Consider the following 114587-nt stretch of genomic DNA (forward strand, 5'->3'; position numbering starts at 1 on the left):
CAGAGGGCTCCGGCGCCGGTACAAACAAGGCCATGGGAAGGCTGACCCCCGAGCATTCCGAGTCGGCGATCCCCGCAATGGACTCAACGCGCAGGGTGCCATCGGTCAGGCGCTCCATACGGTACTCCACGCCGAAGCCTTTCAACTCGGCGGGCACGTCGCCCTTCTCCGATGACCATTCAGATGCCCGGCAACCCCTTACCGCCGCCCGGTCAGGATTGCCTCGGAAGTCCGGTGTCGCCGATAGGGGCAAGAACGGTGTTGGTCCGGGAAGAATGTCCGGGCGTCGTCTTTGCTTGACGTCCTCGAATGCCGGCCGGGCGGCGCGGCTTCGTACATCCTTACTGGCCGTCTTGACCAGTTCGGGGATTGAGAAATCGTTGATGTTTCGGGCCACGGCCTCAGCCTCGAGAAACTTCCTCGTGGCCTGTACCCAAGGGTCGGCTTCAAGGGGTCCGCTGGGCGCAGCGCCCTGCCACTGGACTTCGGGGTAGGGCGGCGCCGGCCGCTTCACAACCCTGCACCCGGCAAGCCCGCCGGCCGTAACTGCGGCGAGCACCACCACAGCGGTGCCTGAAAGCAACCGGTGGTGCCGACGTCGTGAATCTGTACTGCGCATTAAATCCCCCAAATTGTCCCGGGTTTTTCCCGGGGCATATCCACCCTAGACGTGAGGAGGGGAGGCTGCGATGGGCACAGCAATCCATGCGTTGGGTTCAGCGATGCGAAATGAGCGACGCCGGGAGGCTGGGAACCGCTGCGGGCCAGGTGCCGTATCGGTCATCCAAGTCCTGGTTGGCAAGCTCCAAGGAGGACCCGCCGCCGTACTCTGCCGCGTCGATGTTCAGCGTCGCCAACAACGCCTTGGTCGCCCCGGTGCTCTGTCCAGGTCCTTCGAAGGTGAAGCGCACCAAGCGTCCGCGGTCCAGCTCGTTCTGGGAAGCGAGCTGCGCCAGCGAGTAGTCAATAAGAGCCGTGGGGTCTCCGGTGAAGGCGGGTGTCACGGAGAGCGTTGCAATGACATAGGCGGTGGTGCCGTCCCAAGCGCGGGCAGCGTCAAATTGGGCGCCCGGGATCTGGGCTACTGCTGCCTCCGCGCTGGACACTGAGCGCGGAGCGTCCGTGCCCGCGGAGGTCGGCGCGGCGGTGGGTTGGGTGTCTGTGGCCTGGTTCCCGGTGGTGCAGCCACTGAGCAGCGCCACGATTGCCATGGCAGCGACGCCGAGCCGGATGGTCCTACTGATGCTCATGTTTTTCATCCTGGGTCTCGTCACGCAGGGACTGGATCATGCTTTGCAGTGCCTGGAAAGCGGCGGCTTGTTCGTCGTGGGTCATACCACCGAGCATCCTGTTCTCGACGGCCCGGACCGCGGCGCTCGCTTTTTCCAGTTTCTGACGGCCCAGCGGTGTCAGTTGAGTGGGAAGCACTTTGCCTACGCGTGCCTCTTCAGGGCGGGTTACGTCGCCGTCGCGTTCCAACGCCTGGAGCAGCACGTTCATGGACTGGCGGGTGACGAACGCGCCCCGGGCCAGTTCAGAGTTCGACAGGCCCGGGCGTTGTGAAAGAAGTTCCAGGCAGGAGTAGTGGGTGATCGTCATCCCGAGTGGCCTCAGGGCCGCTTCCATGGAGGCACGCAAGGCACTCGATGCTTCTTTCAGCAGATACCCCAGCGAAGTGGTGAGGTCGATCCCGCGTTGACTCATGTCAGTATTCTGACATAGCTTTGGTGTGTCAGGTAACTGACACGGAAACCATAGGAGTATCACATGCCCGTTACAGGCCCCGACTTCATTTCCCTCCAGACGCGCGACCTCGACGCTTCCCAAGCGTTCTACGAGCAGTACCTCGGCCTTGTCCGCTCGCAGGCAGGCCCGCCCCACGCCGTCGTGTTTGACACAAAGCCGATCGCTTTCGCCCTCCGCACCATCGCCCCCGGGACGGACCTGACGTCGGTTGACCAGCCGGGTGTTGGTGCCTCAATCTGGCTGCACGCCACTGATGTCCAAGCCATCCATGATGCTTTGCTCGTCGATGGGCACACCATAGTCACGGCGCCAATCGATGGTCCATTTGGCCGCACCTTCACCTTCGCCGATCCTGACGGCTACCACGTGACGCTTCACGACCGGTCCTAGCGCCTCTCGCAGGGCCGGCGGAACAGGGCCGGCGATCAGGCGGTGAATGCTCCCGGAGTCGTCCCGAGAACACGCCGGAAGTGCCTGGTGAGGTGGGATTGATCGTGGAAGCCCGCCTCAACCGCTGCTTCTGCTGCCGGGCGGCCATCCAGCAGCAGGCGTCTGGCCCGGTCCACGCGGCGACCCGTGACGTAGCGGTAGGGGGCGATGCCGTACGCCTTGGAGAACGCGCGCACCAGGTGGCTGGGATGGGCGCCCAGTAATTGAGCGGCCTCTGCAATGGTGAATGAGTCGAGCAGCCGGTCATCCAGCATCTCCCGCAGCTTGCGGGCCAGGGGAGCGTCGCGCGCGGGCGACGACGGCGTTCCCAAGTGCGAACGCACGGTGTCCCGAAGGGCGAGGACGCCGCATTCGGCTTCCATTGCATCTGTCGGCAAGGACAGTGCGGCGTGGATGCCGGTCACGGCTGCCACTGTCTGCGGGTCAACCATCAGCGGTTGTGCCACCGCGGCCTCTGCTGCTTTGGCGGGGAGCCAGTCCTCACTCATGTACAGTACCCGCTTGCGGAATGATTCACCCCCGACGGCGGAGCGTCCGTCGTGTGGGACATGCGGCGGCAGCAGGGTAATTGAGGCGGGAACTGCGTGATGCTCGGTGCGGCCAAGATCGTAAGCCACCGCGCCTTTATCGATCAGGAGCACCGTCCAGTCCTCATGGGTATGCGACGGGTAGCTGTGGTCCTCGAACGTGGCATGCAGCACCTCACGCACGTACGGCACTGCCGGATGCCATGCGTGTACTGAGTTGCCCATGCAAGAAATGTACAAGACCACCCTTTCCGTCGGCCGCCATGCTGGGTTCATGCACGAAAACTCAACCGCAGTCATCGATTCGCCTTCTTCCGCGACCGTTCGTTTCGACACAAAGGTAGTGGTGGTCCTCAGCGAGGACCTTCTGCCATGGCAAGAGCTCAACGTGACGGCATTCCTTATGAGTGCCATTGCCACCAGTGCCCCTGGCCTGACAGGGGAGCCCTACCAGGACCGGGACGGCAACAGCTACCTACCCATGCTTCGTCAGCCGGTCCTGGTTCTCGCAGCTGGATCAGAACTTCTGGCCGCAGCCCGGGAGCGGGCGATTTCCCGTGAGATTCCTGTCGCCCTGTACACGCGTGACCTATTTTCCACGGGTCACGATGAGGCCAACCGCGCAGCCGTGGCTGCCGTCGCTGCCCGGGATCTGGATCTGGTGGGGATCGCCATTCGTGGGCCCAAGAATGTTGTTGACCGGATCGTTAAAGGTGCCCGAATGCATGCGTAAAAACCCGGCGCCCGTAATGAGACCCCCCAAGAAAGAGCTGACTAACATGACCAATCTGGTTCGCAACATCAATACCGCCCTTGATTCGATCTCGGAGCACTGGCAGCCGCACAGGCTGACCAGCATCAACGACTACGACGTAAAAGTGGTGAAGATCCAGGGAGAATTTGTCTGGCACACCCATCCGGATACAGATGAACTGTTCATGGTCATCAGCGGCAATCTCACCATTCAGCTCCGTGACGGCGACGTGCAGCTCGGGCCGAATGATGTCTATGTGGTTCCCAAAGGAATTGAGCACTGCCCCAAGACTGAAAACGAAGTCCAGGCATTGCTGTTCGAGCCCAAGGGCACTGTCAACACCGGTGATGTTGGTGGTGAAATGACGGCAAAGCTGCGCGAACTGGGGTGAAAGCCCAAGGTTCCCCACCGGCGTCGAGTAGCCTTGCACGCAACCATCCAGCAACACGCAACCGGCCACTAATGAGTTGGCTGGCCAGCAAAGAAGGAAGTGGTGCAAATGCAGCAATACGTCGTTCTCCAAGTGATCCTGAAAGAGAAAATGTGGGGCGCCGGTTCCGGCAATCTTCCCTCTTTGGAAAAGGCCATCAACGATCAGGCCGCCAAGGGCTACCGGTTGCACACCATCACCACTGCCAGCAGCGGGAGTAAGGGCGTGATCGGCGGGGGCGACCGCATTCAGGCGACCATGGTGTTCGAACGCATTGGGTAGGGCCTTCCGACCGTTCCGATTTACCTCGCTTTGCCCCTTCCGCGCAGGGGTGTAATGCATTACACTCCTGTAAGTGAGTGGGCCGGAAATTGTCGGTTAACTGGTTTGCAGGTTCGATCCCTGCCCTTGCCGCCTTGACTTGTCGGGGCGGTAAGAGATCCGGCGGTTACCAACACGTCTACTCGCGCGAAACTGAAAGTGGCGGCGGGCCGGAGAGACTCGGTTACCTCTGTTATAGGACCCAAAGGTCGCGGGTTCGAATCCCGCCCGGAGTTCGCTCCGGTAGCTCAGATGGGTAGAGCGCTGGGCATCCCGGGACTCACAAACATGCCCGCCGCCACTTTCACTAATGGGAGGATTACTGTGGCCGATGCACTAAGCGCAATTAACCTACGGGCTACGCCCCAGTCGCAGCCCTCTGATTCACGCCAGGTTCCCAACAGCGCCGGCGGTCATGCCTTCACAGTTGCGCCCTTGGAGCGCCTGCGTCGCTTCCTGGTACTTGGCACCGACGGCGGCACATACTACGGTTCCGAGCACGCCCTGACGGTGGAAAACGCCGACGTCGTTCTCGGATGGGCTCGCGAAAGGACCGCCGAACTTGTGGACGAGGTTGTCTCGATCTCCACGGCCGGACGCGCACCGCGGAACAATCCGGCACTCTTCTGCCTGGCAGCTGCCACGGCTCTGGGCGATCCGGATGGCCGGCAGCTCGCGTTGGCGGCTCTGTCCAAGGTGGCCCGTACCGGAACCCATTTGTTCCTCTTCGCCGGATATGTGGAGCAGTTCAGGGGCTGGGGACGCGGCCTGCGCCGCGCAGTTGCTGACTGGTACGTCGCCAAGCCAGTGGACGAGGTTGCCTACCAGGCTGTGAAGTACAGGCAGCGCGGCGGCTGGACGCATAGGGACCTTCTACGCCTGGCGCACCCCTCTACAGCAGAAGCGGACCGGAAGCAGCTCTTCGACTGGATCTGCGGCCGCGGCACTGATGGCCCGCAGATCATTGAGGGGTTCGAGAAGGCTCAGGCCGCCTCGACGCCCACCGAATGGGTCGCCCTTCTGGAGGACTACCAGCAGTTGTCATGGGAAATGCTGCCAAACGCTGCCCTGAGGGAACCGGCTGTGTGGACCAAGCTTCTGAATAACGGCATCCCGCAGACGGCACTGATGCGGCAGCTACCTCGGCTGACGCGCCTCGGCCTCCTGGCGCCGATGTCCGAAACGCTCGACGCCGTCACCGGCCAGCTTACGGACAGCACCAGGCTGCGTAACGCCCGGGTCCATCCAGTCAATGTGCTGGTGGCTGCCCGTACCTACGCTTCTGGCTCGTCTGCACGCGGAAAGTCCTCGTGGGAACCGGTGGGACAGGTAGTTGATGCCCTTGACGCTGCCTTCTATGCTTCCTTTGCCACCGTAACGCCTGCCAACAAGCGGACGTTGCTCGCCTTGGACGTATCAGGCTCAATGACCATGCCCGTCTCGGGTTTGCCAATTACAGCCCGGGAAGTCTCGGCGGCGATGGCTTTGGTGACAGCAGCAACGGAGCCGAAGACCACCACTCTCGGCTTTACGTCCAACTCGAGCAATGCGAAAAAAGGTCTGTTCCAGCGCAATGTGCCACTGGATGGGATCTCGCCGCTGCCAATTTCGTCCCGGCAGAGGCTGGATGACGTTCTCAACACGATCTCAGGGCTGCCGTTCGGCGGTACCGACTGTGCCCTCCCGATGGTGTGGGCCATGGCCAACAAGGTCAAGGTGGACACGTTCGTCATCTATACGGACAACGAGACGTGGGCAGGACACATTCATCCACATGAGGCTCTGCGCAGGTACCGGGAATGGTCCGGGATTGATGCCCGGCTGGCCGTGGTCGGATTGACGTCCACTGACTTCAGCATCGCCGATCCTTCCGATCCGGGCATGCTGGACATTGCCGGCTTCGACGCGTCGTTGCCCACATTGTTGAGCGACTTTTCGGCCCGTGTCATCTGACTCAAGCATTCAACAGGCCCGCGAGCATCACCGCCGCGCTGCCGATGCCCTTGCGCTCGCGGAAAGGCATCGGCAGCAGCGGGATGCATTTATTCGCCGCGCCCGCCAGGAAGACCCGGTCCGCTGGTCCTACGCAGCCTTGGCTGCGGCCGTCGGCTGCAGCAAAGAACTGATCGCCGCCATCGTCAAGGGCCGTGTCTGAAGCCTCGGCTTGATGGGCCTCGCTTCGCCGGCACAGTCACAAACTGCGATTCTTACCACTTAAAGCCGGGAGTCAGCTTACAATTCCTTGGGGGTCAACTGGTGGTCTCCAGTTGCCCGCAATCAGCCGCTCAGGGTTTGTTGCGATGTCCCAAGGATGCCCCGATGGTAAATGACACCCGAATCCGGTCCCTGAGAGCTGCAGGTCTGGCGCTCACTACTCTTCTGATCGGTGGTGGCTTGGCGGTCCAGCCGGCCGCAGCAGACACCGTGGACATTGTTCCGGCAGGGCCCCAGGTGCTGAAGCCCGCCCCCGAATCTCCCACGGATCAGTTCATTGTGGGAATGAAGGATGCAACAGCCCAGTCCGCCGACAAAGCAGTGCGCGATGTTGCCGGCAAAGCCGCCACCGCCCTTGGCGCTGTGGCGGAGACCTCCCGCCTGAACGCCACTGGCGGGCATGTCATCAAACTGGACAAGCCGCTTTCGGCCGCCGAATCTGCCCAATTCGTCAAAACTTTGCGCACGGATCCATCGATTTCCTACGCGGAGCCCGATGACATCATGCATCCCACCGCTGATGCGAGTGACCCCGGGTTCCCCGAGCAGTGGAACCTGAAGGGTCCGAACAGCATCAATGCCGCGGGGGCTTGGGATTACGTCAAGGGCGAGAACGTTGTTGTTGCCGTGGTGGACAGTGGGATCACCCGGCACGAGGATCTGGATGCGAACGTCCTGCCCGGCTATGACATGATCTCCTACGCCGAAGACGCACGGGACGGCGATGGCCGTGACCCGGACCCCACCGATCAGGGTGACTGGGAGCCTGCCGGCGTGTGCGAGGTTGGAAGTCCGGCTCAGAACTCGTCCTGGCATGGCACCCATGTGGCCGGGATCATCGCCGCTGTTGCCAACAACGGTCAAGGCGTCACCGGTGTTGCACCGAATGCGAAGATCCTTCCCGTCAGGGCGCTGAGCTACTGCGGCGGCTACACCTCCGACATCGCGGATGCCATCATTTGGGCCGCGGGCGGAGTTGTTACCGGAGCGCCGGCCAACCCCAACCCAGCCCGTGTCATTAACCTGAGCCTCGGCGGTATCAAGCCCTGCTCTGCTACGTACCAAAACGCCATTAATTTTGCGCGCAATGCTGGCGCTGCCGTTGTGGTTTCGGCAGGAAACTCCAACCGTCCCGCTGCCGATGCAAGCCCGGCCAACTGCGAAAACGTCATCACCGTGGCCGCCAGCAACGCCTCCGGTGCCCGCGCCCAGTACTCAAACTACGGTAGTGCAGTGGACGTCACGGCCCCTGGCGGCGACATGAGCCAGGCTGCCGAAAACGGAATCCTGTCTACCTTCAACTTCGGAAAAACCACCAGCGCCGGATCTGCCTACGCCTGGATGCAGGGAACCTCCATGGCGGCTCCCCAGGTTGCCGGGCTGGCGGCGTTGCTGATCTCGGCCGAGGGCAGCAGCCTCACACCCGCCCAGGTAGAGCAGCAACTCAAAGCCACCTCACGGCCACTTCCGGCGGGATGCCCTGCCGGCTGCGGTGCCGGCCTTGTTGATGCGAATAAAGCGCTCGCCACGTACGGCGGCGGCGCCCCGGTCAACAGGAGGAAAATCACCGATTTCGACGGCGACTCCCGCAGCGACGTCCTGGCCCGCGACTCCAGCGGCCGGTTGTGGCTGTACTCGGGCAACGGGTACCTCGGCTGGCTCGGCGCCCGTCAGATCGGTTCGGGCTGGAATTCAATGACCGCTATCGAGTCTCCCGGTGACTTTGACGGCGACAGCAACGCCGATGTCCTGGCCCGCGATTCCAGCGGCCGGTTGTGGCTTTACCCGGGCAACGGATCCGGCGGTTGGCTCCCTGCCCGACAAATCGGATCCGGCTGGAACGTCATGACGGCCATTGAAGCTCCCGGTGATTTCAATGGGGACTACAAGGCCGATGTTATTGCCCGCGACTCCGCCGGCATCCTGTGGCTATACCCGGGCAATGGCTCGGGTGGTTGGCTTCCTGCCCGCCAGATCGGCCAGGGCTGGAACGTCATGACGGCCATTGAAGGTGTGGGTGACTTCAACGGAGACGGCAAGGCAGACGTTATTGCGCGCAATGGCTCCGGAGCGCTTCTGCTTTACCCCGGCAATGGCTCCGGTGGTTGGCTCGCGGGAGGCCAGATCGGCCAGGGATGGAACATCATGACCGCCATCGAATCTCCCGGCGACTTCAACGGGGACGGCACCGTGGACCTTCTGGGCCGCGCCAGCAACGGTGACCTGGTTCTCTACGGTGGCAACGGATCCGGCGGCTGGATCTATGCCACTCAGGTGGGATCCGGATGGAACATCATGACGGCAATCCTCTGAAATACCTCCGTCGGCGCCATTGGCGCCGACGGAGGTATTTCGCTAATAGCCCAGGCCCTTCGTCAGCGCCGAGAATCGGTCGACGGCTTCGGAACGCCTGTCGATTAGCATTTCCGGGAACAGTCCGCGGTGAAGGTCGTTGACAAACCGGTCAACGTCGAGACCATGGACCTTGTCCATGAGCCTGGCGTGTTCTTGGAATTCAAGAACAGATGCCAGATGCCTCCCGAACAGTTCAGTCAGAGTCTTCGACATGTCATGACCGTAAGCAGCGAGTAGATCGAATTCGTGGTCGTAGATGTGGGTTTCATCGGTCGCCGTCGGAACCAACCAGGTGAGTGCTGTTCCAATGTCCTCCGCATCCTTCGTCTTGTACCACTTGGAGCGGTCGGCCAAAGCCTCCAGTTTCAGGACGACATAGAAGGATGGGTCCACGACACGCACAGCGCCCACTTTTGGAAGAATGAACCATTCGGAGGCCTTGAACGCCGTTCTGTAACCCAAGACGTTAATTTCCTGGTCGCCCTTCGGAGTCTGGACGACTCCGCTGGGTTGCTCCAGTACTCCGAAGGGAATGACGTCTACGGGGACGTTCTCGACGCGGAATCGGATCGCTGACTTGCTACTGTCCAGAAGCTCGTAAGTGGTACTTAGATTTTCGATGCCAGCCCACGACTGCATGGTCAGTGCGACGTCAATGTCGCTCGTGGTACTGAGCTTGACAGGGTCCTTCCCGAAGCTTCTATGAAGCAGGTTCCGCGCCTCCGCCCCTACCACCATGAAGTCGTCCGTGGTTACGTCTGTTTGTTGGATTATGGACTCTAAAACCAAGCCCAACGGATCAAAGTGAGCCGCCGCGTAGCCACTGAAGTTCAGGTTCCTCTTGGAGGTAAACACGGGCTGCCTCCTGTTCACGTTGATCGAGTGATGAGCTTAGATCGGCGTACACAAGGAGGGGCGGCGCCGTGTTTTGTTCGCCGGCTCTATGTGGCCCTTCGAGGAATTCGGCTGGCGGGCTTCTCCAGAATTTTTTGCGTACCTCGACGTTTGGCGATTCGCTCTTCCTAAGTCTGGAAGCTCGAACCAAATCGTCACTGAGCTCAGCAACGTAGGCGGCTCCTATGCGCGGCCTGATGAGCCATGGAACTGCGAATCCCCCTCCGAGAGTCGTGTTGGCCTCCAAAACCTCAAGAAGCGGTGTTTCCATTGTGGCTATGTGCAGCGACGGACCGAGTCTATTGCGATAGGCAGCCAGCCAAGCGTGGGCGATGATTGACCGTCCCGAACCCATCCAGCGGCGGCCATGCACCATCTCGATTTCTTCAAGGTGGCGGAGGGTGCGCGGGACGAGTCCGAGGGAGACCCCGGCGACATCAGCAATGAGCCTGGACGGTGCAGCAAGAAGCTTGGGCCAATTAAGTATGCAAAAGACCAGCTGGGCAGTTTTCGTTGAGGTGAGGTCAATGCTGCGGCCCTTATTGTGCTCTCGAAGCCAGGCTTTGGACACCCCATCCGAGTTGCCCCCCGGGAGGCCTTCAACTTCAAGTACTACGCCGGGAGAACGAAGACTCAGCCGTCCAGTGAGATCGGCGTGGTTGATGGAGAGTCTGCGAAGTTCCGAACTCGTGGTCGGCCCGATTTTGGGGGCCAGTACGAAGTCGGCGTCTGCATCGCGAGCAACCTTCGTGATGAGGCTGATCGGCAGGGGGTATTGAGCGATTTCGATACAGGTTTGGGTGAAAGCGAGTCCATCGAGCGAAAAGAACAGCAGATAGGTTGGAAGATCTGCGCTGGTCTTCGGCGGACCCAGATCAACCCGCCACCCTCTTTGGCGGAGCACCTCTTGGAAGGAGTGGAACATCGAGCCTGTATCCATGTTCAATATTCTAACTCGTTCAATGGCATTGAACAGTGAGAAATTTTGAACAGGTACCTGCCTGCGATTCCGTCCTATGTTCCGCTCCCTCCCAGCTTTCCGTGGGTAGAGTAGAGGCCTGAACATCGCCGGATTGCACTGTAAACGGAGAATCAATTGTCAGCTTGGCTAGAACTCGGTCCCAACAACTACGTCCTGGAAACCGAGGGGTCTTTACTGAACACCGGCCTCGTGGTGGGCTCTGAACTTGCCATGGTCATTGACACCGGCTGCGGCCCTCGCCAAGGCAGGGAGATTCTCGCCGCAGTCCGCGAAAAGACGCAGCTGCCGCTGGTGGTTGTGAACACCCACGCCCATTACGACCACTTCTTCGGCAACGCCGTTTTCGCGGACGACGGCGTCACCGAGTTTTGGGCACACGCCAACTGTGCGGCGACTATCGAGAAAGACGCCGACAACCAGCGGCGTTTCGTAGCCACCAACGAACCTGAGATGGCCGCGGGGGAGGGTGACGCCGTCGACGTCGTTGTTCCCAACGCCCTGGTCCACGACCAGCCCGTGCTTGTCGACCTCGGTGGGATCACCGCCACGCTCTTTTACCTGGGTCGGGCGCACACCGACGGTGACCTCCTGGTCGGTACCAGCACCACTCTTTACGTGGGCGACTTGGTGGAGCAGGGGGCGCATCCGTCGTTCGAGGACTCATACCCTGAAGAGTGGGCAGACGCCTTGCGCCACATCTCGGCCCTCCGCCACCGCTACGAGTTCCTGGTCCCGGGTCATGGCAAGCCCGCCAGTGACGAGTTCGTGAAGACCATGGCAGACACCATGAGCACGGCTGTCCGCCAAGCCACTCAGTCCATTCGGGACATGCCATCGGACGCAACCAAAGCCATCCCAGTCCTGCCCTATGGTCCTGAACAGTCGCGATGGTTCATCAAGCGGCTTCAGGAAACCAACGCCCAGGGGCGGGCATCGCTGGCTGCCCCCGACTTTGGACCAGGCAAAACGGGTTCATATCCTTCGTAGCAAGGTTCCTGACAAATTTGTCATCTTGTTTACTCCCGACCATGGACTATTCGGTGACTCCCGTCCTAGGATGAAGGCGACCATTCGGTTCGCGACTACCTGGGGGTGTCGAGATGAAGGGCACACGCGTCTTCCCGCGTGCTACCACCATTCTCCGCTCAGTCATGATCGCTGGAGCCGGAACGGCACTCTGGATGACACTCTCCGCAACAGGTGCCAGCGCTGACTCTGGGGCCGCGGATAACCAATCACTTCATGGCGGGATAACGTCCTCCACCTCGTCCGCTCTATCCTCAACGACCGATACTGTGAGCAGCACCATCGCCAAGACGACCAAGACGGTGGGTGCTGCTACAGCAGCGGCTACGGACGCCGTCGGGTCCGTGGCAAAAGTAGTTGCCCCGCAGGCGACGGCGTCCGCCATCAGTGTTCCGATCCCAGACGTACCGCTGCCTTCGCCACTCAAAGCAGTGGTGCCCTCACAGCCGGTTTCCGTTCCTGTTCCAGCCGTAACGCCAACCGTGGAGCGCGTGGGAGGGGCTGTAGACGAAATCGTCGGAGCCGTGCCGGCAGTCAACCGGGTGGTTCCAGGGCAGACCGTCGGAAGCGTTGTGGATACCGCACTGGTGCCAGTGACCGGAACCGTGGACCAGGCAGTCTCTGCAGTTGTTCCGCCGGTCAATGATGCACTGGAAACTGTTGCCCTGGAACCCGTCACCGACATCACCAAGCCCATCGTTCAGCCCATCATCGAGGTAGTGGACGATGTGGTTGACCAAGGGCTTCCCCCGGCCGGCTCCGTCATTTCGCCGACTGTGCCGGCCCTTCCACCTTTGCCCGGGGACACCGTCACTGTGCCGCCGGCAGCACCGTCAGGAGACGCGGCACCAGGCGAGGGCATCCTTCCGGAGTCTGCCGTAGTCGGTTCCCCGCACGTGCCGGCAGCGCTCGAAAGCGTTGTCGACGAGCGTGCAGCTGCGGGAACCGAACCCACTGCTCGAATCAGTACTTTGGGTTCAGCCAGCACGTTGGCACCGTCGCAGTCCATTTCCCGCACGTTGGGTTCCGCGGGCACGGAACATGCGGTCGAAGTCCGTTCGACCCAGGAGCCTGCAGCCCCCGTAGGCTTGCCGGCCGGCCCAGGTGCAGTTCCCGCCGCCCTCGCAGGAGCGGGGTCCGGCAACTCCCAGAATGGTCCGCCCAGCCCCGCGGCCGCCTTCCTTCATGGCGCATTGATCATCCCAGCAGATTCCCTCGCCGGCCTTCTTGAGGTCAGCGATGAACAGCATCCAAAGCCGGTCTCATTTGATCCCGGCTCATCTCCTGACTAGTTCCCCAGCCCCGCTGCGCAACAGCACGCAGCCGACGGCAATTCGGGCGATCCGTCAACGGACGCCTTCGGGAACAAGACCTTCAGGAGAAGATCACAATGAATACGACCCTACGCAAGTGCCTCCTCGGCACGTGCTTTGCCGGGGGCATGATTGTCCTCAGCGCAACCGCGGCCAATGCTGCGGACACCACCTCCGGGAAAGATGGACTCCTTTCCGGTACACAAGTCATAGCGCCGGTTACAGCGCCGATCACCACTGGCGCCACCTCTCTGGGACTGTTGGGGGATTCAGCAGCTACGGCGTCCACGCCGGGAACTGCAGGAGGTTCGGGCAAGGCGCCTTCCGCTACTACCAATGGCTCCAACAGCATCGGCTCCGGGACGCAAGTCATTGCCCCGGTCACGGTGCCCATAAGCCTGGGCTCGTCGTCAGTGGGTCTGCTGGGGGGCTCCACTGCGACGAGCTCAGCCACACCTGCCGCGCCGGCAGCGGCAACAGGTTCGACGCCGGCCGCCGGGACAAGCGGTTCCGGCGGCATCGCTTCGGGAACCCAAGTGGTGGCGCCGGTAACGGTGCCCGTCACGGTTGGGTCTACGTCTGCCGGTGTTCTGGGGGATTCATCAGCCACCACTGTCCCAGCGGCATCAAATCCAGCACCAGCTCCTGCACCGGCTCAAGCGCCGGCGCAGGCAACCACGTCGGGGGGAGAGTCAATTGCATCCGGCGCTCAGGTAGTGGCTCCGATATCGGTCCCTGTTAACATCGGAGCCACTGCCGTGGGAATAGCTGGCGATTCTGCAGCTACCTCCGGTTCCTCCGCCCCTGCCGCTCCGGCTGTTCCCGCTGGGTCTTCTTCGGGTGCATCGACAAGTGGTTCGGATGGGGTTGCTTCGGGGACTCAGGTGGTTGCCCCGGTTACTGCTCCGGTGAACCTGGGTTCCACGTCTGCCGGTGTGCTTGGTGATTCGTCGGCCACGAGCACCGGCACCAGTGGTGGTACTGCTCCGGCCGGTACGACGGGTGGAAGCACAACCACCGGCAACGGCGGAATTCTCTCCGGTACGCAGGTGGTTGCTCCGGTGAACCTGGGTTCCACGTCGGCTGGTCTGCTGGGTAATTCGTCGGCCACGAACGCTGGCACCAGTGGTGGTAGTGCTCCGGCCGGTACGACGGGTGGAAGCACAACCACCGGCAACGGCGGAATCCTCTCCGGTACCCAGGTTATCGTTCCGATTAGCGCACCGATCACCGTAGGGTCCACCGCGGTGGGTGTCGGTGGTGGCTCGACCGGCACAGTGAATCCTCCGGTTGTTGCGCCTCCGGTTGTGACCCCTCCGGTTGTTGCGCCTCCTGCAGTGAACCCGCCGGCTGTTGCGCCTCCTGCAGTGAACCCGCCGGTTGTTGCTCCTCCCGCAGGGAACCCGCCGGTTGTTACCCCTCCGGTTGTGACCCCTCCCGCCGTGAACCCGCCTGCCAGTGGCCTCGTCCCCGGTGGTAACGCCGGGATCGTTACGGCGGGCGTCAGTACCCAAGCCGCCACGATTGTGACCGCTGGTTCCACCCAGGGTGCGATGCCCGCGGCAGTCTCCACCGCCGTCGGAAGTTCCACAGCACTGGCGGCTACCGGAGTAAACGGAACGTTTGTTCTGTGGGCAGGTGCCATGCTCCTGATGGGGCTCGTGTTGGCAGCAGGTGGACGCCGGAAGGCAGCAGCAATCCGCCGGTAACCCGGGCAGGCAATTCCACTTCGTACGCAGTTGTTGCGGCTTCGACTCCCGGAGCTGCAACAACTGCGGGCCGCACTGCCGGCCGGGGGCGCATTGAGGAAAGTAATGCTGGGCCCGACTGCAGTTACGGCAGTCCTAGGATGAAAGGGATGACCAAGACCCAGACGACCCCAACGTTCAGCCTCCGCAGTGTTGCCTTGCCGGCCTTCGGGCCCGCGCTGCTTTTCTGCATTGGTGAAGGGGCGGTCTTGCCCGTTATTGCCCTTTCGGCCCGTGACCTTGGGGCGTCCGTCGCAGTCTCGGCCTTGATCGTGACCCTGATCGGGCTGGGTTCCTGGATTTTCAACATTCCGGCCTCGATCATCACGGAGAAGTTCGGTGAACGATGGTCGATCGTTGGCGCCGGAGCTTTGGGTGCCATCGCGCTGGGTGCTGCAGCGTTCGCACCGCAGATTGACGACGGCCTGTGGCTGTTGGCGGTGTCCATGACCCTCGTGGGTATGTCAGCCAGCGTCTTCAATCTGGCTCGGCAGAAGTTCCTCACTGAGGCGGTCCCGGTTCTCTTCCGAGCCCGCGCGCTCTCCACCCTTGGAGGCGTGACCAGGATCGGCATCTTCATTGGACCCTTTGTTGGTGCCGGCGTCATGCAGTTCGCAGGGATCAGCGGCGCCTACTGGGTGGGCTTTGCGGGCATGATGGCGGCCGCGGCTTTGTCGCTCACCATCCCGGACCTGGTGTCTCCCGGAGCGTCCGACGGCGGCACCCGGCCTCCGGCGTCCACGTTGCGGAGCGTCGCGGTTTCCCATGCGGGCGTGTTCCTGTCCGTGGGATTCGGGATCCTGTTGCTGAGCGCCCTGCGGGCCTCGCGGCAGGTGGTCATCCCGTTGTGGGCGGATCATTTGGGGCTCGATGCGACCCACGCTTCACTGCTGTTCGGACTGTCCGGTGCGATCGACATGCTGGTGTTCTATCCAGCCGGAAAGCTCATGGACAGGAAGGGCAGGCAGTGGGTGGCCATCCCATCCACGCTGATTATGGGCTCGGCCCTGATCCTGATTCCCTTCACCGCAGGGTTTGTGCCGTTGCTGCTGGTGGCGCTGTTGATCGGGTTCGGCAACGGCATCAGTTCCGGACTCATTATGACCCTGGGCGCCGACTTCTCTCCGGACAACGGGCGGAGCCACTTCCTGGGCATATGGCGCTTCATCGCCGACTCGGGTGCAACCGGGGGACCGGTCCTGCTTTCCGGGCTGACGGCCGCCATTTCACTGTCCGCAGGGATCTGGGCAACAGGCGTCCTGGGCTTCGCAGCGGCAGTGGTGTTCGCCGTCGCAATTCCAAGGTTGAAGCACCGGCGGAACTACTGACAGGCTTGGAGGGGGGACGGAATTCCGGGGTCCTTGGCCGTCGCGGCTAGACTACCGTGGTGCCAGAAAACCCAGTTGTCCAAACTCCGACACCCGCCAGCTTCCCGGACCTCCAGACTTTCCTTTCCGCTGACGAGGTTCCAGCAGGGCAGATTGAGATCCAGCACCAGGGCTTGCCGCTTGAGATCCTGAACATCCCTGCCGACTCCGATACCACCTTGGTGTGTTTTCACGGAGCGGCAGAAAAAGACGTCCGACTCCCGTGGTTCCTGGGACAAGGAGTTACGGCCGGCCTACCCGTCAACCGCATCTTCATCTCAGACCCCAGCTTGCGTAAATCCGCTGACTTCAATCTGGGTTGGTACGCGGGCTCAAAGGAGCAGCCGGACCTACAGGAGACGTTGGCCGATGTTGTGCGGCGCGTTGTAAGAGACACTGGCGGGTACAACCTGGTGTTCTTCGGCAGTTCCGCGGGTGGTTATGCCAGCCTGGCCTTGTCGAGGTTCTTTCCCACATCGCTGGCGCTCGCCGTCAATCCGCAGACATCCATTTCCCGCTTTTACCCGGGCGCGGTGGAGCGCTACATGAAGTATGCCTGGGAGATGGACGGCCAGGATATGTCCGAGTTGCCGGCCAGCGTGGCTCATAACCTGATTCCGGCGTACTCTGCCGGCTTCAGCCACACCGTGGGCCTAATCCAGAACGCCAAGGATTGGTTCCATATCCAGAAACACCAACTGCCGTTTGTTGATGTGGTTGGTGACTCCGAAAATCTTTTCATGCTGATGGACCGGTGGGGGCCTGAGACTGGAGATGGACACATCCCCCCGCCCAAAGAACTCATCAGGGCCGTCTTCGAAGAGTTGTCGACCTGCCACGGAGACTGGCGGGCTGGCCTTGCTGCTGCAGGCTTCCAGACCCAAACGACTCGTCAGGACGTCAAGCGTCGAGTGTTGGATACCGCTCCACCCAAGGCCGCTACTGAAGCTTAGGTCTTTCCCGAAAAGCACGAACAGCAATCGGCCGCAGTGCAACCCCGTAAGGGCTGCCCCGCGGCCGTTGTCGTATCCAAACAGAACGACTAGCGGACTGCCTGGTTGCCCTTGAACTCGAGCTTCAGGTTGCCGGTGCCCTTAGCTGTGCCGTTCACCGCGGATTGGGTTTGCGCGAAGACCAGCGTGGAGTGGGCAATAGCGTCGGCCATCTGCTCCAACACCGCGGTGTCGATGTTGGTGATGTCATCGCATGCCTGGTGGTAGCAAGGGTCGTAGGCTGCCCCTGCCGTGCCGCCATAGATTTCCGCCTGCTCCGCGGTCTTGATTTCTTCTGCTCCGGTGAAGAGACCTCCGGCTGGAATACCGTTTTCGATGAATCCGAAGTAGTCGGACCGGCCATCAAACTCGGTAGGCTCCGTTGCCAGGCCCTGGGATGCGAAGTAGTCCAGGAACACCTTCTCGATCACCGCCGAGCCGTTGGGTCCTGCGGTCCCAAGCGGTTTGCCGTCGCCGTCGTAGACGAAGCGGACGGGGTTGGGTGAAGCCACCATGTCGAAGTTGAGGTTGACGGCATGGCCTTTCAGTTCACTCTTGCTCAGCTGGGAGACGTAATAGTCCGAGCCAATCAAGCCGTCTTCCTCGCCGCTCCACCAGGCAAAACGAACACGGTTCTCCGGGGAAATCCCGAGCGCAGCAAACTGGAGGGCAGTCTCAAGGATGGCTGCTGACCCGGAACCGTTGTCATTGATGCCGGGGCCTTCAGCCACGGAATCGAGGTGGGCTCCCACCACCACCGTGCGGTCTGCACGGCCGGCCGTATCTGCCAGGACGTTGAAGGTTTCGATCGGCTGCGTAGTGCCCTCAACCACGATCCGTACCGTGGCACCGGTGAAGCCGGCCAGTTCCTCGCCCACAGCGAAGCTTGTGCCTACTGTTGGCACGGTCACTGCGGGGTTGTCGGCCGTCGGAGCGCCAAGCGTTCCATCCAGCCGCGACAGCCTGTCATCGGCGTCGCCCTGGTTAAAGATGATGACGCCGGCGGCCCCGGCGGCCTGGGCGTTCGCGGCCTTGGTGTTGAAGGGGCACGTTCCGCGCTGGATGAGAGCGATGTTTCCTGCCACGAACCCGCTGAAGTCTGCAGCCTCACATCCACTGGTAGACGCACGGTCACCCGTGAGATTGATGTCCACTGGAGTCACCGTTGCTGTCACATCACCAAAACCTGAATAGGACATTGCCGCGAAATCGTCCTCGGTGTACGTCCGCGGGGTTGGCGTAACCTGCGCGAAGGATTCACTGGCCAGATTGAACTTGAGATATTCGAAGTACTGGCGTTGCGGCACGTAGCCTGCCGCCCTCAGTTGCTGCTCGATGTACTCCGCCGAGGCCACATGCCCCGTGGTCCCTGCTGATCGCGTGCCGCCATTGGCATCGGCAATCGCTTGGAGTTCTTCGAGGTGGCCAACTATCGCCTGGGCGGTGACGGCATCGCGGAGGGCCTGGCTGTCCGTTCCTTTGGCAGCCAGGGCGGGTGGCGTTATTGCTACGGCAAGAATGGCGACGGTCGCCATTCCTGCCGCGAGGGCAGAGGTTCGGTTTTCAATGCGTGGTTTTTGCCTTGTATGCATTTCATGCATCTCCCTGTGGGGACCCGGTAATTGGGTGGCCGGGTGCGGTAGCGCAGAATCTACCCCGCAGGAGCGCGCTGGTGAAGGCTTGTTTTTTCGCGCTGCTCAGGCTTGGGTGCGTCCGGCAGGATGCGTCGACTTCCATGACCGGCTGGGGACTTTCCCGGTGACAAGAGCCACGGCGATCACCAACAGGACCATGCCCCACGTCGCATTGGTGACATCGAGGCCCTGCCGCATCACTACGAAGGGCGGGATGATCGCCAGGATGGTTCCGACTGCAATGCGCCACATGGAGGGGCGCGAAGCTCCCGGAGCCAAGGCGGTGCCGGCCAGCTCCAACCTGACCAGGGGCGTGGAAACAAGCAGCACCAGAGCCCACGCCGCAACATAGAACAGGGGCCGGCTGAGCCACCACTCGGTGCTGGCGGGCTGGGGGAATGGCAGTCGCAGAACCAAGGCGATCCCGAACATGGCGATGATCAACGGCAGGTGCCACAGGTAGATGGTCATGGCCCGGCTGCCCACGACGAACATAACTTTCTGCACCCAGCCCACCTGCACGCAGCGTTTCAACACCGGATACACGGCCTTCACCAGCAGAACGTGCGCCAGGCCCACCAGCACCAGCGGGAACATCGGCGGGTTTTGGCTGGTCAGCATGTCCACAGGGTAGGGACCCGAGTAAGTGAGCGGAACCAACGCCCCATAGCAAGCAACTGCTGCCAACAGCAGCTTCCAGCCGGCAAAGCGGTCAAAGAACCCATCCGCGTAAAAGAAGCCCAACTGCTGCAGAAGTCCCCACACAAACACCATGTTCAGCAGCCCGATCGGATTGGAGTCGAAGCCCCACTGATTGTGCTCCAAGCCCAAGCGAAGGACATCGACGACGACGGCGCCCGCGGCCAGCGCCGCGATGGTCCGGTAGGGTGCCAGGCCGTGGAGCTTCGCCATGGTGGGAACCATTGCCTGGCAGATCAGGTAGGCAGCAAGGAACCACAGCTGAACTCCGGCGCCCGAGGCGATAACCGAAAGAAGGTCGCCTGGGACACCCGCCACCGTCGCGCTCCACAGCGCAACCGTGAGGAACGCATAGAGGGCAACCGTGGGGCGGACCAGCCGGAGCACCCTGTTCCGCAGGTAGTCTCCGGCGTCGCCACCCTTGCGCTGTAAGCTCCGCCATGAGGTGAGCGAGGCGAAGCCACCAACCACGAAGAAGAGCGGCATGACCTGGCCGAACCACGTACCTTGAGCGAACCAGCTCAGGGACGTCAGCGGATTGCCGACGCCGATGCCTGCGGAGTCCACGCTGATTCCCATCATCAGCAGATGAACGGCAACCACGGCAAACATGCAGGCAACGCGGATGAAATCGACCACGAGGTCCCGGGATCCGGGAATGTGCGCAGAAGCAGCTCTGCTGCTTGAGGCGGGCTTGAGGGTGGAAGACATGGGGTTCTCCTGGGAAGTGCCATTGTTAGTCCATCGAGTGGACTAACTGTAACCCATGGTGGGAGGTGCGTCGACCTCATTGGTCAAATATCTGGCCGGGGCCGGGTCAAGATCGCCCCGACCGGGCTTAGCCTTAAGGAGGGTCTGAGGCCCTGACAATCCGGGCATCACTCCGGTGCACCGGCGCACTCCACGAATCCACCCCCGACCAATGAAGGGCAGTGCTGATTGTTGTGCACATCAAAGAATTCTGGGACCAACTCTCGCCGGATACGCGACAGTGGCTCATCGACAATCCGGGAACCATGATTGTGCCGCGGACCGTCACCGCTATCATCAATGGCGAGACGGGGGAGGGGAGTGCGGTTGACGCCCACGGCGGCACGCAGCTCACTGATGAGGACCGGCACTTTATTCAGGAACAGGCCAGGGTTCACGGCTCCGCTTCTCCAGGGGAGCCCAAGTTTTTCGATTCCGTCGGCCCGGAGGACTAGGCTCCTGACACTTCGCACCCGTTGACACTCCATGCTCCCGCGACCACTGGTGCGGTGGGCGCGTGGGGGTGCGCCGCCGTCGTGGTTGTGGTGCGGTGGGCGCCTAGGGGTGCGCCGCCGTCGTGCGTGAAGAGGTTCTAGTTCTTCCGGGCGGCCAGGCCGAAGAGCCAGGTGCCGCCGAGGGCCGAGAGGTAGCCGGCGATCACGATGAAGGCGGTGCCGGCCCAGAAGTAGTCGATGGTGCTGTCGGTGCTCAGGCCGGGCATGACCTGCAGCAGTGAGTACGCGGCCACAACGCCTGCCACCACCAAGGCGATCACTGTCAGCCACACCCACAGTCGCGACGCGGCCCAGTGCTCGCCGTAGCCTTTCCAGACGTTCCAACTGCTGCCCGTGCGGAGGATCAGCCAGCCGGCGGGGAGCATGACGGCGCCGACCACAAGGAAGGCTGCGACCACATCGGCCGGACGGTGCCATTGGTTGATCAGGGTGGAGACGCCGGTTGCAACGGCGAAGGTGCTGCCGAGGAAGCCGGCCAAGGGGCGCCATCGTGGCGAAACCATGAGGAACACCGCAGCCGCGGCGGAGGCGGCAAGGGTGGTGTGCCCGGAGGGGAGCGAGTTCAGTTCCAAGGTCTGGACGCCGCGATCGGGCCGGTCCGGGATGAGGAACTTGAGGATCTGCGTGGCGGCGTTTGCTGCGACACATGCAGCAACGGCGATGCCGGCAGCCTTCCAGCGGCGGCGGGCGATGGTAACGAAGAGAACCATGATCGCAGCGATAGCAAGGGACATCATGGGGAGCATGTCCAGGAATTCCGTGGAGGCCCTGCCTGCTGTTCCGCCCAAAACGGTGGCTTCTACCAGTGCCGACTCGTCAATGAACTGGCCCATGGTGGTGCGCACAAAGAAGTAGTACGTCGCGGCCAGGCCCACCATGCTGGCGATGGTGGCCAGGATGAAGAGAAATCCTGTTCCTACGCCTGCAGTGGGCTTGTGAACCGGCCGGTTGCTCGACCTCCCGCTGGTGCGGAATTGCTGGGAACTCATTCTGTCTAGGGTGCCACAGTTCTCTGGAAGGCCCGTGTGAGTGGCGCCCCAGCGTGGCGGACAAAAGTGAGATTCTTGCAACATTCACGTGACGGTTGACACGTGTTAGGTCCTGGTTTAAGCTTCCTAACACGTGTTAGGGAAGGGAAGCTACATGTCGGGAACCAATGGGGCTTTGCGTCAATTCACACGCAGAAGTGCCCTTACAGCCCTCGGCGCCGGGATTGCTGGAGTAACCGCGGCGTCGTGGCCGCGCTTGACCGGTGCTGACATCCCCGGCCGCGGAGACAACAGCCTCAGCATCGCCATCATGGGCACCGCGGCAGATGCGGCAGCCCGTCAGAAGGTCATTGACGCTTTTGCCAAAGTCCACCCCGAAATCAAGGTCAAGGTCCAGGCGATCCAGGCCGTGGACTGGAAGGACTTCTTCACCAAGATCCTGACCATGGTAGCCGCGGGCACTCCGCCGGACGTGGTGTACGTGGCAACCGAAGGCGCCCAACTCTTCGCGGAAAAGCTCGCCCATCCCCTGGACGAGTACCTGCGCCGGGACGCGGACCACATGAAGGAGTACTTCGAAGACGTCCACCCCAGCCTGGTGGAAGCGTTCATGTATAAGGGCAGCCTTTTCCAGCTCCCCATCGACTGGAATGCCGCGAACATGTACTACAACACCACCGCGCTCACTAAGGCAGGCCTGGAACGCCCTGCCGACAACTGGACGCACACCGATTTCCGCAGCACCCTCGCTGCGATGAAGAAGGCCAACCCCAAGGACTTCACGCCGTACTACTGGACCAACCGTCTCTTCGGCGGCGTAGTGCCGTGGCTCTACGCCAACGACACCAGCTTCCTGAAGGAAACCAAGTCCCCGGGCGGCGAATGGCTCTGGGACGGCTTCTACGCCAACCACCCCTCCCGAGGCCTCCGCTCCGGCGGCTACCAATGGCTTGAGCCCAACGCCGACGATCCCCGGGTCTTCGAATCCTTCGACTACCTCCGCGGACTGGTCAAGGATGGACTGGGTGTCCGGCCGGAGGAAGGCGGCGGCAGCGCACTGATCGGCCTCTTCGCCTCCAACAGGATAGGTACGACGCCGGCGGGCGGCTATTGGGTGCAAGGCCTCCACGAGGCGGGGATGACCAAGGACGACTTCGACGTTCAGTTCTTCCCGAAATGGCGGGGCCAGCGACACCAGTTCGGCACGGCCGGCTACGCGATCATGAAGACCGCCAAGGATAAGGACGCAGCCTGGGAATGGGTGAAGTTCAGCTCCAGCCGCGAAGCGATGCAGATCGTTTTCCCCACGCCCAACACCACACCCGCGCGACGCTCCATGGTCAATGAGCAGCTTTACGCAGGAACCGGTCCGCGGAACTGGAAGGTCTTCTACGACACCCTGGACAAGTTCCCCACCACAGGTCCCATTCCGGCGCCACCCCAGCAGGCCGCCGTCGAAACCGCCCTGATGAAAAACGTGAGCCTGGCGGTCAGTGGAGACGAGCGTCAACTCAAGGACGCCCTCAACTCCATGCAGCGTGACCTCGAACTCGCCCTGAGGAGGCAGCCATGAGCACCGCAACCAGTACGCCTACGGGTACGGGGAGCGAGCCGGGCCGTCGCCAGGCCGCCCACAAAGACGGACAAGTCTCCAAGCGTGGCCGCGTGCAGCAACGATGGCTGCCGTGGGCTTTCCTGGCACCGACCATCGTGGGTATGGGCATCTTCACCCTGCTGCCGATCGTCGCATCGATTGCGCTCGCATTCTTCCGCTGGGACATCATCTCAGCGCCAACGTTCGTGGGTTTCGACAACTTCGCCGAGGTAGTCCAGGACCCCACCGTCCGGGTTTCGTTCCTGAACACCATCGTGTTCGTGGTGGTGGCCGTGGCACTCCAGCTCGGACTGGCACTCGGCCTGGCCATCATGGTCCAGGAGAAACTTCCCTCATGGCTCCGGGTCTTCTTCCGCTCCGCCTTCTTCTTCCCGCTGATCCTCTCAGCAGCGTCGGTATCGATCTTCATGCGGTACCTCTTCAACGAGCAATTCGGCGTGGTGAACTGGCTGCTTTCCCTTATTGGCATCCCTGCGGTCCCGTGGCTGACGACGCCAACCGGGTCGGCCGCCGTCGTGATTCTTGTCTATGTGTGGCAGAACTTCGGGTTCTCGTTCCTGCTGTTCATCGGTGGACTCGCCTCCATTCCGGTGGAGACGTATGAGGCGGCCTCGATCGACGGTGCCACCGGCTGGCGCAAGCACTGGTTTGTCACCTTGCCGCTGCTGAGCCCCACCACCCTGGTGGCCTCGGTCATGGCCATCATCAACGCGCTGCAGGTGTTCGATCAGCCCTATGTCCTCACCCGCGGCGGACCCGGTGATTCAACGCGGACAGCCGTCATGGTCATTTTCGAGTCCGCATTCCAGCGGCTGGAGTTCGGCGAGGCCTCGGCGATCGGCGTGATCCTGACCCTGATCATCATGGCCATCACTGCCGCGCAGTTCCGGCTCAGCAAACGATTCGTCTTCTACCAGTGAGGCCCGCCATGACCACCATCCAAGAACGTGTCACCACAACGGCACCTATAGTCACGCGGAAGAAGCGCGACTGGTCTGTGGCCATCCGCGTCGTTGTCCTGCTGATCGCGTCCGTCTTTGTTCTGGGGCCGGTGTTGTGGACGCTGTCCACCTCGCTGCGTCCGCCGTCGGAATCCTTCCAGCTGCCGCCGGCGTTCCTGCCGCTGAATCCGGACCTGACGTCCTACGAGCAAGTTTTCAAGCAGCTCAACATCGTGGCGCTGGTAGTGAACAGCGCGCTGGTGACCGGCCTGATCGCGGTGGGGCAGATGATCACCGCAGCCCTGGCCGGCTACGCCTTTGCACACCTTCGCTTTCGCGGACGCGGTGCACTGTTCTCGATCGTGCTGGCCACCATGATGGTGCCCGCGCAGGTCACCATTGTGCCCGTGTTCATGCTGATCCGCGGCGTCGGACTCTCCGACACTCTGCTGGCACTGATCATTCCGGCCATCCCGACGGCGTTCGGCACCTTCCTGATGCGCCAATACTTCATGGGGTTGCCGGGTGAGCTCGCTGAAGCGGCCGCGATCGACGGCGCCTCACCCTGGCGGACCTTCCGCTCCGTGTACGCGCCGTTGGCCATGCCGGGCCTGGCGATCGTGGGCATCCTGGCGTTCAACTTCCACTGGAACGAGTTCTTCAGGCCGCTCATCATGACCATTTCCGAGCAGAACTTCACCCTGCCGCTGGGCCTGGTCTCACTCCAAGGCAACCTCGGCACCGGAAGCATCTCGGTGGTCCTTGCCGGCGTTGTCCTCTCCATGATTCCCGCGCTGGTGGTGTTCATGTTCGGCCAGCGCGCGCTGCAGGACGGGCTCACTGCCGGTACGGGCAAGTAGGTTCTTTTTCATCGCTTTTGAAAGGGGTTCCGTTGACGGACCTTGCATTCTCTTCCTCCCTGGCTGCTGCTGCCACACACCCGGATCCCGCGTTCCCGCGCTTTCACCCGCGGCCGGCCCAGGGCTGGATCAACGATCCCAACGGCATCAGCTGCATCAACGGCCGGTATCACGTGTTCTTCCAGTACAACCCTTTGTCCGCGAGGCACTCGCAGATCACCTGGGGGCACCTGAGCTCTGTTGATCTGGTGCGATGGGAGGAGCATCCCGTGGCCCTTTCGCCGCAGGCCGGCGGGCCGGATTCTGCGGGTTGTTGGACGGGCGTCGTAACGCTGGACGATGGCGTACCCACTGCCTGCTATTCCGGCGTCAAAGACCACGGTGGCCACTCACAAGTGGTGATTGCCCGGGGTTCTGCCGATCTGGTGACGTGGGAGCAGGACGGGCACGTTGCCGCGTCCATGCCCTCCGATCCCTTGGTGACCGGAGTCCGCGATCCCTTCATCTTCCACTTCAATGGCGCCCGCTACGCCATGCAAGGTGCAGGTCTGTCGGATGGCCGCGCGGCTTTGCTGTTGTACACCGTGGACTCCCTTGACGATTGGAAGTACCAGGGGATCTGGCTGACCACCGCTGATCCCGTGGCCGCAGCCCACACCCCCGCTGAGATCTGGGAATGCCCGCAGCTGGTGGAGGTTCCTCTCTCTTCAGGCGGCTCCACTTGGGTCATGATGTTCTCCTTGTGGCTCTCCGGAGACGACCACGAGCACGCCAACGGTGTGGGGTACCTGACCGGCTCCTTGTCCGAGGATCCTTCGTCCGGGCTGCCGGTATTTGCGCCGTCCTCCGGTGGGAAGGCGGACCTTGGCCGCGACTTCTATGCCCCGCAAATTGTTCAGCTTTCCTATTCCGCTGGTGGTGAGGCTGCTTCTGCTCTCTTGTGGGGGTGGGCCAACGAAGGTCCCGGCCGTGACGGGCGGCGGGGCCGCACCCAGGAAGAAATCGACGACGCCGGGTGGTCGGGTGTGTTGACGCACCCCCGCGTTTTGTCGGTGGCTGAGGGGGTGCTGGTGGTTGCTCCTGCGCCCGAAGTTCTCGCATACCGGGGTGCTGCTGTGGCTTCGGGGGCTACGGGATCTGTTGCTGTGCCTGCGTTTTCCGAGGTGCTGGTGCGGGGTGGTGCTGGTTCCGTGGCTGGAGCCGCTGCCGGTGCCGTGGCCGCTGACGGTGCCCGCGCCGCTGACGGTGCCGGCGCCGCTGCCGGTGCCGTGGAATTGGTCCTGGGTTCCGGTGCCGACGCGCAGGTGGTCTACTCAGGATCCGTTGTTGCAGGGGAGGAGCTCCGGATCTTCATTGATGCTTCCCTCGTTGAGGTGTACCGCTCGGGCTCTGTGGCCACCACTGTTCGTGCCTACCCGGCTCCGGGGGAGGAATGGCAGCTCACCCTGCCCCACGGCGCGACTGCCGACGTGTGGGAGTTGAGCCTTCCCGCCTAGGCGGCAGGCCGGCGTCGTGCGCTGTTGGCTCCTGACCCCGGCGCGCTGCTGTATTGTGGGGCCTGGTGTGCTGGGTTTGGGTGTGTCTTTGGGTGCGGAGTGGGCCTCTCAACGAGGTGGGTGCGTGTTGTGGGGCCCGCTTTGCGTGCTTGACGCTCGTGTTGGGGCGCAGAGTGGGCCTCGCAACGAGGTGGGTGTGTGTTGTGGGGCCCGGTGTGCTGGGTTTGGGTGTGTCTTTGGGTGCGGAGTGGGCCTCGCAAGGTGCGCGGGTGTGTTGTGGGGCCCGGTGTGCTGGGTTTGGTTGTGTCTTTGGGTGCGGAGTGGGCCTCGCAAGGCGAGGGGGTGAGTTGTGCGGCCTGGTGTGCAGGGTTCGCGACGCGAAAGCCTCAGCGAGTAGGCGCCGGCCCGGTCGATTCCCGGGTGACCAAGCGGCAAGGGACCATCGTTTCAACGGTGGTCCCTTTTCCTGTGTGGTCCGTGGCTTCGATCATGTCCAACAAGGTTGTCATGGCTGCACGCCCGATCTCCCGCAACGGCAACGCCATGGTGGTGAGTGCGGGAACCATGGTGTCGGCGATCCGGGTCTCGTCGTCGTAGCCCATGATCGAGAGGTCCTGGGGAACACTGAGGCCAAGGCGTGCAGCCGCAAGGGTCACACCGATGGCCAAACGGTCGTTCGCGCACATGATGGCCGTGGGCCGATCGGCCGGGGACACGCCGTCGAGCAGTTTCATGGCGCCGCGGAAGCCGGCGTCGATATCCCAACCGGCCATGAAGATCCGGTCCCCCCGAACCGGGATCTCGGCCGCGGCATGCGCATCCCGGTAGCCCTGAACGCGGAGCGGTGCGGCCGGAGAATCTTCGGATCCGGCCAGGAGGGCAATGTCCCGGTGGCCAAGCTCCAACAAATGCTCAGTGGCCTCCCTGCCGCCAGCTACCTCGTCCGGAATGACGTGATGCAATTGGGGCTCAGGTTGGTCGTCGTAGCAGTTGGCCAGGACCGAGGGGACACGGAGCATGCCGTGCGGAATCTCGATGGGTTTCAGGCCAACGGTTACGTACATAAGCCCATCAACCTGCCGGTCCAGGAGGGTTTCAATGGCGCTCGCATCCCTGGCGGCATCGCGCTCGGTATCCATGACCACGGTGACAAAGCCGCGGCTGCGGGCGACGTCGTCCGCCCCGCCGATGATGTTGCCGTCGAAGGGGCTGACTACCACTTCATCGGAGAGGATGCCGATCACCCGTGAGCGCTGGTTGCGCAGGCTGAGCGCGATCGCGTTGGGGGAGTAGTTCAGCTCAAGAGCCGCTGCCCGGATGCGATCCTGGCTCTCCTTGGCTACGTTCCCATCCCCCCGGCCGTTCAGAACCAGTGAGACTGCGCTCCTGGAGACGCCCGCCCGTTTGGCGACGTCCAGCGCGGTGGCCTTGCGGTTCATGGGTAGTCCTTCCGTCTTTGACAGCAGTCTACCTAACGCGTGTGAGGTTTCCCGGGCGCCTAGGTCGGCAGTGAAGAACCGAAGGAAGACATCATGTTCTGCATCATGTTGGAGGTCCAAATGCCGGCCACCACCATGCTGATCACAAAGACGCCAATGGTGATCCAGACCGGCAGCAGCCCTCGTTTGGGAGCCACTTTGTTGACGATCACTGAGCGGCCAATCACGTAGACGGCCGAGTTCAGGAATGCCCAGGCCCAGTGGAAAGGACGCACGACGCCGGACCTCGCCAACCGCTGATAGTCCAAGTACGCGAAGAACACCGACAGGCCATAGATCACGAGGCTTGAGCCCATCAGCAGGAAATACCCCGGCGTGTACATCGAGAACGGGTCCATGGTGGTGACACCCTGCCGCGTGGTGATGACACGGAACTCAGGCTGCCAGGTCAACATGAACAGCACCGAGACCAGCGGGAGCAACGTGATGGCCCAAATGAAGGGGTTGTAGACAGGTGTCTGCTCGCTGATCGGGGTACGCGGAGCCTTGAACGGCTGTTGGTACTGCACCTGCTGGGGAAACTGCTGCGGAGCCTGGTGGGCAGTCCAGGCATGGCCGTCCCACCAACGGACGAGGCGCGGATCCGATGGGTCCGGGTACCAGCCGGGAGGTGTCGCGGAGCCGGGCGTTGATTGAGTCATATCTCCCCCACATTGAGTCGTCTTCCGAGAATATCGCGATTGCCCTCTCTCGGTTGCCACCCGCCCCTCCCCAGTGCCACCAAGGTGGTGTATGGATGGAGCATGAGCTTCTTCGACGACCTCCCTGAGCCTCCCGAGCGGGCCCGTCAACCGCAGCCGCTCCGGCCGGGGTGGGCCGGACCGCCGTCGGACGAACTGCCTGGTGTGGTCACGGCAGGTGGGTTTGTCCACCAGAGCCAGCGGATGGTGGCGGCGCTGAAACTGGTGGAGGTCTACTCCACCGGATGCCTGCTGGATCTTGTCTGGTCCGTTCGGCGGAGGGACGAATCAGACCAGGAATGGCGGGAGATCGTGGAGGAGAGCTACAACCACCCACGCTCAAGCCTGGACACCAGGGCGGGGTTGGAACTTGGAGTGGCCTTGGCGGACGGACGTAAAGCTGTTGCGGCGATTCACGGACCGGCCTCCTTCGAAGATACCGGGGACGTCACCGGGCCGGTGCTGACAAGCCTGGGCGGGGGCGGGGGAAGCAACAACACAGACTATGTGCAGTTCACCGGCCGCTACTGGCTGTGGCCGTTGCCGCTGGACGGGGACACTACCCTGGTGGCCCGGTGGGATGCGTTGGGAATGCCGGAAAGCACCCTTGAATTATCCGGTGTCCAACTGGGCGAGGCGTTGGGCAGGGTCCGGAACTACTGGATGGAATAGCTTATCCACATAGCCTCATCGGCCTGCCCGGGGGCCAAGGGGGCGCCGGTACAGTGGCAACATGCCTGCACTTCCCTCCCTCGAAGAACTCATCGATTCCGCCCACGTAGTCTCTCTGCCCATGCGCGTGAAATTCCGCGGCATCATGGAGCGCGAGACCCTCATCCTTCGAGGGCCGCTGGGCTGGGGCGAGTTCTGTCCCTTCCCCGAATACGACGACGACGAATCTTCCCGCTGGCTGGCCGCAGCCTTGGAAGCTGGGTGGATTGGGTTCCCTACTCCTCTAAGGGACTCCATCCCGGTCAACGCGACGGTCCCCGCCGTTCCGGCAGAGCGTGTGCCGGAGATACTGGCCAGGTTCGGGCGCGTGGATGCGGTCAAGATCAAAGTAGCCGAGCGTGGACAGTCGCTAGGGGACGATCTTGGACGTGTAAGGGCAGTTCGCGAGGCACTGCCGGAGGCAGCCATCCGCGTCGATGCCAACGGGGGATGGGACGTAGGGCAAGCAGCAGAGGCCTTGGGCAAGCTCTCGGCTTTAGGACTTGAGTATGCCGAACAACCGGTTCCCACCATTGAAGGACTGGCCGAGGTCCGTCGCCGGCTCTCGGACGCCGGAACACCGGTCCTTATCGCTGCGGACGAGAGCGTACGCAAGGAAGAGGATCCCCTTCGGGTGGCCAGGGCCGGCGCCGCGGACCTGATCGTGGTCAAAGTCGCTCCGCTCGGGGGAGTCCGTCGGGCGTTGGAGATCGTCGAGCAAGCCGGACTGCCCGCCGTCGTCAGTTCTGCCCTGGACACTTCCGTGGGCATCCGCGCCGGGCTCGCGCTCGCAGCTGCACTGCCCACCCTTCCCTATGCCTGCGGGCTTGGGACTGTTTCGCTGTTCACCTCGGATATATCGCTGGACCCGCTCGTGGCCGACGACGGCGCCATCCACGTGCGCGAGGCCATTGCCGATCCCGGGCTGCTTGAGCAGTACGCGGCCTCAGCGGAACGTCGCGAATGGTGGCTGGAACGGCTTGGCCGGGTGTACGCAGTCCTGGCGGGAAACAAGCACCCTTTGTTCACCGTTTCTTAACCGGGGAGACCTCTCAGCTTCGGTTTCCGCTGAAAAGCTCAGCGGGAACCTCGTACATCCTCTGGAAGGTCTTCCCCCCATGTCTGAAACCACCGGACGCACGTTTCCGCTGCTCCCCATGCTCGGCCACACCAAGGGCAAGCGCAGCGCGGTCACCTGTGCACTGAAGTGCGACAACGCCTGCTCGGGCGATGTCTGCAACACCAGCGCCAACGGCTACTTCCGGGACATCGCCTCAACAGCCATGTCCCGTCGGGCCGCCCTGGGCCTCGGCGCCGCAGGTGCGCTCGCCGTCGTGTTCGGTGGTGCCTTGACCGGTGGAGACGCCGCTGTTGCCGATCCCGGCAACGGACTCGCCGATGCCGCCAAGAAGGGCTTTGATAAGTCCAAGCTCAAGTTCACAGCCATCAAGCCCGTGGATGCTGCAGTGGACGCTTTCACGGTCCCCGAGGGGTTTGACTGGAAGCCCGTCATCCGTTGGGGCGATCCGCTCTTCGCCGACTCTCCGGCCTTTGACCTGAACGCACAGACGGCTGCAGCCCAGTCACGCCAGTTCGGATACAACAACGACTACACCGACATCCTGCCCATCCCGGGATCCAAAGACCGCCGCGCCCTGCTGTTCACCAATCACGAGTACACCAACGAGAACATCATGCTGCCCGAAGGCTTCGACCCCGCCGAGGGACGTGCCATTGGCCGCGCCGGACACGGTCTGGCTGTTGTTGAACTGGAGCGCAAGAACAAGAACAAGCCGTGGAACTACATCCAGGGCGCACCCTTGAACCGCCGCTTCCTCACTGACACCGTCTACGAGCTGACCGGCGCAGCAGCAGGCACCAACCTGGTCAAGACGATTGACGACCCGGCAGGCCGCTGGATCAAGGGAACGCTGGGCAACTGCTCCGGTGGCACCACCCCGTGGGGCACCATTCTCTCCGGCGAGGAAAACTTCAACGGCTACTTCGTGGCCCCTGGAACCAGCGACGGCGACAAGCGCTACGGTCTCTCCGCCAAAGCAACCGCCCGCCAGTGGGAACTTGACGAACCCCGTTTCGATACCCGCAACTCCGGCTACGCCAACGAAACCAACCGCTTTGGCTGGATCGTGGAAGTGGACCCGTTCGACCCCACGTCCACGCCCAAGAAGCACTCGGCAATGGGGCGCTTCAAGCACGAGGGCGCCAACGTCATCGTGGCTCCTTCCGGACGCGTAGTGGCCTACATGGGCGACGACGAGCGCTTCGACTACCTCTACAAGTTCGTCTCCAAGGGCAAGTACCAGGCCGGCGACTCCAAGGAAGCCCGCAAGAACAACATGGGGCTCCTCTCGGAGGGCGACCTCTACGTAGCCAAGTTCACCGGAGATTCGCCTGCTGCCGAGATTGATGGCACAGGAAAGCTCCCCGCTGACGGTGCTTTCGACGGCACAGGGGAGTGGCTGCCGCTGGTGGTCGACGGTAAGTCCGCTGTGCCGGGAATGTCCGTCCCCGAGGTCCTGGTTTACACCCTCCTGGCAGCCGACAAAGTTGGCCCCACCAAGATGGACCGTTGCGAAGACGTCCAGCCCAACCCGCTCACCGGCAAGGTCTACGTGGCCTGCACCAACAACTCAGACCGCGGCAAGGCAGGCAAGGAAGGTGCAACGGAGGTCAACCCGCGCACCCTGAACCGTGATGGACACATCGTGGAGATCACGGAGGGACGCGAACAGACGGGTACCAAGTTCAACTGGAACCTCTTGCTGGTGGCCGGTGACCCCGCCAAGAACACCTCCACCTACTTCTCCGGATTCCCGGTGGAGAAGGTCTCCCCGATTTCCTGCCCCGACAACGTGGCTTTCGACTCTGTGGGCAACCTCTGGATCTCCACCGACGGCGCCCCCGGCACCATCGGGTACGCGGACGGCCTGTTCAAGGTCACCCTCGAAGGTCCAGAGCGCGGCAAGGTGGAGCAGTTCCTCGCCGTCCCCCGCGACGCCGAAACCTGTGGCCCTGTCATCCACGACGAAGAGCGGACCGTGTTCGTCGCCGTGCAGCACCCGGGCGAGGACGGCTCGTTCGCTGCTCAGAACTCGTTCTTCCCGGATTACGTCCCCGCCGGTGGTGTCCCGGCTGCAGGTGCGGTTCGGGCTCCGCGTCCCTCGGTGGTTCAGGTCTTCCGGAAGTAGGGTCTGCCTCTGTCGGCGGTGAGGTCTGCTTCCGAAAGCAGGGTCTGCCTGATTCTTGAATGACGAATGCTCCCCTCCCTGGAATCCCGGGGAGGGGAGCATTCCCACTTCCGACCCAATCCCTCTTTCACGTCCCCCGTGTTTGGGCCAAACCCTCTTTCACGTCCCCCGTGTTTGGGCCAATCCCTCGCTCACGTCTACCTCTGCCAAGACGCGCGACTGCGGCGTAAGCTCGGTTGCACCATGACTGAACAGCAGCCGTACGATCTGGTCCAGAAGTATCCCCACTTCGAACTGCGTCGGTATCCCGCGCATGTTCTTGCCGAGGTTCAAGTGCACGCCACTTTTGATCGCGCCGCGAACCAGGCCTTCCGATACCTCTTTAATTACATCAGCGGCAGCAACACGGCTCAGCAGAAGTTATCCATGACCGCCCCCGTTATCCAGGAGTCTGGTTCCTCCGAGGAACTTGTCATGACGGCGCCGGTACTGCAGACAGGCCCTGCCCCGGGAAGCGAAGACGAAGACTACGTTGTAGCCTTCGTCTTGCCGGCCGGACTGAAGGCGGAAAATGCCCCTGTCCCGGATGAGCCCAGGGTCAAAATCCGCGAGGTGCCCGGGGCGTTGTCTGCTGTCGCCCGATTCACAGGCAATGGAACTGCCTCGGCCTTTCAACGCCACACCGCGGCACTGCACGAGGCCCTTCAACTGGCTGGTCTGACACCCATCGGTTCGCCCAGGTTCGCGCGTTTCGACCCTCCCTTCAAACCCTGGTTCCTGCGCCACAACGAGGTAGTCCTCGACGTCGAAGAACGCTAACGGCTGGGGATGTGGGTGAGGGTTGGCTGGTGGGGCAGGGGATGTGAGTGAGGGTTGGCTGGTGGGGCCGGGGATGTGAGCGAGCGTTGGCGGACTGGCTACCCCAATAGACTGGAGCGGTGACTTCCCAGTACTCTCTGACATCCATCGGTGCCGCCAGGATCGCCGTTAAGGCACTGCTCGACGGCGGTGTGCGGCATACGGTGGTGTCGCCGGGTTCGCGCTCGGCACCCATGGCCTACGCTCTCGCGGAAGCAGAAGCTGCGGGCAGGATTCAGCTCCACGTCCGTATTGACGAACGCGACGCTGGATTCACGGCGCTGGGCCTGGCCCTTTCCACCCAAGCTCCGGTTGCCGTGCTGACTACGTCCGGAACCGCAGTGGGTAACCTTCTGCCGGCTGTCATGGAAGCCAACCATTCCGCCGTTCCCGTGGTGGTGATTTCCGCGGACCGCCCGGAAGAGCTCCACGGAACCGGGGCCAACCAGACCACCATCCAACTGGACCTTTTCGGCGATCACGTGAGATTCGCCGTCGACGTCCCGGCAGGTGACGATCCCCAGAAAGCCATTGCCACCGCGCTCTACGCAGCAACCGGTGCCCTTGCCGACACTCCTCCCGGTCCTGTCCAAGTGAATCTCGCCTTTCGCGACCCACTGACACCGGCCGACGGCGACGCACTGCCGGCTGCTGCGGGACACGGCGTGTTCCATTACGACGCCGGTCCCCAGTCACTGGATCTTCCGGCAGCGCCCAGCGAACTCGTCGAGCGACGAACCGTGGTCCTCGCCGGTCACGATGCCGGCCCGGTGGCCGAGGCGTTTGCCCGTACCCATGGTCTGCCACTGCTCGCCGAGCCGTCCTCCAACGCACGTTTCGGACCGAACGCCGTGGGTCCGTACCGGGTACTGCTGGAACACTTCGGACCCGGATCAAGATCGCCGATCCAGCGGGTTGTCCTGTTTGGCCGGGCCACCCTTTCCCGGCCCGTGGCTGCCCTTCTTGCCCGGGATTCTGTGGAAGCGGCCATCTACCAGCCTGTTCCTGTGGCTTGGTATGAGGCCGGGCGCCGTCGCGAAACGCCGATCGAGACCCTTCCCGAGCTCGCTGAATTCGCCGGCCGTGGCTCTGCGGAATGGTTGGACGCCTGGCTCCTGGCTGGTGCAGCGGCCCAACACGCCCTTGACGGAGTGCTCGCGGGGGAGGTCCTCGCCAACGGGCCATCAGTTGGCGCCGCTGTTTGGGAGCACTCCCGCGGACAACTGGTGCTTGGGTCCTCCAACGGAATCCGTGACGTTGACCTCGCCGGACAGCCCCATACCCAACCCATCGCATCGGTGTATGCCAACCGTGGCCTCGCCGGCATCGATGGCACCATCGCCACCGCCACCGGAGTCGCCTTGGGCAGCGGACGCGAAACCACCGTCCTCCTGGGCGACGTTACGTTCCTCCACGACGCCGGGGGACTGCTGCTCGGCCATGGCGAACCGGTGCCGGACCTGCGGATCGTGGTGCTCAATGACTCAGGTGGGGCCATCTTCAGCCTCCTGGAGCACGGTGCCGTGGAGGACTCAGGCGCCTATGGCACCGCCGTCGAGCGTCTCTTTGGCACCCCGCACTCAGTGGACATTTCGGCACTCGCCGCGGCCTACGGCGTCGGACACCGAACGGTAAGCACGACGGCGGATCTCACCGAAGCGCTCAAGTCGCCGCTCAAGGGGCGCACCATTGTGGAGGTTCGCGTGGACCGCGGGGGCCTGCGTGCGCTTCATACGAGGATCAAGGAAGCAATTTCGGCTGCGGTGGGCCAAGTCCTGACAGCTGGCTGAGCCCGCCCGGAATGGCCACCTACGCAGAAACGGGCGGGCACCACCCAAGAAGAGTGTTGCCCGCCCGTCAGCGTGGGAAACGAATGAACTAAGCTTCCTCGACACCAATGTGCGTGGGGTCCAGGACGCGGCGCAGGAATTCCTTGGTGCGCGGCTGGGTGGGGGCGCTGATGACGTTTTCCGCGGGCCCTTCTTCCACAACAACACCGGCGTCCATAAAGACAACGCGGTCGGCAACTTCCCGGGCGAAGCCCATCTCGTGGGTGACCACCAGCATGGTCATGCCTTCCTGGGCCAGCTTGCGCATGACGGCCAGGACATCGCCCACGGTTTCGGGGTCGAGGGCAGAGGTGGGCTCATCGAAAAGCATGAGCTGCGGGTCCATGGACAGCGCACGTGCAATGGCTACACGCTGCTGCTGGCCACCGGAAAGCTGGTCGGGGAAGCGGTCGGCGAGGTGTCCCAGGCCAACGCGCTCCAGATTGTGGCGGGCCACTCCGGCTGCCTCGGACTTGGATCGCTTGAGGACCTTCATCTGCGAGATGGTGCAGTTGTCCAGGACGCTCAGGTGCGGGAACAGGTTGAAGTGCTGGAACACCATGCCAACGCTCTGACGCATTTTGTTGAGGTCCACGTCGGGGTCCGTTGCCTCGAACTTGCCTACGTTGATGGTGCCCGCGTTCGGGTGCTCCAGCAGGTTGACGCAGCGCAGGAGGGTGGACTTTCCCGAACCCGATGGCCCGATCAAGCAAACTACCTGGCCCGGCTCAACGGTCAGCGAGATGCCCTTGAGGACCTCGTTGCTGCCATAGGACTTGCGAAGGTCCTTGATGTCCACGCCCGCGGCGCGGACTGTGCTGTTTACGACGTCGTTCATGACTGTCCTGCCTATCGCTTCGTCCGCGCGGAGCGGCTTTCGAACTTCCGTGCCAGGAGGCTCAAGGGGATGGTGATGACCAGGTAGAAGGCACCGGCGACGAGCAGCGGAGTCAGGCCGGCACCGAGGCTGGAGATGCCGTCGCGGCCAAATTTGGTGAGCTCGTACTGCGAGGCGGTGAGGCCCAGGACGTAGATCAGCGAGGAGTCCTTGGTGAGCAGGATGATCTCGTTGGTCAGGGGCGGCAGGACGATCTTGAACGCCTGGGGGATGACGATGGAGATCATGGCCCGCCAATGCGGCATGCCCAGGGAACGGGCGGCTTCCATCTGGCCTTTCGGCACAGCCTGGAGGCCTGCGCGGAGGGTTTCAGCAATGTAGGCCGAGGCCACCATGCCCAGCGAAACCATGACCACGATGTTGACGTCCCACTGGACGCCGAAGGCCAGGGGAACGCCATAGCCGAAGGCAATGAAGACCAGCAGTGCCGGGACGCCGCGGAAGAACTCGATGTAGCCGGTGGCAAGCCAGCGGTACAGCGGGAACGATGAGAGCTTCATCAGGGCAAGCAGGAGACCCCCGGACAGGCCCACTACGAACGCCAGGGCCGTGTAGATAAGGGTGTTTTTGAGGCCCACCAGGAAAATGTCCGGGAACATCGGCCCGATCTTGGCGAAGTTGAAGACGCTGGTGCCGATCGTCTTCCAGTCCACAGCAAGGATCACTGCGGCCAGGACGACGACGAAGATTCCCGCCTGGACGTACAAACTGACTTTGGCTCGTTGACGTGCAGTCATTGCCATGGTGTTCTCACATTCATGTTGCGCAGGTGGGGCCCCGAAACAACGTGTCGTTTCGGGGCCCGCCTGCGTGGATCTCGGGAGCCGGGGCTCGGACTACTTGGTGGCTTCGCCGAACCAGGTGGTCTCGAACTTCTTCAGTGAGCCGTCGTCGGTGATGCGCTTCAGGGTGGCGTTTACAGCGTCCGCCATGGCCGTGTTGCCCTTCTTGATGGAGATGCCCAGCTTCTCGCCCGTTGCGTAGTCTTCAACGCGCTTGAGGTTGGAGTCGTCCTTGATGGCGTAGCCGAGGACGGACTGGTTGCCGATGGCGGCGTCGATGGTGCCGGCCTTGAGGGCCTGGACCAGGAGGCCGGAGTCTTCGAACTGCTGCGCGTCGATGCCCTTGTCCTTGGCGTACTGGGCGCCGGTGGTGGCCTGCTGGACGCCCACCTTCTTGCCCTTGGCACCATCGATGTTGCTGATGCCGGAGGACGAGGTGGCCACGAGGGTCAGGTCGTCGTCCAGGTACGGGGTGGAGAAGTCCATGACGCTCTTGCGGACGTCCGTGATGGAGATCGAGGAGATGGAGACGTCGCAACCGGTCAGTGCGGTGCCGGTCTCGATTGCTTCGAAGGAGCTGTCCACCACGTTGAGTTCGGCCTTGACGTCCTTGGCGATCTCTGCGGCGATGTCCATGTCGAAGCCTACGATCTTGCCGTCCTTCTGGAATTCGAAGGGTTCGTAGGGGACGTCCGAGCACACCGTGAGCTTGCCGGCGTTGATGAGCTTCAGGCCCGAGGCATCCGAAGCCGCCGGGGTGGACGAGCCGCCACAAGCGGTGAGGGCCAGGGCGCCGGCCGCGAGTACGGCGGCAATCTTGGTGCCGGACAGAACCGAACGGGAGATCTGCATGTTGTTTACCTTTTGTTGCGGTGGATGCTGAACTGAGTCGGTTTTAGTGTAGCGCCGAACGTGAGATGTGCATCACAGGAAACTTAGTTTCACTATTGGATAACTAGTTTACGCACTTATCAACCAGTAAAGCAGAAGCGCTGTCCGGGATCCCAGATTCAGCGGCGAATACCCAGGGCCTCAAGCATCGGGCGGAACTTCGCCCACGTCTCGGCCAGTTCAGCCTCGGGCTGCGAGCCTTCAACAATTCCGCATCCCGCGTACAAACGCACCGTGTTGGCGTCTTCGATCACTGCACCGCGCAGGGCGATTCCCCACTCGCCGTTGCCGGCGGCGTCGAGCCAGCCCACCGGTCCGGCGTACGGTCCCCGGTCCAGGTGTTCGAGCTTGCGGATCAAGGCGCCGGCCACCAATGTCGGCGTTCCGCAGACGGCGGCGGTGGGATGCAAAGCGTTGATCAGAGCCAGGCATGTGGGCACGTGGCCCTCAATATCGGCCAACTCCGCCTTCACGTCCGAGGCCAGATGCCACACATTGGGAAGCTCCAGAATGAAAGGCTCACTGTGCGAATTCATCGCCTCCGAGAAAGGAGCCAGCTGCCGGGTCAGGGAATCAATTGCGATCTCATGTTCGTGCCGCTGCTTCTCGGATCCGGCCAGGACGCGCTCCGCGTACTCCATGGGGGAGCCGTCCATGCCGTCAGCGTCGCGGCGGTCAAGGGTTCCTGCCAGCACGCGGGCCTGGGCTGTGCGGCCCTCCACTTGAATCAGCATCTCCGGCGTTGCGCCCACCAGGCCGTCCACGCCGTACGTCCAGCATTCGCGGTACCTGGCTGCCAGTTGGCGGAGTACCTCCGCAGCGTTCACGCCCTCCGGAAGGGTAGCGACGACGTCGCGCGCCAAAACAAGCTTCTCCAGGTTCCCGGCGCGGATCTCCTCCACGCCGTTGGAAACAGCCTGCATCCAGGCGGCCTCACTCAGGGAACCTGAACTCAAATGACCGGCGGAACCGTCCGCCGTGACCACCTCCGGTGAGGGCACGACGTCGGAGCCTCCTGCCGCTGAGTCCTCGCCGTTTGGTTCCGGCTCGGTCAGCCAGCGATGCACGGAGGCGAGGACGCCCGCCTCGGTGAGGGGTGCGCCGTCGAACGTTAATTGGGTAGCCCAGGCGCGGCCATCACGAATCCCCACCACCAGCTCAGGGAGGATCAAACGGGAGACGTGCGGGGAGGTTTTGGAGAAGGCGAATGAGCCGAATGCCACAGGACCGGTGCCTGGAAGCTCCACGTGGTCAGTGATTTCGGCCTCAAGAATGAGGTGCCGCCACCAGATATCGGCCTCGAGGAAACGCTCGGGGCCGGTGGCATTGAAACGGGTCAGCTCGCCGTAGCCCACCAGGCCGGCTTCGCGCCGGGACCAGCAAAGGACGTCGTCCCGGACCAGAAACGACGGCAGCCCCCCGGAGGATGATTCAACATCGAGGGGGACTGTCAAGGTGCGGAGCGTGCTCGTCATGATGGAACAACAGTACTCCCGCCGACAACCAGAATCTGAGCCGACTTCTACAGCGCAGCAAAGTCGGCTGAATGTCTGAGACAATTACAGGGTGAACCGAGCATCCTTGGAAAAGCGTCCGGACGAAGTTGCGACGATGTTTGATGATGTCGCCCCAAAATACGATGTCGTCAATGATGTCCTGTCCATGGGGCAGACGCGCCGTTGGCGCCGCATCGTCGTTGATGCGGTGGATGTCAAGGCGGGCCAGAAGGTCCTGGACCTTGCCGCCGGAACCGGAACGTCCAGCGAACCCTATGCCGATGCCGGCGTGGACGTTGTGGCCTGCGACTTCTCCCTGGGCATGCTCAAGGTCGGCAAGCGCCGCCGTCCGGACATCGACTTCATTGCCGGTGACGCCACCAACCTGCCGTTCGCTGACAACAGCTTCGATGCCTCCACCATCTCCTTCGGCCTGCGGAACGTCGTAGAACCCCGCAAGGCCCTGGAGGAAATGCTGCGCGTCACCAAGCCGGGCGGACGCCTGGTCATTGCCGAGTTCTCGCACCCCGTGGTGCCGCTGTGGCGCAACCTCTACACCGAATACCTCATGCGTGCGCTTCCCGCCATCGCCACCAAGGTCTCCTCCAACCCGGACGCCTACGTGTACCTTGCCGAGTCCATCCGCGCCTGGCCTGACCAGGACCACCTCGCCCAGTGGCTCAGCGAAGCCGGCTGGACGGACATCACGTACCGCAACCTCAGCGGCGGCATCGTCGCAGTGCACCGCGCACAGAAGCCCGCCGAGCACCGCGAAAGTGTTCCCGTGGCCAAGCTTCGCCGCCAGATCAAGCCGCGCCAACAGGCCGGCTGACCCCGTACAGCCTGCTGATTTAGGACGACGTGAAAGTACTGATTGTTGGCGCGGGCCCGGCTGGGTCCACCGCCGCGTATTACATCGCCCAGGCGGGCATCGACGTCACGGTGCTGGAAAAGACCTCCTTTCCCCGTGAAAAAGTGTGCGGCGACGGCCTCACGCCCCGCGCCGTCCGGGAGATCCAGAAGCTTGGACTTTCCCACGCTGTGGAGGACGGGTGGCGCCGGAACAAGGGCCTTCGCCTCATTGCCGGCGGACGCACCATAGAGCTGCCCTGGCCCGAGGTTTCCGACTTTCCCACATACGGCTTGATCCGAACACGGCTTGGCTTCGACGAGTCCCTGGCCCGGCACGCCGAGGCCGCCGGCGCCGTCGTGCTTGAACGCCACAGCGTTACTTCCGCCCTCACTTCCGACGACGGCCGTGTCATCGGCGCCCGGGCCGCCATCCTTGACGAGTCCGGACGTAAGACGGGTGAAACGCGGGACTTCCACGCCGACGTCGTACTCGCCGCCGACGGTAATTCGACCCGAACCGCAGTGTCGCTGGGGATGCATAAGCGCGACGACCGTCCTCTGGGCGTCGCGGTGCGAACCTATTTCACCTCCCCGCGCCACAACGACGACTGGATGGAAGGCTGGCTGGAACTTCCCGGCAAATCCGGCAAACCGCTGCCCGGCTACGGCTGGGTCTTCGGTGTCGGCGACGGTACCTCCAACGTCGGGCTCGGGATCCTGAACTCCTCCAAGGAATTCGGCAAGCTCGACTACAAGCAGGTCCTGCGCGAATGGACCGCCGGCATGCCCGCCGAGTGGGGCTTCACTCCCGAAAACCAAGTGGGCGAAATCCGTGGTGCCGCGCTGCCCATGGGCTTCAACCGCACCCCGCACTACTCACCGGGCCTGCTTCTGCTGGGCGATGCCGGCGGCATGGTCTCCCCGTTCAACGGCGAGGGCATTTCCTACGCCATGGAGTCCGCACGCTTCGCGGCCGAGTTTATTGTTGACGCTTCCGCCCGCTCTGCCTCGGCCGGTTGGTCAACGCACGACGCCGACGCTCACCTCTCGCGGTACGCAGACTATGTGCGGGACCAGTGGGGATCGCACTTCACGCTGGGCCGCGCCTTTGCCTCCCTCATCGGCAAGCCGGCAGTGATGAAGCTCGCCCTGCGCACCGGGATGCCGATACCGGTGCTGATGCGCTTCGTGGTCCGCATGCTTGCCAACCTCACCGACCCTGCTGCGAAGGGCTTCGAAGACCGTGTGATCCGGGTCCTCGAGATGCTGGTTCCGGCAACGTCCAACACTTCATCTGCCCGTGCGCTGACGCCGGCAGGCTCCAACACCGCGGTTTCCGCACCAACTAGTTAGGGTTAACCCGTGACGAACTCTGCCGAACACAGCTGGACGCATGCCGGGCACGGTCTGCGGGACGCTGTGGAGCCTGCTCCCAACACCACCGCGATCGCAACGGGACTCCAGCTGCCCGCCGGTTTCGCCGCAATTGCCGGCGATGCCGAACTCGGGCCTGCCATCACCACCAACCTCGCACGGGTGGAGAAGAAGCTTCGCGAAGCCATCTCCAACTCGGACCCCCTGGCTGATGCGACGTCGCGTCACCTGGTGGAAGCCGGGGGCAAGCGCATCCGTCCGCTGCTCACCCTGCTGTGTGCCCACCTTGGCGATGCCTCACGCCCCGAGGTTGTCCAGGCGGCAGTAGTTGTTGAACTCACGCACCTCGCAACGCTCTACCACGACGACGTGATGGACTCCGCACCCTTCCGCCGCGGTGCTCCCACGGCCCACGAAGTCTGGGGCAACTCGGTGGCCATCCTCACCGGCGACCTCATCTTCGCCCGTGCTTCCATCCTTGTTTCCGAGCTCGGCTCCCGTGCCTTGGGCATCCAAGCCCGCACCTTTGAGCGTTTGTGCCTCGGCCAGCTCCACGAAACGGTGGGCCCGCGCGAAGACGAAGATCCCGTGGAGCACTACCTCTCCGTTATTGCGGACAAGACCGGTTCCCTGGTGGCAGCGTCCGGGCAACTCGGTGCGATCTTCGCCGGTGCCGATGAAGCCTATGAGGACCTGCTGGTTGAGTACGGCGAGAAAGTGGGTGTGGCCTTCCAGCTCGCCGACGACGTCATTGATGTCACCGGGGTAAAGGTCAAGTCCGGAAAGTCCCCGGGCACCGACCTCCGAGAAGGTGTGCCCACCCTGCCTGTGCTGCTGCTCCGCCGTGACGCAGCTGCGGGGGATGCCTCGGCCATTGCGTTGCTTGAATTGATCGACGGCGACCTGTCCTCCGATGAAGCCCTGGCTGAGGCCGTTGCCGGCCTGCGTGAGCACCCCGTCACCAACGAGTCCTGGAAAATCGCGCGCCAGTGGTCCGCCGAGGCCGTCGCTGCCCTGGCTCCGCTGCCCGAAGGCGTAGTAAAGGCCTCGTTGACCAACTTCGCACATGCCGTGGTGGACCGCAGCAGCTAGTTTTCCTTCAAGGCGTGGCTTCCTGACCTTGTTTAGGCTCTCGGCGGCCGCTATGCACCCTCTTTGGGTTGCATAGCGGCCGTCCTCGTTCCAAAGAAGGTCAAGTCGTCACGGCAAAGCCCGGATCACGACGCCGGCACCCACTTTGGCGTCCAACGCGAGGGTCCGAAGTGGCCGGCTTCCCTGATGGTCAGGACTTCAAGCACCTCAGCCACCATCCTTTCTGGATGGTGAACGACGTCGGAGTAGTAGTAGCGAAGGACAAGGAAGCCGCCTCGCATGCTTGCATTGTTCCGGTACTGGTCCTTCTTCACTTGCCAGCCTTCCAAGTGGGTGCCGCCGTCGAGCTCGATCACCAAGGAACCGTTGATAAGGCAGTCGACTTCACCGACTCCGGGCAGCTGAACGTGCATCTTCACCGTGAGTCCTGCCGCGGTGAAGTGGGTGTGCGCCAAGACTTCCAGCAATGAATCTGCCCTGGGAAGGACCAGCCCCAAGATCGCCCGGGCCCGCCCATTCCGAGGTCCGGTCAGCTTCGACCTCAGGTAATCCGGGCTCAGCAGCGCCTGACTCACAGTGCTATGGACCATGACCAGGGACTCAAGCTTCGGCCTGCAACGGAGTGCGTGCATCAGAACGTCGGCAACGCCGGCAACTGGTAGGTAGGAATGCGGGGGATGGGTCATACAGGCGTGGTCAACAATGCCGGGCTTGGGGAGGCCGTTGCCGCAGCTCAGGTGTAGGGTCTCAGGTTTTCGAAGTATCCAAAGGCCATGGAACCTTGCCGCCGAGACGCAGGTAAGGCGGCCATTCGCGCGAAAGGCGGCGACGACGTCGGAGTCCGCTCCTTGAGTGACGTAGACGCCTCGCTGCAATTTTGTGATCGACCCTGAGTTCAACGCTGAGGCCAGAGTCCTCTCAGAGAAGCCGGCACGCTTCAAGTCTGCAGTCCTGGCTACACCGTGTCGGGAGCGAAGGAATTGAGGGAGGTCCATCAAGCCATGGTTACTGCGAAGACGACTCCCCAGCACCTGCTTTTCAGCCTATGTGGACAACTGCACTGGACCGTAAAAGGAACGCGCCATCCTTGAATATTCATTGACCCCAAGAGTTGCGCTTGTGACAGGATTGTCATAAGCTATTCACGGATCCACTAAATGCCTCCGGTGGGTCTGATGCGAACGGAGATTGTGGTCCCGGTTCGGTGCAGCGTATGACTCGTAACGTTGCAACGAACCGGGGCCATTCCGTTTTAACCTCAAAACTCCGTGGCGTCCTGACCTTCTTTGAACACAGAACAGCCCCTATGCAACCAATTGCGGGTGCATAGGGGCTGAAAGTACTTCAAACAGGGTCAGGAACCCATGTGGGCACTGAAAGTTAGTCTTCGTCGTCGTTGAACGCCCACTCGAACATGTCGAACACGAATTCAGAGAAGGTGCCCTCTTCACTCTTCCACTGGCCGCGGGCGTTGTTGCGGCGCCACACGATGGGGTCCGGGATGCCGAGGTCGGCTGTGCGGAAGCCCCAGGTGAACTGCTCTTCCTCGTCCTCAAGGAACATGAGGAAACCTTCGTCATCCACCTCGAGCTCTTCGGGATCCCAGAAGTAGTGGTAGGCCTCCATGAGGTCCTCGCAGCCACCGATCGCGAGGTAGAACTCGCGCAGGACCAGCGGGATGGTGAAGGAGTGATCGGCGAGGGCGTCATCTAGTTCGTCCGGTGTGAGGCCGTCTTCTTCCTGCCATTCATCCTCGAGATACTTTGGGACCAGCGCGCGGAACTTCTCGAGGAACATGTCAGTCATGCTCTTATCCTAGCTAATCCCGGGCACCCGAAATTGCGCCCGGCCCGGCGCCGGGACGGTGCCATCCGCGGACGGCCAGTGGTACGTGCCAGCTGCGTCGCCAGGCTGTGACACGGAAGGCGAAAACAACGCCGGCAACTACGCACGCCGTGAGCCCGGTAAAGGTCCCCAAATTCCACAGCAACGTGGTGAGCCCGGCCCCAACAAACGCGGGGAGCGCATAGAGATCGCGGGCATTAAACAGCGTAGGGATTTCGTTCGCCGTGATGTCGCGCAGGAGCCCTCCGCCCACAGCAGTGGTGACTCCCAGGAGGATCGCTGCCACAGGATTCATCCCGGCAGTCAGTGCCTTGAGCGTTCCAGTGATGCAAAACAAAGCCAGTCCGCCGGCGTCGAACAAGGTCAGCAGCGACGTGAAGCGCTGGACCGAGGAGAACAAGAAGTAGACCAGCATCGCAGCCAGCAGCGGGGGAGCGAGGTAGGCCGGATTGGTGAAGGCAATGGGCGGCCCGGCGTTGATGATGATGTCGCGGATCACGCCGCCGCCCAGGGCCACGATGGAGCCGAGGAGCACGGAGCCCACAATGTCGAATTGTTTACGGGCGGCCAGCAAGGATCCTGAGACCGCGAAGAAGAACACGCCAACCAGGTCGAGCCAGAGAAGGACGATGTCGATGGAAATCAAGTGGACGGGTTCTTTCTGGATACGACTCTCAATGGATGCTGGCTCAACGTTACGCTAGCTCCCATGAACAGCCCCGTTTTGATCGCTTGCGCCCACGGAACCCGGAATGCCGAAGGGCAAGCTGCCATCCGGCAGGTCATGGCCGACATCGAAGCCCTCCGCCCCGGGTTGCAGGTGGTAGAGGCATACGTTGACGTGCAGGAACCAGAGCTGGGCGGCGTGGTGGAGGGACTGCCCGAGGGGACTCCCGCCGTCGTCGTACCGCTTTTGCTCTCCACCGGCTTCCACATCAAGGTGGACGTGCCCAAAGCCATCAAGGCCCGGCCCGAGGTCGTGGCTGCCAGGCCGCTTGGACCCGATGCGCGGCTGGCTGAGTTGTTGGCCACCCACCTGCGCGCGGCCGGGCTGCAGGAGAACGACGGCGTGCTGCTGGCTGCCGCTGGATCCTCCCTACCGGACGGCTCGGTTGATTCGGAGGAGCAGGGGCGGCTGCTCGGAGACCTGCTGCCCAACAAGGTGCGGGTGGCCTATGGCGCCAGTGCCCAGCCCACAGTGCCCGACGGCGTCGCCTCCTTGCGCGAAGAACTCGCCGCCGACGGTGGGACAGGCAGGGTCTTCATTGCCTCGTACCTGTTGGCTACCGGCTATTTCCACGACCAGTTGGCGAAGGCCGGCGCGGACGTTGTTGCGGCGCCGCTGTTGCCGTCGAGGGTGCTCGCTGAGATCGCGCTGGAACGGTATGACGCAGTGTTGGAAAGGCTCTCCTAACCTTTATCCGCGCGGAAAAGTGGCTGTAAAGGCCTGCACAAACCAGGCCCTCCGGACAAGGCCGCGGGCGTGTTCGTGACGAAATGTTTCCCTAGGTGACTTAGCATTTCCGGACCTTTGCTGGCGAAATCTGGCCAGACCTACAGTCGATGTATGACAGATACAGCTGTAGCCGGTGCGTCCTCGGACACCGCAGTTCCCTCGCGTCCGGCGCGCACCCGCCCTGCCGCCAAGCCCCACGGCCAGTGGAAGGTTGACGGCACCGCTCCACTGAATGCCAACGAAACCTGGAAGCAGGAAGACAACGGACTGAACGTCCGTGAGCGCATTGAGTCTGTCTACTCCAAAGAGGGCTTCGATTCGATCGACGGGACGGACCTTCACGGCCGCTTCCGTTGGTGGGGTCTCTACACCCAGCGCAAGCCCGGGATCGACGGCGGCAAGACTGCAACGCTCGAACCGCACGAGCTCGAAGACAAATACTTCATGCTGCGCGTGCGCATCGACGGCGGCGCGCTGACCACCGAGCAGCTGCGCGTCATCGGCCAGATTTCCGTGGACTTCGCCCGCGGCTCGGCCGACCTCACGGACCGCCAGAACATCCAGCTGCACTGGATCCGCGTCGAAGACGTGCCGGAGATCTGGCGCCGCCTGGAGTCCATCGGCCTGTCCACCACTGAAGCGTGCGGCGACGTTCCCCGCGTCATCCTCGGCTCCCCGGTTGCCGGCATTGCCAAGGATGAAATCATCGACCCCACGCCGCTGATCCACGAGCTCGCCGAGCGGTTCATCGGTGACCCCGAGCTGGCCAACCTGCCGCGCAAATACAAGACCGCCATTACGGGCCACCCGTCCCAGGACGTGGTGCACGAGATCAACGACTTCGCTTTGGTTGGCGTCGTCCACCCCGAACTTGGCGCCGGCTACGACCTCTGGGTTGGCGGCGGCCTCTCCACCAACCCGCGCCTGGCCGAACGCCTCGGTGTGTTCGTTTCGGCGGATGTAGCCGCTGAAGTATGGCTCGGTGTGACCAGCATCTTCCGCGATTACGGCTACCGCCGCATGCGCACCAAGGCCCGCCTGAAGTTCCTCATGAACGACTGGGGACCGGCCAAATTCCGCCAGATCCTTGAGGACGAATACCTCGGCTTCAAGCTTCCGGACGGTCCCGCCGCTCCCAAGCCCACGGCTCCCGGTGACCACATCGGCGTTCACGAGCAGAAGGACGGCAAGTTCTTCATCGGCGTCACCCCGACTGTGGGCCGCACCTCCGGCGAGGCACTTGTTACGCTGGCGGACACCTTGGAGAAGCACGGTTCATACCGCCTGCGCACTACTCCTCACCAGAAGCTGGTCATCCTGGACGTTGCCAAGGAGCAGGTTGAGCCGCTGATCGCCGAACTGGACACCTTGGGCCTCTCGGCACGTCCGTCCGTGTTCCGCCGCGGCACCATCGCTTGCACGGGCATCGAGTTCTGCAAGCTGGCCATCGTCGAAACCAAGGTCACCGCGGCAACGGCCATCGCTGAGCTGGAGCGTCGCCTGGCCGACCTCGTGGAAACCAAGCAGCTGCCCTCGGCACTGTCCCTCCACATCAACGGCTGCCCGAACTCCTGCGCACGCATCCAGACGGCCGATATCGGCCTGAAGGGCATGATGCTGCCAACGCCCGACGGCGACCCCACCCCGGGTTTCCAAGTCCACCTCGGTGGCGGGCTGGCCAACAACGAGCGCGAGGAAGCCGGTCTGGGACGTACCGTCCGCGGCCTCAAGGTCACGGTTGAAGACCTGCCCGATTACGTGGAGCGCGTGGTCCGTAAATTCGTCGCCGTGGGCGCCGAAGGCCAGACCTTCGCAGAGTGGGCACACTCGGCAGATGAAGGAGATCTCCAATGAGCACAAATCAGCGAGTGGCAGGCGATGCCGCCCAGGGAGTGGCATCGGGCCTGTCGGAGCCGCGCGCTGGGCTGATCGGAGATCAGCCGCGCGGCGAAGGGGCGGGGGCGGCATCGCCTGCCGCTGCCCTGCGCTCCCATGAGGAGCTCAAGGCCTTGGCCGAGGCCGGTGCGGCAGAGCTCGGCTGGAACGCCCCTGCCCCCGAAATCATCGCCTGGGTGGCACGCAACTTCGAGCTGCCCACGGTGACGGTGGCCTGCTCCATGGCCGACGCCGTCCTGCCGGCTTTGGTGGCGGACCAGCTTCCCGGCGTCGACGTCTTGTTCCTGGAAACCGGCTACCACTTCAAGGAAACGTACGAGACGCGCGACGAAGTCGCAGCAAACCTCCGCGTCAACGTGGTGGACGTCCTTCCGGAAAACACCGTGGAACAGCAGGACCGCCTCCTGGGCAAGGACCTGTTCGCCCGCGACCCCGCCCAGTGCTGTGCATTGCGCAAGGTTCAGCCGCTGCGCCGCTCCCTGGCCGGCTACGAGGTGTGGTTCACCGGCGTCCGTCGCGACGAGGGACCCACCCGCACCAACACTCCGGTGGTCACCTGGGATGAAGGCTTCGGCCTGGTCAAGGTGAACCCGATGGTCGACTGGACCTTCGATCAGCTGATCGAGTACTCCGAGGACAACATCCTTCCCGTCAACCCCCTCCTGAGCCAGGGCTACCCGTCCATCGGCTGCCAGCCCTGCACCCGCAAAGTGGCCCCGGGTGAAGACCCCCGCGCCGGCCGCTGGGCAGGATCCGACAAGACAGAATGCGGACTACACACATGAGCACCCAAACAACCAGCGAGGACCTCGAGTTGAACCAGTTGCAGAGCGAGGCTGAGGGGTCCGCCGCGGCGTGGCGGGCATCGCGAAGCGGGCACGGCGGACCCTCAGCCGAGCGACTCTCCAGCTTGGACACCCTCGAGTCCGAGGCCATCCATATCATCCGTGAAGTTGTTGCCGAGTTTGAGAAGCCTGCGCTGCTGTTCTCCGGCGGCAAGGACTCCGTGGTCATGCTGCACCTGGCCACCAAGGCGTTTTGGCCGGGCAAGGTTCCGTTCCCCGTCCTGCACGTGGACACGGGGCACAACTTCCCTGAGGTCATCGACTTCCGCGACCGTACGGTGGAGCGACTGGGTTTGAAGCTGGTTGTCGGCTCGGTCCAGGAGTTCATTGACAGCGGCGAGTTGGCCGAGCGTGCCGATGGCACCCGCAATCCGCTGCAGACTGTTCCGTTGCTTGATGCGATCCAGAAGAACAAGTTCGACGCCGTTTTCGGCGGCGGCCGCCGTGACGAGGACAAGGCCCGTGCCAAGGAGCGCATCCTGAGCCTCCGCGACGAATTCGGCCAGTGGGACCCGCGCAACCAGCGCCCCGAGCTGTGGAACCTGTACAACGGCCGCCACACGGTGGGCCAGCACGTCCGCGCGTTCCCCATCAGCAACTGGACCGAGCTGGACATCTGGCGTTACATCGAGCGCGAGAACATCGAGCTCCCGGGCCTCTACTACGCCCACGAGCGCGAAGTGTTCGCCCGCGACGGCATGTGGCGCGCGGTGGGCGAGGTATCCCAGCCGCTGCCCCACGAGGATGTCATCACCAAACTGGTGCGCTACCGCACGGTGGGCGACATGTCCTGCACAGGTGCTGTGGAATCCGATGCCCGCACCGTGGCCGACGTCGTTGTTGAAGTCGCTGCCTCCACCCTGACCGAACGTGGCGCCACCCGAGCAGATGACCGCATCTCCGAGGCAGCCATGGAAGACCGCAAGAAGGACGGCTACTTCTAAATGAGCACCGAAACTTTGGCTGCCGGGCTGGAAACAGCCCTGCCCACAACACTGTTCCGTTTCGCCACCGCCGGATCGGTCGACGACGGCAAGTCCACATTGGTGGGCCGCCTCCTTCACGATTCCAAGGCGATTCTTGCTGACACGCTCGACGCCGTTGCCCGCACCTCTGCGGACCGCGGCTTTGGCGGCGAAAAGGGCGGGATCGACCTCGCCCTCCTGACCGACGGCCTGCGTGCCGAGCGTGAGCAAGGCATCACCATCGATGTGGCCTACCGCTACTTCGCTACCGACCGCCGCAGCTTTATTCTGGCCGACTGCCCCGGCCACGTTCAGTACACCAAGAACACGGTGACGGGCGCGTCCACTGCGGATGCCGTCGTCGTACTTATTGACGCCCGTAAGGGTGTGTTGGAGCAGACCCGTCGCCACCTGTCCGTTCTGCAGCTGCTGCGCGTTGCCCACGTGATTGTGGCTGTGAACAAGATCGACCTGGTGGACTTCAGCGAGCAGGTCTTCCGCGACATCGAAGCGGACGTGCAGAAGGTTGCCCGCGAGCTTGGCTTGGGACGTGAAGATTCAAATGCTGGCGGGGTTACAGACCTTTTCGTGGTTCCTGTCTCCGCCCTCGACGGCGACAACGTGGTGGACCGCTCCGAGCGCACCCCTTGGTACACCGGTCCAGCGCTGTTGGAGGTCCTCGAAACCCTCCCGGCTGCTGACGAGCTTGAGGCCGACCTGGAGAGCTTCCGCTTCCCGGTCCAGCTGGTGATCCGTCCGCAGGGTGCCTTGGCTCCGGATGCTGTTGCTGCCGGGCTCAATGTGGAGGCGTACCGCGATTACCGTGCCTACGCCGGCCAGATCACCGAAGGGTCGGTCAAGGTTGGCGACGAAGTCAGTGTCATCAGCCCGGGCCACGAACCGCGCACCACTACGGTGATCGGCATCGACTTCGCCGGCCAGTCGTTGGACGAGGCCGCAGCTCCGCAGTCGGTGGCTGTCCGCCTGGCTGACGAGATCGACATCGCCCGTGGCGACACCATCGCCGCTGCCGGGACGGTCCGCGAAAGCACCGCAGACCTGTATGCGTCGCTGGCTTGGCTCTCGCCGAAGCCGCTGCGCGAAGGCCAGAAGGTCCTGGTGAAGCACGGCACGCGCACGGTCCAGGCACTGGTCCGCAACGTCACCGGCAAGCTGGATCTGGCCACCTTCAACGTGGAGCCGGCATCCAACCTCGAGCTCAACGACATCGGACACGCACAGCTCCGCCTGTCTGCTCCGTTGCCGCTGGAGAACTACCTGCACCACCGCCGCACCGGCGCTTTCCTGGTGATCGACCCCATCGACGGCAACACCCTTGCCGCTGGTTTGGTCAAGGACCACCCGGGCGACCACGAAGACGAACGTTACGTCATCTAGGGTCACACGTAGTCACAAAACCGCAGCTTGTTCGCGACTCCTCACGTTGTACGGCGGGAATTTCGGACAAGCTGCGGTTTTCTTTTTGGGGAAGGACCCATGCCACAGAACACCACGCTCAGCACTCTCCTCAACACCGGCAAGGACTTGGTCCTGGACGGTGCGTTAGCCACGGAATTGGAGGCCCACGGCTGCGATCTGGAAGACGCTTTGTGGTCTGCCAAGGTCCTGCTGGAACAGCCGCACCTGATCAAGCAGGTCCACCGCGACTACTTCGACGCCGGCGCCTCCGTAGCCATCACGGCCAGCTACCAGGCCACTCCGCAGGGCTTTGCGCGGCGCGGGTTGTCCGTGGAGGAGTCGTTGGAATTGGTGGCGTTGAGCGTCCGGCTGGCCGACGAAGCCCGCCAGGAAGCCTTGGCGGAGGGCTCTGCGAGCGGCCCTTTGCTGGTGGCCGGATCCGTTGGACCCTACGGCGCTTACCTCGCCGATGGCTCCGAATACCGCGGGGACTACACGCTTTCCGCCACGGAATTCCGGGACTTCCACCGCCCGCGTATTGCGGCGCTGGTGGAGGCCGGGGCCGATTTCCTGGCGTGCGAGACCCTGCCGTCGTACGCCGAAGCGGAGGCGCTGTTGGCGCTCGTGGCAGAGTTCGACGTCGAATCCTGGTTCACGTTTACGCTGCGGGACAGCGGCCACATCAGTGACGGAACGCCCCTTGCGGACGTCGCTGCGCTGCTGCGCGCGGAACCGCGGGTGGCCGCCGTCGGGGTTAATTGTGTGCCGCTGGAACTGGTGACTGACGCGCTGGGCGCTCTGCAACAAGCCTCCGATAAGCCGTTGGTGGCCTACCCGAATTCCGGAGAGACCTACGACGCTGTGACCAAAACATGGAGTCCGTCGGAGGGCGTTCAGGGCACCGGAACCTTGGCCGGCAACGCAGCTGCTTGGCAGGACCGGGGCGCCCATCTCATAGGTGGCTGCTGCCGCACAACTCCGCGCGACATTGAAGCCCTCGCGGCGAATATGACGCCACGTGAACCTGCGTGAACCTTGATTTCTACGGGATTGAAGCCGAAATATGACAGTCCCTACTGTGAAGGCATGACCTCTCCGGAATGGTCCTTGCTTGCCCTTGACGGGCGATGTCACGGGGCCTGATCTTCGCCCCGCTCGCATCCCACATCTTCTAAGGACCCACCCTCATGTCGAACACTCCCGAGTCACAGAAACCTGATTCCGGTACCACCCGCATCGTCGCTGGTGAGACCGCCCCCAAGCCCAAGCGCCGCCGCACTGTAGAGATCGCCCTGGCCGTCGGCTTGGTGTTGCTGATCGGTGCAGGCGCCGCGGTTGCTTCCGCTGTTTCTCAGAACAACCAGGCCGCGCCGGCTCCCACCACGTCCCCGGCCGCTGAGCTGAAGCTCGGCTACTTCAGCAACGTCACCCACGGCCCGGCGCTGGTAGGCACCAGCAAGGGCCTGATCGCCAAGGAACTCGGCGATACCAAGCTCAGCACCCAGGTCTTCAACGCCGGCCCCGCCGCGATCGAAGCCCTGAACGCCGGCGCCATAGACGCCACGTACATCGGCCCGAACCCGGCCATCAACTCCTTCGTCAAGAGCAACGGCGAGTCCATCAGCATCATCGCCGGCGCAGCGTCCGGCGGTGCGCAGTTGGTGGTCAAGCCGGAGATCAACTCGGCGGCCGACCTCAAAGGCAAGATCCTCAGCTCCCCGCAGCTCGGCGGAACCCAGGACGTCGCGCTCCGGGCCTGGCTTGATGGCCAGGGCTTCAAGACCAGCACCGATGGCAGCGGTGATGTGAACATTAACCCGACCGAAAACGCCCAGTCGCTGAAGCTCTTCCAGGACGGAAAGCTCGACGGCGCGTGGTTGCCGGAGCCTTGGGCCTCCCGACTGGTGCTCGAAGCCGGGGCTAAGGTCCTTGTGGATGAGAAGGACCTGTGGGAAAACGGTGACTTCACCACCACCATCCTGATCGTAAACAAGAAGTTCGCCGCCGAACACCCGGAAACCGTGAAGGCCCTGCTGAAGGGGCACGTGGCGTCGGTGAACTGGCTCAACTCGGCCTCTGCTGAGGAGAAAGCCACCACCATCAACGCGGTCCTCAAGGACACGGCAGGTAAGCCGCTTCCGGCCAACGTGATTGAGCGTGCGCTGCAGAACATCAAGTTCACCACCGACCCGCTGGCCGGAACGTACAACAAGTTGCTGGAGGACGGTGTCAAAGCCGGGACCACCCAGCAGGCCGACATCAACGGCATCTTCGATCTCCGCACCTTGAACGAGGTTGAAGGCAAGAAAACCTCCGCTGCGGGTCTTGGCCAGGACTAAGCAGTAACGGGCTGGTCCGCTTCCCCTTGCTATTTATGCGGGGGAGTGGGCCGGCCTTTGGCCGCATCAGCTTTACCAATCAACATGAAGGACGGGACCATGCCAGTCGTACTCGAGAACCTGGGCAAGCGCTTCGGCGACGGCGCCCCGGTGCTGGACGACGTCAACGCAACCATCGCTCAAGGCGAGTTCGTCGCCCTCCTCGGTGCGTCCGGCTGCGGTAAGTCCACCCTGCTGAACATCATGGCGGGACTGGAACCGCCGACGTCGGGCGCTCTTGAAGTACCCAGCGACGGCGCTGCCTTCATGTTCCAGGACGCGGCCCTGTTCCCGTGGCTGACCGCGCGCGGCAACATTGAGTTGGCGTTGCAGTTGGCTGACAAGTCCAGCACGAAGGCGAGCCGGCGCGAACGCGCCACCGAACTGTTGGAACTGGTCCACCTTGGTGGCGCTGGCGACAAACGCCCGCACGAACTGTCCGGCGGCATGAGGCAGCGCGTTGCGTTGGCCCGTTCCTTGGCCCAGGACCGGCAGTTGTTGCTCATGGATGAGCCGTTTGCTGCCCTCGATGCGATCACCAGGGATCTTCTGCATGACGAGCTTGAGCGGATCTGGAAGGAAACGGGCCGGACCATCGTGTTCGTCACCCACAACGTGCGCGAAGCTGTTCGACTGGGTCAGCGCGTGCTGCTGTTGTCTTCGCGTCCTGGCCGTGTGGTGGCCGAGTGGGACGTCACCGAGGAACACCGTACCGATGCCGGCCGTGCCGGGGAGCTGACCGGAACCATCACCCGCCGTCTTCGCGAGGAGATCCGCCGCCATGCCAAGTAACCCCATCACCACCGAAGAGCGGACCCTTCCCGTGACTGAATCCAAAGAGCACATCACCTCGCCATCGCTGAAGGGCAATGCCTCGGAACTCCGGGACCTTGAAGCCGGCCTGGACAATTTGCAGTCAGACACAAGCCGTAAGCGCGGGATTGAATGGAATCGGGTGCTGCTGCCCGTGGCTGCCCTGGTGGTCCTGATCCTTGCTTGGCAATTTTACGTTTCGTTGGGGTTCAAGCGGCGGGACCTGGTACCGGGGCCGCTTGACGTGCTCACCCAGTTCGTGACGATGTGGGGCGAAGGCAAAGTCCAGGAAGCAGTGTGGACTTCGCTGCAGCGTGGTGTGATCGGCTTCCTGATCTCCGTAGTCATCGCCACCCCGGTGGGTCTGATCCTGGCTCAGGTGGCTCCTTTGCGCCGTGCGTTCGGGCCGCTCATTTCCGGCTTGCAGGTCCTCCCGTCCGTGGCGTGGGTTCCTGCCGCCATTATCTGGTTTGGCCTGACCGATGCCACCGTGTACTTCGTGGTCTTCATGGGTGCCATCCCGTCCATCATCAACGGGCTCATCTCCGGCGTGGACCAGATCCCGCCGCAGTACCGCAGTGTGGGCACCGTGCTTGGCGCAAACCGGCTCCAGATGGCGCTGCAGATTGTCCTGCCCGCAGCGCTTCCGGGCTACATCGGTGGTTTGAAGCAGGGCTGGGCTTTCTCTTGGCGCTCCCTCATGGCCGCCGAAATCATCGCGGTAGGTGGCACCATCGGCTTCGGGCTGGGCTCGCTGCTGGATCAGGGTCGACTGCTCTCCGATATGACCATTGTGATGTCCGCGATCCTGCTCATCCTGTTTGTGGGCATCCTGATCGAGCTCCTGGTGTTCGGGCCGATCGAGAAGCGACTGCTGCAGCGCCGGGGTTTGCTGGCGGGCAGCAGCCGCTAACCATTGGAGTTTTTGTACACGTAATGCCCTTAAGAGTGCTTCTTAGGGGCATTACGTGCAAAAACTCGCCCTTCCCGGCCGGATCTGGTTTCGACCCGGACCACATGCTACGTTGCCACCAGCCTTTGCACGTGGGGGAGGCGATTCCCGGGAGACGTGTGAAGGGTGGCCGGCCATGACCATGCAGCAAAGAATCACGGTGATTGCGGTAGTTGCATTGCTTGCCGTGACGTCGTGTGCAGCGCCGGCCCCACAGCCCGACGCGGAAGCGAAGGCCGCTGTTCAGGCCCTTATCGAGCGGGCGATCGACCGTAGGAATCATCAAGTTGTCCCCGGTTTCTCCTCCACTCAGGAGGAGATCAGTCAGGATTTCGTGCCGGACGCAGTTGAGCGTATTGAGCTGGAGTACGGACAGCTCCACCAACGCAGGGACGCGATTGCTCCCCATGGCGTCCTTTTGACGGACAGCGGCTCGGAGATCACCATCAAGAAATTCACCATCACCGATGCCGGCGCCAACATAGAGATTTCGGAGCAGACACAGCTGGAACACGGTCCGGTGAACGGCGTGCAAGGCCCCAGCGAAGGCTACATCTACGACCAAAAAGTTGAACTGGCAAAATCCGGGGAAGGCTGGAAGATCGTCAGCATCTCCCCTCTCAGGCCGGGCAAGCCTTACCCGACGACAATTGTTGATCCAGACACGCTTTAGGCGCTCGGCGCTTCGCGTCGGCCGCTGCATAACAGTCGACTTCCGGACGGCGCGCAAAGGCTCGACGGCGACCTCCCGCCGTCGAGCCCTTGCGTCACCAGACGGTGAGGTTAGAGTCCGGTCAGCAGATCCCGCATTTCCCGAATCTCTGCTTCCTGCGCCGTGACGATGTCCTTGCCTAGCTGGACAGCCTCCGGGTTCTTGCCCTGGGCTATCTCGGTTTTGGCCATGGTCACAGCACCTTCGTGATGCGCGATCATCTGCGTGAGGAAGAGCTTGGCCGCGTCCACACCCTGGGCATCCCTAAGCTTCTGCAGGTCCGCCTCGCTCAGCATGCCGTCCATGCCGTGGCCGCCATGACCCGAGGATCCCATGACAGGCACGTTCCAGCTGTTCAGCCACCCCGTCATCTTCTCTATTTCGGGTGCCTGCGCGTCTTTGATCTTCACGGCCAAGTTGGTAATCGAGGCCGGGATGTCAGCCTTCGCCAGCATGGCATCGGACATCTCCACCGCTTGGGAGTGATGGGGGATCATCATCTGGGCGAACATGGTGTCTGCGGCGTTGTGCCCGGCGTCGCTGCTGTTCGCCGAGGGGCTGATGGAGGTGCCGGAACTTCCATGGTCCATGCCCGGCATGGAACCGGAGCCGGGGTTGGAAGCGCAACCAGCCAGGGCAAGCAGAGCTGCGAGAGCCGCTCCGGTCACAGTGAAGTGAGTTCTGTTCATGAGTAAAAGTCCTTTGCATTTCGGGCGGCGGTGATAGTCAGCCGCCCGGTAGTCAGCAGATGGTGAATGGATGTGCGGTCCCGGCTGTTACCGGACCATCCAGTGCTCACGTACGGCTGATGCAGAGTTGCCCGGGTGTAGGACCGTGGGGTTGGTAGGACCAGGACGGAAAAATGGTGGGCAGTTCCCACGCTGCAGGGGTGACTTCGCCTGTCGTGCCGGGTGGGGGAGCGCTCAGGGAAGCTGTTGTGAGGGATGGGATGCAACTGGCAGCCTGAGTGCAGGAGCAGGTTCCAAATTCCGTGCCGTGATCGTCGCCAGCCGAGGCGCCGCTCACCTCAAGAGAAGAGCCGTGCGCATGGTGGGACGATGAGGTGCCCACTACAGGTGATGCCGCATGAGTCCCATGCGATCCACCTGCCCCATGGGAACCGCTGATGATGTGCATTCCGAATATGCCTGCAATGACGGCCGTTACCAGAAGTAGAAGCAACGCCCGCCCGAGGAGGGCGGCACGAGGTTGAGGGGACAGCTGCTTGCTCATGATGCTTCACCACCTTCGTCCACTTCCAGTGGTGACAGTATACCCCCATAGGGTATCTGAGGGCGATGCGTTATTGTTGGCGATCCTGGCCCTATGCATTCCTCCGATTTCCGGTGCGCTATTGCGATTCGAGGCCTAGAATCGTCGAATGGGCCTTCTAACGTTCAGCATCAACGTCACGCTTGATGGTTGCGTGGACCATCAGGAGGGCATCGCCGACGACGAGACGCACGCCCACTTCACGCGTCTCCTGGATCAGAGCGGCGCAATGCTCTGGGGCCGGACTACCTACGAAATGATGGAGGTCTACTGGCCCTTGGTTGCCCGCGGCGAAGTAGAAGCGCCGCCAGCCCTACGCGAGTGGGCGATCACCTTGGAGGGAAAACCCAAGTACGTCGTTTCCACAACGCGGAGCGACTTCCCCTGGACGAACAGCCACCGGCTCGTCGGCGAACTGGGTACGGCCGTTCAGGAACTCAAGGACAGGACTCCCAAGGGGGTGCTTGTCGGCAGCGGGAAACTAGCAACAGAGCTGGACCGACTGGGCTTGATCGACGAGTACAAATTCCTCATCCACCCCATGATCACAGGCCACGGACCCACCCTTTACCAAGGCGGACTGCCCAGCACCCGGCGCCTTGAACTGATCTCGGCCGAGCCGCTCAGTAACGGAGCGGTGGCGATGCATTATCGCCGGGCTGTCTGACGAATGTGCAGGCAACATGACAACGCCAAACATCCCCATGAACTCCGGTTCTAGAAATCTCCACCGGGATAGATGCCCTCGGGCAATGTGAAGCACTCAGATCCTGATGCAATACGGATTTCGTTTGGAGACAATCCTTCGGAGACGATGTAACTCTCCCCTGGAGCAGGCGGGTCGATTTGGATTCGATAGTTCTCGTTTATATTTCTATCTACGGACACATTTAAGCCATTCGCACGGTAGTGGGCTTCGATGTCCTTCACGACCAACTCGATTTTGGTTCCTTCAGCTACCGTGACCGTGGTTGAAGCATTCCAGTTGTGCTGCGTCTTGTCGCAGGACAGAAGCACGCCCTTCTTCTTCTGATCAATCGAGATGACAGCATCTTTTGGGATCAGCGCGACGATCTCCAGTTGTATGGCTTGTGTGTGGGCTTTAGCTTCCTGCCAGGTCAGTTCAGATTTCATCGGTTCACCCTGTGTTACAGCAGGCGTTGGCACAGTCGACTGGATTGAACCCGTGTTGGGGTTTCCAGCACAAGCGGCGAGCCCGATCGAACCTGCCACCAGCCACAACGCCATGGCACCGCGACGCGCTCTCATCGAGCCGTACTTCCCAGCATGCACTTGGGCACTTGCCCGTTGTCCACGCTGTACGAGGTGATGAGGTTGTGGTTGTTCATCGGATCTAGAAATCCCCGCCTGGGTAGATGCCCTCGGGCAGTGTGAAGCATGGCGAGCCCGAATCGATCCAAATCTCATTAGGTTTTACGCCTCCACCGACGAGGTAATTCTCCCCAGGAGCAGGTGGATCGATTTGGACCAGTATCATTCCGTCTATATCCGCATCGGCTGACACCTTGAGTCCATTCGCCCGGTAGTGGGCTTCGATGTCCTTCACGATTGAATCGAATTTGGTTCCGTCGGCTACCGTGATGGTCGTGGAGCCCTTCCACTTGTGCTGCGTCTTGTCGCAGGACAGAAGCACGCCCTTCTTCTTTTGATCGATCGAGACAACCGTGTCTTTCGGGATCAGGGCGGCGATCTCCAATTCCATGACTTGGGCTTTGGCCTTCGCTTCCTGCCAGGTCAGTTCGGCTATCAACGGTTCCTCCTGTGTATCACTGGCAGTTGGCACGGTTGACTCCGTCGAACTCGCGCTTGGGTTTCCGGCGCAGCCGGCAAGCCCGATTGAAACGACCAGCATCAACGCCACGGCGCCGCTCCGAATCCTCACCGAATTGCACTTCCCAGCATGCACTTGGGCACGTGCACGTTGTCCTCGCTGTACGAGGCGAGGAGGTTCTGGTTTTTCATGAGGATCTAAAAATTCCCGCCCGGGTAAATACCTTCTGGCAACGTGAAACACTCAGAGCCCGAATCAATGCGGATCTGGTTTGGGGCTAACCCTTCGGCGACAATGTAGTTTTCATCGCTCGTATTGTGAGGGCTTATCTGGACTTCGTATGATCCTCTGATATCAAGCCTGTCCTCGACGACGTATTGTCCACTCTGATAGTGGGTTTTGATTTCTTTCAGGATCGGCTCGATTTTGGTTCCTTCGGTGACCGTGATTGTCGTTGAACCATTCCAGCTGTGTTTGGTTCGGTTGCAGGACAGAAGCATGCCCTTCGTCTTCTGATCGATCGAGATAACGGCGTCTTCAGGGACTTGGGCGGCGATCTCCAGTTCCAGAGCTTGGGTATGAGCTTTGGCATCCTGCCATGTCAGTTCAACTTTCACCGGTTCCTCCTGTGTTTTGGTGGCGCTTGGCACAGTTGACTCTGTCGAACTCGTATTTGGGGTTCCGGCGCAACCCGTAAGCCCCATGAGGCCCGCCAGCAACAACGCCATGGTGCCGCGTCGCCCTATCATCGAGTCACAATTCCAAGCATGTCTTTGAGCGCTTTCTTGTTGTCTTTGCTGTCGGAGGCGATGAGGTTGTGGTTTTCCATGAGGATGTTCCCTTCTTCGACGGTGTTAATCGCCCTAAGTTGGTCGTCGTGGGGGCCGCGGTAATAGTGCTGTTCGAACTCATCCCGATGAATGGGGTTATTTCCATCCCACACCACCCCTCTCTTCGTGATGAGGTTGGGAACTCCCTGACCATGGACGAGCAGATCATAGTAGTACAGGTTCGAGTATTCCGTGGTTGGCTGTGGTTTCCAGTCCGGGAGCATTCCGGCCCCGGCGAGGGATATTACTTTGTCATATCGGGCTCCGGCGACTTCGGAGCTGGTGAGGTTCGCCAGGCCCCAGCTGTGTCCGATGCCGGTTTGTTCGGCACCGTTCAGGTAGGGGTCAGTGCGCATCCCGGTCTCGAAACCTGCCAGTTGCTGCCCCGAGGTGCGTGCGAGTTTCTCATCGTTCGCCTCACCAATTCTCGCCAGGTTGGGGCCGCCGGCGGTGTCCGCCTCTCCGGGGAACCGCCCATCCTTGTAGACGAATGCCACCGTCCCCGGCACGTTGTTATTGAGGTATCTCGAGACCTGCTGTACGCCGCCTGTGTAGAAAATGTTCATTCCGGTGAAGGTTCCTGGAACGTAGGTGATCACGTGCCGTGTGTCGGGGCCCGGGGTGCCGATCATTTCCACGATCCGGGACTGGTCCCGGTCATAGAGGTAAAGCTGAACTTGCCCAGCTTCCACCTGCTTCAGATAGGCGACCTCATTTTCCAGCATTTTTGTTCGGTTCGGGTCGTGGTGTGCTTGCCCGATCCCCGACAATTTCCGGGCTGTTTCCAGGTCTTTCTCCGCCGCGCGGAGCAGGCTTGGCGCGTTCAACTGGTTCGCCCGGACCCTAGCCAGTGCGGGCATCCCGTCCAAAGCGCCGAACATGGCCGGAGCCGCAGCCAGCAGCAGCTCCTGTACCTGCGTGAACCCGGACTCGTTCACTGCAGTGTGGGCTCCCGTTTTCATGCCCGCCCACCAAGCCCCGATTTTCGATGGGTCCATGCCTCGCAGGGTCTGCTGCCATCCGGGTATTGTGGCCAATGCCTTCACGTCAGCCTCGGAGGCAGTGGACAAGTAGCTCAGCAGAGCCACACCCGATAAGGACATCGGCACCGTGGCAAGCACCAGAAGGCCGTTCGATACCGTTACCTGTCCGACGTCTCCGCTGCCACCGGCAGCGCGGAACGTCGAAGCGATGTCGGAAAGCCGGGTCGCGTCCTGATGGTTGTCTTCCAAGAACCGTCGCAGCCCGCCACGGACAGCGTCGAGATCAGAGTGCACCCAGGAGCACTTGTCCTCGAACTCGGACCCAGCTGCACTGACTCTGTCAGCCGCACCCCGGTCTGAGCCGTCCTGGATCCTGAAGGTTGACACTGCGGATTCCAAGGTGTCCGGATCAGCGGAACTCGCCCCAGCAGTGCTTCCACTCGCCCAGACACGCAACCCCTGCCGCACAGTGTTCACGCTCACCACCGGACGGTCAGTCTCCTCCATCGACGGGCGCGGCCCCACATTCACTCCAACACCCCCGCCAGCACGCACCCAGCCGGAGGCAAGCACCCACTCCGTCACGTCATCCAAGCGACGCTGCTCAACCTCCGCGGCGCTCTTCGCATCCTGGACCTGACGGGCAACATCTTCCAACATATGGACCAGCTCCGAACGGGCCGCCCGTTCAGCGGCAACGTTCTCCCGGAAACAGTCAGCGAACACGCCCCGGAATTCCGTAAGGGCAGCCGTCGAGAGCGATTCCCGTCCGCCGAGTTGATCCTGCAAGGTACGCGCTGCGTCTCGACATGCACCGATCAAACGATCGGCAACCCCCGTGTCGAAATTCATTTTACTCCATCAAATAGATAAACCGCCGAGGGCTCCACTATACCTAATGCACTCGACGGATTCTTAATCACTTTCGGAAGACGCTGAGAGGCGGACGAGGGGGTCCGTGGAATTCTCCGGGCCCTCGCGGAGTTGTCCCGAACATGCACAACAAACGGATCGGTTTCCTCTCCTTCGGTCACTGGGCCCGAGTCCCGGGTTCCCTCGTGCCAACGGCCGGCGAGGCCCTCAAACAGGGAATCGAACTGGCGGTAGCTGCCGAGGAACTGGGAATCGACGGAGCGTTCTTCCGGGTGCATCACTTCGCCCGGCAGCAAGCATCGCCCTTTCCACTGCTGAGCGCTATTGCGGCACGGACCAGCCGGATCGAAATGGGCACCGGCGTGATCGACATGAGATACGAAAACAGCCTCTACATGGCCGAGGAAGCAGCAGCCACGGACCTCATCAGTGATGGGCGGCTGCAGCTCGGAGTGAGCCGTGGTTCACCCGAACCCGCACGGAACGGAGCAGCCAACTTCGGCTACGTCCCCGAGGACGGTGAGGACGGTGGCGACATGGCCCGCCGCCACACTGCATTGTTCCGCAAAGCCATCGCCGGGCACGGGGTGGCCGAAGCGGACCCGCATTACGCCGGCGGGGCCACAGGTTTGCTGCCCATCCAACCCCAGTCACCCGGCCTCCCTCAGAGAATCTGGTGGGGCGCCGGAACCCGGAAGACTGCAGTCTGGGCAGCAGAGCAAGGCATGAACCTCATGAGTTCAACCCTCCTCACCGAGGACACCGGTGTTCCTTTCGACGAACTGCAGGCAGAGCAGATCCGGATGTTCCGCGAAGCCTGGGCGGCCGCAGGGCACGACTTTGAACCAAGGATTTCCGTCAGCCGCAGCGTGATTCCGATCGTCGATGAGCAGGACAACCACTACTTCGGTCTGCGTGCCCAAGCGGACAGCCAGGACCAGGTAGGAATTCTCGACGGCGCGTTGTCCCGCTTCGGGAAAAGCTACATCGGCGAGCCGGATCAACTGGCGGACGAACTGGCGAAGGATTCAGCCGTGCAGGCAGCCGATACGGTCTTGCTCACAGTGCCCAACCAGCTTGGCGTCGACTACAACGCCAAGCTGCTGGGCAATGTCGCCAAGCACGTCGCCCCTGCTTTCGGTTGGAGCGACAAAGTCTAGGACGCCACCGCCACCAGCTCGAGAACAGAAGACGAAGCAGGCTCCGCGAACACCCGGTACCCCCGTTCATGATCGAACCCGTGTATTTCACGCGTATCCAAAGCAGCCATGAATTCGAGGGTTTGCCGGGTAATCACCTGCCCCGGGACCAGGATGGGGAACCCGGGCGGATACGGCGTAACGAACCCTGCCGAGACCACTTCCTGTCCTTCGGCCACGGCGGAAGCCACCTCAGCCGCGGACAGGTACACCGTGGAATCGGGCTTGTAACTCTCAAAGTAAGCGGCCCGGATGTCCCCGTCCTCACAGGAATCATCCACACGGAAGCGTGCGGCAAAGGTGCTGAAATCCGGGAGCGGGGGAGTCGGGCGGGAAGCGTCGGAGGCGCCAGGTAGCGTCCGAGCCCGCGCCGAAGGATGCGGGTTCTCAAAGCCTTCAGCGAGTTTCACCAGGACCTCGATCAGGTACGCCACGGAGCTTCGGGACGTGCCGATGTTGGTCATGAACAGCACAGTGTTCCGTGAGGTCTTGTTCACCTGGATGCCGTGATCGTCCATGAGGTAGCTGTGGCGGAAAGTGTCGCCGTCGATCCCTGTTTTGCTGATGTCCAGCGTGAGGCGGCTGGGATCGATGACGAACTCGTCCCGCTGCCAGGCGTCCTCCAGCTCTGCCAGCCCATCCCGCAGCGGCATGCTGGAGCCGGTTTCCCTATAGCGCGGACCGATGAGGTCCCGCGAGGAAAGCACCCGGAAGTACTTCTTCAGCAGGGGATGCCGGGCCACGGCTTGGGCCACGGATACGGCAAGGTCGGATTGCCGTTGCACCAGGCCGAAGCCTTCCAGTTCCACCTGTCGTCTGCCAATGTCCAGGGACGCCAGAATCTGGTAGTTGGGGGAGGTGGACGTGTGGGTCATGTACGCCTCGCGGAAGGACTCCCGGTTGGAGCCGGCGAAGTCCTGGTCATACACGTGGATCATGGAACCCTGCCGCAGCGAGGTCAACGTTTTGTGGGTTGACTGCGTTGCGTAGACCCGGAGGCGTGCCTTGGCAGGATCCGGAATCAGCCTGGTGTTGAGCCAGGCTTCGTCATCAACGGGTTCGCCGGTGACCGGGTCATGAAGGGCGGCGGCCTGTTTCGCATACCGTGCGGCGTAGGCAGGATCGCTGAAGGAAGCTTCCAGGGCGGCTGCTGCCGCCATGCCGGTTCGACGGCGGTACACCGGATGGGAGCGGGCGAAGGCAAACCACGCCTCGTCCCACAGGAAAACCAGATCCGGTTTGATGGCCAGGCATTCCTCCATGACCCTTTCGACGTCGTACACAACGCCGTCAAAGGTGCAGTTGGTGAGGGTCACCATTTTCACCTCGTGAAGCCGGCTTGCCCGCCGGTACTCCAGGAGCCTGCGCTTCAGGCTGGCCAGCGGGACAGCACCATAAAACGCGTACTTGTCCAGGGGATAGGCATCCAGGTACGAAACGCGGGCACCGGCAAGCACAAAGGCGTAGTGGTGCGATTTGTGGCAGTTGCGGTCCACCAGCACAACATCGCCCGGGGCAAGCAGGGACTGGTGCACGATCTTGTTGGCCGTGGATGTGCCGTTGGTGACAAAGTAGGTTCGTTGCGCACCAAAGGCCCGGGCGGCGAGTTCCTGTGCGCGTTTGATGGACCCGTGCGGATCCAGCAAAGAGTCCAGACCGCCCGAGGTGGCGGACGTTTCGGCCAACAGCAGGTTTGTCCCGTAGAAATCGGCCATGTCCCGGATCCACGGTGACGTTCCTACAGACGCACCCCGGGAAATCGGCAAGGCGTGGAAGACGCTGGCCGGGCGGCGGCTGTAGTCCTGCAGCGCCGTGAAGAACGGTGTTTCGTAGCGTTCGGCCACGCCGGACAGCAGTGACAGATGCAGGTCCAGATGATCCTGTCGCCGGAAAATCCGCCGGAACTTCCTGGTGAGGGATCCCGCCAGGGACTCGATGGAAACCCCTGCCACCAAGTAGACGTCCAGTTCCGGCCGCAGCCCGGAAATTGCATCGGCCAGCGCAAGAATCCGTCTGATGGGTCGCGAGTCCTGCAAGTCTGCGGAGGTATGCCGGGCCAGGAACCTCCGGAGGTCGCTGCCCAACAGATGGGAGCTGCGGAGGGAGAAGCCCGGGCGAAGAACAACGGACTGGATATCGGGGTTCAGCATGATGGCCACCAAGGCATCCTCATAGCTGGGAACCACGTTGACCGTGTACGTGAACGCATCCGAAGGGCGGCGCTGCGCAGCCATGGTGTTCTTGAGCGCTTCGGCTTCTTCAGGCTCCATGGTGTCCACCACCAGGACCTCAAAGCGTGGCCGCTCCGCCGGCTCGGACTGGTCGACAACTTCCTCGTCCGGGAGCTCAGCGCGCGGCACCGCAGCTGTTTCCCCGGCAGAGGCGAGCGGAAGGTGATCCAAACCGCCCAGAAGCTGGAGCGCGGCCTGGGGTTCGCCGTCGTCGATTAATTGGCGCAACTGGGCCACGGCGTTGACTCCGGGCTCTGCCCAATACGGTTCCACCGCTGCCAGGAGGGCAAAGGTCCTATCGATCTGGGACAGCAAACCGGACTCCTGGTGTCGGGCCGAGGCGAGCTGCCTGAGGGCGTATCCCAAAAACTCCCAAGCGTCGGCACGGGAACGCCAAGCCCTGCTGGGGGTGCCGATTCTGGGGGACGGGGAAGGGGTGCTCATGTGTTTCACTTTCAAACTGAAAAGGGGTCTAGGACGTCAGGGCAGTGCGAATACGGCCGCGATACGCATACCAGCCGGCTATCAGCAGTGGCGCCAGCACCAGCAGCGACGCGAGCACCCAGCGGCCCGTTTCCGAGAACCCCATGGTGACCAGGACAAAGGCCAGGAATCCGAGCGTGATGTAAGAGGTAAAGGGTGCACCGAACAGCCGGAACGCTGGCCGGGCAACCTTGCCGCTGCGCACCCATCGCTGCAGCTTGATGTGGCACAACATGATGGTGGCCCAGCCGCCGATGATGCCCACCGCCGAGACTTCCAGCACGATTTCAAAGACCTGGGATGGAACGACGGCGTTCAATCCAACGCCCACCAAGGTGATGACCGCTGTCAGCAGGATGCCACCGTAGGGCACTCCGGACTTACTGATCCGCCCTGTGAATTGCGGAGCCGAGCCATTGACCGCCATGGAGCGGAGGATGCGGCCAGTGGAATAGAGGCCTGCGTTGAGGCTGGACAATGCCGCGGTGAGGACCACGAAGTTCATCACGGATGCGGAGATGGCTCCGGCCTGCGGATCACCGAGATGCGAGAAGAAGGTGACAAACGGGGATTCGCCGGCTTTGTAGGACGTGAAGGGAAGCAGGAGCGAGAGCAGCAGGACTGAGCCCACGTAAAAGACCCCGATGCGGATCACCACGGTGTTCACGGCCTTGGGCATCACCTTGTGGGGGTTGGCGGTTTCGCCGGCCGCGGTGCCTACCAGTTCCACAGCTGCGTAGGCAAACACCACGCCGCTGATGGCCAGGAGCGGCGCCACGGAGCCCATGGGGAACATGCCACCGTTCTCAGCGATGACGTTGAAGCCCGGAACGCCAACATCCGTCCGGCCGCCGAAAACAATGAAGCAGACTCCCACCACGAGGAACGTCACCAGGGCCCCCACCTTGATCATGGCGAACCAGAACTCCATCTCGCCAAAGATCTTCACGGACACCAGGTTCAGGGAGAGCACTACTACCAACGCGATCAATGCGATCAGCCATTGCGGGATGTCGTTGATGGGTGCCCAATATTGGCCCCAGAACTTCACGTACAGGGCAACCGCGGTGACATCCACAATGGAGGTCATGGCCCAGTTCAGGAAATAGAGCCAGCCCGCGGTGTAGGCCATTTTCTCACCGTAGAACTCGCGGGCATAGGAAACGAACGAGCCGGAGGTGGGGCGGTACAGCACCAACTCGCCCAGTGCCCGCAGGATCAGGAACGCGAAGAATCCGCAGACGGCATAGACCAGCACCAGCGCAGGTCCGGATCCGTTCAGGCGGCCTCCGGCGCCCATGAAGAGCCCGGTGCCGATCGCACCGCCAATGGCGATCATCTGGATCTGCCGGGGCTTAAGGGTTTTGCGGTAGCCGCTTTCCTCCGGGGCGAAAGCGTTCGACGGCGGACTGGCAGCCAGGTCTGTTGGGGAAGAAAGGGTTTGTGTGGACGCAGGGGTGGGTATCACTTCGGGGGTCTCCTTTGACTCCGTTGCCACCAGAGGTGGCTCAATACTCCACAACGTGGGGCTGGCTGCCTCGCAGTTGTGCCTGAAATTGGCCGCGCTGCAGTCAGTCTTTGTGGTGTGTGGGACAGTCACCAACTCTAGGTCGCCGCCGTCGACAACAAATTGGCTGGCGAACCAAATTCGGGGCCCGGCTCTTGTGCCGGGGGGACAACACTGGTGTTCTGAAGGGCCGGTAATGTTTCTCGCTGTGCGTGCCTGCGCACATGTACCGGCGGCGCCCTCAATGGCGAGGAAGCGTACTGCTGATGGAACTGATGTGGAGAGGAAGCGATAGCTTCGTTGAAAGCCCTGGAAATTGACGACGACGGCGTCGTCACCCTATTGAGCGATGTCCTCGAAGACCTGGGTGTCGGCAACGCCCGGTTGCTGCTGGCCCCGGCAGAGGACAACAGAACCGTTCGCGAAACTGTCATTGTTGATGCTGAAGACGACGACGAGATCCGCCCAGGGGCCCTGGTCATGTTGATCGGCGTTCGCGGGCGTGCGGCGCTCCCTGCGCTCCGCCGCATCATGGCGGGCCGTCCCACAGCAGTTGCTGTCAAGGGCAGTGAACGCGAGTTGGAAGCCGTGGCCGAGTTGCTCCAACCGACCGGCATTGGACTGGTGGCGGTCGCCCCGGGGCTCCGCTGGGATAAGTTCGAGAGCATCGCGCTGGACCGGGTCCGTGAGAACGATGTGCCCGGGGAAACCCCCACGTCAGTCCACCGCGATCTGTTCGCGATCGCCCAAACCACGGCCACACTGACCAATGGCCACGTGGTGATCGAAGATCCGGGCAACAGGGTCCTTGCCTACTCCCCGGCGTCCAATGACGTTGATGAGCTCCGCAGACTGTCCATCCTGGCGCGGCGAGGCCCTGAAAAGTACCAGAAACTCCTCAAGGAATCAGGAGTCTACAAGCACCTCCAAGCTACTGAAGCACCTGTTCACGTAGAGGCCAACCTCGAGGCCGGGCTTCGGGAACGTGTGGCGATCGGCATTCACGCCGGCAGCCGGGTGATGGGGTACATCTGGTTGCAGGAAGGTGCTGAACCCTTGGCGGCCAACACGGATCGCATCATGGTGGGCGCTGCCCGGCACGCGGCCATTGAGCTGGTACGGCACCGCAACGAGCAGTCGCAGTCGATGCGCGAGGACCGGGTCTCCAGCCTGCTCAGCGGCACGGCGCAAGTCCATTCCCAGGCCCAATCCGCGGGCATCGATCCCGCCAAGCCAGCGGCGTTGGTGCTGATCTCCGCAGGAGGGCTGAGCCAAAGCGCGGCCGGTCTCCAGCTGCGCAGGGGGGAACTGTCCAAAGTGGCATCGATCCACGCCGCTGCATACCGGCCCGGCGCGGTGGTAGGAGCCCTTGGCATGGAAACGGCCATCATCCTCCCGGACGTGGACCCGCAAAAGTCCCTGCCCGCCATCAACCGGCTGGTCAACACGATTGTTCGTGATGCCACCACGCACCTTCACTTCCAGGTGCAGGCAGCAGTGGGTCCCATCGTTCCGCGCTTGGACGCACTGCATGCCACCCTTGACCACGTTCGCAGCGTCCTCAAAGTCATGGAAGCAACGCCGGACGTCCGTGTGGCCTCTTACAGCGACGTGGAAACAACAGTCCTGACCAGGGAACTGCTGGAGTTGCTCGAATCCCGGACCACCCTGCGTCATGCGGGAATCACCCGGCTATGCGGCCGCTATCCGGAATTCGCCCTGACCCTCCTCACTTACCTGGAGTTCTTCGGAGACGTGAACCGGTGCGCCGAGGAATTGGCGGTCCACCGCAACACTGTTCATTACAGGCTCCGCCGCGCCTGCGAAGTGGCTGGGCTGGATCTGCAATCAGCGGATGAACGCTTACTGGCACACCTCCAGATCAGGCTCTGGACTTATGCAGGGACCAAGGGCTAGGAACCATGGATATCCAGAATCTCCTCGACGACATCGTCGGGGCCGTGCAGCCGCATGTCGGCCAAGGCAACGTCGCTGACTACATCCCCCAACTGGGAGCCGTGGACGCCCAACAATTCGGCATATCCGTCGCCACCCGTGAGGGCGAGGTGTATTCAGCTGGAGACGCCCACGTGGACTTTTCCATCCAAAGCATCTCCAAGGTCTTTGCGCTCGCCTTGGTACTGGCATTCGACGGGGACAGTATTTGGAAGCGGGTGTTCCGGGAGCCTTCCGGCAACCCCTTCAACTCGCTGGTCCAGTTGGAGAGCGAAGACGGCATTCCCCGGAACCCCTTCATCAACGCCGGTGCAATCGTGGTGACGGACCGCCTCCTGAGCCTGACCGGAAACGCAGCGTACGCCGTGCGGGATCTGATGCGTCAGGAAACCACCAAGGACAGCATCGACACCGATCAGCAGGTGGCCGGCTCCGAACTGGCCAACAGCCACCGCAACGCTTCCTTGGCTCACTTCCTGGCAAGCTGCGGCAACCTGGAAAACCCGGTGGAGGACGTCCTGGATTCCTATGCAAAGCAATGCGCGCTCGCCATGACCTGTGAAGACCTTGCACTCGCAACCCGGTTCCTTGCCTCCAACGGCTTGGGCGCAGACGGGACGCTGTTGCTCTCTCCGGCGCAGACCAAGAGAATCAACGCGGTCATGCTCACGTGCGGGACGTATGACGCCGCTGGCGAATTCGCATATCGGGTGGGACTTCCGGGCAAGAGCGGCGTGGGCGGCGGAATCGTGGCCGTGGTCCCGAACAAGTGCTCCATCAGCGTGTGGAGCCCTGGGCTGGGACGATCCGGGAATTCCGTGGCCGGGGTCGCAGCGCTGGACGAATTCACCACCCGTACCGGCTGGTCGGTGTTTTAGGCGCATGATGGAGGCATGACCCCCAAGGACGGAAGAGGGCCCAAGGGCGGGAAGGCCCCCAACGACCGCAAGCCTGCCGCGCCGGCGCCGGGAACCGAGCCCACCGCCGTCGCGTTCTTGGAGCGCCTGAAAATCCGCCAGTCGGATGTCGAGCAAGCCAAATACCGGCGCTATTTCAAGACCGGCAAGGGCGACTATGCCGAGGGCGACTTCTTCATGGGCGTCCGCATGGGCGAGGTTTTCACGCTGGCCAAGGAGTTCGCGGCCATGTCCCTGGAAGATATCGAGATGCTCCTGGAGCAAGACATCCACGAGGCCAGGGCCGGTGCCGTGAAGATCATGGCTCTTCAGGCGCAAAAAAAGAAAACCACGGAAGAACGGCGTCGGGAGCTTTACGGGTTGTACCTGGGGAGGCACGATCGCATCAACAATTGGGATCTGGTGGACCTCGGCGCGGGGAACGTGGTGGGCGGATGGCTGCTGAATAAGCCGCGCGACCCGCTCTACAGCCTGGCCCGGTCGCAGAACATGTGGGAGCGCAGGACGGCCATTGTTGCCACCTCGGCGTTCATCCGTGAAGGCCAGTTGGATGACACGTTCGCGATCGCCGCCCTCCTGCTCGGAGACAAAGAAGACCTCATCCACAAAGCCGTGGGCGGGTGGGTCCGCGATGCCGGACGCAGCAGCCGCGAACGTTTGCTGGCCTTCCTGGACGAGCACGCGGCAACCATGCCCCGCACGGCTCTTCGTTACGCGATCGAGCACTTGGGCAAGGAGCAGCGGAGCTACTACCTGACGCTTAAAGACAGGGTTTCTTCCGGCTAAGCATGGAATTATGTGACGTTGGATTACCCAGCGTTACCGGGTGTTTCCGAGTCTTTGAAGCATGTTACGGGGCCGCCCTACAGTTTTTTCATGGCAATACAGGACATTTACCCCACCGCGCTGCGGCTGCTCGGCCGCCCCGTGCTGGTGGTCGGCGGCGGCCCCGTTGCGTCGCGCCGCGCCAAAGGACTGCTCGACGCCGGTGCGAAAGTCACCGTGGTCGCTCCCGTTGCCACCGAAACACTTCGCGGGCTCGCCGCTTCCGGCCTCCTTACCTGGGAGCAGCGCGAGTACCGCCAAACCGACGTCGACGGCGTCTGGTTCGTTCAGACTGCTACTGGCACTCCCGCCGTGGACACCCAGGTCGCAGCCGACGCCGAGGCGCAGCGTATCTGGTGCGTCAACGCCTCGGACCATGAAGCATCGGCCGCGTGGACACCCGCGGTTGCCGTGGTGGACGACGTCAAGATCGCCATCAACGCCGGGGGAGACCCACGCCGTGCCATGGCCCTTCGGAACGCAGTTGCCACGGCCCTCGAAACCGGGGACCTTCCGCTGCGCCGGCACCGAAAGCCGGGAACGCCCGGCTCCGTCGGCTCGGTTTCTTTGGTGGGCGGCGGGCCCGGCGACTCGGGGCTCATCACCGTCCGCGGCCGTCGCCTGCTGGGCCAGGCCGACGTCGTGGTTGCCGACCGTCTTGGCCCACGGGAGCTGCTCAAGGAACTGGCGCCCGACGTCCGCGTGATCGAGGTCGGCAAGACCCCCGGGCACCACCCCGTGCCCCAGCTTGAGATCAACAGGATTCTCGTAGAGGAAGCCCTCCAGGGCAACCGGGTGGTCCGCCTCAAAGGCGGCGACCCCTACGTCCTGGGACGCGGTGGCGAGGAAGCAGAATTCTGCCGGCAGAACGGCGTCGAGGTTGAAGTGGTCTCCGGGGTGACGTCGGCAATTTCCGTTCCCGCTGCCGCAGGAATCCCGGTGACGCATCGCGGCCTGGCCAAGGGCTTCAGCGTGGTGACCGGCCACGAAGAGCTCTCCGAGGTCCCCGCACGCCCGGATCACACTGTGGTGTTGCTCATGGGAGTGGCCCAATTGCGTGATTCCGCGGCTGAACTGGCAGGCTCGGGTCTGCCTTTGGACACACCAGTAGGTATCGTAGAGAACGGGTATTTGCCGGACCAGCGCGTCACCATCGGCACTCTGGGGACCATCGCGGACCAGGCGGAAGCCGTCGGCGTGGCCAACCCGGCGGTCATCGTGATCGGCGATGTTGTCCGTGTCAGCCCCTTTGCACCGCAGCACTTCAAGACCGCTGACTACAGCACTATTACCCCCAACCGTCCCCGCGTCCGCAGTAACTGAGAAGAAGAAGGAACACAGCCGTGTCAATTAGCACCCCCGTAGGTTCTGCGGACCGTCCGCTCCGCGTCGCCGTCATCGGCTCCGGCCCGGCCGGCGTTTACGCAGCGGACATCCTGACCAAGAGTGAGGCCGTCAAGAGCGGCGAACTCACCGTCAGCATCGACCTCTTCGACCGCTACCCGGCACCTTACGGCCTGATCCGCTACGGCGTTGCTCCGGACCACCCCCGCATCAAGGGCATCGTCAACGCCCTGCACAAGGTCCTGGACCGTGGCGACATCCGTTTCTTCGGCAACGTGGACTACGGCACGGACATCTCCATCGAGGACCTCCGCAAGCACTACGACGCCGTCATCTTCGCCACGGGCGCCATCAAGGACGCCGACCTGAACATCCCGGGCATCGAACTCGAGGGTTCCTTCGGCGGAGCAGACTTCGTCTCCTGGTACGACGGACACCCGGACGTTGCCCGCGAATGGCCGCTGGACGCCAAGGAAATCGCCGTCCTGGGTAACGGCAACGTCGCCCTGGACGTCGCCCGCGTCCTCTCCAAGCACGCCGATGACCTGCTGGTCACCGAAATCCCGGACAACGTTTACGCAGGCCTGAAGAACTCCCCGGTCACCGACGTGCACGTCTTCGGACGCCGCGGCCCTGCACAGGTGAAGTTCACTCCGCTGGAACTGCGTGAACTCTCGCACTCCAAGGACGTAGACATCATCCTCTACGCCGAGGACTTCGAATTCGACGAAGAGTCTGATCGCCAGGTCCAGACAAACAACCAGACCAAAACCATGGTTGGCACGCTGACCAACTGGATCGCCGAGCAGCCCGAGGACCTCTCCGAGCTCACCGCTTCCCGCCGCCTGCACCTGCACTTCCTGCACAGCCCGGTGGAAATCGTGGACTCCCCGGAAACCCCGGGCAAGGTTGCCGGCATCAAGTTCGAGCGCACCGAGCTGGATGGCACAGGCAACGCCCGCGGCACCGGCGAGTTCATCGACTACCCGGTCCAGGCTGTGTACCGCTCCATCGGCTACTTCGGTTCGGCCCTGCCGGATGTTGAGTTCGACCACAAGAAGGGCGTCGTCACCAACGACGGCGGCCGCGTCCTTGACGCCGACGGCCAGCACGTTCCGGGCCTCTACGCAACGGGCTGGATCAAGCGCGGTCCGGTTGGCCTCATCGGCCACACCAAGGGCGATGCCCTCGAAACCGTCACGTACTTGTTGGAGGACCGCGAAAACCTGCCGGTCGCCGAGGTTCCCGCGGCAGACGCCGTCGTGGCTCTTCTCGATTCCCGCGGCGTGAAGTTCACAAGCTGGGAAGGCTGGCTGGCCCTGGACGCCCACGAACTCGCCCTCGGCGCAGCAGCCACCGAGGCGGGCACGTCCCACGGTGTTGAGGTCAAGCGTGAGCGCATCAAGGTGGTGCCGCGCGAGGACATGGTCAACATCTCCCGCGATGGCGTAGCGGCACAGGTCTAGTTTTCCGTTTGCGGGCGGGGTCACTCCTTGGGAGTGGCCCCGTTTCTGTTTTTAGTCCCCTTCATTGCGCCCGGCTGTACCCTGAAGCATGGACGTCGTGGTCATCGAAACTCCCCAGTTGGGGGACCGCAGCTATTTGGTGCACGACGGCTCCGTGGCCTTGGTGATTGACCCTCAACGGGACATTGACCGGGTTGAAAAGGCTGCCCGTGAAGCCGGCGTCCGGATCACGCATGTGGCCGAAACGCACCTGCACAATGACTACGTCACCGGCGGTTTGGTCCTGGCGGAGAAGCACGGCGCCGCGTACCTGGTGAACGCGGCGGATGAGGTTTCGTTTGTGAGGGTTCCCGTCACCGACGGCCAGATCCTGCGCGTCGGCAGGCTCGCGGTTTCGGTCGTTGCGACGCCGGGCCACACCCACACGCACCTCTCTTATGTGGTGCGGGATGACACGCACGACGACGGGTTGGAGGCTGTGTTTTCCGGCGGCAGCTTGCTCTACGGTTCGGTCGGGCGGACGGACCTGGTCTCACCGCATGACACCGCCAAGCTGGCCCATGACCAGTATTCGTCCGTGCGGCGCCTGGTGGATGCTTCCCGTCCGGAGGCTGCGCTGTACCCAACCCATGGCTTCGGATCGTTCTGTTCGATCGGGCCCGCGAGCCATCAGGAATTTTCGACAATTGCTGAGCAGGCAGAGTCCAACCATGCCTTGACCGATTCCAGCGAGCACCACTTCGTCTCGGAATTGTTGGCGAACATCACCGCCTATCCTGCCTATTACGCCCACATGAGCCCGCTCAACGCTGCAGGGGTGGGGCCGGCGAACCTGGACGTGCCTGATTCAGTTGATCCTGAGGAACTGAGCCGGCGGTTGAGGGCAGGGGAGTGGGTGGTGGACCTCCGCCACAGGGTGGCATTTGCGGACGGCCACCTTCAAGGCAGCGTGGGCTTCGAATATGGCCGCGGTGACAACTTCACCAGCTACCTGGGTTGGGTGATCCCCTGGAACCAACCCCTCACATTGCTGGGCCCGCTCAGTGAGGTTGAAAAGGCGATCCGTGACTTGGCGAGGATCGGCATCGACAGCCCGGATGCCGCCGTCGGGCCTGAAGCCGTTTTGTTGGCCGCCGACCATCCCCGGACGGAGACTGGAACCTCTTTGCAAGCGAGCGGAAGCCGGAGGACTTGGTGCTGGACGTCCGGCGTCCGGACGAGTTCACCACTTCCCATATCAAGGGTGCGCTGAACGTGCCCGTCTACGAGCTCCTCGGGAGGATCACCGAACTGCCGGATCACAGGACCTGGGTGCACTGCGCCACGGGATACCGGGCGAGTGTCGCCGCAAGTCTCCTGGACCGGGCCGGGCGGGAGGTTGTCCTGATCAATGCCAGGTTCAAGGACGCCGCCGGTGCCGGTGTTGAAACAGTGCCGTAAACAGAAAAAGCTACCGCGGCGCCTTATCCGAGCAGTAGTCCAGGTTCCGGTACACGCTCTGGATTGCGGCCTCCGGATCATGGGCTTCAAGGGCGTCAACCAGTTCGTCATGGCCCTCGCGTGGAATACCGTTGAAGCCGTCCTTGCGCTGCTGGCGGAGGAGGTCGTTGTGGAACACCCCGCCGAACGAAACGTACAGCTGATGCAGCAGGGGATTGCCCGATGCCAGTGCGACCCGCTCGTGGAATTCCCAGTCGGCGCTGGCCCACGTGGGGTAGTCCTCGGCCTGCCAGGCGTCGTGGCGGAGCGCAAGGAGGCGGCGCATCTCGGCCAGGTCCTCGGCGGTGGCGTGTTTGGTGGCGAGGCGGGCCGCCTGGGTGTCCAAGCCAAGCCGGACCTCAACGATATGTTCCTGCGTGTGCTCCAGGTACATGCGCTGCGCCGCGCCGGACATCTCGCTGTTTGCCCGGACATAGGTGCCATCGCCGCGACGTACTTCCAGCATGCCCGAATGGGCCAGTGCCTTGATTGCCTCGCGCAAGGTACCCCGGGAAACACCCAAGGTGGACATCAGCTCAGGTTCCGCGGGGATCCGCTCCTGGAGCGGCCACTCGCCGGACTTGATCATGTCCCGCAGCTTGGCGGTGATCTCCTCGGCAAGGGCCGGGCGATGCGAAGGGGTCAGGGTCATGCTGTCCTCGGTCCGGTCTTGGTGGCAGTGCGCTTGCTGGTGAGCAAGTGGCAGGTAACCATGAGCGCCACGGCCACGACCGACAACAGGCTCAGGGGCAGCACCCAGCCGCCGGTGGCGCTGTGGAGCAGGCCCATGCCAAACGGGCCGATTGCCGCAATCAAGTATCCCAGCGATTGGGCGATGGTGGAGAGAGCGGTGGTTTCCGCCGTCGAGCGTCCACTGCGGCTGATGATCACCAGAACCAGCGGGAAGATGCCCAAGCCGAAGCCGAACAAGACGGCGGGAACAACCGCCAACGACGTCGGCAGCCAGACCATTGCGGCGATGGCCAGCAAGGTTGAGCTGCTGGCCAGATACAGCGCGGGGCGGAGCATGCCGGGGCGGGAACCGAAGGCGAGCAGGATCATGCCGGCAGCGACGGAGACCAGCTGCATCACGCCGAACTGGAGACCACTTTCGGAAGCGCTGAGACCCTGCGAGGTCAGAATGTAGGCAAACCAGCTCATCACGGCATATGCCAGGAAAGCCTGGAAGGTGAAGATCGCGGTGATGAGGATGCCCAGGCGGGTACGCAGCAGCGGCCACATGGAGACCCTGGGCCGATCGATCCTGGTGGCGTTCCGGTGGGTGTGCAGGACTACGGGCAGGAAACCGAGGAGGGCTGCGACACCCAGCAGGCCCCAAGCCGCCAAGCCCATGGAGGGCGAGCCGAGTTCCTGCGCCAACGGAACACTGACGACCGCGGCAAAGGTGGCGCCGCCGGACATGGTGAAGGTGTAAAGGCCCGTCATCATGGAGGTGCGCTCGGAGTAGTGTTCGCGGATGAAGGACGGCATGGCCACGTTGCACACTGCCAGGCCGGACATTGCCAGGACCGTGCCGCCAAGCAGTGCGCCGGTCACCGGAACCCCACGCACCAACAAACCACCGGCCAGCAATGTCAAGGCGATGGCGATGGCTTTCTCTACGCCTACGCGGCGGGTCAGCCAGGACGTTCCCAAACCTGCAACCGCAAAGCACAGGAGCGGAATGGACGGCAGGATGGACGCCACCAAAGCACCGTAGCCAAGGACCTGCTGCAGTTCGTGGAACAGTGCTGCGGCGCTGGTGATGCCTGCGCGAAGATTCAAACCGATAAGGACCACGGCAATAATGCCGACGACGGCGACCACGCGCGTTTTGGGGACCGCCTGCGCAGACAGGGCCTGGGCAGGGCCAACGGTAGGGATGTTTCCGGTGCTGGGGGTAAGGGGAGTCGTCGCTGCCATATCTAAAGGTTAGACGTTTGACGTCTAATGTCCACAGTTTTGTGGCGAAGCTCTCCGCTGGAACTCGAAGCTTTCCGTTGGAACCTATGGGGACGCTGCGGAAGTTGAGGGACGCTCAGCGGGGGTTGCGGGAACCGAGGCGCTGGACAGCCAAAGCCAGCCAAAGCTGCACGCGGTCCTGCGTCTGCGAGGGGTCGTAGCCCGTCAGTTCAGTGATCTGGGCCAAACGGTAACGGACCGTGTTGCGGTGCAAGGTGAGGGCTTCAGCCACGGCTGCCACCGAGCCGTTGTGGTTCAGGTAGCTCTCCAGGGTGGCCACCAGTTCGGCACCGTGGGCGGCGTCGAACTTCCGCAAAGGCGTAAGGGATTCGCTGGCCATGTCTGCCAGGGGAACGTCCTCACTGGCGAGCAACAGCGAGGTCAGGCTCAGGCGCTCCGGCTCGTTGACCGGCAAGCCGTGCGCCACGGCGTCGCGCGCTTCAAAGTAGCTCCAGCGCAAACCGTTCGGCTTCGTGTAGGCGCCGCCGATCCCAATGACGGCGTGGATACCGGCTTCCTGCAAATGATCGCTGAGGCTCTTGGCCAGAGCGGTAGCCGAGGTACCGTCGTCGCTGATGACCGTGACCAGGTCCTTCCCGACGACGGCGCTGACGCCCGCTTCCAGCGCCTGCGGCAGTGAGATGCTGACCAGTTGTTTGTGGTGGGCCGTGGACTCGGCAACCAGCACCACGTTCTTCCGGGTGCTGTTGATGCCAACGCCGGCCAAACGCCGGGCCGCCTCAATGGTCTCCAGGGTGCCGTGGATGACGTCGTCCAGCACCTGGCCGGCCATGGCCCGCTGGGACTGGCGCTGCTTGACCATGTTGTTCAGTTCCACGCTGATGAGGTTCTGCGCATAACTGACGATTCCCGAGTCCACAAACGGCTGCCTCAACCAGAGCGTGCAGGCGTCCCTGCGGCCGGTGGGAATCGGGTAGGACGCCCAGCCATCCGCCGTCGGCGCCGGTTTTCCCGCAACACTGTTGTACAACTGCGCGCTGAACTGGGTGAGCACAACGTCCGTGCGGAGCATGCTGCCCAGTTGCTTGAGGAGTTCGTTCAGGCCACCGCCGGTGAGCAGCGAGCGGGCCAGGATCTGATGTCCGGCCAAGAGGCGCTCAAGGTTGGAGTAGTGGTCCGCCGAGTGCGACTCCGCCACCAGTTTTCCGATGGCAATGAAGGGGATCTCGTAGGGCACCTGCACCAGCGGAAGGCCCCAGCGGTTTGCTTCTGCAATCAGTGCCTCCGGAACTGCCTCATGGGTAAGGCCGATGCCGAAGCCGATGCCCACTGCGCCGGCCCGCTGGACCTGACGGACAAAGCGCCTCTGGTCCGCGGCGCTCTTGAGGCGCAGGCCGGTGGTGAGGACCAGTTCCCCACCGCTGAGGAAGCGCTGGGGATCCTCCAATTCCGTGACGGCAACCCAGCTGATGTCCTGGTTCCAGGTGGTTTCGGCCAGGCCGGCCTGGCGGAGTTTCAGGGAGGGGACAGCGACGAGCGAAGCGAGGGACATTGCCATGCTTAAAAGCCTAACCCGGCGCTGGTCAAGCGCACTAAGCCGGGGCCTCCTCTGTGTGCAGCTGACTATTCCTTGGACCCCCTCCCTGGCATAGGCTCTGATCAGCTAAAACCCATGCCCAGACACCGAAAGAGGTTGCACACCGTGGTTCAAACCTTGCAGAACTTCATCAACGGCGAATTCGTTACGCCGGCAGGTACGGGTCTTCTGGACATCGTGAACCCCACCAATGGGGAAATCGTTGCCAAGTCGCCCATTTCGGTGCAGGCCGACGTCGATGCTGCAATGACCGCAGCAGCTGAGGCCTTCAAGACGTGGAAGCACGCCACCCCCGGACAGCGCCAGCTCATGCTGCTCAAGCTCGCCGACGCCGTGGAAGCCAACAGCGACGAGCTCGTTGACGCCCAGCACCGCAACACCGGACAGGTTCGCTCCCTGATTGCCTCCGAAGAGGTTGCCGCAGGCGCAGACCAGCTCCGCTTCTTTGCCGGTGCCGCACGCATCATGGAAGGCAAGTCCGCAGGCGAATACTTCGAGGGCCACACCTCCTACGTACGCCGCGAACCGATCGGCGTCGTAGCCCAGGTTGCCCCGTGGAACTACCCGTTCCTCATGGCCATCTGGAAGATCGGCCCCGCCCTGGCTGCGGGCAACACCATCGTCCTGAAGCCCTCGGACACCACCCCGGAATCCACCCTGGTGCTGGCGCGCCTGGCTGGCGAGATCTTCCCGGCCGGTGTCCTCAACGTGGTCCTTGGCACCGGTGAGACCGGCGCCATGATGGTGGACCACAAGGTTCCCGGCCTGGTTTCCATCACCGGTTCCGTCCGCGCCGGCATCGCCGTGGCAAGCGGCGCAGCCAAGGGCCTCAAGCGCGCGCACCTGGAACTTGGCGGCAAGGCTCCGGCCATCGTCTTCAAGGACGCCGACATCAAGAAGAGCGCCGCGGCCATCGCCGAGTTCGCATTCTTCAACGCCGGCCAGGACTGCACCGCCATCACCCGCGTGTTGGTGGAGGACTCCGTTCACGACGACGTCGTGGCAGCCATGGTGGAACACACCAAGACCCTGCACACCGGTTCGCAGAACGACGAAGAGAACTACTTCGGCCCGCTCAACAACGTGAACCACTTCAACGCCGTCACCTCGGTAGTGGAGCACCTTCCGGCCAACTGCAAGATCGAAACCGGTGGACACCGCGCAGGGGAGAAGGGCTTCTTCTTCGAGCCCACCATCATCTCCGGTGCGAAGCAGACCGATGACATCGTGCAGAAGGAAACCTTCGGCCCGGTCATCACCGTCCAGAAGTTCAGCACCGAAGCAGAAGCGCTCGAGCTCGCCAACGACGTCGAATACGCCCTGGCGTCCAGCGTCTGGACCACCGACCACGGAACGGCAATGCGCATGAGCCGTGACCTGGACTTCGGTGCGGTCTGGATCAACACCCACATCCTCCTGACGGCAGAGATGCCCCACGGCGGCTTCAAGCAGTCCGGCTACGGCAAGGACCTCTCCATGTACGGCGTGGAGGACTACACGCGCATCAAGCACGTGATGTCTGCACTAGATGCATAACGCAGTTGCGTAGCGTGTCCGCCCCACCCGTACGAATTTCCCAGAAAGGCAACCACCCCATGACCACCACCGCGAACGAACTCTCGTACCGCATCGAGCAGAAGCGCAACATCAACGGCGCCTTCCCCGGCCCCAAGTCGCAGGCACTTGCCGAGCGTCGCTCCGCCGTCGTTGCTGCCGGCGTCGCCTCCGGCGTCCCCGTCTACGTTGAAGACGCCGACGGCGGCATCATCCGGGACGTCGACGGCAACTCCTTCATCGACCTCGGTTCCGGAATCGCCGTGACCAGCGTCGGCGCGTCCGACCCCGCCGTCGTCGCTGCCGTCCAGGAAGCTGCCGCGCACTTCACGCACACCTGCTTCATGGTCACCCCGTACGAGGGCTACGTTGCAGTTGCCGAGCAGCTCAACCGCCTCACCCCCGGCGACCACGCCAAGCGCACCGTGCTGTTCAACTCCGGCGCTGAAGCCGTGGAGAACGCCGTCAAGGTTGCCCGCCTGGCCACCGGCCGCGACGCCGTCGTAGCTTTTGACCACGCCTACCACGGCCGCACCAACCTGACCATGGCGCTGACTGCCAAGGCCATGCCGTACAAGACCAACTTCGGCCCGTTCGCGCCCGAGGTCTACCGCATGCCCATGAGCTACCCGTTCCGTGAAGAAAACCCGGAGATCACCGGTGCCGAGGCCGCCAAGCGTGCCATCACCATGATCGAGAAGCAGATCGGTGGCGACCAGGTTGCCGCCATCATCATCGAACCCATCCAGGGTGAAGGTGGCTTCATCGTCCCGGCCGAAGGCTTCCTCCCGGCGCTGTCCGAGTGGGCCAAGGAAAAGGGCATCGTCTTCATCGCAGACGAGGTCCAGTCCGGTTTCTGCCGCACCGGCGAATGGTTCGCCGTTGACCACGAAGGTGTTGTCCCGGACATCATCACCATGGCCAAGGGCATCGCCGGCGGCCTCCCGCTGTCGGCCATCACCGGCCGTGCAGACCTGCTCGACGCCGTTCACCCCGGCGGCCTCGGCGGCACCTACGGTGGCAACCCGGTTGCCTGCGCCGCAGCACTTGCAGCGATCGACACCATGGAGCAGCACGACCTCAACGGCCGTGCCCGCCACATCGAAGAGCTCGCACTGGGCAAGCTCCGCGAACTGGCCGGGGAAGTTTCCGTAGTTGGCGACATCCGCGGCCGTGGCGCCATGCTGGCAATCGAGCTGGTCCAGCCCGGTTCCAAGGAGCCGAACGCCGAGCTCACCAAGGCCGTTGCCGCCGCCTGCCTCAAGGAAGGCGTCATCATCCTGACCTGTGGCACCTACGGGAACGTCATCCGCCTGCTCCCGCCGCTGGTCATCAGCGACGAACTGCTGATCGACGGCCTCGAGGTCCTCGCAGCAGCCATCAAGGCGCACGCGTAAGCTTCACCGCTTCGCACACAAGGAGGGCCGGGTTCATTCGTGAACCCGGCCCTCCTTTGTTTAACTCTCGCCGCCGTGTTCGCGGGAGACCGTCGAGTTCGCTGGAAGTTTCCGGCGGTCCTCGCAGTGTTCCCGCGAACTCGGCGAACCAACCGCAGGACGCACGACGGCGGATCGCGCCTAGGTGCCCAGCGTCAGGTTCTTCTGGTGACCGTGTCCGTCCAACTGGACCTCGATGACGAGCGGAGTGGTGCTGACCAAAGTCACTCCGGCATCGGAATCCGCCAGCTTACTCCACGCCCCATCCACGGTGATCTGCACAGAGGACTGGGTCCGGGACGGATCGGCCACGGAGAGCCCGAGCTTGTCCCCGGTCAGCTGTGCCGCCACGGTGCATGGCCCCGAAACCGAGTACCCGCCACCGGAACCTGCTGTGAAGAAGTTGGCCATGACCAGTTGATCCTTGGCTACCTCCACCATTTGGACCTCCGCGGAGTTGGCCAGGACTTTCACCCCGGGATTCGCGGACTGGGAGAAAGTGTCAGAGTGGCTGGCAGCGGGAAGGACCATGTAGGCGTAGCCGGATCCCACGGGATCTTTGCCATGACGATGCGTGATGGTCACGTAGTCCCGGGTCACGGGATCTTTGGTGCCGCCGGTGTCCGCCCCTGAATTGATATCGAACCACGAGCCCGTCCGACGGATCACGGCTACTTCAGTGTTGCCGGAAACCCCTTGCGCTTCCAGGAACACGTAGCCGCCATGGCCTTCCACATGCACGGACCGCTTCACAGCCAGGGCGGCGTCTCCGGCCGCCATGGTCCTGTTCCGGGAATCGGTGCGCAGCGCAGGAACGGCACCGGCCGCGAAGGACCTGTTTTCCACCGTGGTCTGCACGGCCGAACCCCCGGTACCGGTAATACCCGCACCGAGGCAGACCACTGCGTCGTCCAGGAAGAACCACGATTTCCGGCCGGACAGGGTCTTGTTGTGGTTGAGGTGGTCCATGCCGACGACGCCCCAGCGGCCATCCACGGTCAGCCCGCCGGCAAATGCTTGGAAAGCGCGGGGAATTCCGGTGCCCGCACCCCCGGCTCCGCTGACCCTCGCCTGGTCATTGACGGTGGTTCCGGGAAGTGAGTACGGATCCACAGTCGGCCAGAAGTCTGCGCTGAACTGGGACGGATCCTGCCGTGTGTAGAGGAAGGTCATCCCATCGCCCTGATACCAGCCGAGGTTGTTCTCGCTGTTGCCCCATTCGAAGCGGCCTATGCGCTTGGAGGAAAGGTTCACAGTGCAGCCCCACTGGGGGCGGTGATGGACCAGCCTGTCCTGGTCAGCGAACATACGGCTGTAGACGGGCGCCGGTGCCGCAGTTACGGCAGCGTCGGACAGGACGCCCATGGACAACAGGGACTTTGCCAGGCTCTGGGTTGGATGCCCCACGAGTTTCTGGTCCGCGCAGCGTTCCAGCCAGCCCTTGGCCAAAGCCAGGAACCGCGACTTGTAGGGTTCCTCGCAGCCCGGGGCCAGCAGCAGGACTGCTGAGATGAGCCCAAAGCCGCTGACGTAGTCGGGCTCGCGCTGCCTGGAGACAGCACGGCCGCGGATGGTGTCCATGATCCGTCCGTCCCACACGAACGGGGCATAGGTATCCTCCACGGCGTTGAGGAGCACGGACTGCTTGGGGTCGTTGACTGCCCAGGTACTGCCGCCCAACATGGCGATGATCTCAGCGATTCCGGCCAGGGCCACCACTCCGTAGGTTCCCGCGTAGGGCAGGTAGGAGTGCTGGACGTAGGAGCCGTCAGCATAGAAGCCGTCGCCGCTGGTTACGTACGTGAAGACGCTGTTGACCCCGCCACGGACGGTGTCGCTCAAGGCATCCCTGCCCAGCGCTATTTCACTATCCTTGTTGTCCAGGATGCCCCGCATGCAGCAGGCCAGCGATTTGTCCACGCGGTTGGCGCCGGTCTCTGCCAAGGATGTGGCACGTCCGCGCCAATTCGGGTTGGGCGCGAACCAACGGACGGCAGCCAACAATGACGTGCGGAGAGCTTCTGGAACTTCAGCGTAGAGGAGCGTCAGGATGTCCACGGTCTTCCGGGGCACGCCGATCTCCCAGAACCACCAGTTGCCGGCTGCCTTCACGGATGGCTTGTAGGCGGTGTCACTCAGGAGCTGCAAGCCCGCAACAATGTCAGCGGCCAGCTCCGGGCTGCCCGCATAAGGGTTCCCCGGAACGGCGTATCCAAGTGCCATGTCATAGAGGCGGTTGAAATGCAGGCCCATGTTGCCCGTGGCATCGGCCGACTGCCCAATGCCGGTCAGCGGTATGTCGCTCCACAGCGAGGTCCGGTTGGCTGATTTGTCCATGGACTCCCACCACTTCGCGGCGGTCTGGCCCATTCCTTCCAACTGCGCGGCGAGCTCGGGAATGTCTGCGGCGCTGCGGCCCCCGGTCAGCACCATCCGCCGTCGATCAATCAATTCCTGAAGTCCGGGGGCGGCAAACGAGGGCCCGGCCTGGGAAAGCAGGGCGCCCGCGACGGCGGCTGCCGCGGCGGTGCGGAAGAGGGTCCTGCGACTCACTGCTGGTCCATTGAAGTTCAAAACTGCTCCGTTCAAAACTGTTGCCCCGGGTTCCCCGCCCACCCTTCGCACCCAGCGCGAGCTGCGCGAACCGGGCGAGCTGCAATGGTGGCGGGGGCGTCGGGTGGCCAGGGCGGGATGGGTGGACGTGGTTGGGAAAAGTTTCCGCAACCTTATGTCCGGTTCCCTGCCCTCTCAACAGAAATGAACAGAACTGCACAACACGTACTCGACTAAAGCAACGCGGGGTCACTTATGGCCCCTTAATCGCCGTCGAAGGGGCCATAAGTGACCCTGCGTTGCAGTACTACCCGGCAGCAGCCAGCCGGGCCTGCTTCTTCAGCACGGAGTTCTTCCGCGTAGTCCGCAGCATGTCGATGGTGAGCAGCACCAAGGCCAACCACACCACGCAGAAGCCGATCCAGCGGGCAGTGGTCATGGTCTCGTTGAACACGGTCAGGGCGACCACGAACTGAAGAACCGGCGCGAAATACTGCAGCAGGCCTATGGTGGTCATCGGCAGACGCCGGGCTGAAGCTCCAAAGAAGAGCAAAGGCACGGCCGTGATGACGCCCGAAGCCACCAGCAACCAGAGGTGCCCCGCACCCTGGGTGGTCAGAGTGGCAACTCCAGTGGCGCCCAGGACCACCATGGTGATCGCGGCGAACGGAGCCAGTACAACGGTCTCAACGCTCAGGCTCGTGAGGGCGTCAACCTTGGGGCCAACACGCTTCTTCACGAAACCGTACAAACCGAAACTGAAAGCCAGGATCAGGGCAATCCAAGGAAGCTGACCGTAAGAGAACGTCAGGACCCCCACGGCGACGAAGCCGATGCCCACCGCTGCCCACTGCAAGGGGCGCAGCTTTTCCTTCAGGACAAAAACGCCCAGGAGGACAGAAACCAGGGGATTGATGAAGTAGCCCAGTGAAGTCTCAACGGCATGGCCGGTGGTGACCCCGAAAGTGTAGGTGAGCCAGTTGATGGCAATAAGGCCGGCTGCCAAGGCCAAGGGCCCGAAAACTGAACGGTCCTTCACGGCTGCGCCGAACACCCGCCAAGCCCGGGTAATCGTGATGAGCAGTGCACAGAAGATCAAGGACCAGACAACCCGGTTTGCCACAATTTCCACGGCGCTGGCCGGCATCAGGACATAGAAGTAGAGGGGGAGGAGCCCCCACAGGCCGTAGGCACCGATTCCGAAGAGGATTCCCGCTGTCGACTCGCTCCGCACGGGCTTGCCGGCACCGCGGGCGGGTTTGCCGCCGCCCCCGGCAGTCGTCGTCGTGGGCTGGTTTGAAGAGGAAGAGCTGGCAGTTATCTGATCCGGAGTCGACACATTGTCGCCAACACCACGTGTGCCCGCAATATTCCGCAATCTTGGTGAATTTCCGTGACTCCTGCCATATAAGCGTCCGGGCGTAGGGTCGACATCTAGAATTGGAATCTGCGCGCCCCACCAACGGGCGTGGCTCACTGCTTCGGAAGGGCTAACGGTGTCCAACTCAGCCGCAACAACCCCCAATCGTCCGCTGCGCGTGGCGATCGTTGGTGCAGGACCAGCAGGCGTGTACGCCGCGGACATCCTGACCAAATCCAACGAGGTTAAGGACGGACATGTGGAGGTCAGCATTGATCTCTTCGAGGCCTATCCGGCACCGTACGGACTGATCCGCTACGGTGTGGCTCCGGACCACCCGCGGATCAAGGGGATCGTCAATGCGCTGCACAAGGTTTTGGACCGCGGCGATATCCGCTTCCTGGGCAACGTGACCTACGGCAGGGACCTCACCCTGCATGACTTCCGGGCTTTCTATGACGCCGTGATCTTCTCTACCGGTGCCATCAAGGACGCCGACCTGAATATCCCCGGTGTTGAACTTGAAGGATCCTTTGGCGGCGCGGACTTCGTCTCCTGGTATGACGGGCACCCGGATGTTCCCCGCGACTGGCCGCTCGATGCCAAGGAAATCGCGGTGATCGGCAACGGCAACGTGGCTTTGGACGTGGCCCGAATGCTGGTCAAGCACCCGGAGGAATTGCTGGTCACGGAGATCCCGGACAACGTCTACGCGGGACTGAAGAAGTCGCCGGTGACAGACGTTCACGTCTTCGGCCGCCGCGGTCCGGCGCAGGTGAAGTTCACGCCGTTGGAACTGCGCGAACTGTCCCACTGCAAGGACGTGGACATCGTCCTTTACCCGGAAGATTTCGAGTTCGACGAAGCCTCGGACGAGGCCATCAGGACGAACAACCAGATCAAGACCATGGTCAACACCATGACGAACTGGCTGGTGGAGGAGCACGCCGAGTCCGAGCAGCCCTCCTCCCGTCGCCTGCACCTGCACTTCCTGCACAGTCCGGTGGAGATCCTGGATTCGCCGGAGACCCCGGGCAAGGTCTCGGGGATTAAATTCGAGCGCATGCAACTGGACGGAACGGGCAACGTCAAGGGCACGGGCGAGTTCATCGAGTATCCGGTCCAGTCGGTGTACCGGGCCATCGGCTATCACGGTTCGCCGTTGGAGGAGCTTGAGTACGACGCCCGCCGCGGCGTCATACCGAACGACGGCGGTCGCGTCCTGGGTGCCGACGGCGAGCCCGTGCCGGGAATTTACGCCACGGGCTGGATCAAGCGCGGACCGGTGGGGCTGATCGGCCATACCAAGGGCGATGCATTGGAGACCATCGGATTCCTCCTCGAAGACCGGCTCAACCTTCCCCCGGCGGAGAACCCGGATCCACAGGCCATCATTGACCTCCTGGAAGAACGGGGGATCGAGTACACCACCTGGGAAGGCTGGAACAGGCTTGATGCCCATGAGGCCGCCCTCGGCGCGGCCTGGACTTCCGCCGAAGGATCCGCTGGAGAAGGCGGGGGTGTGGTCCGTGAGCGCATCAAGGTTGTTCCGCGCGAGGAAATGATCCGGATCTCCCGCGGCTGACAAGGCGTTTTTGTACAGCTGATGCCCTTATTCGGCTGCTTTAGGGGCTTCATCTGTACAAAAACTCCCTTCCCCGAACTAGACTTCTCGATACTGTCCCGCCCACCACATGTGCAGAGCACTGTCATAGCGGACTACCAGGGAGTTCGATGAGGAATCCAGTCCATCCGCCGGTTCCAGGCAGCGAGGCCGCGGAGTTGCTGCAGAAGCGTGCCCTCTCAGGCCATGAGCGCTTGGATTCCTTGCGTCTCGGAGTGCCCGAGGACATCGCCGGATTGCGGCGCCTGGTCCGTGAATCCTGGCAGAGGTCCGCGAGCCTGCAGGCCAACCCGGACGTCGCTGAAGCCCCGCTCGCCATGGACCGCGATGAGCTGGAGGAGTACCGCCGGCAGCACCCTTTGGCCACCATCATGCCCGTGATCAAGAAGCTCCTGGTTCAGCCCAGCCATGACAGTGGCCTGTTGGTGGCAGTGGGGGACGACGTCGGACGGCTCTTGTGGGTGGATGGCGATCCTGTGATGCAGCGCCGCGCTGAAAGCATGATGTTCGTAGCGGGCGCTGACTGGTCTGAAGCGTCCGTAGGCACCAGCGCGCCCGGCACCGCGCTGGCCCTTGACCGCAGCATCCAGATCTCGGGGGCGGAACATTTCAAGCGCTCTGTCCATCCTTGGAGCTGCACTGCTGTTCCCTTCCATGATCCCGATTCCGGGGCGGTCCTGGGCGTTGTGGACATCACCGGCACTGAAACGGCGGTGGCGGCGCACACCCTTTCCCTGGTGGAGGCGACCGTTGCGGCAGCCCAGGCCCAGCTGCGCATTGAACGTTTGACGCTGGCGGCCGCAGTCAAGGACAAACCCCGACGCCGGAGCGCGGCTGCCGCTTCCAGCCACACGCTGTACCGGAACAGCCTGCAGTTGTTGGGCCGAGACCAAGCCCTGCTCAGCATCGACGGCAGGACAGTGTCCCTGTCCGCCAGGCACAGCGAGATCCTGGCCATCCTGAGCAATCATCCCGCTGGACTTAGCGCCGATGACCTCTGCACCCAGTTGTATCCGGGCGACGGCTCGGCGGTCACCCTGAGGGCTGAGATGGTCCGCCTCCGGAAAGTCATCCAGGAACTCAGCCCAGGGGCGGTCCCCGAGTCGCGGCCTTACCGTTTACCGGTCGATTTGCTGCCCGACTCCGGGCAGGTCCTCAGTTGCCTTCAGCGCGGCGCGCACCGCATTGCCTTGGAAATCTACAAAGGTGGGCTGTTGCCACGTTCGGAGGCGCCCGGCGTCGTGCAGTTGCGTGAGAGGGTCTCGCACTTGCTGCGCGAGGCACTGCTCAGTGACGGCAGCGTGGATTCGCTCCTCAAGTACGCGGAGCTGCCGGAAGCGAAGTACGACGTCGACCTCCGCCTCGCCGTGTTGAAGTTGCTGCCGCCGCGCTCACCCAAGCGGGCCGCCGTCGTCGCTGATCTTGAACGCATCGACAGGGAAATGAAAGCGTGAGCTGACTCACATGGTTGCAACGTAGCTGCAACCTCCCCGCTCTTAGGCTCGGATCAATGGCGACAGCCACCGTGATTCGCAGCAAAGGAGCTAGCAATGACTGTTTACGCACAGCCGGGTGCCGAGGGTTCGAAGGTCACTTTCAAGGACCGGTACGAGAACTGGATTGGCGGCGAGTGGGTTGCCCCGGTCAAGGGCGCCTACTTTGAGAACATCACTCCGGTGACGGGCAAGGCTTTCTGCGAAGTTGCCCGGGGCACGTCCGAGGACATCGAGCTGGCGCTGGATGCCGCCCACAAGGTTGCGCCTTCCTGGGGCAAGACCTCCGCCACCGAGCGCGCGGCCATCCTGAACAAGATTGCCGACCGCATTGACGAGAACGTGGAACTCCTCGCCGTGGCCGAAACCTGGGACAACGGCAAGCCCGTCCGCGAAACCCTCAATGCCGACATCCCGCTGGCAGCGGACCACTTCCGCTATTTCGCTTCCGCAGTCCGGGCTCAGGAAGGCCACCTCTCCCAGTTGGATGAGGACACCACCGCCTACCACTTCAAGGAGCCGCTGGGCGTGGTGGGCCAGATCATCCCGTGGAACTTCCCGATTCTCATGGCCGTCTGGAAGCTGGCACCGGCGCTCGCGGCAGGCAACGCCGTAGTTCTTAAGCCGGCCGAGCAGACGCCCACGTCAATCCTGGTCCTCATGGAGCTCATCGGTGATCTCCTTCCCGCTGGTGTAGTGAACGTCGTCAATGGCTTCGGTGTAGAGGCGGGCAAGCCGCTGGCTTCCAGTTCCCGCATCCGCAAGATCGCTTTTACGGGTGAAACCACCACCGGCCGCCTCATCAGCCAGTACGCGTCCAATAACCTCATTCCGGTCACTCTGGAACTGGGCGGCAAGAGCCCCAACATCTTCTTCGACGACGTCGCGGACCAGAATGACGCTTTCTATGACAAGGCCCAGGAGGGCTTCACGCTCTTTGCCTTCAACCAGGGCGAAGTCTGCACCTGCCCGTCCCGCGCACTGGTCCAGGAAGGCATCTACGACTCCTTCATGACCGACGTTGTGGCCCGGACCAACAGCATCATCCAGGGCAACCCCCTCGATACCGAAACGCAGGTTGGCGCCCAGGCATCCAATGACCAGCTGGAGAAGATCCTTTCCTACATCGACATCGGAAAGCAGGAGGGCGCCAAGCTCCTCACCGGCGGTGCCCGGGCCGAGTTGTCCGGCGATCTCGCCGGCGGTTACTACGTCCAGCCCACCATTTTTGAAGGCCACAACCGGATGCGCATCTTCCAGGAGGAGATCTTCGGCCCGGTAGTGTCCGTCACCAAGTTCAGCGACTACAACGACGCCATCGGCATCGCCAATGACACCCTCTACGGCCTTGGTGCCGGAGTGTGGTCGCGCAACGGAAACGTCGCCTACCGTGCAGGCCGTGAAATCCAGGCCGGCCGCGTGTGGGTCAACAACTACCACGCCTACCCGGCAGGCGCCGCCTTCGGTGGCTACAAGTCCTCAGGTATTGGCCGTGAGAACCACGCCATGATGCTGGACCACTACCAGCAGACCAAGAACCTCCTGGTCAGCTACAACGAGAACAAGCTCGGCTTCTTCTAAAAGTTTTTGTACAGCAGATGCCCTTCTGGAGTGGTTTTAGGGGCATCAGCTGTACAAAAAGTCCCATCATTCGTCCCGATCAAAGGAGATCGTCAATGACCAGCACCATGCAAGCAGCAGTAGTTACCGAATTCGGAACCGACCTGACGGTCAAGGAAGTGGAACGCCCGACGCCGGGTCCCGGCCAAGCGCTGGTCCGCCTCATCACCTCCGGGGTATGTCATACAGACCTCCATGCCGCCGAAGGGGACTGGCCCGTCAAGCCAACGCCGCCGTTCATCCCGGGCCATGAAGGAGTGGGCGAAGTGGTGGCGCTGGGGGAGGGTGTCACCGACGTTGCCGTTGGCGACATCGTGGGCAATGCCTGGCTTTGGTCTGCCTGCGGGGACTGCCAGTATTGCCGGACAGGGTGGGAAACCCTGTGTGAGTCGCAGCAAAACGGCGGCTACAGCGTGGATGGCTCGTTCGGCGAGTACATGTTGGTGGATACCCGCTTCGCGGCGCGCATCCCGGAAGGTTCGGATCCGGTGGAGGTGGCGCCGGTCCTGTGTGCCGGCGTCACGGTCTACAAGGGCCTGAAGATGACAGAAGCCAGGCCGGGCCAGTGGGTCACCATCTCCGGTATTGGCGGATTGGGGCACATTGCGGTGCAGTATGCCGTGGCAATGGGCTTCCGCGTCGCTGCGGTGGATATTGCCGATGACAAGCTGGCACTGGCCCGCGAGCACGGCGCCGAACTGACGGTCAACGCCCTGCATGAGGACCCGGCGGAGGTCATCCAGCGTGAAACGGGCGGTTGCCACGGTGTCCTGGTGACCGCAGTCCACCCTTCGGCTTTCGGCCAAGCGATCGGGATGGCACGTCGCGGCGGAACGATTGTGTTCAACGGTCTCCCGCCGGGAGACTTCCCGGCGCCGATCTTCGAAATCGTCCTCAAGGGCCTCACTGTCCGTGGCTCAATCGTGGGAACCCGGCAGGACCTCGAGGAAGCGCTGGACTTCTATGCCCAGGGAAAGATCAAGCCAACGGTCTCAACCAGGGAACTCTCCGAGGTCAACGCGATCTTCGATGAGATGAAGCACGCCAAGATCGATGGCCGTGTGGTGCTGAAGTTCTGATGCACAACATCAGCTTGGAAGCCGCGGTGACGCTGCCCGGGGAGACTTTCTCCCGGGTGGCGCTCACCGCGGTGTCCGTGGAATTGCTGGGCAAGCTCTGGGAACAACACGGACCGCTTATGTTCCACCAGTCCGGTGGCTGTTGCGACGGCTCGGCCCCCATGTGCTACCCGGCGGGGGAGTTCCTGACCGGCGATGCCGATGTCCTCCTGGGCCGCTTCGACATCGGAAGCGGAGAAGAGCCGCGGCCGCTCGAGTTCTGGATGTCCAAGGAGCAATTCAATTACTGGTCCCACACACATCTGACCGTGGATGTTGTCACTGGCCGTGGCAGCGGATTCTCCGTTGAATCACCCGAGGGTAAACGGTTCCTGATCCGTTCCACCCTCATGGACTGGGACGTTCCCAGCCTTTGAGCAGGTGTGACGGGGGCAACGCTTCCCCGTCACATCAGCCCCAACAGTCACGGGCTCCGTGGGTTCGTCTCACTATCTGGGATAAATATGGTCGTCCATTGGTCGGACACTATTCTTGATGAGTCCTATACCACTCCCATCCAGAATGTGGCATTTTTATGAACATTTTCAGGACCAAGTCGATCGAGCAGTCGATCGCCGATGCCGACGAACCCGGTCGTAAGCTCAAGCGCAGCCTGAGCACCTGGGACCTCATGATCATGGGCGTCGCCGTTGCTGTCGGCGCCGGGATCTTCTCGGTTGGCGCCAAGGCCGCTGCAAACTTTGCCGGCCCCGCCGTCACCATTTCTTTCGCCATCGCCGCTGTCACCTGCGCTTTGGCCATCATGTGCTACGCCGAGTTCGCCACCGCGATCCCCGTGGCCGGCTCCGCCTACGTTTTCACGTACGCCACCATGGGCGAAGTCCTTGCGTGGATCATTGGCTGGAACCTCATCCTTGAGCTCTTTACCGCAGCAGCGGTGATCGCCAAGTACTGGGGCATCTACCTCAGTACGGTGTTTGGGCTGATGGGCGTGGATATGCCGCCCTCGATCCAGGTAGCCGGGATTGACCTCTACTGGGGCGCCTTCCTCATTGTTGCGATCTTCACCGTTTTGCTGGTGCTGGGGACAAAGTTGTCCGCACGCGTTGGCAACGTCTTTACGTTGATCAAGATCGCCGTAGTGCTGTTCGTGATCGTTGTTGGCTTCAGTTATGTGAAATTCTCCAACTACACCCCCTTCGTTCCGGCTTCGCAGCCTACCGACGCCGGTGCTGCCGACGTCATGAAGCAGTCCTTCTTCGGCTTCCTGACCGGCGCTGCTCCGGCCCAGTACGGCACCCTCGGCGTCTTCGCCGGCGCAGCCTTGGTGTTCTTCGCCTTCATCGGCTTCGACGTGGTGGCAACCTCAGCAGAAGAGGTCAAAAACCCGCAGAAGACCCTGCCGCGCGGTATCTTCGGTGGCCTTGCGGTGGTTACGCTGCTGTACATCCTGGTCTCCCTCGCGTTGACGGGCATGGTTTCCTACACGCAGCTGGCTGAGGTAAAGAACCCCACCCTGACCACAGCCTTCGAGGCCGTGGGCAATACGGACGCTGCCAAGATCATCGCGTTCGGCTCCCTGGTGGGCCTGACTACGGTGATCATGGTGCTGCTCATGGGCCTGTCCCGTGTGGTCCTTGCCATGAGCCGCGACGGTCTCCTGCCGCGTTCACTGTCCAAGACCAGCGAAAAGCGCTCCACACCGGCCCGCTTGCAGATCATCTGTGGTGCAGCCGTGGCCCTCGTGGCAGGGGTCACCAAGGTGGACCTGCTCGAGGAAATGATCAACATTGGAACACTGTCCGCATTCGTGATGGTCAGCCTGGGCATCCTCGTGCTGCGCAAGAAACGCCCGGACCTCAAGCCCGCCTTCCGGGTCCCGTTAGGCAAGGTCCTGCCGTGGGTATCGGCAGTCCTCTGCTTCTACCTCATGACCAACCTGGCCGTGGAAACCTGGATCTTCTTCGCGATCTGGCTGGTCATCGGTATGGTCATCTACTTCGCCTACGGCCAGCGTCACTCGCGGCTCAACGAGAAGTTTGCCGCTGCCAAGGCCTCGGTGAGCGGTGCTCCCGCAAGCCCCGAGCGCAAGGGTGACGAGGACGAGGACAGCTACACCAAGGTCTAGTCCAACCCCCGCAGCTTGTCAGACAGCTGCGATTGCGCAGCTTCACGAAGCGCCCGGAAACCATGGGTTTCCGGGCGCTTTGGCGTTACGGCGCCGCATGCTCGCTCACCCAATCAACCAGTGGCCTCAGCACTTCCCATCGGGCAGCGATCTCGTCCTTGGCTGCGGGAGTGGCCAACCAGCCAGGTTCACCCACCTCAACGCCCGCTGACAGGGACTTGTGCTTGAGCAGTTCCCCGCGGGGATGGTCCTTGTCGAAACCCCGCGGAACTGTCTTGAGTTTCTCGCCCTCGATGGCGAAGCCGGCTGCTGCCACCGCATCGATGATCTCCTGCAGTTCCAGTCCGCTGTCAGGAGCATCCACTGCGGCCCGGAACCGCGCCAGTTGGGCCGGGGTGTGGGAGTGGTAGCCGCCACCGATCAACAGTCCGTCGGCACTGATCTGAAGGTAATAGCCGACGCCTTCCTGGCCTGCAGCGAAGGCCCCTTGGGCAGTCTTGTACGGTGACTTGTCCTGGGAGAACCGCACATCACGGTTGGGGCGAAAGATCTTAGCCGGGCCGAACTGCGGCTCCAACTCCGCAAGGAGGGCAGTCAGCGGCTCCTTCACTTCGGCGTCGTACGTTGTTTTATGCTCCAGCCACCACTCACGGTTGTTGTTCTCTTCAAGCTCGGCGTAAAAGCGGAATGCGGCAGTAGGGATTCCTTCGAATGTGCTCATAGAAGGATCCTAGGGACGCCACTACCGGCCCAGCCATAGTCCAAGGCAGCTATGTGGAAAAACAAAAAGATCACCCCGCCGCGGAGATCCGCAGCGGGGTGATCAGGCAAAGCAGTGGAGCAAAAGACGCTTAGAGCTTGTTGGCTGCTTCGGCGTCGGACTCGGTCTGGCCTGCACCGAGGTTGGCGCGGAGCTTGGCGCCGAGCTCGGAGTCAACGTTGGTCCAGTACTGGATGGCACGTTCCTTGATGTCGGCGTTCTTCACGCCGCCAACGGCACCGGTGATGGTGTCCAGAAGGCGGGCCTTGGCGGCGTCATCGTAGACCTCGCGGTACAGGGTACCGGCCTGGCCGAAGTCGTCGTCCTCAGCGTGCAGGGTGTGGGCGGAGAGGGTGAGCTCGCCGTCGTTCTCCCAGCCACCGGCCGGCGAAGTGGGCTCAACAGCAGCCGGGCCACCTACAGAGTTCGGTGCGTAGACCGGGGTGGAGGGGGAGTTGAACAGGAAACGGCCCTGGCCATCCTGGCTGTAGTTGTTGACCTGGTTCTTGGGCTGGTTCACCGGGATCTGGGCGTGGTTGGTGCCCACGCGGTAACGGTGTGCATCGGCGTAGGAGAAGATGCGGGCCTGCAGCATCTTGTCCGGGGAAGCGGCAATGCCCGGTACGAAGTTCGACGGCGCGAAAGTGGCCTGCTCGATCTGCGCGAAGTAGTTCTCCGGGTTCTTGTTCAGCTCCATGGTGCCCACGTGGATCAGCGGGTAGTCAGAGTGCGGCCACACCTTGGTGAGGTCGAACGGGTTGAAGCGGTACGTCTTGGCGTCCTCGTAAGGCATGACCTGGACGTGCAGTTCCCAGGAGGGGAAGTTGCCGTCGGCAATGTTCTCCTGGAGGTCGCGGATGTAGAAGTCAGCGTCCGAGCCGGCAAGCTGCTCAGCCTGGTCGCCGGTGATGGTCTTGACGCCCTGGTTGGACTTGAAGTGGTACTTGACCCAGAAACGCTCGCCGGCGGCGTTGATCCACTGGTACGTGTGCGAGCCGTAGCCCTGCATTTCACGCCAGGAAGCCGGGAGGCCGCGGTCGCCCATGAGCCAGGTGACCTGGTGGGCGGACTCGGGGGAGAGAGTCCAGAAATCCCACTGCATGTCAGCGTCACGCAGGTGGCTGCCCGGGAGGCGCTTCTGGGAGTGGATGAAGTCCGGGAACTTGATGCCGTCGCGGATGAAGAAGACGGGGGTGTTGTTGCCAACGAGGTCGTAGTTGCCCTCGGAGGTGTAGAACTTCACGGCGAATCCGCGGGGGTCGCGCCAGGTATCGGGAGAACCGTTCTCGCCTGCAACGGAGGAGAAACGGATCAGCATGTCCGTCTCAACGCCCGGCTGCAGGAAGGCTGCCTTGGTGTAGGCCGAAACGTCCGAAGTGGTCTTGAACGTACCGAATGCGCCGCCACCCTTGGCGTGCACTACACGCTCCGGGACCCGCTCGCGGTTGAACTGTGCGAGCTTTTCCACCAAGTAGTGGTCGGTGAGGATGATGGCACCGTCAGCGCCGACGGACTTCGAGTGCGCGTCGGAGGTTACGGGGGCACCTGACTGGGTTGTTGAAATGGCAGTCATTGTTCTCCTTTTTCTTATTTCTCAGTTACGGAAGTTACGGGAAGCTGTTGTTTGGACTGGCAGTCCTGGCAGATGCCCTGGTACAGGACATCGGCGATCTGAATGGTCATGGGCTTGGAATTCTCATCCCAGTGCGGGGTGAGGCACGGTGCGTGGCCCACGGCGCAATCCACGTCCTCCACCTTGCCGCAGCTGATGCACACGGCGTGATGGTGGTTATCGCCCACCCGGGTTTCATAGAGCGCCGGGGAGTGCGGAGGTTCGAAGCGGCGCAGCATCTCCAGGTCCGTGAGGTCGCTGAGCACTACGTAAACGGACTGCGCCGTCAGTTCAGGAAGCTCTTTGCGGGCAGCGGCAAGAATGCCTTCTGCCGGAGAATGCGGATGGTGCTGGACTGCGGCGAGCACTGCCAACCGCTGTTTGGTCACACGCCGGCCGTGGGCATGCAGGGCTGCTGCCCATTCTGCTTGCTCGGCGGTGTGATCTGTCATGCATTCATTGAAACACTTATTTTGAGGAGTTCACAATAAGGCAAGGCTAACTTCCGGTGAACTCATGAGATCTTCCAAGGGATTCTTCACTTCGGCAGCAGATCTTCCCAGCGCATGGATCCTCAACGGGCTCCCGGAATTCCCGCCTTCCAACGCCACACAACTGAACCCGATGGCACCCCCGGACCGGGGAAGTGCGGCCAGGGCGGCTCCGATGGCCAACAACTCGGCCGTCATGACCTCGCTGATCGCATGCACCGCCCTGACAGGTTCCAGCACAGTGTGGCGTGGTCCTGCATCCACGGCCCGTACCAGCCCGGTAAGCGGCCCAGCATCAGCAACGGACCCGGCGTCAGCGACGGGCCCGACGGCGGCACCCGCCTCTGCGCCTGGGCCCACCGCAGTTTCGGGCCGGGCCAGCCGCAAGGCCTCGCGCAAGGCCGCGTCGGTGGCCTCCATGTCGTGGTCCGCTTCGCCGGTCCGGCGGTGGGCCGGAAGCGACAACTGGTGTCCCGGCGTCGTGGTTTCTCCGTCCCACCGGCCAAACAGGTGGAAGGTGGGCGTCGATGATTCCGCCACCGGCTCCCCGATTGCTGAACCCAAGGGATGCCACTGGTGGGCAAACATGATGGCGCATCGTGTGGCACCCAGGACGTCGGCCAAGGCGGCGCGGACCAAGCGATGGCAGAAAAGCCAGTCGGCGGCTGAGGGATGGGCAAATTCGGTTGACGGGTCGGAGAGCCTGATCAGCACGTGCCCGGCGGTGAGGGGGCGGCGAGGCCTGGCAATCTCCCAAAAGGCCGAACGGTACAGCAATTGTCTCGACGTGAGCATGTCAACTCCTTCCCCCGGGTGAGCCTACCAAGCGGAGCACCGCAGGTGGGAGGAAAGCGTTGGGCGGTCCCGTTGCTCGTTAAGGTAGGACGGTGGCGAAACTACTGGCAGACATCACCCCGCTCAAGGAAAGCCCGGCGTTCCGGCGGCTGTGGCTCGGGGCATCGGTGGCGGCCATCGGAACCCAGCTGACTTTGGTGGCGGTCAGCCTGGAGGTGTACCGGCTGACCCAGGAGAGCTTCTATGTGGGCCTTCTGGGGATCTTCGCGCTGGTCCCGCTGGTGATTGCCGGGCTCTATGGCGGTTCTGTTTCCGATGCCTATGACCGTCGCAAAGTAGCCATCATCGCCTCCCTGGTCCTATGGGCAACCACGGCCGGGTTGGCCCTGCAGGCATGGCTGGAGATCGGCAATATCTGGGTCCTCTACGCTTTGGTGGCCATCCAAAGTGGAGCCCAGGGCATCAATGGCCCCGCCCGCAGCGCCATCATTCCGCTGTTGGTCCGTAAGGACCTTCTTCCCGCAGCCAATGCACTGAGCATGTTGACGTTCGGCCTGTCCATGACCGCCGGACCACTCCTGGCCGGTGTTCTGGTGGCCACCATCGGGTTCGGCTGGACCTACACGATCGATGTCATCAGCTTCACTTTCGCCCTCTGGGGTCTGTTCAGGCTCCCGCCCTTGCCGCCGTCGAAGGATGCCGTGCGGCCGGGGTTGCGGTCCGTGGTGGAGGGCTTCCGTTTCCTGGGCACCCGCCCGAACGTGCGCATGACCTTCATCATCGACCTCATTGCCATGATCTGCGCACAACCCCGGGCTTTGATGCCGGCCATCGGGGCGGTCATGATCGGCGGAGGCGAAACCACAGTTGGCGTGCTCCTCGCGTCCACGGCCGTCGGGGCTTTTCTTGCCGGGCTGTTCTCCGGACCACTGGGACGGGTGCGGAAACAGGGCAGTGCGGTGGTGTGGTCCGTCGTGGGCTGGGGCACCTCCATTGCAGGTTTTGGTCTGGTGGTCCTGCTGGCCGGGGATGCCGGCCGCGACGGCGTGACGCCGTGGTTGGTACCGGCAGCCTTCTGCTGTGCCCTCGCCGGTATTTCCGACTCCATCAGCGCAGTCTTCCGCACCACCATCCTGCAGTCCGCTACACCGGACCACATGCGGGGGCGGCTCCAGGGTGTGTTCATCGTGGTGGTGGCAGGAGGACCCCGGGTGGGGGATATGCTGGCCGGCGGCGTCACCCAGTTCCTCAGCGAGGGTGGTGTCCTGCTCGTCGGCGGAATCCTCTGCATTGTCCTGGCATGGCTGGCTTCGCGGATTCAACCCGGGTTCGTTGCCTACGATGCAAGGCGCCCGGTGCCATAGTTCTGCCGGCCACCCCGCCACCGTAGGCTGGGAGCGGAACACGACGACCGGCGTCGGCGTTAATCCGTGCAAGAGCCCTGCAAGAGCCGACGAAAGAGGCAAGAGCAACCGTGCATAAACACAACAATGGACTCAAGACCGCGGCACTCTTCGGTGTGCTGTGGGCGGTGTTGTTGGGTTTGGGCGCCATCATCGCAGCAGGGACGCGCAGCACTGCGCCGATCTGGATCATGGCGTTGATTGGTGTGGGCACCACCGCCTACGGGTACTGGAACAGCGACAAGATCGCCATCCGCTCCATGGCCGCCTACCCGGTCTCAGAGGCCCAGGCTCCGCAGCTGTATCAGATCGTCCGGGAGCTTTCCATACGGGCCAACAAGCCCATGCCGCGGATCTACGTTTCGCCCACCATGACCCCCAACGCCTTTGCCACCGGCCGCAATCCTAAAAACGCCGCCGTTTGCTGTACCGAAGGGATCCTGCACCTGCTCGATGCCCGGGAGCTCAGGGGAGTTCTCGGCCATGAACTGATGCACGTTTACAACCGCGACATCCTGACCTCGTCGGTGGCTGCCGCGGTAGCCGGAGTCATTACGTCCGTGGGCCAAATGCTGCTGATCTTTGGAAGCGGCGACAGGCGCAACGCCAACCCCCTGGCCACCATCGCCATGGCACTGCTGGCACCGTTCGCGGCGTCGCTGATCCAGATGGCCATCTCCCGCACACGCGAGTTCGACGCCGATGAGGACGGCGCCGAGCTCACCGGCGACCCGCTGGCACTCGCCTCAGCCCTGCGCAAAATTGAATCCGGCGTCACCCAGTTGCCGCTCCCGCAAGAGCAAAAGCTCGTCAACGCCTCGCATTTGATGATCGCCAACCCGTTCCGTGGCGGTGGCATGCGGCGCATGTTCTCCACGCACCCGCCCATGAAGGAACGGATCAGCAGGCTGGAGCGGATGGCCGGCCGCCCGCTCTTGTAAGAGGCCTAGGCGAACAGCCCTTCGCCAATGAAGCCGCCCTGCTGCACGCCAGGAGGCACCGCGAAGAGTCCCGAGCCAGTGTGCTTCAGGTACTCCACGGACAGTGTGTCGCCCTTGGCCAGGGCCAGCTGCATGGGGACATAGTGGGTCCGGGGGTCCTTGACGAACGCGATGAAGAACAATCCGGCATCCAAGTGGCCCAGACCGTCCGAACCGTCCGTGAAGTTGTAGCCGCGCCGCAGCATCCTGACCCCTGCGTTCTGGTCCGGGTGGGCCAGGCGCATATGCGAGTCCATGGGGATCAGGGGCTCGTCGCCGCGTCCCGTGAGGCCGAAGTCGGGAGCGGTGAACTCGTCCCCGCCGGAAAGCGGTGCCCCTGCGCCTTTGGTCCGGCCGATCAGGCCTTCCTGCTCCCGCAGTGAAGTCCGGTCCCAGATTTCTATATGCATCTGGATCCTGCGGGCCACCAGGTAGCTGCCACCGGTCATCCATTGCTCGCCTGCGGGGCCGGCGCCCACCCAGACGTGCTCGTCAAGAAGTGCGTTGTCTTCGACCTTGAGGTTGTTGGTCCCATCCTTGAAACCGAACAGGTTCCGGGGCGTCACCTGTGCCCGTGAGGTGGAGGATGTGCGTCCAAATCCCAGCTGCGACCAACGGACCCGCACCTTGCCGAAGCCGATCCTGGCAAGGTTGCGGATGGCGTGGACGGCAACTTGGGGATCGTCCGCGCAGGCCTGGATGACGATGTCGCCGCCTGTCCGGCCCGGCTGGAGATCGTCGCCGGGGAAATGCGGGAGATCAATCAAGGCCTCCGGGCGGCGGCCGCCCAATCCGAACCGCGCCTTCCCGTCCTTCTCGAACAGTCCCGCACCGAAGCCGAACGTCAGCGTCAGCTTGGCTGCAGCCAGGTCCAACGCCTCGCCGGTGTCCTCCGGTGGAGCATCGTACGGACCGTCCACGGCACCTGTCTTACCCGTGGGGCTGCCGGTGGACATCGCCTCGGCCGCGGCCGTCCAGTCCTTGAGGAGCTTGATGAGCTCCTTGCGGTCCTCCGTGGTGACATCAAAGGCAGCCATGTGCAGGCGGTCCTGGGCGGGGGTGGTGATGCCTGCCTGGTGATCGCCGAAGAACGGAACCACGGCTTCCCCGGCATTGGTTTCCGCAACGGCCGGTCCTGCCGTCACAACGTCATGCCCGAGGAACCCGGCGGCCAGTCCAGCTACAGCCCCGGCACCGCCTACACCCGCCAGGGAGAGGAGGCCCCGGCGCGACATACGGGAACTGCCCGCAGCAGCGTCGGCCGGCTTGCCGCCGTCGGACGCTCCTTCAGCGGTGACGACGGCGGCAGGCGCGCTGGAACGCTCGACGCCGGTGGCCTCACCAGGGCGTTCAGTATCGGGACGCTCTTCGGTGTGCCCGAAGGGGCAGCCACTCATAGCACCACGGCTGCGGTGAGCTTGGAGAGGGGCTCACCCAGCGAATCGACCAAGGCCGCAAGCTGCTGCACCTGTTCCTGGCTCAGCTCGTTGTAGTACACGAAGCCCTCGCCCTTGGCGTGCTTCTTGAGCTCGGTTTGCAGGGCCGTGAATTTCTCGTCCAGGGACTTGGCCAGTTCAGCGTCTTTCTGCTCCAGCGCCGGCTTCAGGTTCTCGAAGGCGATGCGGGCGCCGTCAACGTTGGCCTGGAAGTCCCAGAGATCGGTGTGGGACCAGATCTCCTCTTCGCCGGTGACCTTGCCGGTGGCAACTTCATCCAGGAGTTCCTTGGCGCCGTTGCCCAGCTTGTCCGCGGTCAGTTCAACCGTGCGGGTGCGGGTCACGAGGTCCTCGGTGTCGGTGACCAGCTGAGTGGAAATGGCCGTGCGCTCAGCCGGGGTCATGGCCGTGTACTCCGCGGGCGGGAAGAGGTCCTTCTCTGCGCGGTGCCAGCCGGTCCATTCCTGGCCCGGCTCAAGGTCTGCCTCGCGGGCGTCCAGCTTGGGGTCCAGGTCTCCAAAGGACTCAGCTACGGGTTCGATCCGCTCCCAGTGCATGCGGGTGGAGGCGTAGAGGTCCCGGGCTTTGGCCGCATCGCCGGCAGCGAAGGCCTCAGCGAAGGCCTTGGTGCCCACGATCAGCTGCTCTGACTGGTCCTTGACGTACGCGGCGTACTGCTGGGTCCCGTTATCCAGGAGTTTCTGGAAGTCAGCATCGACGCTGGGCTTGCTGCCGGATTCGGTGACCTCGAAGGACGCGCGGATGCCTTCGCCCTGCATCCCGGGCTTGCACGCGGTGTTGTACTTGCCGGCCGGAGCGGTGACCACCAGGTTGCGGGTGATGCCGGGGCCGATGTTCTCCACTTCGCCCAGGATCCGCAGGCCGTCCTCGGCCAGCAGGTAGAACTCGGTGACTTCGGTGCCCTCGTTCTTCACGGCAAAGGTGAGGTTTCCGCTGGGGGCGGTCCCGGTGGAGACCTTGCACTCGTTGGCCGTGCTGCTGACCTGGATGGGGCCATCTGCGGCTGCTGCCGTCTTGGTGTTGTCGGTGCAGCCTGAAAGGGCCAGCGGCACTGCAGCGGCCGCGCCGATCACGGCAAGAGTCCGGCGAAGTCTGGGTGATCCGAGCATGGGTGGGTCCTTTAGTTGAACGTAGCGCGTGGGGGAAGTTGCCAGGAAAGCTGGGTGCCGCTGCGGCTGCTGTGCTGTTTAGGCTGCGGCGACGGCGACGGCGGTTGCGCCGTTACGGCTGTGCGGCGACGGCCGGGGCCGCGGTGATGCCGGCGACCTTGGGCCGGGGCGTTCGGTTTGCCCGGATATAGAGGAAGAGCACCGGGACGACATAAAGCACCCAGGCCGCCGCTTCCAGCCACGTGGTGGCGGGGGAGAAGTTCAGTGTGCCCTTGAGCAAGGTGCCATACCAGGACGACGGCGGTATGGCTGCGGAAACGTCGAAGGCCAGGTTGTTCAGGCCGGGCAGGATTCCCGCCTCCTGGAGATCGTGGATGCCGTAGGCCAGGACGCCGCCGGCGATGATGATCAAGCCCACGCCCGTCCATGTGAAGAAGCGGCTCAGGTTTACCTTCAAAACGCCTCGATGCAGGAGGTAGCCCAAACCAGCGGCCGTGATCAGGCCAAGCAGCGCGCCCAGCAGGGGCATGCTGGTTTCACCGGTGGCCTGGGCTGCAGCCCAGATGAAGAGCGCTGTTTCCAGGCCTTCCCGGCCTACGGCCAGTGCCGCAACAATCACAAGTCCCCAGGCGGCGCCGTCGGCTGCCTTATCCACTTGGGACCGGAGTTCGCCGCCGAGGCTGCGTGCTGTGCGGGCCATCCAAAAGACCATCCAGGTGACCAGCGCGACAGCCACGATGGAAAGACCGCCACCGATCGCTTCCTGGGCCTCGAAGGTGAGACCGCGGGGGCCGAAGGTCAGCAGCGCACCGAACCCCAGTGAAATGGCGACGGCAAGGCCGACGCCCATCCATACCCGGGGGATCAGGTGCCGCCTGCCGGTCTTGATGAGGTAGGCCATCAGGAGGACCACTATCAGTGATGCCTCGAGGCCTTCGCGCAGGCCGATCAGGTAATTGGCGGTCATGGAGATTTTCTTTCGCTAAGGGGAGCCGTACTTAGGCTCGCCTAAGGAAAAAGGATACTGTGGCTTGGCTATTACGCAAACTAATCGTGTCCTAATGCACTGGCTCATTACGACAGTCGGTGTAGTTTAGGGCAGCAAAAAGCCGGGATGCCGACCCTGACAAGGGCCCGTATCCCGGCTTTGCGGATGGCGCCGCTTAGCTGCGGAAGTTCACGAACTGAAGGTCGGCCTCTTCGAACTTCTTCAGGATGTTCATGGTCTCCTGGAGGTCATCGCGTGACTTGGAGGTGACGCGGAGCTCGTCGCCCTGGATCTGGGACTTGACGGACTTGGGGGCTTCATCGCGGATGATCTTGTTGATCTTCTTCGCGATGTCCTGGGCGATGCCCTCCTTGATGGTGCACTCAAGGCGGAATTCCTTGCCGGAGGGGAAAGGCTCGCCCTGGTCCAGTGACTTCAGGGAGATGCCACGCTTGATCAGCTTCGACTGGAAGACATCCAGGACAGCAAGGACGCGGTCCTCGGAGTTGGCCTTCATGAGGATCTTTTCGCCGCTGAAGTCGATCTCTGCACCGACACCCTTGAAGTCGTATCGCTGCGCGATTTCCTTCTGGGACTGGTTCAGCGCGTTGGCGACCTCTTGCTTGTCTACCTTGCTGACGACGTCGAATGTGGATTCGCCTGCCATGACTCTCCTTAGGTTGGGGGCCCTGTGAGGGCGGGTTGGTCTGGCATCCAGCCTAGTACGGAAGCCGCCACTTGCGACGGTGGAGGACTTTCACAGTTCGCTCACAGCGCATGCAGGGTTGGAACCGAGGTGCCCGGTTGAGAGTTGTACCAGTTGGAAGAACGCGTCGTCGGAGGATCAGCATGAGCAGCAAGGCCGTCCAGTCCATCAGTAAGTCCGCATCTGCCGCAGCGGGCTCCATCGGTACGGCCGCTGTTGCCGCCGCGAGTGCTGTTGCCGCAGCGGCTGTTGCTGCGTCGATCGTACTGAGCCCCGTGCCCGATGCCAGTGCACGCATGGACGGGGTGCACGCGGACCTGCTGCGGGCTGTTCAACTCAACCAGATCACTGCCGAGCAAGCCGAGAAGTTCGAAGCGAAACTCGCCGGCCGGATCCTCGGGGAAGCCTGAAATACCGCGAAATACCGGGTGTCTGTCCCCGATTAGATTCTTCGCAGAAAGTTCTGTAAGGTTGTCTCTGCCTTCGGTTACCGGATCTAAAAGAAACGGTGTCCGGAAGTGATCTTCTTTTGAAGTTCGGCAGATTACCCGAGCGGCCAAAGGGGGCTGACTGTAAATCAGCTGGCAACGCCTACGGGGGTTCGAATCCCTCATCTGCCACCCAAAGAAAATCCCCGGAACCACTGGTTCCGGGGATTTTTTTGTGCCCGGCAAGCCCTTGTGCCCGTCAAGCCCTTCGGCCGGCTGACCTCCAACAGATCCCGGCGAGGGCCACTGGCGCCGGCACGCGTACCGCCACCACCCACTTTGATCGGGCCGGCCCCGCGACCCGCCACGATCCAGGGCGTGTCACGGCACCTGGGTGCTCAAACCAAGTGGTGACGGTACGCGGTCCAGGGGGAAACCAACCTAAACCCCGTGCTCACGCCTGAATTCGTTGGCTTCCCGGAGTTCGGCGATCTCCATCCGCAGGGCCGCAATCTCGGACACAAGGTCGGCCATTTCCGCGCGAACAGGTTCCTCGGCTGCTGCGGCTTTCACCTCGGCCGCCGCTGCCACGCCCTCGGCATTCTCCTCGATCCGCTGAACCAGCCATGACGCGATGGAAGCTGTGACAATACCCAGTACCGCGATGCCACTCATCATCAGGGCAGCGGCAACGATCCTGCCGATGGGGGTCACGGGGTACAGGTCCCCGTAGCCGACCGTCGTGATGGTAGTAACGGCCCACCAGGCGGCGTCACCGAAATTGAGGATCTTGGCTTCGGGATCGTTCTGTTCGACATCCAGCACGGCCAGAGCGCCGATGAGGATGAGCATCGCAGCTGCTCCGGCCACATAGGTGGCAACCCGTCCACGCAGGGTTTCGCCCACGGTGCGCTGGAGTACGGAGAGCAACGTGACCAGACGCAGCAGCCGCAGTGGACGGAAAAAGGGGAGTACCACGATCAGGAGTTCGTGCAGGTTCCAGAGGAACCAGCGCATCCTGTCCTCGGCAAGCCAGAGGTTGACGAAGTAGTCCAGCGCGAAGATGCCCCAGGTGATCCAGAGGACAATCTCGAATGGCATCGCTGCAGGGCCGTCCACCCTGCCGATGACCTGCCAGGCATAGGCGGTGAGGAAAATCAGGGCCGTGGCCATGAGGGGCCATTCCACCAGGTCCCGGTATCGCGCTTGTGTCATAGGGGAATACTAGCCACCACGGGCCCAGCTACCCCGGGCCGGGCCCGGGAGGGGGAGCTGCAAGGGGTGTGAAGTGGCTGAGGATGGGGCTGCGAACGGATCTGCGGGGAACCGCAGGCAACCGCAGGCAACAGCAGACGACCACTCAGGCGGCCGGGGTTTCCAGCCAGTATCCGTCGAGGTGGTGGATCAGCTGCCTGCCGAGGCCGCCCTTGAGCTGGATCCACAGGGTGCTGCGGTCCTCTGTCATACCGTCGATGGTTCCCTCGATGCGGTTGCCGCGGGCATCCCGAAGGCAGACGCTCTGATGGCGTGAAAGTTCGGGCCAGACTTCGCCCTGTGGCCTGGTGGTTTGCAGCGTGCTCAAAGGGTCCCCCTTGTATGGTCATTCATCGGATGAGTTTCAGATATTCTGCACCTCTTTGATGAACCGGTGGTAAACGTTAGTGCAAACGTTGGACATACAGCAGGGCAAGCACTATTGACCGTCCACCATGCGGTCATGGCCTTCCACCTCAAGTTACCCGCGGGTAACATTGGAGCATGCATCTGCTTCTTCGCACCCTCATGCTGCTCTTTACCTCGGCCAAGCGCTCTCCCCTGGGAGTCTGGGAAGAGTCCTCTTTGCCCCTGAAAGTGCTGCCCACGGACATCGACATTGCCAAGCACGTCAACAACGGCATGTACTTTTCGCTGATGGACCTCGGGCGTTTCGACCTCATGGTCCGCAGCGGGGTCTGGGCCAAGATGCGCAAGAGGGGATGGAGTCCGGTGGCTGCCGGCGAGACCATCGCTTTCCGGAAGTCCCTCAAACTCTGGCAGCGCTACACCATTGAAACGCGCATCATCGGCTTGGATACCAAGGCCATCTACTTTGAACAGCGGATGGTGGTGGACGGCGAGATCTATGCGCGGGCACACATTGCCACACGGCTGGTGGCCAAGGGCAAGCCGGTCACCCAGGAAGAGATCATTGCGGAATTCGGTGCGCCCCCGGCGGACCTTGAATTGCCCGAATGGATTCATGAATGGCGTGAGAACAATGCGCTCCCGGGAGCGCGTCGGCCTGCCCCGCACCTCTGGAGCTAGACACCCACATCCCGGTGGCGCAAGGCCAGGGCTCCGCACAAAATAAGGGCTGCCGAAATGCCGAAGAGCCCTGAAACTGCACCCCAGTCGGCGCCGTTGGCCACGGGAGAATTGCCGTAGGCCCAGTGATACGGCGAGAGATTCAGCAACCACTCCACGTCAGGACTTTGCCGCCCCACGGCGTTGAACACATAGCCGAGGACGGCGACGGCGGCGCCCGCAGCCACCGCATAAATCTTCCGGCCGGTCAGCGCTCCTGCGCAAAGCGCGGCGGTTCCGCTGAGCAGGGCAAGTGCGGCAAACAGCAGGACTGCTCCGGCGAGATGTCCGACGTCGATACCCAGTTGGGAGGGGCCGTTCAGTCCCAGCACCAACAGGAAGACAAGGACCGAAAGAACCGCGATCCGGACCACGATGGCGAGTGCGCGTTCCAGGACTACCTGTACACGCGTGACGCTGTGGGCGAGGGTTAGTTCCAACAGCCCGGATTCTTCGTCGCCGCCTACTGCCGCTGCGCCCCAGCCAACGGAGGCCATGGACATCAGCAGGAAGCCGATCAGGCCGAACATGGTGGCTTGCGTATAGCCGGGACCTGAGGCGATCTGATCGTAGTTCAAGGCTTTGGTCATCTCGGCTGGAAGCGCGTTGATCAGGTCCTGCATTTGCGCGCTGCCGCCGATCGAGGGGTAGAGCGGCAGGTACAGCATGCAGGCCGCCGTCAGGCCCAGTGCCCAAGCCAGCGTCGAGCGCCAGGAGTCGGTCAGGGCTTTGGTGAAGAGGGGCAGGATCCTAGGCACGGTGTGCTCCTTCGGGCCGGACGGGAGAGCCTGCATGGTCCGCCGAAACGGCCGGACCGGGAGAACCCGTGGAAACGGCCGGGCCGGACGAACCCGCGGAAACGGCCGGGCCGGACGAACCCGTGGAAACGGCCGGACCGGACGAACCCGTGGAACCCGCAGGCCCCGCAGCCCGCGAATCAGCGGTCCCTTTGCCGGAGCTTCCCGTGTACAAGGTCAGGACGGCCTCTTCAAGATCGGGTTCCTCAAGGACCAGGTCCGTCAGGTTCAGCCGGGCCAACTCCTGGATGAGGGGCTGGACGTGACCGGAAAGCCTCGCCGTGGCCACCACCGTCCCGGCAGCGTGGCCGTCGGCTGGGAGCTCCCGCACCTCTGCGTTGGTGACGCCCGGCACCCGGGCCAGCAGCGCTCCGACGTCGTTCGCGTTTGTTCCTGTGCTGTTGAAGCGCAACTGCCGGACGGCAGCCATCCGCAGCGCCTCCACCGTGGACACGGTGGCGATTTCTCCGTCGCGGAGGATGGCAACGGCGTCGGCTGCTTGTTGGACCTCGCTCAGGACGTGCGAGCTGAGGAAGACCGTTGCCCCGTCGGCCACTGCCTCGCGGACCATGGCATGGAAAACCTGCTGCACCAAAGGGTCAAGGCCGCTGGTGGGCTCATCCAGCACCAGGAGTTCGGGTTTGTGCATGAAGGCCTGCAGCAACCCCAGCTTCTGCTTGTTGCCTTTGGAGAGCTTCCGGGTTTGGCGGTCCAGGTCAAGGTTCAGGCGGTCCGCGAGATCGTTGACGTGGCGGGGGTCCACGGGCCCGCTGATGGCGGCAAAGTGATCCAGCGTGCGGCGGCCGGTAGTGCGGTTCTCCAGGTGCAGCTCGCCGGGGAGGTACCCGATCCTGCGGCGTAGGGAAGTGCCCGCTCGGCGCGGATTTTGTCCGAGTACCGAGATGGACCCCTCGCTGGGGCGGATGATGTCCAGCAGGCACCGCATGGTGGTGGTCTTGCCGGCCCCGTTGGGTCCGATGACGCCGAAGACCGTTCCGGCTTCCACCGCGAAATCGAGTCCATGCAGGACCTCGCGGTGACCGAACTTTTTGCGCAAACCCTCGACGACGATTGCCTGGGTCACGGGGCATGCTCCCTTCCTTGGTTGGTGGTTCCTTGCTGCAGCGCCTCGCGGGCCCCATCAAGGAACCGCGAATCCGTGTAGAAGCCGTGGGTGTAGATCTCCAGGGCGGGCAGGGTCAGTTGCCGCAGCAGCTCCGGTCCGATCCCGTGGGGTTCGGGAGTGGCGGCCCCGAGCGACCTTGAGAGGTGCCTGCCCAACATGAGGATGGACAGGCTGTTGGAGGCAATTACGACGGCGGTGGACCGGACGTCGTCGAACCGGCGGATGGTTCCTGCCTCGATGCCGGCATTGATGATGTCGTGGGTTTGCCTCACCACGGCGTCGAAGAAGGCATCTCCGGCGTCTGATTCGTCGCCTAGCGATTGGCGGATGTAGGCGATCTCATGGGCGTACTGCTCCGGGTTGCCCAGGTAGTCCTGGATCAGCTGGCGCGTTGATGCGGGGTCGGACTTGTCGCGGCCCTGGCTGGCTGTTTGGGCGAGGACGTGTTGGTCGCAGGCGGCGCGAAGGCCTTCCTTGCTGCCGAAGTGGTGGATGACCAGGCCAGGGCTGACCCCCGCTGCCTGGGCCACGGCGCGGACTGTGGCGCGGGTGAAACCATCGCGGCCGAAAAGTCCGATGGCGGCGTCGCGGATGCGGGCCCGGGTGGTGAAATCTACTGCGCTTGAACGCATGTTTAAAACACTAAACACCTGTTCAGTCCGGATCAAGGGTTCCTGTCATAACGATGTGACACCATTGGCTGGGTCGCCGGTGTGGAGAGTGCCGGCGTCGAAGATACTTGCCTCAGCGGTTGGATGGGGCAGCAGGTGGGGGTTGATGCAGTGGGCTTGAGCAAGACGGCAGCGGGGCATGTACGTCGGTGGTTACTCGGCGCGGTTGCCTTGGCATTGCTGGTTCCCAGCTCCCTCGGTGCCCCGGTTCCCGCGCAGGCCTCCACACCGCCTGTCACCGGCGCAATCGGCAACCTCTACAACACCAGCGCATGGGCACGAAGCGTACTGCTCCGCCCCACCAGTGCCGAGGAATGTTCAGGCAGCGGGAGCACCAGCGGCTGCGTGCAACGGTTCGCGGGAGGGGACATTGCCTGGTCCCCGCGCACCGGCGCCCGGGTGGTAGTCAACGGACCGGTCCGCACCTCATGGTGGGCCGCGGGCGGTCCCTCAGGCTTACACGGCTACCCCAAGACCGATACCACCAGTGGGCTGCGCAACGGAGGGTCCAAGCAAAGCTATGAACGCGGCGCCATTACCTACTCACCGGGCACTGGCGCCCAGCGGACCAGCGGATCCATCCATCTGGCCTGGGGCCGTGCCGGCTTCGAGACCGGGTACCTTGGGTACCCGGTAACCGCGGAAAGCACTGGACTGCGCGACGGCGGTGCCTGGCAGGCATTCGAACGGGGCTTTGTGGTGTGGTCGCCGGCCACAGGGGCGCATCCCTCTATGGGCGCGATTCGCGAACGATGGCGTCAGTCCGGAATGGAAGAGGGCGAGCTGGGTTACCCCGCCACGGACGAGGCACTGGGCCTGAAGAACGGCGGCTCATCCCAGCAGTACCAGCGCGGCACCATTCTCTGGTCACCTGCTACCGGGGCGAAAGCAGTCACCGGCGCAATCCGAAGCTACTGGGCCTCCACAGGGGGCCAAAACGGAGCGCTCGGATATCCAGTGGGTGAGGAAGTGCGGCAAAACAGCTTTGTTTACCAACTCTTCCAGGGTGGGACGGTTTATTGGTCCGCTGCTACCGGAGCACACTCCACCACCCATGGCGATGTCCACAACCGCTACAACGTACTGGGCGGAGCGGCCGGGCAACTCGGGCTGCCGCTCACGGACAAGCTTCCCCATGCCGGTGGACTCGTGCAGCAGTTCGCCAATGGCTGGCTGGTGTGGGGGCCGGCAACGGGTGCCCGGATCGTAGGACACCCCACGTATACAGTGTGGTCCGCGAACCCTGGCGAGTTCGGCTGGCCTGTCCGCGACACCTGGACGGACACCAGGGGAACCCATGTGGCCTTCCAGAAACTGGAAACCATCTGGAACGACGCCACCCAGGAGCTCTACTCGGCCGAAGCCGTGGACGCGTCCACGGTGGTTTTTCTGGGCGACTCGCAACTGGACCTGGACTCCTGGGGCGAGCAAGGTGCCCGCATGGCCGGGTATCCGCGCCAAGTAGTCAGAAGCATCGGTGGGATTGGTTACGTATCCGGCAGTCCCGCCGTCGGGGGTGGTTCTGCCACTGATGCGCTGGCGCAGGACCGGATCCTCCTGCCGCAGGGAAATCCCGGGCTGGTAGTGGTGACCCTGGGCGGCAACGACGCCCGGATCGGCGCCACGGATGCAGCCATCCTGTCCCAGGCAAATCGGCTGTGGGACGAACTCCGGCGCAAGTATCCGCGCAGCACCATCCTGATCAATGGAGTCTTGTCACGGTATGACGCCAGCCATGCCCAACGCCGGTGGGTGGATGGACTCGTGACCCGCGAGGCCGCACTTCGCGGGTGGCCGCGGATTTCCCTGGCCGGTACGGCAACCATCGCCGGGGCAGCCGGAGACTACCTCGACGGCAACCACATGAACCAGACCGGCCACAACAAAGTGGCTCCGCTCTACGCATCCGCGCTGAAGTACGTGCTGGGTAAGTAGTTGCTTTATTCCCGGTAACGCGGGAAGCGAACAGGTCACCCCTGCATGGGACATAGCGGGCAGGGTCGCGTACCGTGGAACCATGGCTACAGTTGACATCACTGGAGAACAGTTCGCATCGACCATCGAGGACAATGACATTGTCCTGGTGGATTTCTGGGCTGCTTGGTGCGGCCCGTGCCGCCAGTTTGCCCCCACCTACGGGGCAGCTTCGGACAAGCACGCCGACGTCGTTTTTGCGAAGGTCGACACCGAGGCCGAGCAGCAACTGGCCGCCGAAGCCGGGATCACGTCCATCCCCACGCTCATGGCTTTCCGGGAAAAGGTCCTGGTCTTCTCCCAGCCCGGTGCCCTCAACGGCCAGCAGCTTGAGCAGGTCATTGAAGCGGTGAAGGGACTGGACATGGAAGAGGTCCACGCCCACGTTGCCAAGTCGCGTGCCGAGGCCCAGGAAAACTAAGACCCAACGGCGGTTCGACACCGAATTCGCCGGAAATGCATCGAGGTCGCCGGAAAATTCCGGCGACCTCGATGCTTTAAGGCGTTCTCGCAGTTTTGCGGCGACTAGAGCCGTTCGAGCTTGACGGGCTCAGCCAGCAAAGCGCTGAGGGACTCGTTCAGGTCCTGGACGGCGATTCCCTTGGAGTGCTTCTCGAGAAGCTCCTCGGATTCCCAGCGCTCCGTGAGGACAAGCTTGTCCTCGGTAGCTTCGGTGAGCTCGTAACGGATGCAGCCGGGCTCGTTCACGACCTCGTCGATCGCGATTTCCAAAGCGAGCTTCACGCGGAAGAACTCGCCTTCGTTGGGGATGAACGTGGCCTGCAGGTCAATGGGTGCACTCATGGATCCAACCCTACCGGCAGGACACGGCCCCGCTGGAGGTGGTTACGGTTCTGTTGCGGCCCGTCCCTTGGTAGCGTTCCGTCATGTTGTCCTACACTGCCGGAGACACTGACGTCCCGTTGCTCGAAGAGACCATCGGCGCCCACTTTGAGCGCATCGCCGCACAATTTCCTTTGCGGGACGCCCTCATTGAAGCCGCAGCGACGCCTGGTGGTGACGCCCGCCGGTGGAGCTACGAAAAACTGAACGACGACGTCAACCGCCTCGCCCGGGCACTGCTCGCCACCGGCGTGGACAAAGGGGACCGGATCGGGATCTGGAGCCCGAACTGCGCCGAGTGGACCATCCTGCAATACGCGACAGCCAAGGTCGGGGCGATCCTGGTCAACGTCAATCCGGCGTACAGGAGCCACGAGCTGGAATTCGTGGTGCGGCAGAACGGCATGCGGATGCTGGTGGTTGCTCCTTCAGATAAGCACAGCGACTACGTGGGCATGGCCAGGGACGCTGCGGCGGTCTGTCCGGAACTCCGGGAGATCGTCTTCCTCCCAGGGGACCCTGAACTGGAGTTGGCAGCGGGCGAACCCGAAGCCAGCCACGAGATGAGGTACGCAGAACTCCTCACCCGGGCCGACGGCGTCGGGCCTTCCGCTGTCCAGGACCGGATGGCCGAACTTGACCCGCACGAGGCCATCAACCTGCAATACACCTCGGGCACCACGGGGTTTCCCAAGGGTGCGACGCTGACCCACCACAACATCCTCAACAACGGGCACTCGATCGGCCGGCTCCTGAAGTACACCGAACATGACCGCGTGGTGATCCCGGTACCGTTCTACCACTGCTTCGGCATGGTCATCGGAAACCTCAATGCGCTCAGTTTCGGGGCGGCCACCATCATTCCCAGCCGCGGATTCACTGCCTCGGCAGCGTTGGAAGCAGTGCAGGATTTCGGCGGAACGTCCCTCTACGGCGTGCCCACCATGTTCATCGCAGAACTGGCCCTGCCCGATTTTGCTTCCTACGACCTCTCCACGCTGCGCACCGGCGTGATGGCAGGTTCCCTGTGCCCCATCGAGGTGATGCGCCGGGTGATCGATGAGATGCACATGGTGGACGTGGCCATCTGCTACGGAATGACCGAGACTTCGCCCGTGTCCACCATGACCCGGCCGGGGGACACCCTGGAGCAGCGGACCACCACGGTGGGACGGACCATGCCGCATCTGGAGAGCAGGATCGTGGACCCGGGGACCGGGGAAACAGTGGAACGGGGCGTCATTGGGGAGCTGTGCACCCGTGGCTATGCGGTCATGAGCGGTTATTGGGGACAGCCGGAGAAAATTTCCGAAGCCATTGACGCGGAAGGATGGATGCACACAGGTGACCTCGCCCGCATGGACACGGACGGCTACCTGGTGATCGAGGGGCGCATCAAGGACATGGTGATCCGGGGCGGGGAGAACATCTACCCACGGGAGATCGAGGAATTCCTGTATCTGCACCCGGATATCCAGGATGTGCAGGTGATTGGGGTGCCTGACGCAAAGTATGGCGAGGAACTCATGGCATGCATCATCCTCAAACCCGGGGCTGCCCCGCTCACGCCCGAGGACCTGGCCGCGTACTGCCGGGGGAAACTGGCCCATTACAAGATCCCCCGCTACGTGGATGTGCGTGAGAGCTTTCCCATGACAGTCTCCGGCAAGGTCCGGAAGGTGGACATGCGTCAGGAAGCGGTATCCCGCCTGCACCTCTAAGCAACGCTTTTAGTGGCGCCGGTGATCCTGAACCGTCATCCGTGGCCCGAAGGTGGGTTTGCGGAAACCACTGAGGTACAGCATGCGGACCAGCCTCTGCCTCTGTCCCCGCCAGGGCTCCAGGAGTTCCAACATGCCCGTGTCGTCGGTCTTCCGACCCGTCAGTGCGTAGCCCACGTAAGAGGCCAAGTGGTAGTCACCCACGGAAATCGAATCCGGGCAGCCGTGTGTCCGCTGGACTACCTCGGACGCCGTCCAGATGCCGATCCCTGGAATCGTCTGCATCCCGGCGCTCGCCTGCGCCGGATCAAGGCCTGCCAGCCGTTCAAGCGCGACGGCGGACTGCAGCGCCCGCATCACCGTGGCCGAACGCTGTGGCCCAACCCCGGCCTTGTGCCACTCCCATGACGGAACTGCCAGCCACTGCCGGGCAGTGGGAGGCACCAGCAACCCCGCGGGAGCCTTGCCGGGGGCAGGGGTTCCGTACCGGTGCAGCAGGTAGCGGTATCCACGACGTGCCTCCAGCGTGGTGACCTTTTGCTCCAGAATGGTGGGCACCAGGGAGTCAACCATGCGCCCGGTGGAGGGCAGCCGCAAAGCCAGGTTCCGGCGTCGTGCTTCTGTGACCAGGCGGGGGAGCGTGGCGTGGAAAGCGGGCTCATCAAACGGAGACCAATCGTCGTGGGCGCCCAAAAGCCTGGGCACCCCCACAATGGCGTCGCCGGCCCCGGGGCCCCACGCTTGGGCGTCCACGAAGCATTCGTCGCCCAATCCGCCTGCCGACAACCT

General features: G+C 62.8%; 102 protein-coding genes, 1 tRNA gene and 2 pseudogenes (2 of these 105 cut by a window edge). 59 read left to right on the plus strand and 46 right to left on the minus strand.

The genetic code is table 11. The features are described 5' to 3' along the window. From AC6JA3_RS05525 to AC6JA3_RS05535, 3 genes are all read right to left on the minus strand, one after another. Positions 1-619: the 5' portion of a hypothetical protein gene (locus tag AC6JA3_RS05525; protein WP_497919969.1), read on the minus strand. It extends 65 nt beyond the left edge of the window; 619 of the gene's 684 nt are visible here — the first part of the coding sequence; it begins with the start codon at positions 617-619; its stop codon lies beyond the left edge, outside the window. 97 nt (positions 620-716) lie between these two features. Next, positions 717-1250 (minus strand): hypothetical protein, encoded by a 534-nt coding sequence (locus AC6JA3_RS05530; protein ID WP_497919970.1) that lies wholly within the window; start codon positions 1248-1250, stop codon positions 717-719. After that, positions 1237-1704: a MarR family winged helix-turn-helix transcriptional regulator gene (locus AC6JA3_RS05535; protein ID WP_497919971.1), complete on the minus strand. Its 468-nt coding sequence runs from the start codon at positions 1702-1704 to the stop codon at positions 1237-1239. The genes AC6JA3_RS05530 and AC6JA3_RS05535 overlap by 14 nt, the downstream gene beginning before the upstream one ends. A 63-nt stretch (positions 1705-1767) precedes the next feature. On the opposite strand from AC6JA3_RS05535, the gene AC6JA3_RS05540 reads away from it, so the two are divergent. Continuing rightward, the gene (locus AC6JA3_RS05540) at positions 1768-2136 is read left to right on the plus strand and encodes a VOC family protein (RefSeq protein ID WP_026546419.1); all 369 of its coding nucleotides are present in this window, start codon (positions 1768-1770) and stop codon (positions 2134-2136) included. Between the two features lie 35 nt (positions 2137-2171). On the opposite strand, the gene AC6JA3_RS05545 is transcribed toward AC6JA3_RS05540, so the two are convergent. Further along, the gene (locus AC6JA3_RS05545) at positions 2172-2948 is read right to left on the minus strand and encodes an AraC family transcriptional regulator (RefSeq protein ID WP_223943547.1); all 777 of its coding nucleotides are present in this window, start codon (positions 2946-2948) and stop codon (positions 2172-2174) included. A gap of 49 nt (positions 2949-2997) precedes the next feature. Here AC6JA3_RS05545 and AC6JA3_RS05550 point away from each other — a divergent pair, with 49 nt between their 5' ends. The 6 genes from AC6JA3_RS05550 (at position 2998) to AC6JA3_RS05575 (ending at position 8755) form a co-directional block, all read left to right on the plus strand. Next, complete coding sequence (locus tag AC6JA3_RS05550; RefSeq protein WP_223943546.1) at positions 2998-3456, plus strand: DUF2000 family protein; 459 nt, start codon at positions 2998-3000, stop codon at positions 3454-3456. Between the two features lie 46 nt (positions 3457-3502). Then, positions 3503-3868: a cupin domain-containing protein gene (locus AC6JA3_RS05555; protein WP_497919972.1), complete on the plus strand. Its 366-nt coding sequence runs from the start codon at positions 3503-3505 to the stop codon at positions 3866-3868. Between the two features lie 108 nt (positions 3869-3976). Beyond that, complete coding sequence (locus AC6JA3_RS05560) at positions 3977-4189, plus strand: DUF4177 domain-containing protein (RefSeq protein ID WP_011775776.1); 213 nt, start codon at positions 3977-3979, stop codon at positions 4187-4189. 363 nt (positions 4190-4552) lie between these two features. Beyond that, on the plus strand, positions 4553-6181 hold the full coding sequence (locus AC6JA3_RS05565) for a TROVE domain-containing protein (RefSeq protein ID WP_497919973.1): 1629 nt from the start codon (positions 4553-4555) through the stop codon (positions 6179-6181). After that, positions 6171-6383 carry a hypothetical protein gene (locus AC6JA3_RS05570; RefSeq protein WP_497919975.1) on the plus strand — a complete coding sequence of 71 codons (213 nt, stop codon included), beginning with the start codon at positions 6171-6173 and terminating at the stop codon, positions 6381-6383. Before AC6JA3_RS05565 ends, AC6JA3_RS05570 begins: the two co-directional genes overlap by 11 nt. Positions 6384-6547: 164 nt before the next feature. Then, complete coding sequence (locus tag AC6JA3_RS05575; protein ID WP_497919976.1) at positions 6548-8755, plus strand: S8 family serine peptidase; 2208 nt, start codon at positions 6548-6550, stop codon at positions 8753-8755. Positions 8756-8797: 42 nt separating this feature from the next. Here the strand turns inward: AC6JA3_RS05575 and AC6JA3_RS05580 are convergent, their stop codons facing one another. After that, complete coding sequence (locus AC6JA3_RS05580) at positions 8798-9652, minus strand: hypothetical protein (RefSeq protein WP_091549789.1); 855 nt, start codon at positions 9650-9652, stop codon at positions 8798-8800. Beyond that, positions 9597-10631 (minus strand): type IV toxin-antitoxin system AbiEi family antitoxin, encoded by a 1035-nt coding sequence (locus AC6JA3_RS05585; RefSeq protein ID WP_347782835.1) that lies wholly within the window; start codon positions 10629-10631, stop codon positions 9597-9599. Before AC6JA3_RS05585 ends, AC6JA3_RS05580 begins: the two co-directional genes overlap by 56 nt. A gap of 156 nt (positions 10632-10787) precedes the next feature. Here AC6JA3_RS05585 and AC6JA3_RS05590 point away from each other — a divergent pair, with 156 nt between their 5' ends. The 5 genes from AC6JA3_RS05590 (at position 10788) to AC6JA3_RS05610 (ending at position 17080) form a co-directional block, all read left to right on the plus strand. Continuing rightward, the gene (locus tag AC6JA3_RS05590) at positions 10788-11660 is read left to right on the plus strand and encodes an MBL fold metallo-hydrolase (RefSeq protein WP_051421556.1); all 873 of its coding nucleotides are present in this window, start codon (positions 10788-10790) and stop codon (positions 11658-11660) included. 164 nt (positions 11661-11824) lie between these two features. Beyond that, the gene (locus AC6JA3_RS05595; protein ID WP_497920622.1) at positions 11825-12991 is read left to right on the plus strand and encodes a hypothetical protein; all 1167 of its coding nucleotides are present in this window, start codon (positions 11825-11827) and stop codon (positions 12989-12991) included. 98 nt (positions 12992-13089) lie between these two features. Further along, positions 13090-14721: a cell wall anchor protein gene (locus AC6JA3_RS05600; protein WP_497919977.1), complete on the plus strand. Its 1632-nt coding sequence runs from the start codon at positions 13090-13092 to the stop codon at positions 14719-14721. Between the two features lie 149 nt (positions 14722-14870). Continuing rightward, on the plus strand, positions 14871-16088 hold the full coding sequence (locus AC6JA3_RS05605) for an MFS transporter (protein WP_091549793.1): 1218 nt from the start codon (positions 14871-14873) through the stop codon (positions 16086-16088). A gap of 59 nt (positions 16089-16147) precedes the next feature. After that, positions 16148-17080: a hypothetical protein gene (locus AC6JA3_RS05610; RefSeq protein WP_139183422.1), complete on the plus strand. Its 933-nt coding sequence runs from the start codon at positions 16148-16150 to the stop codon at positions 17078-17080. Between the two features lie 89 nt (positions 17081-17169). Here AC6JA3_RS05610 and AC6JA3_RS05615 read toward each other — a convergent pair whose 3' ends face one another. Both AC6JA3_RS05615 and AC6JA3_RS05620 read right to left on the minus strand, forming a co-directional pair. Then, positions 17170-18711 carry a M28 family peptidase gene (locus AC6JA3_RS05615; protein ID WP_497919978.1) on the minus strand — a complete coding sequence of 514 codons (1542 nt, stop codon included), beginning with the start codon at positions 18709-18711 and terminating at the stop codon, positions 17170-17172. Between the two features lie 105 nt (positions 18712-18816). Further along, positions 18817-20163, minus strand: a complete 1347-nt coding sequence (locus tag AC6JA3_RS05620) for an acyltransferase family protein (protein WP_497919979.1) — start codon at positions 20161-20163, stop codon at positions 18817-18819. Between the two features lie 221 nt (positions 20164-20384). Here AC6JA3_RS05620 and AC6JA3_RS05625 point away from each other — a divergent pair, with 221 nt between their 5' ends. Further along, positions 20385-20657: a hypothetical protein gene (locus tag AC6JA3_RS05625; RefSeq protein ID WP_026541185.1), complete on the plus strand. Its 273-nt coding sequence runs from the start codon at positions 20385-20387 to the stop codon at positions 20655-20657. Positions 20658-20794: 137 nt separating this feature from the next. Here the strand turns inward: AC6JA3_RS05625 and AC6JA3_RS05630 are convergent, their stop codons facing one another. Continuing rightward, positions 20795-21706: a phosphatase PAP2 family protein gene (locus tag AC6JA3_RS05630; protein ID WP_223943535.1), complete on the minus strand. Its 912-nt coding sequence runs from the start codon at positions 21704-21706 to the stop codon at positions 20795-20797. A gap of 154 nt (positions 21707-21860) precedes the next feature. Here AC6JA3_RS05630 and AC6JA3_RS05635 point away from each other — a divergent pair, with 154 nt between their 5' ends. Genes AC6JA3_RS05635 through AC6JA3_RS05650 form a run of 4 tightly spaced genes read left to right on the plus strand, consistent with a single transcriptional unit; the run spans position 21861 to position 26618 of the window. After that, on the plus strand, positions 21861-23279 hold the full coding sequence (locus AC6JA3_RS05635) for an ABC transporter substrate-binding protein (RefSeq protein WP_497919980.1): 1419 nt from the start codon (positions 21861-21863) through the stop codon (positions 23277-23279). Further along, positions 23276-24241, plus strand: a complete 966-nt coding sequence (locus AC6JA3_RS05640) for a carbohydrate ABC transporter permease (protein WP_026541182.1) — start codon at positions 23276-23278, stop codon at positions 24239-24241. The genes AC6JA3_RS05635 and AC6JA3_RS05640 overlap by 4 nt, the downstream gene beginning before the upstream one ends. An 8-nt stretch (positions 24242-24249) precedes the next feature. Further along, on the plus strand, positions 24250-25122 hold the full coding sequence (locus AC6JA3_RS05645) for a carbohydrate ABC transporter permease (protein ID WP_497919982.1): 873 nt from the start codon (positions 24250-24252) through the stop codon (positions 25120-25122). A gap of 32 nt (positions 25123-25154) precedes the next feature. Next, the gene (locus AC6JA3_RS05650; RefSeq protein ID WP_497919983.1) at positions 25155-26618 is read left to right on the plus strand and encodes a glycoside hydrolase family 32 protein; all 1464 of its coding nucleotides are present in this window, start codon (positions 25155-25157) and stop codon (positions 26616-26618) included. Positions 26619-27004: 386 nt separating this feature from the next. On the opposite strand, the gene AC6JA3_RS05655 is transcribed toward AC6JA3_RS05650, so the two are convergent. Then, complete coding sequence (locus tag AC6JA3_RS05655; protein WP_026541179.1) at positions 27005-28057, minus strand: LacI family DNA-binding transcriptional regulator; 1053 nt, start codon at positions 28055-28057, stop codon at positions 27005-27007. Positions 28058-28116: 59 nt separating this feature from the next. Beyond that, entirely contained in the window at positions 28117-28758 is a 642-nt protein-coding gene (locus tag AC6JA3_RS05660) for a DUF2510 domain-containing protein (protein WP_026541178.1), read from the minus strand. A 102-nt stretch (positions 28759-28860) separates the two neighbouring features. On the opposite strand from AC6JA3_RS05660, the gene AC6JA3_RS05665 reads away from it, so the two are divergent. The 5 genes from AC6JA3_RS05665 to menD all read left to right on the plus strand — a co-directional run bounded on the left by AC6JA3_RS05665 (position 28861) and on the right by menD (position 35365). Further along, the gene (locus tag AC6JA3_RS05665) at positions 28861-29469 is read left to right on the plus strand and encodes a hypothetical protein (RefSeq protein WP_497919984.1); all 609 of its coding nucleotides are present in this window, start codon (positions 28861-28863) and stop codon (positions 29467-29469) included. A gap of 61 nt (positions 29470-29530) precedes the next feature. Then, positions 29531-30547: an o-succinylbenzoate synthase gene (locus tag AC6JA3_RS05670; RefSeq protein WP_497919985.1), complete on the plus strand. Its 1017-nt coding sequence runs from the start codon at positions 29531-29533 to the stop codon at positions 30545-30547. Positions 30548-30626: 79 nt separating this feature from the next. After that, positions 30627-32717, plus strand: coding sequence for a PhoX family protein (locus AC6JA3_RS05675; protein WP_497919986.1), 2091 nt, complete (start codon positions 30627-30629; stop codon positions 32715-32717). A 243-nt stretch (positions 32718-32960) separates the two neighbouring features. Then, positions 32961-33536, plus strand: coding sequence for an SOUL family heme-binding protein (locus AC6JA3_RS05680; protein WP_026546398.1), 576 nt, complete (start codon positions 32961-32963; stop codon positions 33534-33536). A 119-nt stretch (positions 33537-33655) separates the two neighbouring features. Beyond that, the gene (menD, locus tag AC6JA3_RS05685; protein ID WP_497919987.1) at positions 33656-35365 is read left to right on the plus strand and encodes a 2-succinyl-5-enolpyruvyl-6-hydroxy-3-cyclohexene-1-carboxylic-acid synthase; all 1710 of its coding nucleotides are present in this window, start codon (positions 33656-33658) and stop codon (positions 35363-35365) included. A gap of 88 nt (positions 35366-35453) precedes the next feature. Here the strand turns inward: menD and AC6JA3_RS05690 are convergent, their stop codons facing one another. The 4 genes from AC6JA3_RS05690 to AC6JA3_RS05705 form a co-directional block, all read right to left on the minus strand. Then, entirely contained in the window at positions 35454-36242 is a 789-nt protein-coding gene (locus AC6JA3_RS05690) for an amino acid ABC transporter ATP-binding protein (RefSeq protein WP_026539661.1), read from the minus strand. 11 nt (positions 36243-36253) lie between these two features. Next, positions 36254-37045: an amino acid ABC transporter permease gene (locus AC6JA3_RS05695; protein ID WP_026539662.1), complete on the minus strand. Its 792-nt coding sequence runs from the start codon at positions 37043-37045 to the stop codon at positions 36254-36256. A gap of 93 nt (positions 37046-37138) precedes the next feature. Further along, on the minus strand, positions 37139-37936 hold the full coding sequence (locus AC6JA3_RS05700) for an ABC transporter substrate-binding protein (RefSeq protein WP_026539663.1): 798 nt from the start codon (positions 37934-37936) through the stop codon (positions 37139-37141). 158 nt (positions 37937-38094) lie between these two features. Next, on the minus strand, positions 38095-39450 hold the full coding sequence (locus AC6JA3_RS05705) for an isochorismate synthase (RefSeq protein WP_026546396.1): 1356 nt from the start codon (positions 39448-39450) through the stop codon (positions 38095-38097). Positions 39451-39541: 91 nt separating this feature from the next. Here AC6JA3_RS05705 and AC6JA3_RS05710 point away from each other — a divergent pair, with 91 nt between their 5' ends. The 3 genes from AC6JA3_RS05710 to AC6JA3_RS05720 are packed head-to-tail and all read left to right on the plus strand — an operon-like array spanning position 39542 to position 42789. Next, positions 39542-40303, plus strand: a complete 762-nt coding sequence (locus AC6JA3_RS05710; protein ID WP_026539665.1) for a demethylmenaquinone methyltransferase — start codon at positions 39542-39544, stop codon at positions 40301-40303. 29 nt (positions 40304-40332) lie between these two features. Then, positions 40333-41676, plus strand: coding sequence for a geranylgeranyl reductase family protein (locus tag AC6JA3_RS05715; protein ID WP_026546395.1), 1344 nt, complete (start codon positions 40333-40335; stop codon positions 41674-41676). 9 nt (positions 41677-41685) lie between these two features. Further along, a complete protein-coding gene (locus tag AC6JA3_RS05720) occupies positions 41686-42789 on the plus strand; it encodes a polyprenyl synthetase family protein (RefSeq protein ID WP_026546394.1) in 1104 nt (367 codons plus the stop codon). Positions 42790-42914: 125 nt separating this feature from the next. Here AC6JA3_RS05720 and AC6JA3_RS05725 read toward each other — a convergent pair whose 3' ends face one another. From AC6JA3_RS05725 to AC6JA3_RS05740, 4 genes and pseudogenes are all read right to left on the minus strand, one after another. After that, entirely contained in the window at positions 42915-43475 is a 561-nt protein-coding gene (locus AC6JA3_RS05725) for an endonuclease domain-containing protein (RefSeq protein ID WP_497920623.1), read from the minus strand. Positions 43476-43655: 180 nt separating this feature from the next. Beyond that, positions 43656-43784: pseudogene (locus AC6JA3_RS05730) on the minus strand (type IV toxin-antitoxin system AbiEi family antitoxin domain-containing protein); the annotation flags it as partial. A 385-nt stretch (positions 43785-44169) separates the two neighbouring features. Beyond that, positions 44170-44595 carry a hypothetical protein gene (locus AC6JA3_RS05735; protein ID WP_026546392.1) on the minus strand — a complete coding sequence of 142 codons (426 nt, stop codon included), beginning with the start codon at positions 44593-44595 and terminating at the stop codon, positions 44170-44172. Between the two features lie 13 nt (positions 44596-44608). Then, a complete protein-coding gene (locus AC6JA3_RS05740; protein ID WP_026546391.1) occupies positions 44609-45280 on the minus strand; it encodes a trimeric intracellular cation channel family protein in 672 nt (223 codons plus the stop codon). Between AC6JA3_RS05740 and AC6JA3_RS05745 the strand changes: the two genes are divergently transcribed. From AC6JA3_RS05745 to AC6JA3_RS05790, 10 genes are all read left to right on the plus strand, one after another. After that, positions 45281-46048, plus strand: a complete 768-nt coding sequence (locus tag AC6JA3_RS05745; RefSeq protein ID WP_051420690.1) for a sirohydrochlorin chelatase — start codon at positions 45281-45283, stop codon at positions 46046-46048. Between the two features lie 153 nt (positions 46049-46201). Continuing rightward, on the plus strand, positions 46202-47944 hold the full coding sequence (locus AC6JA3_RS05750) for a nitrite/sulfite reductase (RefSeq protein ID WP_026539672.1): 1743 nt from the start codon (positions 46202-46204) through the stop codon (positions 47942-47944). Beyond that, the gene (locus AC6JA3_RS05755) at positions 47941-48771 is read left to right on the plus strand and encodes a phosphoadenylyl-sulfate reductase (RefSeq protein WP_245232792.1); all 831 of its coding nucleotides are present in this window, start codon (positions 47941-47943) and stop codon (positions 48769-48771) included. The genes AC6JA3_RS05750 and AC6JA3_RS05755 overlap by 4 nt, the downstream gene beginning before the upstream one ends. After that, complete coding sequence (gene cysD / locus AC6JA3_RS05760) at positions 48768-49775, plus strand: sulfate adenylyltransferase subunit CysD (RefSeq protein WP_497919988.1); 1008 nt, start codon at positions 48768-48770, stop codon at positions 49773-49775. Before AC6JA3_RS05755 ends, cysD begins: the two co-directional genes overlap by 4 nt. Then, positions 49776-51194 carry a sulfate adenylyltransferase subunit 1 gene (locus AC6JA3_RS05765; protein ID WP_026546387.1) on the plus strand — a complete coding sequence of 473 codons (1419 nt, stop codon included), beginning with the start codon at positions 49776-49778 and terminating at the stop codon, positions 51192-51194. A 99-nt stretch (positions 51195-51293) separates the two neighbouring features. Continuing rightward, positions 51294-52247 carry a homocysteine S-methyltransferase gene (gene mmuM / locus AC6JA3_RS05770; protein WP_026546386.1) on the plus strand — a complete coding sequence of 318 codons (954 nt, stop codon included), beginning with the start codon at positions 51294-51296 and terminating at the stop codon, positions 52245-52247. A 155-nt stretch (positions 52248-52402) separates the two neighbouring features. Continuing rightward, complete coding sequence (locus AC6JA3_RS05775; RefSeq protein WP_026546385.1) at positions 52403-53554, plus strand: ABC transporter substrate-binding protein; 1152 nt, start codon at positions 52403-52405, stop codon at positions 53552-53554. A gap of 99 nt (positions 53555-53653) precedes the next feature. Continuing rightward, the gene (locus tag AC6JA3_RS05780; RefSeq protein ID WP_026546384.1) at positions 53654-54385 is read left to right on the plus strand and encodes an ABC transporter ATP-binding protein; all 732 of its coding nucleotides are present in this window, start codon (positions 53654-53656) and stop codon (positions 54383-54385) included. Next, complete coding sequence (locus AC6JA3_RS05785) at positions 54375-55319, plus strand: ABC transporter permease (protein ID WP_026546383.1); 945 nt, start codon at positions 54375-54377, stop codon at positions 55317-55319. The genes AC6JA3_RS05780 and AC6JA3_RS05785 overlap by 11 nt, the downstream gene beginning before the upstream one ends. Positions 55320-55494: 175 nt before the next feature. Beyond that, a complete protein-coding gene (locus tag AC6JA3_RS05790; protein WP_026546382.1) occupies positions 55495-56031 on the plus strand; it encodes a hypothetical protein in 537 nt (178 codons plus the stop codon). Positions 56032-56141: 110 nt separating this feature from the next. Here the strand turns inward: AC6JA3_RS05790 and AC6JA3_RS05795 are convergent, their stop codons facing one another. After that, entirely contained in the window at positions 56142-56759 is a 618-nt protein-coding gene (locus AC6JA3_RS05795; protein ID WP_026546381.1) for a DUF305 domain-containing protein, read from the minus strand. Positions 56760-57451: 692 nt separating this feature from the next. On the opposite strand from AC6JA3_RS05795, the gene AC6JA3_RS05800 reads away from it, so the two are divergent. Then, positions 57452-58009, plus strand: coding sequence for a dihydrofolate reductase family protein (locus tag AC6JA3_RS05800; protein WP_026539682.1), 558 nt, complete (start codon positions 57452-57454; stop codon positions 58007-58009). 50 nt (positions 58010-58059) lie between these two features. Here AC6JA3_RS05800 and AC6JA3_RS05805 read toward each other — a convergent pair whose 3' ends face one another. The 4 genes from AC6JA3_RS05805 to AC6JA3_RS05820 form a co-directional block, all read right to left on the minus strand. Then, positions 58060-58476 carry a hypothetical protein gene (locus AC6JA3_RS05805; protein WP_026539683.1) on the minus strand — a complete coding sequence of 139 codons (417 nt, stop codon included), beginning with the start codon at positions 58474-58476 and terminating at the stop codon, positions 58060-58062. A 220-nt stretch (positions 58477-58696) separates the two neighbouring features. Beyond that, positions 58697-59224: a hypothetical protein gene (locus AC6JA3_RS05810; RefSeq protein WP_026546380.1), complete on the minus strand. Its 528-nt coding sequence runs from the start codon at positions 59222-59224 to the stop codon at positions 58697-58699. 107 nt (positions 59225-59331) lie between these two features. Beyond that, positions 59332-59862, minus strand: a complete 531-nt coding sequence (locus tag AC6JA3_RS05815; protein WP_155854051.1) for a hypothetical protein — start codon at positions 59860-59862, stop codon at positions 59332-59334. Between the two features lie 17 nt (positions 59863-59879). Then, a complete protein-coding gene (locus AC6JA3_RS05820; RefSeq protein ID WP_497919989.1) occupies positions 59880-61799 on the minus strand; it encodes a hypothetical protein in 1920 nt (639 codons plus the stop codon). 143 nt (positions 61800-61942) lie between these two features. Between AC6JA3_RS05820 and AC6JA3_RS05825 the strand changes: the two genes are divergently transcribed. Then, positions 61943-62980, plus strand: a complete 1038-nt coding sequence (locus tag AC6JA3_RS05825) for an LLM class flavin-dependent oxidoreductase (RefSeq protein WP_223943516.1) — start codon at positions 61943-61945, stop codon at positions 62978-62980. Here the strand turns inward: AC6JA3_RS05825 and AC6JA3_RS05830 are convergent. Further along, on the minus strand, positions 62977-65694 hold the full coding sequence (locus AC6JA3_RS05830; RefSeq protein WP_497919990.1) for an aminotransferase class I/II-fold pyridoxal phosphate-dependent enzyme: 2718 nt from the start codon (positions 65692-65694) through the stop codon (positions 62977-62979). The genes AC6JA3_RS05825 and AC6JA3_RS05830 overlap by 4 nt on opposite strands. 28 nt (positions 65695-65722) lie before the next feature. After that, entirely contained in the window at positions 65723-67153 is a 1431-nt protein-coding gene (locus tag AC6JA3_RS05835; protein ID WP_497920624.1) for an amino acid permease, read from the minus strand. 387 nt (positions 67154-67540) lie between these two features. On the opposite strand from AC6JA3_RS05835, the gene AC6JA3_RS05840 reads away from it, so the two are divergent. The 6 genes and pseudogenes from AC6JA3_RS05840 to AC6JA3_RS05865 all read left to right on the plus strand — a co-directional run bounded on the left by AC6JA3_RS05840 (position 67541) and on the right by AC6JA3_RS05865 (position 75188). Beyond that, positions 67541-69157 carry a PucR family transcriptional regulator gene (locus tag AC6JA3_RS05840; protein ID WP_091549823.1) on the plus strand — a complete coding sequence of 539 codons (1617 nt, stop codon included), beginning with the start codon at positions 67541-67543 and terminating at the stop codon, positions 69155-69157. Between the two features lie 5 nt (positions 69158-69162). After that, positions 69163-70074, plus strand: coding sequence for a glutaminase (locus AC6JA3_RS05845; RefSeq protein ID WP_026539691.1), 912 nt, complete (start codon positions 69163-69165; stop codon positions 70072-70074). 15 nt (positions 70075-70089) lie between these two features. After that, positions 70090-70899, plus strand: coding sequence for a DNA alkylation repair protein (locus AC6JA3_RS05850; RefSeq protein WP_497919991.1), 810 nt, complete (start codon positions 70090-70092; stop codon positions 70897-70899). Positions 70900-70989: 90 nt separating this feature from the next. Then, complete coding sequence (gene cobA, locus AC6JA3_RS05855) at positions 70990-72261, plus strand: uroporphyrinogen-III C-methyltransferase (RefSeq protein ID WP_497919992.1); 1272 nt, start codon at positions 70990-70992, stop codon at positions 72259-72261. 20 nt (positions 72262-72281) lie between these two features. Next, positions 72282-73748 carry an FAD-dependent oxidoreductase gene (locus tag AC6JA3_RS05860; RefSeq protein ID WP_497919993.1) on the plus strand — a complete coding sequence of 489 codons (1467 nt, stop codon included), beginning with the start codon at positions 72282-72284 and terminating at the stop codon, positions 73746-73748. An 88-nt stretch (positions 73749-73836) separates the two neighbouring features. Continuing rightward, positions 73837-75188 (plus strand): annotated as a pseudogene (locus tag AC6JA3_RS05865) (rhodanese-like domain-containing protein). A gap of 10 nt (positions 75189-75198) precedes the next feature. Here the strand turns inward: AC6JA3_RS05865 and AC6JA3_RS05870 are convergent. The 3 genes from AC6JA3_RS05870 to AC6JA3_RS05880 form a co-directional block, all read right to left on the minus strand. Beyond that, a complete protein-coding gene (locus AC6JA3_RS05870; protein WP_026539696.1) occupies positions 75199-75879 on the minus strand; it encodes a FadR/GntR family transcriptional regulator in 681 nt (226 codons plus the stop codon). After that, a complete protein-coding gene (locus AC6JA3_RS05875; RefSeq protein WP_026546369.1) occupies positions 75876-77150 on the minus strand; it encodes an MFS transporter in 1275 nt (424 codons plus the stop codon). Before AC6JA3_RS05875 ends, AC6JA3_RS05870 begins: the two co-directional genes overlap by 4 nt. A 115-nt stretch (positions 77151-77265) precedes the next feature. Continuing rightward, a complete protein-coding gene (locus AC6JA3_RS05880; protein WP_026539698.1) occupies positions 77266-78708 on the minus strand; it encodes a PucR family transcriptional regulator in 1443 nt (480 codons plus the stop codon). A gap of 144 nt (positions 78709-78852) precedes the next feature. Here AC6JA3_RS05880 and AC6JA3_RS05885 point away from each other — a divergent pair, with 144 nt between their 5' ends. Both AC6JA3_RS05885 and gabT read left to right on the plus strand, forming a co-directional pair. Beyond that, positions 78853-80283, plus strand: a complete 1431-nt coding sequence (locus tag AC6JA3_RS05885) for an aminobutyraldehyde dehydrogenase (protein ID WP_026539699.1) — start codon at positions 78853-78855, stop codon at positions 80281-80283. A gap of 59 nt (positions 80284-80342) precedes the next feature. Beyond that, a complete protein-coding gene (gene gabT / locus AC6JA3_RS05890) occupies positions 80343-81698 on the plus strand; it encodes a 4-aminobutyrate--2-oxoglutarate transaminase (protein ID WP_026539700.1) in 1356 nt (451 codons plus the stop codon). 180 nt (positions 81699-81878) lie between these two features. On the opposite strand, the gene AC6JA3_RS05895 is transcribed toward gabT, so the two are convergent. Continuing rightward, positions 81879-84290 carry a polysaccharide lyase 8 family protein gene (locus AC6JA3_RS05895; protein WP_497919994.1) on the minus strand — a complete coding sequence of 804 codons (2412 nt, stop codon included), beginning with the start codon at positions 84288-84290 and terminating at the stop codon, positions 81879-81881. Positions 84291-84597: 307 nt separating this feature from the next. Next, on the minus strand, positions 84598-85668 hold the full coding sequence (gene rarD, locus AC6JA3_RS05900) for an EamA family transporter RarD (RefSeq protein ID WP_026546366.1): 1071 nt from the start codon (positions 85666-85668) through the stop codon (positions 84598-84600). A 118-nt stretch (positions 85669-85786) separates the two neighbouring features. Here rarD and AC6JA3_RS05905 point away from each other — a divergent pair, with 118 nt between their 5' ends. The 6 genes from AC6JA3_RS05905 to AC6JA3_RS05930 all read left to right on the plus strand — a co-directional run bounded on the left by AC6JA3_RS05905 (position 85787) and on the right by AC6JA3_RS05930 (position 93594). Then, a complete protein-coding gene (locus tag AC6JA3_RS05905) occupies positions 85787-87235 on the plus strand; it encodes an FAD-dependent oxidoreductase (RefSeq protein ID WP_026539703.1) in 1449 nt (482 codons plus the stop codon). A gap of 149 nt (positions 87236-87384) precedes the next feature. After that, complete coding sequence (locus AC6JA3_RS05910) at positions 87385-88728, plus strand: GAF domain-containing protein (RefSeq protein WP_497919995.1); 1344 nt, start codon at positions 87385-87387, stop codon at positions 88726-88728. Between the two features lie 96 nt (positions 88729-88824). Further along, on the plus strand, positions 88825-90348 hold the full coding sequence (gene exaC, locus AC6JA3_RS05915; RefSeq protein ID WP_026539705.1) for an acetaldehyde dehydrogenase ExaC: 1524 nt from the start codon (positions 88825-88827) through the stop codon (positions 90346-90348). Positions 90349-90443: 95 nt separating this feature from the next. Continuing rightward, positions 90444-91466, plus strand: coding sequence for an alcohol dehydrogenase AdhP (adhP, locus tag AC6JA3_RS05920; RefSeq protein WP_026546362.1), 1023 nt, complete (start codon positions 90444-90446; stop codon positions 91464-91466). Beyond that, complete coding sequence (locus AC6JA3_RS05925; RefSeq protein WP_026546361.1) at positions 91466-91882, plus strand: DUF779 domain-containing protein; 417 nt, start codon at positions 91466-91468, stop codon at positions 91880-91882. The genes adhP and AC6JA3_RS05925 overlap by 1 nt, the downstream gene beginning before the upstream one ends. A 158-nt stretch (positions 91883-92040) precedes the next feature. Then, the gene (locus tag AC6JA3_RS05930) at positions 92041-93594 is read left to right on the plus strand and encodes an amino acid permease (protein ID WP_026539708.1); all 1554 of its coding nucleotides are present in this window, start codon (positions 92041-92043) and stop codon (positions 93592-93594) included. Between the two features lie 85 nt (positions 93595-93679). Here AC6JA3_RS05930 and AC6JA3_RS05935 read toward each other — a convergent pair whose 3' ends face one another. From AC6JA3_RS05935 to AC6JA3_RS05950, 4 genes are all read right to left on the minus strand, one after another. Then, positions 93680-94315, minus strand: a complete 636-nt coding sequence (locus AC6JA3_RS05935; protein WP_347782901.1) for a DUF2461 domain-containing protein — start codon at positions 94313-94315, stop codon at positions 93680-93682. Between the two features lie 130 nt (positions 94316-94445). Then, entirely contained in the window at positions 94446-95927 is a 1482-nt protein-coding gene (locus AC6JA3_RS05940; protein WP_026539710.1) for a catalase, read from the minus strand. A gap of 14 nt (positions 95928-95941) precedes the next feature. Further along, the gene (locus AC6JA3_RS05945; protein ID WP_026539711.1) at positions 95942-96418 is read right to left on the minus strand and encodes a Fur family transcriptional regulator; all 477 of its coding nucleotides are present in this window, start codon (positions 96416-96418) and stop codon (positions 95942-95944) included. Between the two features lie 30 nt (positions 96419-96448). Further along, positions 96449-97252, minus strand: coding sequence for a hypothetical protein (locus tag AC6JA3_RS05950; RefSeq protein ID WP_497919997.1), 804 nt, complete (start codon positions 97250-97252; stop codon positions 96449-96451). Between the two features lie 92 nt (positions 97253-97344). Here AC6JA3_RS05950 and AC6JA3_RS05955 point away from each other — a divergent pair, with 92 nt between their 5' ends. Both AC6JA3_RS05955 and htpX read left to right on the plus strand, forming a co-directional pair. Beyond that, positions 97345-98616, plus strand: coding sequence for an MFS transporter (locus AC6JA3_RS05955; protein WP_497919999.1), 1272 nt, complete (start codon positions 97345-97347; stop codon positions 98614-98616). Between the two features lie 110 nt (positions 98617-98726). Beyond that, the gene (gene htpX, locus AC6JA3_RS05960) at positions 98727-99596 is read left to right on the plus strand and encodes a zinc metalloprotease HtpX (protein ID WP_347782906.1); all 870 of its coding nucleotides are present in this window, start codon (positions 98727-98729) and stop codon (positions 99594-99596) included. Positions 99597-99601: 5 nt separating this feature from the next. Here the strand turns inward: htpX and efeB are convergent, their stop codons facing one another. From efeB to AC6JA3_RS05980, 4 genes are all read right to left on the minus strand, one after another. Then, positions 99602-101032 carry an iron uptake transporter deferrochelatase/peroxidase subunit gene (gene efeB / locus AC6JA3_RS05965; protein WP_497920000.1) on the minus strand — a complete coding sequence of 477 codons (1431 nt, stop codon included), beginning with the start codon at positions 101030-101032 and terminating at the stop codon, positions 99602-99604. Further along, positions 101029-102201, minus strand: a complete 1173-nt coding sequence (efeO, locus tag AC6JA3_RS05970) for an iron uptake system protein EfeO (RefSeq protein WP_026539716.1) — start codon at positions 102199-102201, stop codon at positions 101029-101031. The genes efeB and efeO overlap by 4 nt, the downstream gene beginning before the upstream one ends. A 112-nt stretch (positions 102202-102313) precedes the next feature. Further along, positions 102314-103168 carry an iron uptake transporter permease EfeU gene (gene efeU, locus AC6JA3_RS05975; protein ID WP_347782909.1) on the minus strand — a complete coding sequence of 285 codons (855 nt, stop codon included), beginning with the start codon at positions 103166-103168 and terminating at the stop codon, positions 102314-102316. Between the two features lie 196 nt (positions 103169-103364). Further along, the gene (locus AC6JA3_RS05980) at positions 103365-103856 is read right to left on the minus strand and encodes a YajQ family cyclic di-GMP-binding protein (protein WP_017200185.1); all 492 of its coding nucleotides are present in this window, start codon (positions 103854-103856) and stop codon (positions 103365-103367) included. Positions 103857-104038: 182 nt separating this feature from the next. Between AC6JA3_RS05980 and AC6JA3_RS05985 the strand changes: the two genes are divergently transcribed. Beyond that, positions 104039-104305: a hypothetical protein gene (locus AC6JA3_RS05985; protein WP_026539718.1), complete on the plus strand. Its 267-nt coding sequence runs from the start codon at positions 104039-104041 to the stop codon at positions 104303-104305. Between the two features lie 128 nt (positions 104306-104433). Further along, a tRNA-Tyr gene (locus AC6JA3_RS05990) sits at positions 104434-104515 on the plus strand. A 249-nt stretch (positions 104516-104764) separates the two neighbouring features. On the opposite strand, the gene AC6JA3_RS05995 is transcribed toward AC6JA3_RS05990, so the two are convergent. Further along, positions 104765-105538 carry a potassium channel family protein gene (locus tag AC6JA3_RS05995; RefSeq protein WP_223943506.1) on the minus strand — a complete coding sequence of 258 codons (774 nt, stop codon included), beginning with the start codon at positions 105536-105538 and terminating at the stop codon, positions 104765-104767. Between the two features lie 145 nt (positions 105539-105683). After that, positions 105684-105905, minus strand: coding sequence for a hypothetical protein (locus AC6JA3_RS06000; RefSeq protein WP_026539720.1), 222 nt, complete (start codon positions 105903-105905; stop codon positions 105684-105686). Between the two features lie 176 nt (positions 105906-106081). Between AC6JA3_RS06000 and AC6JA3_RS06005 the strand changes: the two genes are divergently transcribed. After that, on the plus strand, positions 106082-106627 hold the full coding sequence (locus AC6JA3_RS06005) for an acyl-CoA thioesterase (protein WP_347782910.1): 546 nt from the start codon (positions 106082-106084) through the stop codon (positions 106625-106627). Here the strand turns inward: AC6JA3_RS06005 and AC6JA3_RS06010 are convergent. The 3 genes from AC6JA3_RS06010 to AC6JA3_RS06020 are packed head-to-tail and all read right to left on the minus strand — an operon-like array spanning position 106624 to position 109221. Next, positions 106624-107424, minus strand: coding sequence for an ABC transporter permease subunit (locus AC6JA3_RS06010; protein ID WP_026539722.1), 801 nt, complete (start codon positions 107422-107424; stop codon positions 106624-106626). The two genes, AC6JA3_RS06005 and AC6JA3_RS06010, sit on opposite strands and share 4 nt — an antisense overlap. Continuing rightward, a complete protein-coding gene (locus AC6JA3_RS06015) occupies positions 107417-108547 on the minus strand; it encodes an ATP-binding cassette domain-containing protein (protein ID WP_431768460.1) in 1131 nt (376 codons plus the stop codon). The genes AC6JA3_RS06010 and AC6JA3_RS06015 overlap by 8 nt, the downstream gene beginning before the upstream one ends. Further along, entirely contained in the window at positions 108544-109221 is a 678-nt protein-coding gene (locus AC6JA3_RS06020; protein ID WP_347782912.1) for a TetR/AcrR family transcriptional regulator, read from the minus strand. Before AC6JA3_RS06020 ends, AC6JA3_RS06015 begins: the two co-directional genes overlap by 4 nt. Positions 109222-109356: 135 nt before the next feature. On the opposite strand from AC6JA3_RS06020, the gene AC6JA3_RS06025 reads away from it, so the two are divergent. Next, a complete protein-coding gene (locus tag AC6JA3_RS06025) occupies positions 109357-111195 on the plus strand; it encodes an SGNH/GDSL hydrolase family protein (protein ID WP_347782914.1) in 1839 nt (612 codons plus the stop codon). Positions 111196-111277: 82 nt separating this feature from the next. Further along, positions 111278-111655 (plus strand): thioredoxin family protein, encoded by a 378-nt coding sequence (locus AC6JA3_RS06030; RefSeq protein WP_026539724.1) that lies wholly within the window; start codon positions 111278-111280, stop codon positions 111653-111655. Between the two features lie 104 nt (positions 111656-111759). Here the strand turns inward: AC6JA3_RS06030 and AC6JA3_RS06035 are convergent, their stop codons facing one another. Continuing rightward, entirely contained in the window at positions 111760-112038 is a 279-nt protein-coding gene (locus AC6JA3_RS06035) for a putative quinol monooxygenase (RefSeq protein ID WP_026539725.1), read from the minus strand. Positions 112039-112121: 83 nt separating this feature from the next. On the opposite strand from AC6JA3_RS06035, the gene AC6JA3_RS06040 reads away from it, so the two are divergent. Continuing rightward, positions 112122-113798 carry an AMP-binding protein gene (locus AC6JA3_RS06040; RefSeq protein WP_347782917.1) on the plus strand — a complete coding sequence of 559 codons (1677 nt, stop codon included), beginning with the start codon at positions 112122-112124 and terminating at the stop codon, positions 113796-113798. 9 nt (positions 113799-113807) lie between these two features. Here AC6JA3_RS06040 and AC6JA3_RS06045 read toward each other — a convergent pair whose 3' ends face one another. Further along, positions 113808-114587 carry the 3' portion of a DNA-3-methyladenine glycosylase family protein gene (locus AC6JA3_RS06045; protein WP_347782919.1) on the minus strand. Its footprint extends 192 nt past the window's final position, so only the last 780 of its 972 coding nucleotides appear in the window; the start codon falls outside the window, past its right edge; its stop codon occupies positions 113808-113810.

Source organism: Arthrobacter sp. TmtSoilC79, from assembly GCF_059739405.1.

Excerpts from the sequence above, each read along its gene's own strand:
- exaC (WP_026539705.1), top strand. The coding sequence starts at position 88,825 with ATGACTGTTTACGCACAGCCGGGTGCCGAGGGTTCGAAGGTCACTTTC.
- efeB (WP_497920000.1), bottom strand. The coding sequence starts at position 101,032 with ATGAGTGGCTGCCCCTTCGGGCACACCGAAGAGCGTCCCGATACTGAA.
- AC6JA3_RS05615 (WP_497919978.1), bottom strand. The coding sequence starts at position 18,711 with ATGCATACAAGGCAAAAACCACGCATTGAAAACCGAACCTCTGCCCTC.
- AC6JA3_RS05785 (WP_026546383.1), top strand. The coding sequence starts at position 54,375 with ATGCCAAGTAACCCCATCACCACCGAAGAGCGGACCCTTCCCGTGACT.
- AC6JA3_RS05850 (WP_497919991.1), top strand. The coding sequence starts at position 70,090 with ATGACCCCCAAGGACGGAAGAGGGCCCAAGGGCGGGAAGGCCCCCAAC.
- cobA (WP_497919992.1), top strand. The coding sequence starts at position 70,990 with ATGGCAATACAGGACATTTACCCCACCGCGCTGCGGCTGCTCGGCCGC.
- AC6JA3_RS05620 (WP_497919979.1), bottom strand. The coding sequence starts at position 20,163 with ATGTCTTCCACCCTCAAGCCCGCCTCAAGCAGCAGAGCTGCTTCTGCG.
- AC6JA3_RS05830 (WP_497919990.1), bottom strand. The coding sequence starts at position 65,694 with ATGAGCACCCCTTCCCCGTCCCCCAGAATCGGCACCCCCAGCAGGGCT.
- AC6JA3_RS05790 (WP_026546382.1), top strand. The coding sequence starts at position 55,495 with ATGACCATGCAGCAAAGAATCACGGTGATTGCGGTAGTTGCATTGCTT.
- AC6JA3_RS05820 (WP_497919989.1), bottom strand. The coding sequence starts at position 61,799 with ATGAATTTCGACACGGGGGTTGCCGATCGTTTGATCGGTGCATGTCGA.
- efeO (WP_026539716.1), bottom strand. The coding sequence starts at position 102,201 with ATGCTCGGATCACCCAGACTTCGCCGGACTCTTGCCGTGATCGGCGCG.
- AC6JA3_RS05655 (WP_026541179.1), bottom strand. The coding sequence starts at position 28,057 with ATGAACCGCAAGGCCACCGCGCTGGACGTCGCCAAACGGGCGGGCGTC.
- AC6JA3_RS05680 (WP_026546398.1), top strand. The coding sequence starts at position 32,961 with ATGACTGAACAGCAGCCGTACGATCTGGTCCAGAAGTATCCCCACTTC.
- cysD (WP_497919988.1), top strand. The coding sequence starts at position 48,768 with ATGAGCACCCAAACAACCAGCGAGGACCTCGAGTTGAACCAGTTGCAG.
- AC6JA3_RS05705 (WP_026546396.1), bottom strand. The coding sequence starts at position 39,450 with ATGACGAGCACGCTCCGCACCTTGACAGTCCCCCTCGATGTTGAATCA.
- AC6JA3_RS05800 (WP_026539682.1), top strand. The coding sequence starts at position 57,452 with ATGGGCCTTCTAACGTTCAGCATCAACGTCACGCTTGATGGTTGCGTG.
- AC6JA3_RS05985 (WP_026539718.1), top strand. The coding sequence starts at position 104,039 with ATGAGCAGCAAGGCCGTCCAGTCCATCAGTAAGTCCGCATCTGCCGCA.
- AC6JA3_RS05725 (WP_497920623.1), bottom strand. The coding sequence starts at position 43,475 with ATGACCCATCCCCCGCATTCCTACCTACCAGTTGCCGGCGTTGCCGAC.
- AC6JA3_RS05660 (WP_026541178.1), bottom strand. The coding sequence starts at position 28,758 with ATGACTCAATCAACGCCCGGCTCCGCGACACCTCCCGGCTGGTACCCG.
- AC6JA3_RS05550 (WP_223943546.1), top strand. The coding sequence starts at position 2,998 with ATGCACGAAAACTCAACCGCAGTCATCGATTCGCCTTCTTCCGCGACC.
- AC6JA3_RS05930 (WP_026539708.1), top strand. The coding sequence starts at position 92,041 with ATGAACATTTTCAGGACCAAGTCGATCGAGCAGTCGATCGCCGATGCC.
- AC6JA3_RS05665 (WP_497919984.1), top strand. The coding sequence starts at position 28,861 with ATGAGCTTCTTCGACGACCTCCCTGAGCCTCCCGAGCGGGCCCGTCAA.
- AC6JA3_RS05700 (WP_026539663.1), bottom strand. The coding sequence starts at position 37,936 with ATGCAGATCTCCCGTTCGGTTCTGTCCGGCACCAAGATTGCCGCCGTA.
- AC6JA3_RS05595 (WP_497920622.1), top strand. The coding sequence starts at position 11,825 with ATGATCGCTGGAGCCGGAACGGCACTCTGGATGACACTCTCCGCAACA.
- AC6JA3_RS05750 (WP_026539672.1), top strand. The coding sequence starts at position 46,202 with ATGACAGATACAGCTGTAGCCGGTGCGTCCTCGGACACCGCAGTTCCC.
- AC6JA3_RS05645 (WP_497919982.1), top strand. The coding sequence starts at position 24,250 with ATGACCACCATCCAAGAACGTGTCACCACAACGGCACCTATAGTCACG.
- efeU (WP_347782909.1), bottom strand. The coding sequence starts at position 103,168 with ATGACCGCCAATTACCTGATCGGCCTGCGCGAAGGCCTCGAGGCATCA.
- AC6JA3_RS06040 (WP_347782917.1), top strand. The coding sequence starts at position 112,122 with ATGTTGTCCTACACTGCCGGAGACACTGACGTCCCGTTGCTCGAAGAG.
- AC6JA3_RS05980 (WP_017200185.1), bottom strand. The coding sequence starts at position 103,856 with ATGGCAGGCGAATCCACATTCGACGTCGTCAGCAAGGTAGACAAGCAA.
- AC6JA3_RS05755 (WP_245232792.1), top strand. The coding sequence starts at position 47,941 with ATGAGCACAAATCAGCGAGTGGCAGGCGATGCCGCCCAGGGAGTGGCA.
- AC6JA3_RS05630 (WP_223943535.1), bottom strand. The coding sequence starts at position 21,706 with ATGAGTTCCCAGCAATTCCGCACCAGCGGGAGGTCGAGCAACCGGCCG.
- AC6JA3_RS05695 (WP_026539662.1), bottom strand. The coding sequence starts at position 37,045 with ATGGCAATGACTGCACGTCAACGAGCCAAAGTCAGTTTGTACGTCCAG.
- AC6JA3_RS05805 (WP_026539683.1), bottom strand. The coding sequence starts at position 58,476 with ATGAAATCTGAACTGACCTGGCAGGAAGCTAAAGCCCACACACAAGCC.
- AC6JA3_RS05545 (WP_223943547.1), bottom strand. The coding sequence starts at position 2,948 with ATGGGCAACTCAGTACACGCATGGCATCCGGCAGTGCCGTACGTGCGT.
- AC6JA3_RS05690 (WP_026539661.1), bottom strand. The coding sequence starts at position 36,242 with ATGAACGACGTCGTAAACAGCACAGTCCGCGCCGCGGGCGTGGACATC.
- AC6JA3_RS05815 (WP_155854051.1), bottom strand. The coding sequence starts at position 59,862 with ATGGCGTTGTTGCTGGCGGGCCTCATGGGGCTTACGGGTTGCGCCGGA.
- AC6JA3_RS05555 (WP_497919972.1), top strand. The coding sequence starts at position 3,503 with ATGACCAATCTGGTTCGCAACATCAATACCGCCCTTGATTCGATCTCG.
- AC6JA3_RS05675 (WP_497919986.1), top strand. The coding sequence starts at position 30,627 with ATGTCTGAAACCACCGGACGCACGTTTCCGCTGCTCCCCATGCTCGGC.
- AC6JA3_RS05670 (WP_497919985.1), top strand. The coding sequence starts at position 29,531 with ATGCCTGCACTTCCCTCCCTCGAAGAACTCATCGATTCCGCCCACGTA.
- AC6JA3_RS06020 (WP_347782912.1), bottom strand. The coding sequence starts at position 109,221 with ATGCGTTCAAGCGCAGTAGATTTCACCACCCGGGCCCGCATCCGCGAC.
- AC6JA3_RS06035 (WP_026539725.1), bottom strand. The coding sequence starts at position 112,038 with ATGAGTGCACCCATTGACCTGCAGGCCACGTTCATCCCCAACGAAGGC.
- AC6JA3_RS05575 (WP_497919976.1), top strand. The coding sequence starts at position 6,548 with ATGGTAAATGACACCCGAATCCGGTCCCTGAGAGCTGCAGGTCTGGCG.
- AC6JA3_RS05635 (WP_497919980.1), top strand. The coding sequence starts at position 21,861 with ATGTCGGGAACCAATGGGGCTTTGCGTCAATTCACACGCAGAAGTGCC.
- AC6JA3_RS05945 (WP_026539711.1), bottom strand. The coding sequence starts at position 96,418 with ATGACAGATCACACCGCCGAGCAAGCAGAATGGGCAGCAGCCCTGCAT.
- AC6JA3_RS06030 (WP_026539724.1), top strand. The coding sequence starts at position 111,278 with ATGGCTACAGTTGACATCACTGGAGAACAGTTCGCATCGACCATCGAG.
- AC6JA3_RS05910 (WP_497919995.1), top strand. The coding sequence starts at position 87,385 with ATGAGGAATCCAGTCCATCCGCCGGTTCCAGGCAGCGAGGCCGCGGAG.
- AC6JA3_RS05825 (WP_223943516.1), top strand. The coding sequence starts at position 61,943 with ATGCACAACAAACGGATCGGTTTCCTCTCCTTCGGTCACTGGGCCCGA.
- AC6JA3_RS05940 (WP_026539710.1), bottom strand. The coding sequence starts at position 95,927 with ATGACTGCCATTTCAACAACCCAGTCAGGTGCCCCCGTAACCTCCGAC.
- AC6JA3_RS05775 (WP_026546385.1), top strand. The coding sequence starts at position 52,403 with ATGTCGAACACTCCCGAGTCACAGAAACCTGATTCCGGTACCACCCGC.
- AC6JA3_RS05540 (WP_026546419.1), top strand. The coding sequence starts at position 1,768 with ATGCCCGTTACAGGCCCCGACTTCATTTCCCTCCAGACGCGCGACCTC.
- gabT (WP_026539700.1), top strand. The coding sequence starts at position 80,343 with ATGACCACCACCGCGAACGAACTCTCGTACCGCATCGAGCAGAAGCGC.
- AC6JA3_RS05880 (WP_026539698.1), bottom strand. The coding sequence starts at position 78,708 with ATGGCAATGTCCCTCGCTTCGCTCGTCGCTGTCCCCTCCCTGAAACTC.
- AC6JA3_RS05845 (WP_026539691.1), top strand. The coding sequence starts at position 69,163 with ATGGATATCCAGAATCTCCTCGACGACATCGTCGGGGCCGTGCAGCCG.
- AC6JA3_RS05780 (WP_026546384.1), top strand. The coding sequence starts at position 53,654 with ATGCCAGTCGTACTCGAGAACCTGGGCAAGCGCTTCGGCGACGGCGCC.
- AC6JA3_RS05560 (WP_011775776.1), top strand. The coding sequence starts at position 3,977 with ATGCAGCAATACGTCGTTCTCCAAGTGATCCTGAAAGAGAAAATGTGG.
- AC6JA3_RS06005 (WP_347782910.1), top strand. The coding sequence starts at position 106,082 with ATGCATCTGCTTCTTCGCACCCTCATGCTGCTCTTTACCTCGGCCAAG.
- AC6JA3_RS05875 (WP_026546369.1), bottom strand. The coding sequence starts at position 77,150 with ATGGCAGCGACGACTCCCCTTACCCCCAGCACCGGAAACATCCCTACC.
- AC6JA3_RS05735 (WP_026546392.1), bottom strand. The coding sequence starts at position 44,595 with ATGACTGACATGTTCCTCGAGAAGTTCCGCGCGCTGGTCCCAAAGTAT.
- AC6JA3_RS05585 (WP_347782835.1), bottom strand. The coding sequence starts at position 10,631 with ATGGATACAGGCTCGATGTTCCACTCCTTCCAAGAGGTGCTCCGCCAA.
- AC6JA3_RS05640 (WP_026541182.1), top strand. The coding sequence starts at position 23,276 with ATGAGCACCGCAACCAGTACGCCTACGGGTACGGGGAGCGAGCCGGGC.
- AC6JA3_RS05870 (WP_026539696.1), bottom strand. The coding sequence starts at position 75,879 with ATGACCCTGACCCCTTCGCATCGCCCGGCCCTTGCCGAGGAGATCACC.
- AC6JA3_RS05605 (WP_091549793.1), top strand. The coding sequence starts at position 14,871 with ATGACCAAGACCCAGACGACCCCAACGTTCAGCCTCCGCAGTGTTGCC.
- AC6JA3_RS05995 (WP_223943506.1), bottom strand. The coding sequence starts at position 105,538 with ATGACACAAGCGCGATACCGGGACCTGGTGGAATGGCCCCTCATGGCC.
- AC6JA3_RS05950 (WP_497919997.1), bottom strand. The coding sequence starts at position 97,252 with ATGCTCACGTCGAGACAATTGCTGTACCGTTCGGCCTTTTGGGAGATT.
- AC6JA3_RS05925 (WP_026546361.1), top strand. The coding sequence starts at position 91,466 with ATGCACAACATCAGCTTGGAAGCCGCGGTGACGCTGCCCGGGGAGACT.
- adhP (WP_026546362.1), top strand. The coding sequence starts at position 90,444 with ATGACCAGCACCATGCAAGCAGCAGTAGTTACCGAATTCGGAACCGAC.
- AC6JA3_RS05600 (WP_497919977.1), top strand. The coding sequence starts at position 13,090 with ATGAATACGACCCTACGCAAGTGCCTCCTCGGCACGTGCTTTGCCGGG.
- mmuM (WP_026546386.1), top strand. The coding sequence starts at position 51,294 with ATGCCACAGAACACCACGCTCAGCACTCTCCTCAACACCGGCAAGGAC.
- AC6JA3_RS05765 (WP_026546387.1), top strand. The coding sequence starts at position 49,776 with ATGAGCACCGAAACTTTGGCTGCCGGGCTGGAAACAGCCCTGCCCACA.
- AC6JA3_RS05530 (WP_497919970.1), bottom strand. The coding sequence starts at position 1,250 with ATGAGCATCAGTAGGACCATCCGGCTCGGCGTCGCTGCCATGGCAATC.
- AC6JA3_RS05795 (WP_026546381.1), bottom strand. The coding sequence starts at position 56,759 with ATGAACAGAACTCACTTCACTGTGACCGGAGCGGCTCTCGCAGCTCTG.
- AC6JA3_RS05935 (WP_347782901.1), bottom strand. The coding sequence starts at position 94,315 with ATGAGCACATTCGAAGGAATCCCTACTGCCGCATTCCGCTTTTACGCC.
- AC6JA3_RS05535 (WP_497919971.1), bottom strand. The coding sequence starts at position 1,704 with ATGAGTCAACGCGGGATCGACCTCACCACTTCGCTGGGGTATCTGCTG.